The following is a 114,444-nucleotide window of genomic DNA, read 5'->3' on the forward strand; positions in this document are numbered from 1 at the left end:
ATACCATTCGTCGCGCATGGCGGGCAGTTCGACATCGGCCAGCGCGCGCGCCACGCGCTGGTAGGTGTGATCGACCGTCACATCCAGCACCTTGCCGGACTTGGTCTTGAGGCGATATTTCTTGTCCCAGATGTCTTCCGAGGCAGGTTGCAGCGGCAGATCGGCGGCGGAATCGAGGCTCAGGTTCATCGGCACGGTGCTCACGAAAGATGCTCCTTGCGGCGGATTTACACAACATCTTGTAGTTGATCCAGGAAAGACTAGGCCCCGACAAGCCTGCTGTCAATCCATTTAATTACAATAGCTTAGATAAAAATAGCTTTGTATTCAATGAATTAGATTAAGGCCTCGCCGTCGGACTCGCTCCTCCGATTTCACGTGTATCGCTCGGACCGTAACCACAACATCTTGTGTCTTCCTCTTTTCTCGCCGGTTCCCTCCCGAGCCCGGCCACATGGGCTATAGTTCTGGGCTTGGGAACGAAACCCGGGGGTCATGGTCCCATCGACATTCGAAATCTGGCCCGCCCATGGCACACGCCAGATTCCCCGGTTGAATCCGAAGGAGATGACGCACATGAAAATGGCTCGCTGGACACGGCGTGGTATTCGGCAGCAATGGATGATTCCGGGCTTCGTTCTCGCAGCCGGACTGCTTTGCACCATCCCCGTCCAGGCGCCCGCCGCCCTGCCCTGGCAGGCCTCCGATGCCCAGGGTGTTCCGTCTCTCGCACCATTGCTCGAAAAAATCAATCCCGCCGTGGTCAATATCGCGACGCGGGGAACCACCGAGGTGCGCAATCCGTTGATGGACCACCCGATGTTCGAGGATCCGTTCTTCCGGCGCTTCTTCGGCATGCCGGACGGGCCTCAGGTCCAGGAAACCCAGAGCCTGGGCTCGGGGGTGATCGTCGATGCGCGCAAGGGCTACATCCTCACCAACGCCCATGTCATCAAGGGCGCCGATGAAATCAAGGTCAATCTGATCGACGAGCGGGAGTTCACCGCCAAAGTCATCGGCGCGGATGAAGAAACCGACGTGGCGCTGATCCAGATCAGCGCCAAGAATCTGACCGAGCTGGCACTGGCGGATTCCGACAAGGCGCGACCGGGCGATTTCGTCGTGGCGATCGGTAATCCCTTTGGGCTACGCCATACCGTCACCTCCGGCATCGTCAGCGCCACCGGCCGTTCGGGCATCGGCGATCCGGACAGCTTCCAGGACTACATTCAGACCGATGCCTCGATCAACCCCGGCAACTCGGGCGGCGCTCTGGTCAATTTTCAGGGTGAACTGATCGGGCTCAACTCCGCGATCCTCTCCCGCAGCGGCGGCAACATCGGCATCGGCTTTGCCATTCCATCGAATATCGCCCGCCAGGTCATGCAACAGCTGATCCAGTACGGGGAAGTCAAACGCGGCCGCCTGGGCGTCGTGGTCCAGAACATTACACCGGATCTGGCGAAAGCCTTTGGCCTGAACAGCAACTCGGGTGTGCTGGTCGCTCAGGTCCAGCCGGGCTCGGCCGCCGATAAGGCCGGCATCAAGGCGGAGGATGTCATCCTCAGCGTCAACGGCCGCAGCGTGCAGAGCTATCGCGATCTGCGCAACACTATCGGCCTGCTGCGCGTGGGCGACAAGCTGACGCTGGAAATCGTGCGCGACGGCAAGCGCCAGGTGGTCAATGCCGCCGTTGGCGAAGCCATCGAACTCGCCGAGTCCGCCGGTGCCGCCAGCACCGCCATCGCGCATCCCAAGCTCGAAGGCGCCCAGTTTGCGCCGGCCGAAGAAGGGGCCGGTGTCGAGGTCAGCGACATCAAGCCGCAATCCCCGGCCGCCCGAACCGGGTTGCGTCCCGGCGATGTCATCACGGCTGTCAATCGCCGACCGATCCGCACCGTGGACGAATTGAAGCGCGCTGTGAACGGTCAGGACACGCTGCTGCTGACTCTCAAGCGAGGGCCCGGCCGCCTGTTCCTGGTCATTAAGTAAGGCGGGTTCATGGGCGTGGGCTACGGATGGCGGGGCCGGGCCTACCCCGAGCAGGCGGCGCGTGGAATCGTGATCTCAGGCCAGGACCATGCGCAAGCCGACCAGAACGCAAAATCCGGCAAAGATGGCGCGTACCCCGCGCTCGGGCAAGCGATGCGCCAGGCGCGCGCCATAAGGGGCGCACCACAGCGTCGCGATGCCCATGCCCGCCACCGCAGGCCAGTAGATGAAGCCGCTACTGCCTGGGGCCAACCCAGCCGCGGTGCGCCCGGCAATCAGGTAGCTGATCGTTCCGGAAATGGCGATGGGCAGCCCGCATGCCGCGGCGCCTCCGATGGCCGACTTCAGATCCAGTCCACGACGGGACAGGTAGGGCATGGTGAGCGAACCGCCGCCGATTCCGGTCAAGCCGGACAGCAGGCCGATGCCGCCGCCCGCGCCCATGAGCCGCCACGTACCGGGCAGCGCCCGGCCTGGATCGCGGCGCGGCGGGCGCAGGCTGCGCAGAGCGACGAACAGCAGGAATGCGCCAAACCCGCGGCGCAGCAGGGCGCCGGGCAGAACGGCAGCCAGACTGCCCGCCAGCAGCGTGCCCAGCACGATTCCCGGCGTCATCCGACTGACCACATGCCAGGGCACACTGCCACGCCGGTGATGGGCGAGAATCGAGGACACAGCGGTCAAGGCAATGGTGGCAAGCGACGTGCCGAGGGCTGTCTGCATGAGGACAGCCGAATCCACGCCCTGCGCGGGCAGCGTATAGACCAGGACCGGCACGAGAATCATGCCGCCCCCAATGCCCAGCAGGCCGCCCAGCAGCCCGGCGATGGCCCCGGCAATGACATAGAACACGAGAATTTCCAAAACACCTCGCTTTGGGCCGATCTTCCGGCTGCATGGCGCCACAGCGAATGAATTGTCCCATGAGTCGGCATGCGAATGGACGGGTGCCCACACAGGAGCAGATTGGATGAGCAGCAATTGGCACGGACGGACGAAAGTAGCTCTGGCAGCATTGCTGCTGGGAATCGCGGGATGTGCTCAGGAAGCGCCCGAACCACCGGTCACACCGGAGCCCGCCAACCCACAGGCCCAGGAAGCGCCAACCGGGCTTCCTCTGCAGGAGATTGCCGACGTGGATATCCCTTACCACAAAACGGTACTCGAAAACGGTTTGACCGTCATCGTTCATGAAGATCACAAGACCCCCATCGTCAGCGTCACGGTGTGGTACCACGTCGGATCGAAGAACGAAGTGGCCGGAAAGACCGGCTTCGCGCATCTGTTCGAACACCTCATGTTCAACGGCACCGAGCATTTCAATGACGACTACTTCCGCCCCCTGGAACAGGTCGGCGCCACGGAAATGAACGGCACCACCAGTCGTGACCGCACCAACTACTTCCAGAACGTCCCCACCCCGGCGCTGGATCTTGCTCTGTGGATGGAATCCGACCGCATGGGGCATCTGCTCGGGGCGATCGATCAGGGCAAGCTCGACGAACAACGCGCGGTGGTCAAGAACGAAAAGCGCCAGCGTGAAAGTGCACCGTACGGCAAGGTCTGGGAACAAATCGCCCAGAACACCTACCCGGCGGGCCATCCGTATTCCTGGACCACCATCGGCTCGATGGAGGATCTCGATAGAGCCACCGTCGAGGATGTCCACGAATGGTTCAAGACCTACTACGGTCCCAGCAATGCCGTGCTCGTGATCGCGGGCGACGTGGATACGGAAACCGCCATCGCCAAGGCACGTCAGGCCTTCGGCGCCATCCCGCCCGGCCCGCCGGTGACCCGGCCTGCCAAGAATTTCGCGCCGCTCGCCCAGCCACGCCGGATAACGCTGCAGGATCGGGTCGCCCAGGGCCGGCTTTATGCGGTCTGGAATGTGCCCGAATGGGGCCATGCGGACCTGCCCGCGCTCGATCTGGCGACCACGGTGCTCGGGGCCGGAAAAACATCCCGGCTGCACCGGCGGCTGGTGGAACAGGAACAGCTGGCCACCGATGTGAGCCTGGGGGTCGGCTCGGGCGAGCTGGGTTCGCAAATCTACCTCGTCGTGACCGCACGCCCGGATGTCGATCTCGCCCGCATCGAAGCGGTTGCGAACGAGGAACTGAGCCGGTTTGCCCAGGAAGGCCCCAGCCCGGATGAGCTCGAGCGCGCCCGCATGCGCGCACTGTCCGGCTTCCTGCGCGGCATCGAAAAGGTCGGCGGCTTCGCCGGCAAGGCGCAGATCCTCGCCGAAAGCCAAACCTTCAGCGGCAATCCGGAGTTCTGGAAGACCGACCTGACCCGGCTGCGCGAAGCAACACCCGGGCAATTGCAGGCGACGGTTCAAAAATGGCTGGGCGACAATCGTCTGACCATTACCGTCGAGCCGTATCCAGCCTATGCCGCGCTCGGTGAGGATGTGGATCGCGCCACATTACCCGCAACCGCCGCGCCACCGGACCTGGATTTCCCGGCGCTCGAACGCACGCGTCTGGATAACGGGCTGCAGATCGTTCTGGCGCGCCGACCCAACGCGCCGACCGTGGAGCTGGACCTGCTGGTCCCTGCCGGTTTTGCCAGCGACGATCCCAGCCGATCTGGATTGGCGGGTTTGACGCTGGACATGCTGGAAGAAGGCAGTAGTCGGCGCGACGCCCAGCAGATTGCTGCCGAAACGGAGCGCCTTGGTGCCACGATCGGTGTTTCGGCCACCCTGGATGCAGGGATCATCAGCCTGTCGTCCTTGCGCGAAACGCTCGAACCGTCGCTGGCGCTGTTCGCGGAAATCGTGCGTGACCCGGCATTCCCGGAAGACCGCCTGGCACTGCTGAAACAACAGCGGCTGGCCGACATCGCACAGGAAAAGACCCAGCCTTCGAGCATGGCACAACGCGTGTTGCCACCCCTGCTCTATGGCCCCGAGCATCCCTATGGCCAACCCCTGACCGGTAGTGGCTATGAGTCAGTGGTCCAGGATGCGACGGTGGAAAGCTTGCGGGATTTCTACAAACGGCATGTTCACCCCAAAGAGGCGGTGCTGGTCGCGGTGGGTGATATCGATCTGGACACCCTGCGACAGCAGGTGGAACAGGCGCTGGGCAGCTGGACGGCACCGGAGGATGCGGTAGTCGCCACGACGCTGCCCACGCCACCGTCGCCGGACAAGCCGCGTATTTTCCTCATCGACCGGCCGGACTACAGTCAGTCCATGATCATGGCCGGCGAACTGGTTCCGCCCACCGGCGCACCGGAGGATCTGGCCTTCCGCGCGGTCAATGCGGTACTCGGCGGCATGTTCACCTCCCGACTCAATTTCAACCTGCGGGAACAGAAGGGCTGGGCCTATGGCGCCGGCTCGAGACTGATCGATGCCAAGGGCCACCGACCCTGGATGCTCCACGCCCCGGTACAGCAGGACAAGACCGCTGCCGCGATGCGCGAGATATCCCGTGAAATCCATGGCATCATCAAATCCAGCCCCATAAGCAGCGATGAGCTGGACAAGGCACAGAAAAACATGACCTTGAAGCTGCCCGGTCAGTTCGAAACCGCTGCCCAGGTGGCCAGCGGCATCCAGAACATCACGCTCTATGATCTGTCCGATGACTACTATGATCGCTTCGTGCAGGACATCCGCGCGCTGACGCCAGATCAGACCAGCCAGGTTGCCCGTGACTGGATCGACCCGTCCCGCCTGACCTGGGTCGTGGTCGGCGATCTGCGGAAAATCGAGCCCGAGATCCGGGCGCTGGGCTGGGGCGAGGTAGAGATTGTGGATGCGGACGGCCGTCCCCGGAACGACGCTGCAGCGCCTGCCGAATAACCGTCGGCGCCGCTTCAGGAGGTGCGGGAATCCCGGCGCTGCGCTTCGACCTCGAGCGCGCCGGGAACCATGACCCGCGCCAGAACGATGCCCAGCTCATAGAGCAGATAGGTCGGCAAAGCCAGTAGTGATTGCGAAAACACATCCGGCGGTGTCAACAGCATCCCCGCAGCGAAAGCGCCGACCAGCACGTAAGGCCGGGCGCGGGTCATGGCCTGCGGCGTGGTGATCCCCGCCCAGGCCAACAGCACGGTGAGCACCGGAATCTGGAATGCGAGCCCGAACGCAAAAAACACCGTCAGGGTGAAATCCAGGTACGCGGCGATGTCGGTCATGACCGCCACCCCCTGCGGTGCCGTGCGCGTGATGAAACCGAACGTAATGGGCAACGCGACGAAGTACGCAAACGCGACCCCGGCGTAGAACAGCAGGATGCTCATCACCAGCATGGGATAGGCAAAGCGCTTCTCATGCTGATACAGCCCTGGCGCGACGAAAGACCAGATCTGCCAAAGCAGAACGGGCATGGCCAGAAAGATCGCGGTCACGGCGGCGAGCTTGAAGGGCGTGAGAAATGGGGTGACCACCTGCGTGGCAATCAGACTGTTGCCGGCGGGCAGTTTCGCCAGCAGCGGCGCGGCCAGCAGGGAAAACAGGTCATTGGCAAAAAACGCCAACGGCACCAACAAAATACCCACGACCCACAGGCAGCGCAACAGACGGCTGCGCAGCTCGATCAAGTGGCTCAGCAGCGGCTGATCGGTCAACCCCTGGGGATCGTCTGGGTTCATGGACGTGAATCCTGGTTCGCCGCATCCGGTGCGGAAGCGGCCGGGATTTCGGCTTCCTCGGCGGCGGACACAGCTGGCGGCTGAATCGAACGGCCCGCCATGGCATCGAGACTGCGCAACTCATCGCGGATGCCACGCAGATTGTGCAGGTCGGGATTATCCTTCAATTGCTGGCGCAGCTCGCTGACCTTGAGCTCACGCTCCAGCTCCTGCTGCGCCACGTGGGCCAAGCCCCGGATGCGCCGAACCCAGTAGCCCATCTGCCGGGCAGCCGCGGGCAGCCGCTCCGGGCCGAGGACCACCAGAGCCATTACGAAAACGAGGACCAGCTCCCAAAAGCCGATATCGAACATCCCGGCACTCCCCGATGGGTGCGCGCGACCCGCGGTTTCGGCGGGGTTACGCGAGCGGAATCAACCGGAGTGTGTCTCGTCCCGAACCCGGTCGGCCGTCTGGTCTGACGGACTCGACGAACCGGGCAAGGTGCCCGTGGACTTGGCGGTCGATTTTGCGCTCTCCTCGTCGGACATCGCCGATCTGAAGTTGCGGATGGCCGCACCCAAATCGCCACCCATGCTGCCCAAGCGCCGGGTCCCGAAGATCAGCACCACGATCACCAATAGAATCAGAAGCTGCCAAATACTGACGCCACCCAACATCGCCTTACTCCTTGCGCTGGGCGCTGTTGCCCCGCGCGGCCTTTTCCGTCAATCCTGAGACCCCGCTGCGCCGGGCCAGTTCAACCCACACGGCATCCGGATCCAGATCCAGATGTACCAAGAGCACCAGACTATGAAACCACAAGTCAGCGACTTCACGAATGACAGCATCGGGAACACCGTCCTTCGCCGCCATCACCGTCTCGGTCGCTTCCTCTCCGATTTTCTTGAGGATCGCGTCCAACCCCTTGGCATAGAGCTGGGCGACATACGACGTTTCCGGACTGGCCCCGCGCCGCGCTCGCAAGACCTCCACCAGCTCGTGATAATGCTGGAGCGCCGCCTCAGTCGCCATAGATTTCCTCTGGATCCTTGAGCACCGGGTCGACCGGCACCCAGCCCTGCCCCTCGGCCCAGCGGTGGTAGAAACAGCTGGCACGCCCGGTATGACAGGCGATCTCGCCCCTTTGGGTCACGCGCAGCAGCACGGCATCCCGATCACAATCGAGCCGCACCTCATGCACCTGTTGGACATGCCCGGAGCGCTCGCCTTTATGCCAAAGCCGCTGACGCGATCGCGACCAGTACACGGCTTCGCCCCGAGTCAGCGTCTCGCGCAGCGCATCACGGTTCATCCAGGCCAGCATCAACACCTGCCCCGTGGCGGCGTCCTGAGCGATCGCCGGCACCAGGCCATCCGGGTTCCAAGCGACGGACTCGACATCGATGCCCATCAAACGGCTTCCTTTGATTCGAGGCGTACCTCGATTCCCGACTCGGCGAGAAACCGCTTGGCTTCGGGAATCGTGTGCGTGCCGAAATGAAAGATACTGGCGGCCAGCACGGCATCGGCATGACCGACCAGAACGCCATCACGCAGGTGTTCAAGCCCCCCGACACCGCCTGACGCGATGATGGGAACTTCAACACGATGGGCAATGGCCTCATTGAGCGCATTGTCGAAACCCAACCCGGTTCCATCACGATCCATGCTGGTCACCAACAACTCACCAGCGCCGAGCTCAGCCATCCGTTCGGCCCAGGCCACGGCATCAAGACCGGTCGGCCGACGCCCACCGTGGGTGTAGATTTCCCACCGCGGAGCGGCCTCGGTGCCGGGTACGCGACGCGCATCGATGGCCACCACGATGCATTGGGAACCGAAATGATCGGCAGCCTCGCGGATGAAATCCGCACGCGCCACGGCGGCGCTATTGATCGAAACCTTATCCGCCCCGGCATTGAGCAGCCGCCGCACGTCGGCGCAGTGACGCACCCCGCCGCCGACAGTGAGCGGAATGAACACCTGCGCCGCAACGGCTTCCACCATATGAATCAGCGTGTCGCGTTCCTGGTGACTGGCCGTGATATCGAGGAAAGCGAGTTCGTCCGCACCCTGCTCATCGTAGCGACGCGCAATTTCCACCGGATCCCCGGCATCACGCAGTCCTTCGAAGCGCACACCCTTGACGACGCGCCCGCCGTCCACATCGAGACAGGGAATGATGCGCTTGGCAAGGGCCACTTCAGCCCCCCAGGCCGACGACGAGCCGCTGGGCAGCAGCCAGATCAAGAGACCCTTCATACAGCGCACGACCGATCACGGCGCCGATGACGCCTTCATCGGTCACGGCACACAATGCGCGAATGTCGTCCAGGCAGTGCACGCCACCCGAGGCGATCACCGGGACACGCACACTGCGCGCCAGCTCGACGGTGGCGTCCACGTTGACCCCGTCCATCATCCCGTCCCGACCGATGTCGGTGTAGATGATCGCTTCCACGCCATCGTCCTCCAGACGCCGGGCGACATCGATGACATCGTGGTGGGACAGCTTGGACCAGCCATCGATAGCGACCTTGCCGTTGCGGGCATCCAGGCCGACGATGATGTGTCCCGGAAACTCCATGCACAGATCGTTGATGAAATGGGGTGTGTTGACCGCCTTGGTACCGATGATGACGTAGCGTGCACCGGCATCCAGGTAGTCCTGAACCGTTTCCTCATCCCGAATTCCGCCCCCGATCTGCACCGGGACATCGGGATGGGCCGCACAGATGCGCGAGACGATCTCGCGGCTGACCGGCCGACCCTGCACTGCGCCATCCAGATCGACCAAATGCAGGCGCTTGGCACCCGTCTTGACCCAACGATCGGCGACCGCGACGGGATCATCGGAAAAAACGGTGACATCGTCCATTCGGCCCTGACGCAGGCGAACGCATTGACCGTCTTTGATGTCGATGGCGGGAATGAGCAGCATGACAGACCTCGGATCAGGAAACAGGCGCCGGAGTGGAACCATCCCAGCGGCTGAAATTGGCCAACAGGCGCAAGCCGGCATGCTGGCTTTTCTCTGGATGAAACTGTACCGCAAAAAAACTGCCCCGACCCATGGCAGCGGCGAACGGCACGCCATAATGGCTGACCGCCGCCACCTCGGCGGTTCCCGCCGGGGCATAGTAACTGTGCACGAAGTAAAACCGCGTTCCCGGTGGGATTCCTTCAAACAGGGGATGCGGTCGGGTGGGGTCGACGCGGTTCCACCCCATGTGCGGAATACGGATCGGGAGAAGCCCCGGCCCTTCCGGGATGCCAGCCGGGAACCGCTGCACCCGACCCGAAAACAGCCCCAGTCCCGGAGTGCCGCCGTTTTCCTCGCTAAACTCGAGCGCGGCCTGCAAGCCGAGGCAAACGCCCAGCGTGGGTTTCTCGCGGGCGAGCTCGGGGAGCAGCCCCAGCAGATCGCGCTGGGCCAGCTCGACCCGGCAATGGCCGATGGCGCCTTGGCCCGGAAAGACGATGCGATCGGCTGCGCGCAGTTCGGCAGCAGATTGGGTAATCAGAATCCGGGTATCGGGCGCGACGCGCTCCAAGGCCTTGGCCATGGAATGCAGGTTGCCCATTCCGTAATCCAGGATCGCGAGGGTCGGCATCGCGGTAATCCGATGAGGTTAAAGACTTCCCTTCGTGGAGGGGATGACCTGTGCCTGGCGTTCATCAAAGGCCGCAGCTTGGCGCAGCGCGCGACCAAAGGCCTTGAAAATGGTCTCGGCAATATGATGGGCGTTGCGCCCTTTCAGATTGTCGATGTGAACCGTGGCTTGGGCGTGGTTGACGAATCCCTGAAAAAACTCGCGGATCAGATCCACATCGAATGCACCAATCCGCGCGCGGGGATAATCCGCCGTGTACTCGAGGCCCGGCCGCCCGGAAAAATCAATCACCACCCGCGACAGCGCCTCATCCAGCGGAACATAGGCATGCCCGTAACGCACGATGCCTTTCTTGTCCCCCAGTGCCTGGGCCAGCGCCTGGCCGAGCGTGATGCCGACGTCCTCGACGGTGTGATGGGCGTCGACTTCAAGGTCACCCTGCGCCGCGATACTGAGATCGAGCGCTCCATGGCGGGCAATCTGGTCGAGCATGTGGTCGAAAAACGGCAAGCCAGTGGCCAAGCGCGAAACGCCACTGCCGTCCAGATTCAACTCGACACTGATCCGGGTTTCAAGCGTGCCTCGTTCAACACGGGCGATACGGGCGGACATGATGTGACAAAACTAGGTCATCGGGGGAGGATCCTCGAGTTTGAACAATTCGCATCGGCACGTCAACGAACACCGAGCGGAACATCCTCCTGCCGACCGGGAGCGGCGCTGACTTTCACAGTGGAGATGGGATAATCCTGCTCTCGCCCCCAGCGGCACCGCCAAACGCGCGGGGCCGCACCACTACATCCGGAGAGTGCGCGATCATGCTGGAAATCCGCGAACGCCTGGCGCCCGATGAGTCGACAGGCGAATGCCCCGCAGGAGGCACCCTCACGTTGGCGTTCGATGCGCGCCAGCGCAGCCGTCAGCGCGTGCGCCTGGACGATGGCCGGGAATATGCCTTGCTATTGCCGCGCGGGACGGTCTTGCAACACGGCGATCGGCTGCGCGACGCACACGGCCGGATCGTAACCGTGTGCGCTGCCAAGGAAGCGGTGTCGACCGTGCACACGGCCGATCCGCTGCAATTGGCGCGGGCCTGCTACCACCTGGGCAATCGCCATGTCCCGCTGCAGATCACCGCCCACTGGCTCCGTTACCGGCATGATCATGTGCTGGATGATCTGGCCATTCGGCTGGGACTCACCGTCACTCATGAGCAGGCCCGATTCGAACCAGAATCCGGCGCCTACGACGAGGGGGGCGGTCACGCGCATCACCACCACCCGGCGATGCACCCCAGCCCATGACCAGCGGGCTGGACGAGACTGGCTTGCTGCGCCTCATGCAGCTGACCAGCCCGAGCCTGCCGATCGGCGCCTTTGCCTGGTCGCAGGGCCTCGAATCAGCCGTTGACCAAGGCTGGATCCGTACCGAAGCCCAGGCCGCCGCATGGCTGGATGGCGTCCTGACGCATGGCCTGGCCTATCTGGATATCCCGGTACTCCGGCGGCTGCACGAGGCCCTGACGATCGAACGCTTTGAGCTCGCCGCATCATGGAACGCGTGGCTGCTGGCATGCCGCGAAAGCCGTGAACTGTGGGAGGAAGACACCCAGATCGGCGCGGCACTGGGCCGATTGCTGGTCAGTCTGGACGCACCGGTGATGCAGCAATGGCAAACCCGGCACGGCCAAGCGCCTCTGAGCTACGCCGCGGCCTTCGCACTGGCCGCAGTGCACGCAAGACTGACCGCTCGCACGACCGCGGTGGGCTACCTCTGGGCCTTCAGCGAGAACCAGGCTGCTGCACTCATCAAACTGGGCGTATTGGGCCAGACCGGCGCCCAGCGTCTACTGGGCCGACTGCACGCCGTCATCGGCGCCGGCGTGGAACAAGCGTGGTCGCTTCCCGACGATGCGTTGGGCGCCAGCCTGTCTGGCCAGGCCCTGGCCAGCGCCTGGCATGAACACCAGCACAGCCGATTGTTCCGGTCCTGACCGGCGGCCGCGTGATCGTGCGCCGCTGCCCGATCACCGATTTGCCGCCGGCTTTCCCTGCTGCAAAGCGCGTGCGACCCGCTTGCCCGCTGCATCGCTCAGCACAATGGCCCGCAGGGCGCCGGGGTATAGCCGACCCGCCTCGCGCAACCGTGCAAAGGCCGCGCTGTCCACATCCGGGTGCAGCACGCGATAGTCCACGCCATCGCGCAATGCGAGCGCCTTGAAGGCGCGAAACGCGCTGCCCTTGGCCAATCCCGCCTGCTCATCGAGCTCCCGCAGCGTATGCCCGCCTTTGGGATCGAACGGAAGCTGCTCGGATAGCGGGACCGGCAAGTTCGGCTCCGGACACTGGGCAGCGCCGGGCCTTACCGTTCGGCTCCCGCCCCCCATTCCTCGGCCATTCGCTTCAGCTGGTCCATATCCATCTGCCCCATTCCGGGGATATCGACGGTATTCTTGCCTTGCGCCGGGCATTGTCCCAACCATCGTCCCGAGACTTCCGTGATCGCGACGACCTGATTTCCTTCCAGGGTCTCGACGCGTGACTCGAACGCATCCTCGCTGACGCGGCGCCCCTGGCCTCGCAGGTGCACCGTTTTGCCATCCTCCTCACACGCATACTCGAAGCGCGTGGTTGCACCGGTGGCCTTTTGTGAAATTACCTTGCATTCGGATGGAACGTCCGAACTGGCAAGATTCCTTTCGGCCTTGGCAGCGGTTTCCTCATCCACGCAGGTGCGGATCACAGGCAGGGCCTGTCCGTTGTGGCGGGTCGTCATCTCCCATTGACCGGCCTTGGTCGCGTAAGGAGACAACTCGGCCGCCGTCGCGGGCAAAGTCACGATCCCCATCAGAGCGAACAGCACTCTCGGTTTCATAAAGCCCTCATTGGATCAATCCGATTGATGGGGGCATTCTACCCGCGAACTGCGGAATCGCCAGCCGGTATGCCGGCCCCGCTCAGCCCGCTGGAACGAATCGGCGCGACGGGTCGCCATCTGGCGGAGCCTCCACCTGAACGCAGTTTCGCCCGGCCGCCTTTGCGCGGTAGAGCGCGCGGTCTGCGCGATCCAGAGCCGTCTCGATTGATTCGCCGGGGACGTATTCGGTCACCCCGATGGATGCCGTCACGCTCACGTTGACCGGCATCGAGCGGGCGCCGTCCAACTCGATCTGCAGGCGCAACCGCTCCGCCGTGTCGGCGGCACGCGCCAGCGGTGTTTCGCTCAACAGAACCAGAAACTCCTCGCCGCCGTAACGCCCGAGAATATCGCCGACCCGGATCTGCTGGCGCAGCACCTCCGCCACCACCTGCAAGGCACGATCCCCAACCAGATGGCCGTGCTGGTCGTTAATGCGCTTGAAATAGTCGAGGTCCAGCATGCACAGACTGAATCGATACTGCCCGCGATCGGCAATCGCCTTTTGATGCATCAGCAGATCGATCAGATGCCGGCGATTGAACGTGCCGGTCAGATCATCCTGAATGGCGATTTGGCGAATTTGCTCCAGCGCGTGTTCCAGACGCCGATTGCCCTCAACCAGTCGCCGCCGCAAGGTGCTGATGTGTCCGCCCAGAACCGCAAACCACGGCAGCAATCCCCCGAGCACCAACAATTGGGCAAACAGATCCATGAAGGCGATCGATTCGGGATGATTCAACTTGAGAAGCACCGCCATGGCGCTGAAGCAAGCCACCGTATAGGCACTCAGGCCGAGCAGCTGGCGAGTATTGAGATGAAACAGGCCGAATGTCATGACGGCCAGATAGAAAATCGACATGAGGCCGCGATAAGATCCCGCGAAGTACATCAGAAACGTGATCAATGCGATGCCGGAAGCCATTTGGGGAATGGTCAGGCTGGGGTCGGCGAAGCGCAGATTGGCGCCGCTACGGAACAGCAGGTAGAAAACGCTGTTGGTTCCGAGAGCCAGCGCCATGAACATCAGCACCACATCGGCCGTTACCGGAATGATGCCGCCGCCAAGCACACTGACGGCCAGCAGCAGAAGGCCACCGATAAGATAGGAAGCGGCCGCCAGAGAATAACGCTGAATCCGGAGCTGCTGCGCTTTTTGTTCGAATTGTTGGTTCTTCGACATGAACAGCGCCGCCTCCATGCGACGCACCACGTGCATTGGCAAGTCTATTGAATATGCTACTTTAACAGCCCACTGACCGATCGCCCAACGCAGGTCCCCCATGATTGCCTTCGAGCTGAATGGAAAGCCCGTCGAAATCGCGGCAGATTCACAAAAACCGCTGCTTTGGGTGTTGCGGGAAGATTGCAAATCGACCGGCACCAAATTTGGCTGCGGCATGGCGCTGTGCGGCGCATGTACCGTTCACCTAAACGGCTCACCGATTCGATCGTGCGTGACACCGCTCGCCGTTGTTGCGGGACAAAGCGTTACAACGATCGAAGGACTCGCGGGATCCAATCTCCATCCTGTCCAGCGCGCCTGGCTGGAAACGGACGTGCCCCAATGCGGCTACTGCCAATCCGGGCAGATCATGTCGGCCGCCGCTCTGCTCGCCGGCAACCCGGATCCCAGCGATGCCGAAATCGACCAGGCCATGGCGGGCAACATCTGCCGCTGCGGAACCTACCACCGAATCCGCCAAGCCATCCGTCGGGCCGCCGCGCTGACACGGGAGGGCTGAGCCATGAGCGCGCCGACGGACCTCAACCGCCGCCAGTTCCTGCAGCTCACAGCCGCGACCGGCGGCGCGCTGGTACTGGGCCTGCAACTCACCGGCTGTGGTCCGGAACCGGTGGTGGACGCGCAGGGCCGCTTCGCGCCCAATGCCTGGATCCGCATCGATCCAGATGACACCATCACTTTGCTGGTGGGCCGCTCAGAGATGGGACAAGGCGTTCTCACCGCGCTGTCCATGCTGATCGCCGAGGAACTGGAAGTCGACCTCGCAGCGGTCTCCGTCGCCTTTGCCCCGGCCGATCGCGCCTATGACAACCCCATGATGTTCATTCAGGCCACCGGTGGCAGTACCTCGGTCATGACCTCCTGGGAGCCGCTGCGGCAGGCCGGCGCCACCGCGCGGGAGATGCTGCGGGCTGCCGCCGCGGCGCGCTGGCAGGTGCCGGTGGCGGAATGTCGCGCCGAGGCCGGGGCCATCCATCATGACGCCAGCGGTCGCTCGGTCCGCTATGGCACACTCACTGCGGATGCCGCACGCCAACCCGTCCCGCGCCAAGTCGCACTGAAAGCGCGGGATGCGTTCCGCCTCATCGGCCACGACCAACGCCGGCTCGACGCCTTGGAAAAGGTCACCGGCCGGGCGCAGTTTGGAATCGATGTCGACCTGCCGGATCTGCTCGTCGCCTGTATCGCCCGCCCACCGGTCTTCGGCGCCCGCCTGCAACACTTCGATGCCACTGCTGCGCAGGCCGTGCCCGGTGTTCGGGAAGTGTTCACCATTCCCGCGGGAGTCGCCGTGCTGGCCGAGGGCTACTGGGCCGCGCGCACGGGTCGCGACGCATTGAGGATCACCTGGGAACCGCCGGCCGCCGCGGCCGCCGACAGCCCCGAGGTCAGTACCGCACTGCGCGCACTCGTCGCCGAATCCGGCCTGCGCGTCCGCCAGGATGGCAATCCGCTGGAGGTGCTGGCGCAGGCGCCGCAAACGCTCGAGGCGCACTACGAAGTGCCGCTGCTGGCGCATGCCACCATGGAGCCGATGAACGCCACGGCCTGGGTGCATGACGGCCGCTGCGAGGTGTGGGCGCCGACGCAGAACCAAGGCGGCGCGCGCGACACCGCCGCAGCACTGACCGGTCTTGCCGTGGCCGATGTCACCGTGCACACCACGCATCTCGGCGGCGGATTCGGTCGCCGGGTGGCGAACGACTTCATCGCCGAAGCCGTGGCCTGCGCACTCAAGACCCCGCACCCCGTCAAAGTGATCTGGACGCGCGAAGACGACACCGCACACGATTACTACCGTCCGCCGGTCATCCATCACTTCACCGCCGGATTGGATGGAGAGGGCGAGCCCCTCGCCTGGCGGCACCGCGTGGCCGGGCCCTCGATCATCGCCCAGGCCGTGCCTGATCTGGCGCCGGCGGCGCTGCCGAATCGGGCGCCGCGCCTGATCAAGAATGTCGTCGCCCGCAGCATGGCGCTGGCCACAGGAATGATTCCCGATTTCGTCGGCTTTGAAGGCGCGCGCGAGAACCCCTATGCCATCCCCAATCTGCGCGTCGAGTTCGCGACCCTGCGGCCCTACACGGTGCCGCTCGGCTTCTGGCGCTCGGTGGGCCATTCCCACAGCGCGTTTGCGGTGGAAAGCTTCATCGACGAGCTGGCTGCGCAGCGCGGAGCGGACCCGGTCACGTTCCGGCGACGGCTGCTGCGCGATCACCCCCGGCACCGGGCCGTGCTGGAACAGCTGGCCACGGCCAGCAACTGGGAAGCGTCACTTCCGCCGGGACAGGGACGGGGAATCGCGCTGCACGAGTCGTTCGGCAGCATCGTCGGTGAGGTTGCCGAGGTCGTGGTCGCGCCGGATGGTGCGGTGCGCGTCCAGCGCGTGGTGATCGCCGTCGACTGTGGCCAGGTCGTCAATCCGCTCACGGTGCGCGCGCAGATGGAAGGCGGCATGGCCTATGGCCTCAGCGCTGCACTGTTCGGTGCCATTACCATCCGGGACGGCGCCGTGGTCGAAGGCAATTTCGACCGCTACCGAGTGTTGCGCATGAACGAGATGCCGCAGGTGGAGGTCCACATCGTGGACAGCGGCGCGGCGCCGGGCGGTGTGGGTGAACCGGCAACACCACCGATTGCGCCCGCCGTCTGCAACGCGATCTTCGCCGCCACCGGCGTGCGCATCCGCCGTCTGCCCATTGATCCTGCCCTGCTCAAATCAGCCTGAGCCCGTTCCCTGCCGGAGGCGCGCCATGCAAGCCATTCGCATGCACCAGACCGGGGGCCCGGAAGTCTTTGCCCTCGAAACGCTGCCCGATCCTGCCCCTGTGCCAGGGGAGGTGCTCATTGACGTCGAGGCCGTCGGCGTCAATTTCATCGACTGTTATCACCGGAGCGGCCTGTATCCCCAGCCACTGCCGTTCACGCCCGGCGTGGAAGGGGCGGGGACCGTGTGCGCCCTCGGCACCGGCGTCACTGATTGGCAGATCGGGGATCGCGTGGCCTGGGCAGGCGTGCCGGGCAGCTACGCCGAACGGATCGTCGTGCCCACCGATCGGTTGGTGCCGATCCCGGCCACGCTGACCGCCGAGCAGGCAGCTGCCGCGCTGCTGCAGGGCCTCACTGCGCGCGTCCTGACCACCGAAACCTGCCCGCTCGCACCCGGCGACTCCGTGCTGATTCATGCCGGCGCGGGCGGGATGGGGCGACTGCTGATCCAGTTGGCACGGGCGCGCGGCGCACGGGTCATCACCACCGTCGGGCATGCCGACAAGATCCCGCTGGCTCGCGCGGCCGGCGCCGAGCGGGTGATCGATCGCCGCCATGAGGATGTGCTGACCGCCTGCCGGGACTGGACGGCGGGGAAAGGCGTGCGGGCCGTGTTCGACGGCATCGGCGAGGCGACTTTCGACACCTCGCTGGCTGCCCTGGCCCGGCGCGGCATGCTGGTGCTGTTCGGTCAGGCCAGCGGCCCGGTACCGCCCGTCGACCCTGCCCGCCTGGCAGCCGGATCGCTGTTCCTCACCCGTCCCAGCCTGTTCCATTACATCGCCGAGCCCACCGCACTGCGCGCGCATGCAACAGCCGTTTTCGCCGCGCTTGCCGCCGGCGAGCTGCAGCTCCTGATCCACCAGACACTGACCCTCAGTGACGCGGCGGCCGCCCATCGGGCGCTGGAAAGCGGCCAAACCGTCGGCAAGCTCCTGCTCATCCCGTAGCCGTGCACGCATGCGAGCGTCGATCAGACGCAATCGCCCGGCGCCCCCTCGACCATATGCGCAAGTCCAACAGCCCGCTAAAACGCCTGTGCGCTCGCGGGGGCCTGCATGGGCATGAACGCAATGCCGTCCACCTCTTGGCGAGGCCCAACGACCACAAACCCGAACCGCTGGTATACCGCTACGGCGTTGGGGCTGGCGTTGACCGTCAGGGACATCGCATCGGGTGCTGCAGCCGCCCGGATGGCGCTCCAGAGGGACCGGGCAATACCCCGACGTTGATGAGATGGCGCGACGAAAAGATGGAAAAGATGGCAACCATCCCGGAGCGCCGCTGCTGCCAGAAGCGCTGCACCCTGATCAGCCACCAAATAGTGAAAGCGCGGATGGCTGATATAGGTCCGAATCGCTTGCGGCGTCACGCCTGTAAAAAAGCGCTCCGCCCCCTTTCCACTCGGTTCCAACAGAAAATGTTGCGCCAAGCCCATGATGAGGGCACTGATGGCTTCCGCATCCTCGGGAACGGCACGGCGGATATTCATGGCACTTCATCAAACCTCTGACTGCGATCTCATGCGGGCGGATGGACAGTGACCGCTTCCATTTTAGAGCCAGGCCATTTCTTCAATGCGATCGCGTGGCGGCGCGCTGCCTGAACAGGCACATACTGATCAGGGTGAACGCCATCAGTGCTGCCGAGGCGAAATAGCGGCTCAGCGCCAGACCGCCATCGCTCAGCGGCTTGTCCAGAAGGTCCCCCACCACCGTGCCCAGCGGACGTGTCAGGATGAACGCGGCCCAGAACAGCAGCGTGTGCGACCGGCGGGGTCCGCAGTCCAGTCGCCCAAGGCCGTGCCCAGGGTCTGCGAGAACATGATCGTTGTCCAGTAAAACGCTTCGGCTTTCGGAGCACTGACGGCGACGCTACCCAGGGTGCGCGGTGCCACCCCCACAGCGAACCGAGCAGCAGGGCCAGTAGCATGCTCGATCCGCCCACATAGCCCATACCCAGGGATCGGTCGGCAAAATCGGCCATGTGGGTACCGACTGTCGTCGCGGCGATGATCGTGGCCCGGTACAGAAAGGGATGGAACGCTCATGCCCGGATCTGAGCCATGACCGCCGCCCGAAAAATTCCGGCCAATACGGCCGTACCGATGAGATAACCGAGGTTCATGGGCATCGACATCGCATCACCCGCGGTTTCGCCGAGGGTGGTGGCGGCGATCTTGATGACCCAGAAGCCCAAAGTGGTTTCGGGAACCTTGCTGAGCGCACGGGGCGACTCTGCAGAGCGCGAGTTGGTCATTGATCTCGTCATCCGCGGCGCAACGGAAAGGCTGCTTGGCCACAAAGCCGCTCTTAAAGGCGAGAGGTGCCGGAGAGGGTCGCAGCATGGGAAGCGAATCGCGGCGACGAGTCACCGTGCCGGCGGGATGGTGCGCGCCTGATCCAGCGCGGCGCAAACCGCGCGAGCCCCATCCAGCAGGCGGGGACCGGCTCGCTGCAGCCAGTCCGGATTGATGACATGGAGATTGCCCGAACGAACCGCGGGCAACTGCGGCCAGTTGCGCCACTGCGCCAGCCAGGCCGGTTTCACATCGCCCATCCCACCAGTCAGGATGACTTCAGGCGCCGTTGCCAGCACTGCTTCGAGCGACACGGTCGGCGTGGGCGCCTTCAACGCTGCGAAAACATTGGTCCCGCCGCACAGGTCGATGATCTGGCTGATCCAGTGATCACCGCCGACCGTCATGATCGGCGCGTCCCAGACCTGGTAGAAAACGCTGACCCGGCGCGCATTCCGGTGGCTTTCAGCCAGCGCCGCCAGCCCCACCTCGAAGGTGCGCGCAGCAGCTTCGGCGGAATCACGGGTACCGGCCAGCCGGCCCAATTGCCGAATCGCGCGCGGGATATCGGCCAGGGTGCGCGGATCGGTACGATAGACGGCGACACCCAGTCCGGCAAGCAAGTCCAGTTCGGCTGGCTGGTTACCGCCCTGCCAGCCGACCACCAAATTCGGGCGCAAGGCTAGAATGGCTTCGGTATCGACCCCGGTATAGCTGCCCACCGACGGCAAGCGGCGGGCGGCGGGCGGATGGTTGCTGTAGGCCACCACCCCCACTACGCGGTCACCGGCGCCGGCGGCGAACAGCAGCTCGGTGATGTGCGGCGCCAGGCTGACAATGCGGCGCGCAGGCTCGGCCAGTTCGATCGGGAGACTGGTGTCGTCGACGACGCGCACCTGAGCGTGCACGGGCGCGCCAAGCAGCAGGGCCCACCACATCACCTGCGCCACGTGCCACCAGCGCCGAGCCGGAGTCCGGCCCGCCGCTTTGGCCGGTTCAAGCCCTCCGGTACCGATCGTGCGATCCGGGCCGCTTTGCGGAACAGCGCTCTGCCCGAGCCCGAGCGCCCGGCGCCTCGACCCGACCGCAGCAGTTGCCGGCAGAGCCCCGCCAAGCGAATTGCCCACATGCACGACGTGCATTAGGATGAAACCCCTTTTCCTCCGAGGCTGGGCGCCGACACACGGCGATGTGCAGCCCCACATAATGGACTTATTGCTGCTCCCTGTTCTGATCTTGCTCAATGCCCTGTTCGCCCTGTCGGAAATGGCGGTCGTATCGTCTAGGCATGCCCGGCTCCAACATCTTGCCGAGCGGGAGAAACCGGGAGCGGGCAGGGCGCTGGCACTACATGAGTCGCCTTCCAATTTCCTCTCGACCATCCAGGTCGGCATCACCACCGTCGGCATCCTGAGCGGCGCCGTCGGTGAACGGACACTGGCCGACCCCCTCGCTGTCTGGCTGAATGGCTTTCCCGCGCTGGCGCCCCATGCCCACGCGCTCTCCCTCGGCACCGTCGTTATCGTCCTCACCTTCCTGTCCGTGGTGGTCGGCGAGTTGGTTCCGAAACGACTGGCGCTTCTGGCCCCCGAAAGCGTGGCGTCCAGAATCGCCCCACCCATGCATGCAATATCGCGCATTGCGCGGCCGTTGGTGGTCATTCTGGCGACCGCAAGCGATGGGATCCTGCGCGTGCTGGGCGCCCGGCAACATGCCGCACCTTCGGTCAGCGAGGAAGAGATCCGGATGCTCATGCGTCAAGGCGCAGAAGCCGGGATCTTCCATGAGAGCGAACAGACACTGGTTGCGAACGTCATGCGGATGGATGCCCAGCCGATCCAGGCCATCATGACGCCCCGCCATGAAATCCGCACGCTCGACCTGAACGCATCGGTCGAAACACTGCGCCAGGAATTGCTCGCCAGTGATTATACGCGGCTGGTGGTCTGCCGCGGCGAGCTGGACCAGATCGTGGGAATTCTGCCCGCAGGCGACCTGATGCGGCGCATGTTGGCGGGAGCGCCCTTCTCACCGGAGGAAGTGCAGCGAGCGGTTCATCCGCCGCTCTACCTGCCAGAGACCATGACCACCGCGCGGCTGTTGGAAAAATTTCGTCAGGCACGGCAGGAAATCGCACTGATCGTGGATGAATATGGCGACCTGCAAGGGCTGGTGACGCTAACGGATGTGCTCAAGGCCATCATTGGCGAACTGCATCTGCCGCAGACCCCTGAAGAAGCCAGCATCATGGAACGCGAGGACGGATCCTGGCTGGTCGACGGCAGTGTCTCCCTGGAAAACTTCCAGCATGCGTTTGATCTTCCGCACGATTGGATTGGCGAGACGCCGAGTGAATTTCACACTCTGGGCGGCTTCGTGATGAACAGTCTGGGTCGGGTCCCGCAGGCCACCGATTCCTTTATCCACGGCGCGCTGCGCTTCGAAGTGGTCGACATGGATGGCTATCGCGTGGACAAGGTATTGATCTCACGCATCAGCGTTCACTCGGACCCGCCCGCAGGAGACGCGCCGCCGCTGGAATGACGGGTGGCGGACGCGTCGGTTGTCAGATCCGGCCCAGCGCGCGGTAGCCGATATCCGTTCGGTGATGCATGCCGGGCCAGTGAATGACCTTCGCACCCCGGTAAGCCAGCGCCTGGGCTTGAGCCAGATCATCTCCCAGCGCACAGACGCACAGCACGCGACCGCCGTCGGTCATCAGGCGATCACCCTCGCTGCGGGTGGCGGCATGGAATACCTTTGCGCCGAGGCTCTCGGCAGCCGGCACGCCTTCGATCACATCGCCGCGCCGCACTTCACCCGGATAGCCCTGCGCCGCCATCACCACTCCGAGGGCCGGACGCGGATCCCATTGGGCGGCAATCTGATCCAGTCGTCCCTCGATGGCGGCAAGGCACAGCGCCACCAGATCCGAGCGCAACCGCATCATCACCGGCTGAGCCTCCGGATCTCCGAAACGGCAGTTGTATTCCAGGACCCGAGGAGTTCCGTCTGGCGCGATCATGAGGCCGGCGTAAAGGAAACCCGTATAGGCAATGCCATCGGCGGCCAGGCCCGCCACCGTCGGTCGGATGATGGTTTCCATCACGCGCTCGTGCAGCGCGGGAGTCACCACGGGCGCTGGGGAATAAGCCCCCATGCCGCCCGTGTTGGGACCCCGGTCGCCATCATCGCGGGTCTTGTGGTCTTGCGAGGTGGCCATCGGCAGGATCTCGCCACCACCGACCATGACGATGAAGCTGGCTTCCTCGCCGGCCAGAAAATCCTCGATCACCACCCGGGCGCCGGCGCTGCCGAACTGTCCACCGAGCATGTCCGAAACGGCCTGGTGCGCCTCGGGGAGATCCTGGGCCACGACGACGCCTTTACCCGCCGCCAAGCCATCCGCCTTGACCACGACCGGCGCGCCCACCTCGTCAAGGTAGGCGTGGGCCGCCGCTGCGTCCTCGAAACTGCGATGACGGGCGGTCGGAATGCCATGGCGCGCCATGAAGTCCTTGCTGAACGCCTTGGAACCTTCGAGCTGGGCAGCCGCCTGCGACGGTCCGAAACAGGCCAGACCGGCGGCCTGGAACCGATCAACCACGCCGGCGACGAGCGGTTGCTCGGGTCCGACCAAGGTCAAGGCGATGCCCTCGCGCTGCGCGAACGCCACGAGGCCGTCCAGCTCGGTTGCGGCCAGCGGCACATTCTCGAGTTTGGGCTCCAGCGCCGTTCCGCCATTGCCGGGGGCGACATAGACGCGCTCCACCAGCGCCGACTGGGCGCACTTCCAAGCCAGGGCATGTTCGCGGCCACCGCCGCCGATGACGAGCACTTTCATCCGAATTGCCATTCAACGATGGGCGAGCGAGCGCCCGGGAGGGGGGCACAGCATATCACAGCGGGCATGCGCGCTCAGTGGCGGAAGTGACGGACGCTGGTGAATACCATGGCCATGCCATGTTCATCGGCCGCAGCGATGACCTCTGCATCGCGCATCGAGCCACCCGGCTGGATCACGGCCGTGATGCCGACGTCGGCAGCCGCGTCAATGCCGTCGCGGAACGGAAAAAAGGCATCCGAGGCCAGCACCGATCCGGCAACCGCAAGCCCTTCGTCGACCGCCTTGATGGCGGCGATACGGGCGCTGTAGACCCGGCTCATCTGACCGGCGCCAACGCCGATGGTGCGTCCCTCGCGGGCATAGATGATGGCATTGGACTTGACGAACTTGGCAACGCGCCAGGCAAACAGCAGGTCGGCGATCTCCGTTGATGTCGGGGCGCGACGGGTGACGCATTTGAGCTGCTCGGCCGACAGGGTCGCCAGATCGCGATCCTGCACCAGCATGCCGCCGGCGACGCTGCGCCATTCCAAGGCTGGGACCGGAACCGGAGGCAGCGGGCCACAGTTCAGGAGGCGCACATTGGGCTTGGTCGACAACACCTGGAGCGCGCCAGCGCTGATCTCCGGGGCGACGATGACTTCGACGAACTGACGCGCAATGATCGCCTGGGCGGTCGCCTCGTCGAGCGGACGATTGAAGGCGATGATACCGCCGAAGGCGGAAGTGGGATCCGTCGCATAGGCTCGCTCGTAGGCGACCAGAGCGCTTTCGGCCACCGCCACGCCGCAGGGATTGGCATGCTTGACGATCACGCAGGCCGGTTCATCGAAGGTCTTGACGCACTCCAGAGCCGTATCGGTGTCGGCAATGTTGTTATAGGAGAGCGCTTTGCCCTGAGCCTGGGCAGCGCCGGCGATTTCGGCCTGCCCCGGATGTGCCGCGCGGTAGAAGGCGGCGCGTTGATGGGGATTTTCCCCATAGCGCAGATCCTGGATCTTGTGCCATTGGCCACCCAAGGTCACCGGAAACGCCGCACGCTGGCCGGAGTCGTCGATGGCGCTCAGATAGCCGGCAATGGCGCTGTCGTAGCGCGCCGTATGCGCAAAAGCCTTGGCCGCAAGCTGGAATCGGCGCTGGGCCGTGATCGCGCCCCCCTGCTCCAGTTCCTGCGCAAATCCGGTGTAGTCGGACGGATCGACCAGCACAGTCACCCGATCGTGGTTCTTGGCGCCCGCCCGAATCATGGCCGGCCCGCCGATATCGATGTTTTCGATGGCGTCGTGCAGCGAGCAGCCCGGCTGGGCAATGGTGCGTTCAAAGGGATAGAGGTTGACCACCAGAAAATCGATGGCGGCAATCCCATGCAGCGCCATCAGGTCGGCATCCCGATCCAGCCGCCCGAGCAGGCCGCCGTGGATGCGCGGATGCAGCGTCTTGACGCGGCCATCCATGATCTCGGGAAATCCGGTATGCCGGGAGACCTCGATCACCGGCACCCCTTCGCGGCTCAGCAGCTGCGCCGTGCCGCCGGTCGAGAGGATATGGATGCCTTGGGCAGCCAAGCGCCGCGCCAGCTCGGCAACGCCGGTCTTGTCGGAAACACTGATGAGAGCATAACGGTCACTACTGGCCATAAGGCAAGCTCCGGCACGGATATGGAACAGGTGGCTGGATGCGGATCCGCGCTTCAGCCGGTGATTTGATAATGTCGCAGCTTCTTGCGCAGCGTCGCGCGATTGATGCCCAGAATCTCAGCGGCCTGGGTTTGATTGCCGGCCACGTGGGCCATCACCTGTTCGAGCAGCGGACGCTCAACCTCTTCAATCACGAGCCGGTGCATATCCCCGGTGTAGAATCCCCCCAGCTCATGCAGATAGCGGCTCACCGCGCGCTCGACACAGATCCGGAGGGGAAGCTCTTCATAAACCGGCTCGACCGATGCGGCCGCTTGTTGCGCTGAATCCATAGACCGCTCGATCCCTTCGACGTCTGTGGTCACCGACTCCCGGCAGGGCACCCGCATGGGGCACACGCCCCACCCCAGAAACCACCCCGGAAATCCCCCAAGAAGCCACCAAAGCCGATTCTCAATCCGCTCATCTTAAGCAGACTGACTTGATCGCTCAAGACCGGATCCGACCGGCGCCACTCACTCAGGTTCGACCAGTTCAAAACGATATCCCGCCGCTTCCCGCCCCGGATCAAGGAGTTCGAGACGAATTGGCACGCGCTCCCCGGGCACCAGCACCGCACCACGTGCCGCGAATTCGGGCACATAGGTTTCCGGACCGAAGGTTCCGATGGCCATGGCGCCCCCCCAGGGATCCTCGACGCTCAAACGGAGCCGTGGGTACCCCTGAGCGTAGGACGCATGGTTGACTAATTCCGCCTCGAACAACAACCCGCCATTGCGCTGGGGATGGGTGGTGAACCGGTGCGCATCGACCGTCAATTGGCGCAGATCGATCAAGGGCGGCAGCCTGCAGTTCACCCCGATCGCCTGCAACCGGGCGCAATTCCAATCGAGAAATGGCCGCCAATCCGGATCGGCCAGCCAGCGTGGTCCGAACACCATCAGCACCTGAAGCCCAAGCAATCCACCAGCCAACACGCCCATCGTCAGCCAGCGCCAGTCTGCCGGATCGATCCGCCGTCTCACCGGCGCATCCGGTCTCGTCGGTTCCACGACCTCTACCGTGGGCCACTCCATCGTGTCGGCCTGCGGATCGGGCGCCTGATCGAACCCAACCGGATTGACTTTCGTATCGCCTGCATCGATCGACTCCACCGGCAGCGGCGAACGGGGGAGCGGATCGTCGTCATGCAGACCTTCCAATGCGTCGAAATGATGCTTGCAGATGCTGCAGCAGACCATGCCGCGCGCCGCGCGAAGATGGGAAGCTCGGACTTCGAGACGGGTTTGACATGCCGGGCAATCGACATACATGCCCTATCCCTCCCCTCAGCCCGCGACGCGCTGCCCAGCCAAGCAGACCCAGCCTTCCCGTTCCGCAACCGGATGCAGGTCGATCCAGTCCGCATAGGCCGCCTGCAAGGGCGCCACATGACGGGACAGCAGTCCGGCCATCACCAACCACCCGCCGGGCACAAGCAGGCTGCGAAAGCGCGGCGCCAGCACCTCCAGAGGACCAGCCAGAATGTTGGCGAGGAGCAGCTCGGCGGGCTCGCTCAAATCCTCGGGAGATCCGCTCCGAATGCGACCGGCAAGATCGTTGCGGCGGGCATTATCCTGCGCTGCGGTCAATGCCTGCGGATCGATGTCCACCGCAGCCACCTGCGCCGCGCCCAGGAGCGCCGCCGCGATTCCCAGAATCCCCGAACCGCAGCCATAGTCGATGACGCGCTGACCGGTCACATCCGCTCGGGCAAGCCACTCCAGACACAGCGCCGTGGTGGGATGGGTCCCGGTCCCGAATGCCAGTCCCGGATCGAGGCGCAAGTTGACGGCGCCCGGATCGGGCGGAGTGTGCACGCTTGGCACGACCCACAAGCGCTCGCCAAATCGCAGTGGCTGAAAATCTTTCAACCACGCGCGCTCCCAGACTTCATCGGCAAGATACACGACGCGATGCGGTGGCAAGGGTGACGGATGACACTGAGCCGCCAGTTCCAGCAGCAGCTTCACGGGATCGGCGTCCTGCGGCAGCAGGGCCGTCAGCCGTATCCGATCCCACAGCGGCGTTGCGCCGGGCGGCGGCTCGAAGAGCGGCTGATCGGCCCGGTCCTCCAGTGAGATCGCCAACGCGCCTGCAGCCAGCAGGCAATCCTCGAACGACTCGCTTTGATCAGGACCGATCTCCAAGACCAGTTGCTGCCACGGCACCGCTTTCCTCCGGCAAGGGGCTAGCCCTGCAGTTTCTTCTCCAGATAATGGATGCTGACCCCGCCGCCCTGGAATCCAGCATCCTGGACGAGCTCCTTGTGGAGCGGTGCATTGGTCTGGATGCCTTCCACCACCAGTTCGTCCAGCGCGGTGTGCATGCGCGCCAGGGCCTTGTCCCGAGTGTCGGCATGCGCGATCAGCTTGCCGATCAGCGAATCATAGTGGGGCGGCACCTGATACCCACTATAGAGATGGGAATCCATACGGATGCCCGGACCGCCCGGCGCGTGATAGTGCGTGACCGGTCCGGGTGACGGCACGAACGTCCGCGGATGCTCGGCGTTGATGCGACATTCGACGGCGTGGCCGCGCAGCTGAATGTCCTCCTGACGCAAGGCCAGCGGGACGCCGCTGGCAATCAGGATCTGCTGGACCACGATGTCCACACCCGTCACCATCTCGGTCACCGGATGTTCCACCTGGACGCGCGTATTCATTTCGATGAAGTAGAACTCGCCGTCCTGATACAGGAACTCGAAGGTGCCGGCGCCCCGATAACCGATGCGCAGGCAGGCATCGACGCACACCTGTCCGATGCGATTGCGCTCCTCGACCGTGATACCCGGCGCCGGCGCCTCCTCGATCACCTTCTGATGGCGGCGCTGAATGGAGCAATCGCGTTCACCCAGGTGAATCGCGTGACCTTGACCATCCGCCAGTACCTGGATTTCGATGTGACGGGGTCGCTCCAGGTATTTCTCCATGTAGACCGTGCCATCCCCGAAAGCGGCTTGCGCCTCGGTGCGCGTCAGCACGATGGCGGCGGCCAGATGCGCTTCCCCATGCACGACCCGCATACCGCGCCCGCCACCGCCGGCTGCAGCCTTGATCAATACCGGGTAACCGATGCGACGCGCAATGGCGGCGTTTTCAGCTGCGTCCTCGGACAGCGACCCGCCCGAGCCCGGCACGCAGGGCACGCCCGCCTCCTTCATGGCGCGGATGGCCGAGACCTTGTCGCCCATCAGACGAATGGTTTCCGGTCGCGGCCCGATGAAGACAAACCCGCTGCGCTCCACCCGTTCGGCGAAATCCGCGTTCTCGGAAAGAAACCCATAGCCCGGATGAATGGCTTCGGCATCCGCCACCTCGGCCGCGGCGATCAATGCCGGCATGTTCAGGTAACTCTGCGCCGAAGGCGCCGGCCCGATGCAGACGGTTTCATCGGCCAGCAACACGTGCTGAAGTTGGCGATCGGCGGTGGAATGCACGGCAACGGTCTTGATGCCCAGTTCCCGGCAGGCCCGTAAAATCCGCAGCGCGATCTCGCCGCGATTGGCAATGACGATCTTGTCGAACATGGCGCGCCCGGACTTACTGGATCACGAACAAGGGTTGCCCGTATTCCACCGGCTCCCCGTTGTTGATCAAAATCGCCGCGACGGTGCCGTCGAGGTCCGATTCGATGGGATTCATCATCTTCATCGCTTCGATGATGCACAGGGTATCGCCCTTCTTGACCGTCTGACCGACCTCGGCAAACGGCTGCGCACCGGGCGCAGAGGCACGATAGAACGTGCCGACCATCGGCGCCACCACGGTCTGGCCCGCCGGCAAGGACGGCACGGTGCTGGCTTCGGGGGCCATTTCGGCGGTGACCGTCGAAACCGGCTGAACCGGTTGCGCAACCGAAGGCGCGGGCAGCGCGGGCGCCATCGACACCGCCGTATTCCGGCTCAGCCGGATGCTTTCCTCGCCCTCTTTGATCTCGATCTCACTGAGACCGGAGTCCTCCAGCAGCTCAATCAGTTTCTTGATTTTGCGGATATCCATGTCACCCACGTTTCCTGGTCAGGTGCGCGTCGCAGCGATCTGCAAAGCGCGGTTTGTTTCACGAAGAGAGGCTGCGCAAGGCGGCCTCCAAAGCCAGATCGTAGCCCACATCACCCAAGCCACAGATCACCCCCACTGCCACATCGGACAGGTAGGAATGCCGACGAAAAGGCTCGCGCGCATGAATATTGGTCAAATGAATCTCGATGAACGGTCGATCAACGGCAAGCAGCGCATCACGCAGACCGATGCTGGTATGTGTCAGCGCACCGGGATTGATGAGAATGAAATCGGTACCATCGCCCAATGTCTGCTGCACCCGATCGATCATCTCGCCCTCGGCGTTGCTCTGGAATGCCTCCAGAACATGTCCGGCATGCTGGGCGCGCTCCGTCAGCCGACTCACGATCTGATCCAGGCTGACCCGGCCGTAACGCGCCGGCTCCCGCCGTCCCAGTAGATTGAGATTCGGGCCGTTGAGCAGCAGCAACTGGGCCATGGCGAGCGATATACTCCAGAGAAATACGCACTAAGGGCAGCGAACTGCGCCGATCATCCTGCTATTTCGGGGTCATTCTGCCCGTGGGGATGCCTCTGACGCAACCGGCTCGGCAAGAAGCGGGGGAACCCATTGAGCCAACTGCTCGGGGCTGACAATGCCGAGGTGCTGATGTCGAACACGGCCATTGCGGTCCAGGACCACGCTGTAGGGAATCGATAATGTCTCATTGCCGAATGACTGAGAGAGGTCGAAGCCATCCATTCCCGCCAGCAAAACCGGATAGTTGATCGTCAGGCGCTCGGCAAACGCGCGCACGGGTTCGCCTTGATCCAGCGCGATACCCAGAACCTGGAGTCCTCGGTCGCCCCACTGTCGCTGAGCGTCGATCAGTGTGGGAACTTCCTTCACGCATGGCGCGCACCAGGAGGCCCAGAAATTGATCAGCACGACGCGCCCCTGCCATGTGTCGCTCGGCCAAACTCGCCCATCCAGATCCGGAAACGCAAAGCTTGGAGCAGACTCGGCAACCACCGGTGTTTGCCGGGCATGCCAGACTTCGACACCGATCATGGCTGCACCCACGCCCAACAGCGCCAGCATCACCCAGCGTGCGATTCGCTTGTTGATCATTGCGTCTCCGACTCCACCCAAGCCTCCTCCAGATGCCTCAGAAAGGGATCGGCCTGCAACAACCCCACGACCCGGTAGTTGCGCCGCTCCTCGCCGGAGGCATCGAAAAACAACAGTGTAGGCGGACCGATGACTTCCAGATGCGCCATCAAGGCCCGATCCTCATCGTCATTGGCAGTGACATCGGCCTGCAGCGTCAGCACAGGCTGCAAGGCTTGCACCACACGCGGATCGGTGAACGTCGTCCGTTCCATGATGACGCAGTCGACACACCAATCCGCATAAAAGTCGAGCATCACGGCTTGGCCTCGTTGCCGCGCGCCGTCCAGCTCCTCACGCAGGTCGGCCACCGTCTTGATGGGCTTGAACGGCACCTGCACGCTGGCCCCTGCATGGCCACGCAGATGGCTGAGCGGCATCCAGAACCGATCGCCGCCGGAGACGCCACCTGCCATCACGAACGCCCCATAGACGACGATGCCCAGCGCCAACCCCTGGCCGATCCGGCGAGCGGGAGTCTTGGCCGGATTGAGCGCACCGAGCCAGACGCCGATAACGATCAGCCACACCCCCCAAAGGATCAAACTGTATGACGGTGCAAGCACACGATTGAGGATCCAGAGTGAAACGGCCAGTAGCATCAAACCGAACAGATGCTGCACGTAGACCATCCATGGCCCGGCCCGTGGCACCAGTACACCCGCCGAGGTGCCCACCAGCAACAAGGGCGTCCCCATCCCCAGACTCAGCGAGAACAGCGTAGCGCCACCGAGCCAGACATCGCCGGACTGGCCAATGTAGATCAAGGCACCCGCCAACGGCGCAGCCACACACGGCCCGATGATGAGCGCAGACAGGAGCCCCATGGCCATCGTCCCCGCCAGCGTCCCGCCACGCACCCGCCTCACCCAAGAATCGATCCGGCTCTGAATGAAACTCGGCATCTGAACTTCATAGAGCCCGAACATCGCCAGCGCCAGCAGCGCGAACAGACCGGCGAAGCCCCAGAGCACCCATGGATTCTGGAAGCTGGCCTGGACATTGGCACCCAGGAGAGCGGTCAGCATCCCGGCCGCGGCATAGGCCACCGAAACCGAGAGCACATAGGCCAGCGACAGCATGAAGGCCCGCGACGCGGACCGCTTCCCGGGCGTCCCCGCCACCAATGCGGAAATGATCGGAATCATTGGCAGATTGCAGGGGGTGAAGGCGAGTAGGAGGCCGAGCCCATAGAAGATCAACAGGTTGGTCTGCCAGCCGCCGATTTCGAGCAAGTGCGCCAACCGAGCCGGATCGTCGCGCCACTTGGTCCACCCATCACGTACCTTGTTCGAGGCATCGAGGTCGATCGATGACGCCTCGATCACGGGCAACGTTTCGAGATCGAAAGTCTGGATCATCGGCGGATAACACACGCCACCATCCGCACATCCCTGATAGCCCAGAACCAGTCGAGCCCCTTCCAAGGGCGGGCGCAAGCGCACGATCAACTCGTCATGAAATACCTGGGTCTGCCCGAACTCGGGATCGTTCTTGAGCTCGCCCGGGGGGATAAGCGCCTGATCCGCGGCGACCAGATCCCGGCCATCGAGACTGGCTTCGATTTGATCTCGATACAGATAGTATCCCGGCGCGATCGTCCACTGCGCCTGGACACCGCCATCACTCAGGCGCTGCACTGAAACGGTAAAGGCCTCATCAGCACGAAGGAAAGGTGCTTCGACCGGCGCAAGCCCCAAGAGCTCTCGCAATCCGCGACCCTCGGCCTGGACGCACAACGGCGAGGCCAGGATGAGCAGGAACATGAATCGTGGCAGCAACCGCGTCGCCAGCCACCTTGATCGTGAGGTCACGCGAGCGCACCCCCGTCGGTCTCGCTCCTTACCCAGTCAAGATAAGCGCTTGAGCCCCGCTCAATTGGCCAAGCGATGATCTCCGGCACTTCATGGGGATGTTCGCGCACCAAAAATGACTCCAATTCAGGATAGCGGGCCGCCGTCGTCTTGAATAATAACGTGAATTCCTCCGCCTGCTCGATCGCACCCTGCCACCGGTACACCGAACCCACCCCGGACAGGCGATTGACGCAGGCTGCCAGACGACCTTTGACGGCCAGTTCTGCCAGACGACCCGCGGTCTGGCGGTCGGGGCAGTTGCACAGTACGACCCACACAGCCTCGCTCATCGACCCTCCCATCCCGTAAAAACAGCCGCCATTTTAGGCGCCGGCGAACCCCTAGGCCAATTTGCTGTCTTGATCAGTCTTCACTTCAATCTGATTGCGTCACCGTGCCATGATGGCGTGGATGAGACAAACAAACGAGAGACGGAGCACATCACCATGACACCCGATCCAGCCTCGAACCTTCCCTCACCGACTCCGCGCCACCGGCTCGCCGTCCGCTTCGCCGGCGTGCTGGTCGTGCTGCTGGTCGCGCTCTGGATTCTGGGCTGGTTCTGGTCACGGGAACCCAAGGTCCCAGCCACAGCACCGGCTGCCCCACAGGCGATCATCGGCGATACCACAACCACGGCCTTGATCGATGTCGCCAGCACACTGCTCGACAAGCCAGGCGGCTATCTGAGCAATGACATCCTGCCGCCGGGCATCTGGCTCGACAACATTCCCAACTGGGAATACGGCGTTCTCGTTCAGATTCGTGATCTGGCGCGCGTTCTGCGCAATGATTTCAGCCGGTCGCAATCCCATTCGCTCGAGGATCCCGACCTGGCCATCGCGGAACCCCAATTCAATTTCGACAGCGAAAGCTGGTTGTTCCCGCCTTCGGAAGGCGAGTACCGCCAAGGCATCCGGGCACTGGAGCGTTACCGCACCCGCCTTGTCGATTCCGAACAGCCCGACGCCCAGTTCTATGCGCGTACCGACAACCTGCGAAATTACCTGGCCATCGTCGAAAAGCGGCTCGGCGACCTCTCCGAACGGCTGTCCGCCAGCTCCGGCGTGGTCCGGGTGAACACCGATCTGGCCGGTGACAGCGAGGCGCGCCGCTCCACCGACCGGCCCGCCGAACAATTCATCCAGACGCCGTGGATGCAGATCGACGATGTGTTCTACGAAGCGCGTGGCGCGAGCTGGGCACTGTTGCAGTTTCTGCGCGCTGCAGAAACCGACTTTGCCGCGGTGCTCGCCCGAAAGAACGCCCAACAGAGCATGCGCCAGATCATTCGCGAACTGGAAGAAGCGCTCCAGCCACTCGAGAGTCCCATGGTGCTGAACGGCAGCGGATATGGGCTGCTCGCCAACCATTCCCTGGTGATGTCCTCCTACCTGTCCCGGGCGCATGGCGGAATCATCGACCTGCGCGAACTGCTGGCCCAGGGCTGATGTGGCAAGATGACGCGTCGATCCCGAAAATCCGGGCGCGCAGCCGCGACGAGGCGCGCGCCCATTAACCCCTGTCTTGCCTGAACCGGAGCACTGCCCATGGCTGGTCGAGCCCTGTCCGACACCGACACCCCGATGGCTGAAATCAACGTCACGCCGCTGGTGGACGTGATGCTGGTTCTGCTGGTGATCTTCATTGTGATGGCCCCCCTGTTCGCCCAGGCGCTCCGCGTCGATCTGCCCCAGACCGAAGCCCAACCGCTGGTCGAGCCCAAGGTGCTCGATGTCGAGATCCTGCGGAGCGGCGAAGTCCACGTCGATCATCGCGCCATCGCCGCGGCAGACCTGCCCGAACAGATTCGCGAGGCTCTGCTGGAAACGCCCGAGCTCGTGATCCGGCTCGGGGCCGATCAAGCCGTTCCCTATGGACGCGTGGCAACGGTCATCGCAGACCTGCAACAGGCCGGCGCCGAGAAACTGGCGTTTGCCACTCAACCGGGACCGAACGCCAGCGCAGAATAAGCGACGACCGCCCGCTGGCCGGGCGGGCGGAATCGGTGGACCGGAGCCGGAGCCCCCGTGTCACTCGGGGAAAACGGTCCCCGCCGTCACACGCACCCGCTGGCCGGGTGATACCGACGGGGGAATATCCTGCGTAAAGGTCTGCAAGCGGCCATCTTCGAACCGCACGCCAATAGCATAGGTTACCGGCCGCGCGCGGCGTGATTGCTCGATCTTTCGGCCGGCCAGTGCGCCGCCGACAGCGCCGGCCGCTGTCGCCAGTTTCTTGCCGTCGCCGGATCCCACCTGATTGCCCAATACACCACCGACCACACCGCCCACGACAGTGCCGATCATGCCTTCACCAGCGCTTGCCGGCTGCTCGTGGGTCTGAACGAATTCCACCACGCCGCAATTACTGCAAACAGGCGGTGCCGGGGGAGTCACGGGCACCGCTTCTGCAACGGGCACAGTCTTGGGCACTGGAGCAGGCGCAGCCGGACGCGACTCAGCGGTCTTGCGCGGTTTGGCAGGTGCCTCGGCCCGGACTGCAGGCTTGGCGGGCTCCGGCTCGGCAGTGGGAGCCGGCGACGCGATCTCTGCAACCGGCACATCAGGCGTGTCCGGTGACGCCGAATCGGATCGCGGGAGCCATCCCATGAACACAGCGATGCCCACAAGGGACAGAAGGATGACCGATCCGGCTGCGGCGGCCACCAGTGGATGCAATCGATTCGGTTTGGATTCCATGAGGTGCCCTCGATATCGGAAAAGCAGGCGGGAGATCGGAACTCGGTACGGTCCTTCTGGGACCGGTACAACCTGGCCGTCTTCGCCGCGATGATCAACAAGCGAACGAACATCGAGGCTCGCCGCCATTTCGCCGCCCCTCCAGCCCGATCGGCCTGGCGCGAGGTCGGCATCTCCTTATTTAGACGTTAGACCGACACACGGGCCATCTGTTGCCATACGGAAACAGCAGGCGTGTGCAGGCGATACGCATTGCCGCAGCGCTTGCCCCTCGAGACGCCATCATGCGGCCATGTTGGCGGAAAGCGCCACGATGACGGCTTGAACAGCAACGCCGCCGGACCCTGGATCAGGACATGACGCCGCATGCTGGACCGCGTCACCGCAACGTCGGACACTTGGAACGTCATTCCGACCACAAAGGCGAAGCAGGCGAAATCTCGCGCATCGGGCGCGTGATCCTCCGGAAGGCTCCGCCCGCCATCACGGTAGTACAGATGCGCATCATGCAAGGCAAAGCGTACATTGAAGACGACCCAGGCCATAGCCAAGGTGATGACCACCAAGCCGATGGCAGCCGCCGAGGCGCCTTCCCGGCCTTTGAGCTCAACCACCAAAGCCATGATCACCCCAGAAATCGTGATCGGACCGACGCTCAACACCGCCCACGGACGACGCCACCTGTCGATCGTGCCGGTTCTCGCGCGCAGGACCGGCGTCAAGCGTCAATGCGCTCCAGCCGGTCAGCGCCTGATAGGTCCCGCTCCCCAAATCGAACTCAACCAACAACGCATCACCCGGGGCGAGCCACCCGCCTGAAGCGGCAGCGGCACCGATCAGGCCACCCAGCAGCAAGGCCGCCAAAAGCCAATCACGTGCAGATGGCCAAGCCAAAACGCGGTTCGTCGTCGAAACCTTTCCAGAGCATTGAAATGCTCTTATGCTGACGCCATCTTTGATAGAAGTATGGCTTCGGTCACGCGACGATGCACCGAACGCTTCCCTGTGAGGTCTCCATTCCATGTCCCGTCTGCCTGTATGGCCGTTGCTGGCGCTGATTCCACTGGCTGAGATTTTTCTGCTCGGCCGGGTCGGGGTCCGTCTGGGGGCGACGCCTCTTCTAATTCTGATCGTGGTAACGGGATTGCTGGGGCTGTGGTTGCTACGCCGCGCCGGCCGGCCGGCGTTGCGGGCAATACGGCGCCTGGATGCCACGATGGATCAGGCTCAGATCACCGAGAGCTGGGAAAAGGCGCTGCTTTTCATTGCCGGCGTGCTGCTCGTTCTGCCCGGCCCGTTGAGCGATCTGGCGGGACTCACGCTGGTCTGGCCGGACTCGCGCAAACAGCTTGCCGGCTGGATCGCACGACGCATTGTCCGCTTCATGCCGGCCCGATCCTCGGGTCGTGTCGTCGAAGGTGAAGTTCTGCGCAAATCGAGTCGGCGGCCGTGAGCGCCGTAAATTCGGTCTCTTGTCCCTGATCAGGTAGAATGCGCGGCCATGAATCCGCTGATCGGTCTTGTCATGGGCAGTCATTCGGACTGGGAAACGCTCAAGGAAGCCTCCCAGACGTTGGACACGCTGCAAATCCCCCACGAAACCCGTGTCGTTTCCGCGCACCGTACGCCGGATCTGCTGTTCGACTATGCACAAAGCGCACGCAGCCGCGGACTTCAAGTCATCATTGCCGGTGCCGGCGGTGCAGCCCATCTACCGGGCATGCTGGCTGCCAAAACTACGCTGCCCGTCCTCGGGGTGCCCATCCAGTCGCGGGCCCTGAACGGCTTGGATTCCCTCCTGTCCATCGTTCAGATGCCGGCCGGTATTCCGGTGGGTACGCTGGCCATCGGTACGGCCGGGGCCATCAATGCGGCACTGCTGGCGGCGGCCATCCTTGGCCTGCATACGCCCGAAATCGGCGTGGCGATCGAGCGCTTTCGCGCCACGCAGCGGGAGCGGGTGCTGGCACAGCCCGATCCGCGACAGGCACCATGAACATTGCCATCCTGGGAGCCGGTCAACTCGGCCAGATGCTTGCCCTCGCCGGCATTCCACTCGGCATCCGCGCCCGCTTTCTGGATCCTCAGCCGGAGGCGCCCGGCAGCATGGTGGGGCCGCAGCGGGTAGCCGACTACAGCGATCACGCGGCACTCGACCAATTGGCCCAGGAATGCAGCCTGGCGACGTTCGACTTCGAGAACGTCCCGGTCGATGCAGCGAGCTATCTGGAGCAAAAGATCCCGGTCTATCCGTCTCCTCAGGCCTTGGCCCACTCGCAAGATCGACTGCGGGAAAAAACCCTGTTTCGCACCTTGGGTATCCCTACGGCGCCATTCCAGCCCGTGGATAGCCTGGCCGAACTCAAGGCAGCGGTGAGCCGCATCGGGCTGCCGGCCATTCTCAAGACGCGCCGCTTCGGCTATGACGGGAAAGGACAGGTTTGGCTGCGCAAGGCGGCCGATTGCGGCGCGGCCTGGCATGAGCTCGGTGGACAGGATCTGATTCTCGAAGGCGTGGTGACTTTTCGCCGCGAACTTTCGCTGATCGCCGTCCGGGGCCGCAATGGCGATCAATCTTTTTATCCGTTGGCGGAAAATCAGCATCATGCGGGCATTCTGCGCCTCAGCCGCCCAGCCGACTCTCATCCCGCCTTGCAGACACAGGCCGAGCGCTATGGCCGGTTGCTGCTGGATCGGCTGGACTATGTCGGCGTTCTGGCCTTGGAACTCTTCGATTGCGAGGATGGGCTAGTGGCCAACGAATTCGCGCCCCGCGTCCACAACTCCGGGCACTGGACGATCGAAGGCGCCGTGACCAGCCAGTTTGAAAACCACCTGCGCGCGATCGCCGACCTGCCGCTCGGGGACACCCACCTGAGGGAACAATGCGCCATGCGCAACTGCATCGGCACGCTCCCGGATCGTGACGCCGTCCTCGCCATCCCCGGGGCCCATTTCCATGATTATGGGAAATCGCCGCGCCCAGGACGCAAGCTGGGCCATGTCACGCTGACGGCGCCGGACGCCTCCAGCCTGGCGGCGCGGCTTGAAATGCTCGATCAATTGCTGGTCGATTCTTGACCCTCAATAGCTTATCTGTCTCGACATTTACGGTTGCCTACCACCCCAAAGGGGTGATGTAATCCCCCGTCGTCTCAAAATTTGAGATTGTTTCCCCGTCTCCCGCAAGCGACCCGCCTGGCGATGGTCCGCGTGCGCAGGGGGCGATCAAAACGAATTCCGGCCGTGGAGAGACCCATGCCCATTATCCTTGCCGTGCCAAAGGAAATCCGATCCGGTGAACAGCGCGTCGCGCTGGTGCCCGCCGTGGCCGCCAAGCTTGCTGATCAAGGCGCCACGGTGCGCATCGAGCAAGGCGCCGGCGCCGGTATCCGAACCCCCGACAGCGCCTACAAGGGAACCGAACAGGTGGCAGGCAGCCAAGCTCTGTTCGATAGCGCCAATGTGATCCTCAAGGTGCAACCGCCTACTCTGGATGAAATCGACCTGATCCCCGAGGGATCCGTATTGATCGGTTTTCTGGCACCCCATAACCATCCCGAGGAAATCAAGCGGCTACAGTCCCGCAACGTCACGGCCTTCGCGGTCGAGCTGATTCCGCGGATCTCGCGCGCCCAATCGATGGATGCCCTGTCTTCCCAGGCCGCGGTAGCAGGCTACAAGTCGGTGCTGATGGGCGCCAATCTGCTGGGCCGCTTTTTCCCCATGCTGACCACGGCAGCGGGTACCATCCGCCCCGCCAAGGTTTTGGTCATCGGGGCCGGGGTGGCTGGATTGCAGGCCATCGCCACCGCCAAACGGCTGGGCGCTCAGGTGGAAGGTTACGATGTGCGCAGCGCCGCCAAGGAACAGGTTGAATCCCTGGGCGCCAAATTCGTGGCATTGGATGTCAAGGCTGACGCCGCCGGCGGCTATGCACGCGAGCTGACCGACGACGAGAAACAGAAGCAGCAGGCCTTGCTTGCCGAACACATCGCTCGCGCCGATGTCGTGATCTGCACCGCAGCGATCCCGGGCCGGGCTGCACCGCGCATCGTGACCGAGGACATGGTCAAGGGCATGAAGAGCGGCGCAGTCGTCGTCGATCTTGCCGCCGAAACCGGTGGCAATTGCGCACTGACCCAACCCGGCGAAACGATCACCGTGGGCGATGTCGTGGTTCACGGCCCGCTGAACGTGCCCAGCTCGATGGCCGAGCATGCCAGCGAGATGTACGCCAAGAACCTGCAGAACTTTTTGGGCCTGATTCTCAAGGACGGCGCCATCACGCTGGATTGGAATGATGAGATCCTGAGCGGCAGCGTCGTCACCCATGGCGGTGAAATCAAGCACGAACCGACGCGCCAGATGATCGAAGGAGACAAGCCATGATCGAAGGATTTACCGCGCTCTACATTTTCATGCTGGCGGCATTCACCGGGTATGAAATCATCGGCCGCGTACCGGCAATCCTGCATACCCCGCTGATGTCGGGCTCGAACTTCGTCCACGGCATCGTGCTGGTCGGTGCCATGGTGGCCTTTGGCCAGGCTGAAGGCTTTTTCACACAACTGGTGGCTTTTCTGGGCGTCATCCTGGCCGCCGGCAACGCAGCGGGCGGTTATGTCGTAACCGAGCGCATGCTGGATATGTTCAAGAGCAGCAAAGGGGAAAAATAAGCCATGAATAGTCCCGGCGCTTTCATCAACCTCGCCTATTTCGCCACAGCGGTGTTGTTCATCGTTGGCCTGAAGCGGATGGCCTCACCGAAGACCGCCAAGAGCGGAATCCTGTGGGCCGGAATCGGCATGGTGGTCGCCACCGTCGTGACCCTGGGTCACCCGCATCTGGGCGAGATGGGCTTTTTCAAGTATTTCTTCCTGCTGCTGGCCATCGCCATTGGGGGAGGCGCTGCCTGGATTTCGGGCAAGCGCGTCGCCATGACCGATATGCCGCAGATGATCGCGCTCTACAACGGCATGGGCGGCGGTGCAGCCGGCGCCATTGCCGCTGTCGAGCTGGCCGGTAGCGAACACCACGGGGGCGTGGCGCTTACCCTCGCCGTACTGGGCGCCATCATCGGAAGCGTGTCCTTCAGCGGTAGCCTGATCGCCTTCGGAAAGCTGCAGGAACTCATCAAGAAGCCCGTGCGCTTCCCCAACCAGCATCTCCTGAATCTCGGCCTGTTTGCGGTCACTGCACTGCTGGGCGTCTACATCGTCGCCAGTGGCGGCGAAGCGGGTGGATTCTGCATTGCCGTGTTCTTCTTGCTGGCTCTGGCGCTTGGCGTGAGCATGACCCTACCGATCGGCGGTGCCGATATGCCGGTGGTGATCTCGCTCTATAACGCCCTGACGGGTCTGGCCGTGGCATTCGAAGGTTATGTGCTCAACAATGCAGCGATGATCATCGCCGGTACCGTAGTCGGCGCGGCCGGTACCCTGCTGACCCAGCTCATGGCCAAGGCCATGAATCGGCCGATCACCAACGTGCTGTTCAGTAATTTCGGAGCAACCGGCGAGGCGGCCAGCGTCGGAGAAAGCGGCGGCACGCTCAAACCGATCGAACCGTCCGATGCCGGTGTCTTGATGGCCTATGCCAACAAGGTCATCATCGTGCCCGGGTACGGCATGGCCGTGGCCCAAGCCCAGCACAAGGTCTGGGAGCTGTGCCAGCTGCTGATCGATCGCGGTGTGAGCGTGAAATTCGCCATCCATCCGGTCGCGGGACGCATGCCAGGACATATGAACGTGCTGCTGGCCGAAGCGGGGGTGCCCTACGACATCATCTACGACCTCGAGGAAATCAATTCGGAGTTCCCGACGGCGGATGTCGCCTTGGTCATCGGCGCGAACGATGTGGTCAACCCGATGGCGCGGACCAACCCGGAAAGCCCGATCTACGGCATGCCGATCCTGAACGTCGATCAGGCCAAGAACGTGCTGGTCATCAAGCGCGGCAAGGGCACAGGCTTTTCGGGCATCGAAAACGCGCTGTTCACGCTCGACAATACACGGATGCTCTACGGCGACGGGCAGGAGATGGCCTCCCAGCTGATCGCCACCATCAAAGAGGTCTAGCCGAGGCTTGCCCCGTCAAAAGGCCGGGACCGCCCGGCCTTTTTTGTGCCGAAGTTGCGCCGGAGCATTTGACTTATGCACATCGATGGTCTCTTGCATATGGATCCTGCAGCTAGGACGAGCTATTCATTGACGCATTGGAATTTCATGCTAACACATTGATTTTTATGTGTTCACAAATCGGTCACTTTGTCACCACTTCGTCGCAATCGTTGGTAGAACAGCAAGTTGACTCCATTCATCACGCCTTTCCCACAGGTTTATCCACAGATCGTGTGGATAATTGAGTTTCGTCAAGACCTTGACGCATAGCCAGATGCCCGTGACTTCGACATCGGTATGGAAAATCGCCTTGCTGTCCGGAATCAGCCGGTCCTTGGACTACTTGCCGGCGGCGGGCTGGCGCGGTCCCGTTCCGCTTCATCACCGCGTCGTGGTTCCACTGGGAAAGCGGGCGGTCATCGGGTGGGTCATCGGCGAACGCGACCACTCGAGCCTCGACCCTGATCAGTTGCGGCCTTGTGAACGTGTGCTCGACCCAGAGCCGTTGCTCGATTCCGAAACCGTGTCATTGATTCAATGGACCGCACATTACTACCACCATCCACTGGGTCGAGTGCTAGCGACCGCGATCCCTGCCCCGCTGCGGCGTGGCGGACATGCCGATGTTCCGCATATGCCCCATTGGCAATTGACCAGGGCAGGCCAGGCTCAGGATCATGCCGGTGTGCGGGGTACGCGCCTGCAGGCGCTGCTTGCCCTGTTACGAGCGCACCCGACAGGTATGTCCTCGGGCCAGCTGGCGACGGCGCTACCGAATTATCGCGAGCCATTGCGCCGCGCCGTCGACCGCGGCTGGGTCGAGGATGCGCCCGCACCACCCCGCCCCGTGATCGATCCGGTCTTCGCCCAATCGCCACATACGCTGAACCCGGATCAGCAACACGCGGTAGACACCTTACAGACGACGCGCGGTTTCGCTCCGGTCGTTCTGGAAGGGGTTACCGGAAGTGGCAAGACTGAGGTCTATCTGCATGCTCTCGAAAGCGCGCTGCAGGCCGGGCGGCAGGCGCTCGTCCTCACCCCTGAAATCGGCTTGATTCCTCAGCTGTATCGCCGCTTGCAGGCGCGCTTTGGTATCCCGATTGCGTCATTGCACTCCGGCGCAACCGAGCGCCAGCGACTCCATGGCTGGCTGGCCGCCCGCGACCGGCATGCCCGCATCGTTCTGGGAACGCGTTCAGCAGTATTCACACCCTTACCGGAACTCGGGCTGATCGTCGTGGATGAAGAACATGATGTGGCCTACAAGCAGGAAGAAGGTCTGCGCTATTCTGCGCGCGATCTCGCGTTATGGCGTGCTCGCCACAATGCCGTGCCGATCATCCTGGGTTCAGCAACGCCTTCGCTGGAATCATTCCATCGTGCCGACCGCGGGGATTACCGCCTCCTGCGGCTGCCCCTGCGGACCGGCGAGGCCCAGGCTCCGGCAATTCACCTCATCGACATGCGGCCCTATCCGGCCGCGGATGGCCTTTCTCCGCCATTGCTGCATGCCATCAAACGCGAGCTGGCCCAAGGCGGCCAGGCCATGCTCTTCCAGAACCGACGCGGCTACGCCCCGATGCTGCGCTGCCGAGCCTGCGGCTGGATTGCCGGCTGCGCCCATTGCGACGCCCGCATGACACTGCATCGCGAGCCGCGCAGGCAGGATCTGTTGATTTGCCATCATTGTGGATTTCGTCGCGCCAGCCCGGCCGCGTGCCCCGAGTGCCACCAGCCGGCCCTGGACATCCTCGGAATGGGCACTGCACGCATCGAGGAAGCGTTGCGGCACCATTTCCCCAATGCCTGTCTGGCACGCATCGATCGGGACAGTACGCGGCGGTCTGGAAGCCTGGAACGCCTGCTGGACGCCGCTGTCCGTGGAGAGGCAAATCTGCTGATTGGCACCCAGATGCTGGCCAAAGGCCATCACCTGCCTCATCTCGGTCTGGTGGCCATCCTCGATGTCGATCAAGGTCTCTATAGCCCGGACTTTCGGGCCAGTGAACGCATGGGGCAGCTGGTTATCCAGGTTGCCGGCCGAGCAGGCCGCGAATCACGCCGCGGGACGACCTGGATTCAGACGCACCGACCCGATCATGCCTGGCTGCGCCAGTTGCTCGACGAGGGCTATGCCGCATTCGCACGCTCCCTGCTCGACGAACGTCGTCAGGCCAACTGGCCACCATTCAGCCGCCTTGCGCTGCTGCGCGCACAAGCATCGAGCGTGGAGCGCGCCCTTGCGTTTCTGGCCCAGATTCCGAACTACGGCTCACCCCCGCCCGATGTGCATCTCCTGGGTCCGGTCCCAGCGCCCATGACGCGCCGAGCCGGGGCGCACCGCGCCCAACTGTTGCTGATGGCAACGTCCCCCGCGCCGTTGCATCACTACCTGGATCGGCTGATCCCCCAGCTCTCCACATTACCGCAGCGGTCGGGCGTTCGATGGTCGCTCGATGTCGATCCGCAGGATCTTTTCTAGCCATTGCTTCCCCGATTCAAGCCTTCCCGGCGTAAGGCCGACTAATACGTCAGAACCCTGCCGCCTGGCTGGGGCACTGGACAGATCCGCCAACACCAAGGGGAACAACACATGCGCGACCATTTACACCGAATCCGTCCACGGGACGGGCTTCGATCCCAATCATTGCAACGAACCGATCTCGACCGATGGATGCTGCTGGGCGGTATCGGCATGAGCCTGGCCGCTCTGGCGCTATCGCCTCTGGCGCGCGCCCAAGACCTGCTCGACATCAACGGGCAACCGCGCTGGATGGCCACGCTCGAGATCCCATTCGATGGGCCCGCCGGCGTCGATACCCCGCGACTCCATGTTGCCCTGGAGAATCATCGCGGCCTGGAAAATGGCCGCCACATCGCCAGTGTCGGCTACCAATGGGTGTTGGGCGATCGGGTACAGGATCGGCGCCAGACGGGCTTTTACAGCGGGAATGAGTTCGCCTATATCCAGACCGACACCAGGCTCGAGACCGATCCATCGTTGTTCTACCGTGGCGAAAAGCTCGTCTTCAACGAGCTGACCTATGCGCAATACAGTCAGCTTTCCAATGGCGCAAAGGGGGCATTGGCACTCGGCGCACTGGTGGGCATTGTGCTGGCCGTGTCCAACGGTACCAGCAGCGATGGCCCCTCGTCACCGGAACCGGATCCTGAACCCCAGCCCGAGCCAGAACCCACCCCCGCATCCGCGGCGGCAGGCGTAATCGGAGAGGCGCTGTCGCCGAGCAGTATCGCCGGCTTCTTCAATACCGTGCTGGGCAACAGCGCGGGTAGCGGCACGACGCCCTGACCGGAGGCGATTCAAGACGCAGGCGAAGCGGGAACCGAGCTTCCCGCTTCGGATGGACGCTTAGACGACGAACAGGTCCACGAACTCCGGAACCGGCGTCGCTTCGAGTTGCTTCTGATTGGCGCAGATGTCCTGGATACGCTGGCAGCGTTTCGCGGAAAGTCGAGTCGCCAGATTGCGTTCGAATTTTTCCACCAGCAGGGGAATGCCTTCCTTGCGTCGACGCCGATGGCCGACCGGATACTCGACCACCATGTTGTCGGTCTTGGTGCCATCGTTGAAGAAGACCTGCACCGCATTGCCGATCGAGCGTTTCTCGGGGTCGAGATAGTCCTTGCTGAACTGGGTGTTTTCCACCACGTCCATTTTCTTGCGCAAGGCATCGATGCGCGGATCGCGCGCCACTGCATCCTCATAGTCCTCGGCAGTGAGGCGTCCGAAGATCAGCGGCACGGCCACCATGTACTGGATGCAGTGGTCACGGTCGGCGGGATTGTCCAAAGGACCGGTCTTGTCGATGATGCGTACCCCGGCCTCCTGGGTCTGGATCACGATGCGCTCGATGCGCTCCAGCTTGTCGCGGACCTGGGGATGCAGCTGAATCGCTGCTTCGACGGCGGTCTGCGCGTGGAATTCCGCGGGGAAAGAGATTTTGAACAGTACATTCTCCATCACGTAGCTGCCGAAAGGCTGCTTGTAACTCAGGGATTTCCCCTTGAACAGCACATCCTGAAAGCCCCACGTCTTGGCCGTGAGCGCGGAGGGATAACCCATCTCGCCAGTCGCCGCCATCAGTGCCAGCCGCACACCGCGCGAGGTTGCATCACCCGCCGCCCAGCTCTTGCGCGACCCCGTATTGGGCGCGTGCCGGTAGGTCCGCAGCGCCGAACCGTCGATCCAGGCGTGGGAGATGGCGTTGATGACCTCATCGCGTTCCAGTCCAAGCATCGCCGCACAAGCTGCGGTCGTGGCGATACGCACCAGCATTACGTGGTCCAGGCCGACACGGTTGAAGCTGTTCTCGATCGCGGTCACGCCCTGGATCTCGTGTGCCTTGATCATTGCCTTCAGCACATCCCGCATTAGCAGCGGCTCGCCGCCCTGGGCGATGGCGCGCCGGCTCAGGTAATCAGCCAGTGCCAGGATACCGCCCAGATTGTCCGAGGGGTGGCCCCACTCGGCCGCGAGCCAGGTGTCGTTGTAGTCCAGCCACCGAATCATGCAGCCGATATTGAACGCGGCCTGCACCGGATCAAGTTCATAGGCGGTTCCGGGCACCCGCGCGCCACCCGGCATGACGGCACCCGGAACGACCGGGCCCATGAGCTTGGTGCATGCCGGAAACGAGAGCGCCAACAAACCGCACCCCAAGGTATCCATGAGGCAGTAGCGCGCCGTCTGCATCGCCTCCTTGCTCTTCTCGACCTTGGCGTCGAGCACATAGTTGGCCATGTCGACCAGAATCTTGTCGGGTTTGGGGCGCTTGGCGGAGCGAATGTCATGGGCCATGGAAAAAGTCCTTTTTTCTTGAGCATGTCGAAAGGCCGGACGACCGCACTGGCCGCCGCGACGTCGGTAAGCCAACAGGTTTCAGCTGCGCTCGCTGATCGGCCGGTAAGGACGCAGCGCAGGACCCGCATAGTCGGCACTGGGTCGTATGATGCGGTTGTTCGCACGCTGCTCCATCACATGCGCCGCCCAGCCCGTCAGCCGGGACATGACAAAGATCGGCGTGAACAAAGGCGTGGGAATTCCCATGAAATGGTACGCCGACGCATGATAGAAATCGGCGTTGGGAAAAAGCTTCTTTTCGCGCCACATCACGGCATCGACGCGCTCGGAAACAGGGTACAGCACCGGATCGCCCACTTCCTCGGCCAAGCGGCGTGACCACGCCTTGATGACCTCGTTGCGCGGGTCCGACGTGCGGTAGATGGCGTGACCGAAGCCCATGATCTTGTCCTTGCGCGCCAGCATGTCGAGAATGGCGGCCTCGGCTTCCTCGGGGCTCTGCCAACGCTCCAGCATGGCCATCGCGGCTTCGTTGGCGCCGCCGTGCAGTGGGCCGCGCAGGGAACCGATGGCGCCGGTGATGCACGAGTGCATATCGGACAAGGTGGATGCGCAGACCCGGGCGGTGAACGTCGAGGCGTTGAACTCGTGCTCGGCGTACAGGATCAGCGAAACATTCATCACCTGTTCGTGCAGCGCACTGGGCGATCGACCATGGAGCAGTTGCAGGAAATGCCCGCCGATGGAATCGGCATCGGTTTCGGTATCGATACGCACCCCCTCATGCGCATACCGCCACCAGTAGGTGATGATAGAGGGAAATACCGCCAGAAGACGGTCAGCCACATCGCGCTGCTGGGAAAAATCGGTCTCCGTTTCCAGATTGCCCAGCATGGAACAACCGGTGCGCATCACATCCATGGGATGGGCACCAGCTGGAATACGCTCGAGCACCTCACGCAACGCCACGGGCAGTTGCCGCATTTTCTTGAGCTTGGCCTGATAGGCGGCGAGCTCCGCAGCCGTCGGCAATTCTCCGCCATGAAGCAGCAGGTAGGCGACTTCCTCGAAACGGGCGTTCGCGGCCAGATCACGCACATCGTAGCCACAGTACGTGAGCCCCGCCCCTTCTTTGCCGACGGTGCACAAGCGGGTCTCACCGGCGACTTGGCCGCGGAGACCGGCACCGCTCAGTGGTTTTTTTTCTTCCATGAAGCACTCCTTGAAAATATCCCTCGATTCAATTCGTTATAAGCATGGCGGGCAAAATGAGGCGCCGACATCGATGAAAAGCCGTGTCTATACCGATCCTTGTCCAAACAGGTCATCGAGCTTGCGTTCGTACTCGTGATAACCCAGCACCTCATAGAGTTCCGCTCGGGTCTGCATCAGCGGCAGCACACCTTCCTGTCCGCCATGTTGGCGGATTGCGGTGTACACCTGCAGCGCAGCCGCGCTCATGGCCCGGAAAGCCGACAAGGGATACAGCACCAATCCGACGTTCACCCCGCGCAGATCCTCGACCGTGAACAGCGGTGTCTTGCCGAACTCGGTAATGTTGGCCAGCACCGGGACAGGTACGGCTTGCGTAAATGCGCGATATTCTTCGAGCGTATGCAACGCTTCGGCGAAAATCATGTCCGCCCCGGCCGCGACATACGCGCGAGCCCGCTCGATGGCCCGCTCCGCTCCTTCCGAGGCATGGGCATCCGTGCGTGCCATGATCACGAAATCCGGATCAGTGCGCCCATCCACCGCAGCCTTGATGCGATCGATCATCTCGGCAATGGAAACCAGCGCCTTGCCCGGACGATGGCCGCAACGCTTTGCGGCAACCTGGTCCTCCAAGTGCATCCCTCCCGCACCGGCGCGAATCAGTTCACGGGTGGTGCGCGCGATGGTGAAGGCATGCCCCCAGCCGGTGTCCGCATCGACCAGAAGCGGCAACCGCGTTGCCGCCGTGATGCGTCGAACTTCCTCGCACACCTCGGTCAAGCTGGTCATGCCCAGATCCGGCAAACCAAATGCGGCGTTGGCCACACCGGCGCCGGAGAGATACAAAGCCTGAAACCCGGCGCGCTCGGCCAACAGCGCCGCATAGGCATTGATGGTACCGGCCACCTGCAAGGGACGCTCGCGCTCAACGGCGGACCGCAGTCGCGCACCTGCCGAACTCTGATCTTCCATGACATTATTCCTCGACATACCGGACTGCCAATCCGCAGGCAGCTCCTTAGGCGTCGACCATTCTAAGTGGCGAGCAGAACGGCCGACAATGCTTCAAAGTCTCGACACAGCCCCAATGAAGAAATAGCCGGCAAAAAAAACCCCCGCACGAGGCGGGGGTCTTTGGCGATTTTGCATTCACCAGTCAGGCGAATCTTCAGATCACCTGGACCTGACGGAAGCCAATCACGGGAACCGGCAGGGTCAGACCATTCTCGAGGATGTAGGTCGCGCCGACGCCACCCAGGACACCGCCCAGGATACCGGTCTTGAACACGAACTCGGGCAGGCTGATCAGGTCGGGACCGATGCCGGGGATGACATCGAACACACCAATGTTCAGCGCACTGAAGGGACCGACGGTGGGGCCGAAGTTGGTCCATTCAAAATCCACCACGGCAACGCCGGTGGAGCCAGGCAGGCCGATCTTGGAAGCGCCCAAAGTGAACGGCAGGCCGAACAGGGGCGCGCCCAGGGGGCCAAAGTTGACATCGTAGCCGATGGTGGTCAGGTCAATGATGCCCAGCTGACCATTCACATCAGCAAGAGCCTGATCCTTCATTTCGGCCATCTGGGCCGAAGCCATGAGGGGCAGAGCAGCCAGGGCCACGCCAGCCAGGGTCTTCTTGAAGCTCGATACCATTGCTGTTCTCCTGCTAGAGATTTTGTGTTTCAGACTCATAATTCCCGCGGCGAGGCTTGGCGCATGGCGGCGCGACCTCTGTATTGGGATTCCTACCGATTGTCACCGCTTGGCCCACCCGTGGCCATCCATCAGTGCCAATGCAGTGCCGATAATAGGCAGCAGGCGAATCCCCTGTCAATAAGAGTTGCTCAGGAATCTTGATAAAATGCATCAATATCTATTCAGAATAAAATCGACTTTCCGATACACCAAGATTCGTTCTTTTCGTGATGAAGCCGTAAATACCGGGAGGCTAGCCGGACAACAAACACGACAGATGTTCGGCAACCCCGTTCGCCAAGGCCGTCAGATGATATCCGCCTTCGAGTGATGACACGATCCGGCCCTGGCAATGGTTTCGGGCAAAACGAACGATCTCTTCGCTGATCCATGCGTAGTCACGTTCGTTCAACATGAGATCCGCCATTGGATCGTCATGATGCGCATCGAATCCGGCCGATACGAAAAGCATCTCGGGCGCAAACCGTTCCAGCGCCGAGAACCAGGCGCTGCCCACCGCATCGCGAAATTCCATGCCGCGAGTCCCTGCGGGAAGCGGCACGCTGATGATGGTGGAATGACCATGGTCGATTGGCGTATTGGGATAAAAGGGATGTTGAAAACTCGAACAGAACAGGACCCGCGGATCGTCGCGAAAAATATCCTCGGTGCCGTTCCCGTGATGGACGTCGAAGTCGAGGATGGCCACCCGCTTCATGTCATGAACCGCCAGCGCGTGCGCCGCAGCACAGGCAATGTTGTTGTAGAAACAGAATCCCATCGCAGCCGCGGCCTCTGCGTGATGTCCAGGTGGCCGCACACAGCAAAACGCGTTGTCCACCTTCCGGCGAAGCACCAGATCGGTCGCCAGGATCGCCGCGCCTGCCGCCCGCTCGGCGGCTTCGAGCGTATGGACGTTCATGGCGGTGTCCGGATCGATGAAGGCGTAGCCTTCGCGGGGTGAGACGGCCGCCAACTGGTCCAGATATTCGGGCCGATGGACCCGCAACAGGGCGGCTCGTTCGATACGGGGTGCTTCGTATGGCCGGACCTGACTCAACAGCCCGCGGGCGGCCAATACCTGGTGAATCGCCTCCAGCCGCGCGGGACGCTCGGGATGGTGACTGCCCATATCATGCTGAAGGAAGACGGGATGCGTGAGCAATGCAGTACTCATTGCGCACCCCCCGGAGCGCGGCAACAATCCGCGTCAGATTCGAGGCGTGGCATCGACAGCGGGCACCCAGCCCTCGAGGACGCGATGCATCGTGTCAAATCGATCCTGTCCCCAGATCACGACCCGATCATTGACACGGAACGTGGGCACGCCGCATGCACCGATTGCTTCGGCCATCTCGGTATTCGCCCGCAAGGCATTCTTGAAATCATCCGCCCCCGCCCGCGCCAGTACCTCCGTCGGGTCCATTCCAGCCTCCCGAACGATCTGCGCAATGACATCCGGATTGCTGATATCGCGATTATCAGCCCACGCTGCACGGTAAAGCGGCAGCGTCAGCTGCGGCGCCGCCAGCGCAATACGCAAAGCCTGCAGCGTATTGAGCGGAAATTCGCTGTTGAACTGAAACGGAACATTCCAGGCTTCGGCCCAATCCATCAAATCGCGCGCCATATATTCCCGCCGCGGTCGCGACATCACGCTCAGCGGAACCAAGGGGGTATGGATACGCTTGAACAGCCCCCCCAACAGAATGGGTCGCCAGATCAGGGTTGCACCGTGATGCTTGGCAAACGCCTCGATCTGCGTTGCGGCGAGATAGGAAAAAGGGCTGGCAAAATCGTGAAAAAACTCGATCTGGCCACCTGATTGGCGAACAACCGCACCCTCTGAAGCAGCGCCCACGGCATGCTCCACGAAGTTCATGCGATCGAATCCCCACCAGAGGCGATCATTCACACGGAACGTGGGGACCCCGAATACACCACTATTGGCCGCTGCGTCCGTCGCCAAATCCAGCGCCTTGCGAACCTCGGGACGATCGATCAAGCCCGGATCAACCTCACTGACCTCGGCGATCCACTCGAGCACGCCGCGATTTCCGACATCCTCACCATCCACCCAGACGACCTGGAACAAGTTGCGCATCAGGGCCGCGCGCTGCTCCAGGGATGCCCCGATGATGAGCCGCATGGCGTCCAGCGTATCCGGCGGATTCTGAATCATTTCTTCCTTCAGATAGAGATCCGCCGATTCGGCCTGACGCAGCAAATCGCGCTGATCCATCCGGCGCCGCGCCGCGCTCAACCGGGCGCGCGGCGCTTCCTCGTGCCCAGTCCAGATCCGATACAGACTGGGCAGCGACACGGGTTTGTACAGCACTCGAGTACCCGCATTCTTTTCCAGGTTTTCCAGTCGGTTGAATGCCAGATAGGCTTCAGGGCAGGCAATATCGAAATAAAACTCAACGTCCATGAATCTCTCGCCTCGCTTCACAGGCCGCGCCGTGCCACGATTGCTTCCATTTCATCCAGCAAACGGTCCATGCGCCGGATCAGTGACCGGTAGGGTGCGGGGGTTGCGAGATCGACACCTGCGTCCTTGAGCAAGCGATAGGGATTGTCCGCTCCGCCTGCGCGGAGCAAAGCCAGATAGCGCTGTTGCGCCGCGCGTTCCCCGGTATTCACCTGATCAGCCAGGAGATTGGCCGCTGCGATTGATGTGGCATATTGGTAGACATAGAAATTGTAATAAAAATGCGGGATGTATGCCCACTCGATTCCGTAGGCGGGGGCAATATCCACCACGCCCTCATCGTGCCCCAGATAACGCCGAACCAGCGCCAGGTACAAGCGACTGAAATCGGCACCGGTCAGCGCTTCCCCATTCGCCAGCCGTCCGTGGACATCCCGCTCGAACGCCGCGAACATGGCCTGCCGAAAAAATGTGCCGCGCAAACTCTCGAGCGCTTCATTCAGAATAAACAGGCGCTCATCGTCCGATCCTGCTTGCTCGAGCAGATGATCGATCAACAAGCGTTCATTGACCGTCGAAGCCACCTCGGCGAGGAAGATGGCGTACTGGGCATTGAGGAAATTCTGATGACGATTGGCCAGATGCGAATGCATGGCATGGCCCCATTCATGCGCCAGCGTGGACATTGAATCGAAATCGCCGTTGAAATGCATCATGACATAAGGATGCACGCCGTAGATCGAGCCCATCATATAAGCGCCCGATCGTTTGCCGGGGCGTGACTCCGAATCCATCCAGCTCATGTTCAAGCCATGGGTCAGCGCCTGCACGTAGTCCGCGCCCAGCGGCGCCGTCGCCGCCACAACAGCCTGCTCGGCCTCACCAAGCGTGAACTGGGGACTCGCTTGGGTGACTGGCGCATACAGATCATACGCCTTCAGTTGTTCCACACCCATCAGCCGCGCACGCAGACGCAGATAGCGGTGCAAGGTCGGGAGCCCTTTCTCGGCTTCCTCGATCAGAGTCTCGTAAACCGCCAGGGGAATGCCGTCGCGATCCAGGCTGGCCGCCAGGCTGCTGTCGTAGCGCCGCGCCCGCGCAAGCATTCGATCTCGTTGAAGTTGCCCGTAAAGCGCGACCCCCAAGGTTTGCTCATAACCGGAAAATGCGTTCCAGAACGCTTGAAACACGCGTTCGCGATCCCCCCGGTCGGCAAACTGCCGCCCGCGCTGATAGCCCGTCTGGTCCAGACGCAAGGTGCGGCCGTCGTGCAGCGTGATCGTGGGCCACGGCATATCGGCATTGGTCAGGGCAACATAGATATTGGCCGGTGTCTCACCCAACGCGGCTGTCATGGCCAGCAAACGCTCTTCGGCCGCCGGCAGGGTATGGGCGGCAAGGCGGAGCCGTTCGTCCAAAAAACGGCGATACGCTCCGCTCAAGATGTCATTGCTGCGCATCATACTGCGGATACGGTCCACACCCAGATCGAGGATCTCCGGTTCGAGAAAACTGGTTGTCTCCTCGACCGCCGCCTGCAAAGCCTCGGCCTGTTGCTTGCGGGCAAGTGCCTCGGTGTTGGTGGTATCCTCGTCGTAACGCAGCTGGGCATAGCCCGCCAGGCGGGAGACCCGCTCCATCAATCCCGCGTACTGCGCCAGACAATCGGCTAGACGGCGGGCCTGGGTCATCTGACCGGCACACGAATCGGCAAAGCGGGTTTGATCTTCCGCGAGACGGCGCGCATCCGCCTCATAAGCCGCCTCATCGGCATAAATGGCGGTCAAATCCCAACGCCCCGGCGCCCGATCGGCCGGAATCCCAGCGACTGGCTCGGGGTCGGGAGAGCAGGCCGCCAAGGTCATCAGCAACGCGCCAAATGCCCAGATGCGCCAATAGCCACGCGCACGAACCAGCCCAAGGGAATACACACTGTGCATCAGTTGCATGACGCTTCCATCCGCTCCGGCAGCTCGTTGATGTCCATCCATTCTGGCGGAACGCCGAAGGTCGCGGCAAGCAACCTCCGGGCGCGAGTACGCATCGCCGTGGCCGCGGTGCTTCTGGGACTCGCCGGCGGCGTGGCCGCAGCCGAGCCGGTTCCGTCCGTTCTGGCGCGCCTGCTGGAGATGGGCCTGCAGGTCGAAGGCCGCTTTGAGGCGCCCGCCCAGATGACCGGCTATGTCCTGCGTGCGCGGGAGAGCGGACGCGCCGATGTAGTCTATGTCTCGGCCGATGGCCGCCATCTCTTTATTGGCAATATCCTCGACGAGACTGGACAGGATCTGACCCAGTTGCATGTCGAAGACCACGTTCTGGGCCCCGAACTGGATGCCCTGTGGAAAGAGATCGAATCGGCGCGGTGGGTCGCCGAAGGTGCCGCCAAGCCCACTCGAGTGATCTACAGCTTTACCGACCCGAACTGTGGCTATTGCCATCTGCTGTGGCGGGTCACGCGGCGCTACCACGATGCAGGGCTGCAGGTCCGTCACCTGATGGTGGATGTCATCAAGGCCAGCAGCACTGGCAAGGCAGCAGCCATTCTGCAGTCAAAGGATCCGGCCCAATCCCTGGCCGAAAACGAGCGCCGCTTCCGTGAAGGCGGCATTGCCGTGGCAGCCACCATCCAGGACGACACCCGCAAGGCGCTGAGCCGCCACCGCAAGATGATGGATCGGCTGGGCGTGAGCGGCACGCCGGCCATCCTGTATCGGGACGCCAATGGGAAGGTCCGCCTGCAACGCGGCATGACCGATCTCGATACCTTGGCGCGCATCATCGGGCTGCCGGCCCAGGCCATCGACGATCCGGATCTGGCGCGATTCAGAGTCACACCCAAAGGCTAGCCTGGCATGCAGACCACCAAGGCGGGGGCCCGGCCAAATCGGACACGACGCATGCGGGTATCGGCCGCGATCCTGCTCGGCTTGTCCGCTGTTGCGATGCCATGCGTCGCCTGGATCGGCGGCAGGGCACCCGAGCAGCCTCAACCGGTTCAGCTCTCCCCGCTGCATCCCACCGGCAGTACTTATCAGCAGGTTCGCCTGGGCGGCACCTTGTGGCTGCCGGATGAAATGCCCGACGGCACGCCCTTGCGCGGCCTGTCCGATCTGACTTGGTCACCCGCCGAGGGCATACTCTACGCCGTATCGGATTTCGGCTGGCTGTTGCGCATGCGGCCGGTGTTCACTGATGGCCGGCTGTCGGATGTCGAACTGCTGGATGGTCACCCCCTCACCGGCGCCAACGGCCGGCCGCTGAAAGGCAAATGGGGCGACGCCGAGGGCCTGACCTGGGCACCTGGCCCCGATGGCGCACCGGCGCTCTTCGTGTCCTTCGAGCGTATCCCGCGCATTACCCGGATCGACCGGCGCGGCCGCTGGCTTGCCGATCTCCCCCTGCCCAGGCCGTTCGCCGATGCTGCGGCCTATGCCGAGCCCAATGCCGCGCTGGAGGCGCTGACCTGGCATTCCCGTCTGGGCCTGCTGAGCGCACCGGAATTGCCACCGCCGGCGTTCCGCCCAGCCCACCATACGCCAGTGTTCAACCGTGATGGACGTCAATTCCCTTATCTCCTGCGCACCGGCCCCCGTTGCGCTCTGGTCGCATTGAATGCCTGGGAGAACGACGAAATCCTGTCGCTGGAACGCTGCTATGAGGATGGACGGCTCGAAATCGCGCTGCGCCGCAGTACGTTGCCGCCCACCGCCGGGCTGGCACTGCGCCCCGAATCGCTGGCCGTGTTTCGGCTTCAGGACGGATGGCTGATGGACAATTTTGAAGGGATGACCCGCATCGGTCCGCGCGGCGTACTGCTGGTCAGCGATGACAACGGCTCGACCCGTCAGCGCACCTTGCTGATGTATCTGGAAAGGCTTGACATCCCCCCGCACTCCACCACCGATTGACACCCTCCGGCTCGCCCCTTAGGCTGAGCGCACCTGAATTCCCACAGGTGTCCGCGCAGCCCTATTGCCGCGCGGGTGAAACGGGAAGTCGGTGCGGTTTCTTCAACCTATTCCGACGCTGCCCCCGCAACGGTGTTTGAGTCGCAAAGCCCCCATGCCACTGTGCGCTGCATGGGAAGGCGGGCTTCGCGAGCCGGCCCTGTCCGGCAACTCATCAGCCCGGAGACCGGCCTGTGTGGACAAGGTCCAGATGCGTGTTGCGGCGGGCAACACAGCCGGACAATGGCGACAGACCATTCTTCCTGTGCCGCCTGCGTTGGGTGTGATGACCGCCGGACTGCTCTGGATTCACCAGACCGACCATCACCTCAGGCAGGAACAAATCACATGGATCATCCCTTTTTTCGCCACCCCTCGCTGCTGGCCTGCGGGCTGCTGCTGCCGCTTTGCAGCGCCCAAGCCCAAACCGACGAAGAGACCGGGACGATCGTCGTAACCGCCACACGAACGGCCCAGACCGTCGACGACACACTCGCCCCCGTGACCGTGCTGACCCGCAGCGACATCGAACGGCTGCGGCCCACCAGCGTGCCGGATCTGCTGGCCGGTCAACCGGGCATCGATGTCTCAAGCAACGGCGCATTCGGGAAAAATACCAGCATCAGCCTGCGCGGCACCAGCGCCGGCCAGACCCTGGTGTTGATCGACGGCATCCGGGCCGGCTCGGCCACCTCCGGGACCACCGCGCTGGAATACCTGCCGGTGGATCAGATTGAGCGCATCGAGATCGTGCGCGGTCCGCGGGCGAGCCTGTATGGCGCCGATGCGCTGGGCGGTGTCATCCAGATCTTCACCCGTCCCGGCACGGGCAGTGGCTGGCAGGCCAGCGTGACCGGCGGCAGCTTCGGCACCTGGAGTGGCCGCGCGGCGACCCGCGGCGAGATCGGGAACACCCGCTACCACCTGACTGTGTCCGGCCTCGCCAGCGACGGCTACGACATTCAGGAGAACGGCGCTCCCACCAGCTTCGGCGCCACCACCGTGGAGCCGGACGATGACCGGTACCGCAACACCGCGCTGAATTTCGGCGTCAGTCACCACCTGGACAATGGCGTGGAATTTGGGGCGCAAGCCCTGCGTGCCGAAGGACGCACCGACTACGACGGATTTCCCAACCGGACCGATTTCGTCGAGCAGGTGATCAGCGCCCATGTCGGCGGCGAATTGACCGAAACATGGTACAGCCGGCTGACGGTGGGGGAGAGCCGCGACGAAACCGACAACCTCGCCAATGGCAGCGATTTCTCAACCTTCGACACGCGACGCCAGAGCGCCAGTTGGCAGAACGACCTCAGCTTGCCGGGCGAACAACTGCTTACCGTCGGACTCGACGGTTGGCGCGACCGGGTCGACAGCACAACGGATTTCTCCGAAGACCGCCGCGACAACTGGGCCGTCTTTGCCCAGGACCAGATCGATCTCGGCCGGCATCAGCTCATCCTGGGCCTGCGCCGCGACGATAATGAAGCCTTCGGAACCCACACCACCGGAAATGCCACCTGGGGCGTGGCCCTGCGCGAGAATCTGCGCGCCACCGCCAGTTACGGCACCGCATTCAAGGCGCCGACGTTCAACGATCTGTACTACCCCGACGAAGGCTTCTACGCGGGAAATCCCGATCTGGATCCCGAAACAGCGCAGAACATGGAAGTCGGCCTGCAGTACGATTTGGCGCAGTTCACCCTCAACGTGAATGTGTTCCGCAATGACATCGATGACCTGATCGTATTCGACGCGGCGAAAAGCACGGTCAGCAACATCGACCAGGCCCGGATCGACGGTGTGGAAAGCGGCCTGACCTACCGGTCGGAAGAATGGCGTGCCCATGCGGCGCTCACCGCGCTCGATACCGAAAACCGCACCACCGGTGCCGAACTGCCGCGACGGGCCGAACTGACCGGGCGGATCGAGCTGGACCGCATCATGGGCGCTTATCGCCTGGGGACCACTCTTCTCGCGCAGGATGGCCGTTACGACGATGCCGCCAACACCGTGTCCCTGGCGGGCTACGGACGCCTCGACCTACGCGCCGAATGGCTATTGATGCCGCAATGGGCCTTGCAGGTGCGCATCGAAAACGTCCTCGACAAGGACTACCAGACGGCGGCGACCTATGAGCAGCCCGGTCGTGCGGGCTATCTCACGCTATCCTATCGGACGCCGTGACCGGCGCGATCCGCCCGCCGTTCAACGGTCTCGCCGCGAGCGCGCTGCTCGCGGCGCTGGCCGGTCATCTGGTGTTGCTTGGCGCGCTGGCTTTGCGGTCACCGATCGTGCATCCCCTATCGCCGCTCGAAAGCCGAACGCTGACTATGGTTCGCTTGCCGGCGCCCGCCGAACCACCCCCGCCCAGTGCCGCGAGCGCGCCGCCCCGAGAAACCCGGTCCCAGAAACAGGGACCGCCCAAGCCAACCACGGGGCAGCCAGCGCCCGCACCCGCCCGCGTGGCGTCGGCTCGCAGCGTGCCCACACCCCCGCTCACGGAACCGCAACCGGCCCAGGCCACAACGCCGCCGCCGGCACCAGCCCGGTCCACGGCCGGCGCGGAAGAACCGTCAGCCACTCCCCGCATCGCTGCGCCCGATCCGGACGCGGCCGATCATGCGGTGCGAGAAACCGTGCAGCGCCGCGTTCTTCATGATTTCAGTCGGCATTTCCGATACCCTGCCCTCGCGCGCCGACGCGGCTGGGAAGGCGCGGTTCGGCTGCGCTACGATGTGACCGAGGAGGGTCGCGTGGTGAATGTCCGGCTGCTGGCCAGTTCGGGCCACCCCGTTCTGGATCGCGATGCCGAAGCCACGCTGAACCGCATTCCGCCACTGGAGCCGACCGGCTGGTCACAGCCGGTGCAGGCGCTGGAACTGGCGATTCACTATCGACTGACGGAGGGATGAGGTGGGACACCGCCTGTCGAAAATCTATACCCGCACCGGCGATGCCGGCACCACCGGCCTGGGCGATGGCCAGCGCGTCTCCAAGGATCACGCGCGCGTCGAAGCCTTCGGGACGGTCGATGAACTCAACGCCCTGATCGGCTTGCTGCGCACCGCTGGCCTACCGGATGCCTGGGACAGCCGGCTCGATGAAATCCAGCATGCCTTGTTCGACGTCGGCGGCGAGCTGTGCATCCCGGGAAGGCAAAGTATCCGCGCCGAGCAGGTCGCCGCCCTGGAAAGCTGGCTGGATCAGCTCAACGAGCCACTCGCCCCGCTCAAGGAATTCATCCTTCCCGGCGGCACGGCCGGCGCCAGCTGGGCGCATCTGGCCCGCACCGTGTGCCGGCGTGCGGAGCGGCGCGCCTGCACGCTGTCCCGCACCGAACCGGTCAACCCCGAAACACTGCGCTATCTGAACCGGCTGTCGGATCTGCTGTTCGTGCTGGCGCGCGCCGCCAATCGGCAGGCCGGAGCGGATGACGTGCTGTGGCGGCCCGACCGCCACGCCGCAACGGAGGCCGGCGCATGAACCGCTGGCACGACTTCGCGGCGGCAGGCGAGCTGGCCGAAGGCGGCTGTCTGCGCAAGGACCTGGACGGCATCACGATCGCCGTATTCCGGGTGGACGGCGCACTGCATGCCATCGAGGATGCCTGCACCCACGACGGCGGCCGCCTCACCGGCGGGACGCGTGACGGCTGCCGAATCGTCTGTCCCCGCCATGGCGCCGCCTTCGACCTGCGCACCGGCACCGTCCTCGCCCCGCCCGCCTACGGTCCGCTCACGACCTTTGCCGCGCGCACCGTGGATGACCGCATCGAAATCGCGATCCCCGACGACTTCTAAAGCGCCCCGGTCGTAGAGCCGATATAAGACAGGCACGAGCAGCACAGATCACGCTGCTTGTTTCACCCCATCCTCGCGAGTCGTGCGTCCCGCTTGGGGGTGGGCTGCACGCCTGCCTGTTCGGTGTATGCGATGAAATCTCCCTTGAAAGCCCCGCCTCTGCGAAACCCAGGAGAATCCGGACAACAGCGATTACAGGCCTTGTTCGACGACCAGGTCATGCCCTACTTGATCGCGGCCGCGCTCTTTACCATGGTAGCGTTTATGGATTGGGTCCGTTGGCTGAACGACTCACCGCCATCCCCAATTCTTTTCTCCGCCACCGCGGTGCTGGCTATAGCCATATGCGCGGTGAAGTTGCACGCCGGTATCCGCGAAGCGAAAGCCATCAAGCTCGGCCGGGATGGCGAGAAGGTCGTCGGTCAGTTTCTGGAGCGCCTGCGCGAACAGGGTGCACAGGTATTCCACGACATTCCCGGAGACCGCTTCAACCTCGATCATGTGGTGATCCATCCAAGCGGTATCTATGTCATCGAGACCAAAACCTTGTCGAAACCCGATCATGGCGAATGCCGGCTGGTCTATGACGGCCAATCTGTGCGGCGCAACGGCAAGGCATTCGATCGCAACGCGATCAATCAGGTCTGTGCAGCAAGTCGGTGGCTCCGCGTCTTGTTGATCGAGTCCACAGGCAAAACACCACCGATTCGGCCGGTCGTGGCCTATCCCGGTTGGTTCATCGAAAGAACCGCAGAGGCCAAAGCCAGTGCGGTATGGGTGCTCGAACCCAAGGCCTTGCCCGAATTCATCGCGCAGAGCGCAATCCAGATGAAATCCGAAGACGTGAGACTTTTTGCTTTTCATCTGAGCCGCTATATCCGCGGGGCACAGAAATGATCCGGGTGGCGCCCGATTTCAAATTCCCAATCCGCATTCATCGATGATGTGGAACGGTGTCGGCGCTCATCGCACCTGAGCTGTCACCGAATTGGTCGATCAGGCAGCACTTTCCGTCATGACGAGCACGTTGCATTGCAGCCGGTCGAGGAGTCGGGCGTCGCGCGCGCTCTGCAACCAGCGGGTCGTGACCGTGGGATGGCCGTGGGCGACTACTACCAGATCCGCATCCAGTTCATGGGCATGGATCGCGATTTGCTCGACCGGTGCGCCACGGCGGATAACGGCCGATGCGTCCACCCCCTGCGCCCGAAGCGCCATGACGATGGGATCGATCGCCCGCCTCAGATCGTCCTTCTCCCAGCTCCAGACATTCGGCGGCCCGACGGCTTCGGCGATCGCCATGGCGCCGGTGGTGACCACGACCCCCAGGATGTGCAGTTGCGCATTGCAACGCTGCGCCAGCTCTGCACAGCGGTGCACGAGAGCGGGCCTGAATGTCGAACAATCGTAGGCCAGCAGGATCCTTCGATACACGTCCCGCCTCCCTGTCGTTGCAACCGCGACCGTCGCGCCGTCAGCGGCCCATACCGCATCGAACCCGGTGCCACAGCCCAGAGTACCTGAAGATGCCGGCCGCCTGCATGCGGGAGGACGGCCGCCTCGTGGTCAGGCAACCGCTAGCGGCGCCACGCCCCAGGCCGCGGCCCGCTCGGGGTCGAGACCGGACCAGATCCGGCCATGCAGCCAGCTCAGGCTGGCGCTGTCGCCCAGCAACAGGCGGCGCTCATTGGCGTTCAACGCCGATGGCCCCTGCTCCCAGGCCCGATCCCGCAACTCGGGCCAGCGCGCACGGCGACGGCCGCGGGGATCGCGCAGCAGATTCAAATGAAGATAGTGGACCTGCGGATCGGCCAACGCCGCCAGAAACCCGGCGCCGACCGCCAATTCGACCTGCGGCTCCTGCCGGCTGGCACGCACCACGGCCGGCGGCTCGATTTCACCCGGGACCTGAAACAAGCCACGCCGCCGCAATCGATCGCCCAGGCTGACCCGACTGGAGTAAACCGAGATGGGAATGGAAAACACCAATCCCGCCATGACCGGAGAAAGCCACAGGAAGAACACCGGTTCCACCGCCCAGGCGACCGCGGCCCAGGTCAAGCCCAGCAGCGTGCCGAACCCATGGTGACGCAGCGCCATCCCCCATGAGGTTCCTTCGTCGCCACGATTCTGGCCCGCCCAGCGTACGCTCTGGCCAAGCAGCGTATAGAGCACGAAACGGGTATGGAACACCATGCGAATGGGCGCCATGAGCACCGATCCGGCCAGTTCGGCGAACAGGCCGGCAAACACACGCCGGACGCCGCCGAAGGCCTGCCGGGTCGAGCGCCGGGTGATGACGAGAATCGCGCCCAGCGTCTTGGGCAGAAACAGCATCACCAGGGTCGCGATCATGAGCGTGATGGCCTCTGAGGTTCGCGCGACCTGCCAGACCGGGAAAAGCCCCCCTTCCGGCGTGAAATACTGATGACCCGTAAATGCGGCCACCGCGGTGAGTACAGTGCCCAGAAACAGGAACGCGAACCAGAACAGGGCCGAGACATAGCCCATGGCGCCGTGAAAGAACATCGCGCGATGCAAGGGATGAAATCCCCCGGCGCGCAGCAAGCGCAGGTGCTGTAGGTTACCCTGGCACCAGCGCCGATCGCGCTGAAGCTCATCGAGCAGGGTTGGCGGCGTTTCCTCATAGCTGCCCTGCAGGTCGTACGCCAGCCATACCTCCCAGCCGCCGCGCACCATACACGCCGCCTCGACGAAATCATGGCTGAGGATATCGCCGCCTAACGGCGCCGGACCTGATAACCGGGGAAGACCACAGTGGGCCATGAACGGGGCGACCCGAATGATGGCATTGTGTCCCCAATAGGTCGCATGTCCCATCATCCAGAAATTGAGCCCGGCCGTGAACATCGGCCCACACAGGCGCTGCACGAACTGCTGCATTCGGGCCAGCGGGGTGCGGGCGTTGACGATGAGCGGAATCGCCTGAAGGATGCCGACACGCGGATGGGCTTCCATCCGCCGCACGAGCTGGATCACGGTGTCGCCGTCCATCAGGCTGTCGGCGTCGAGCACGATCATATAGCGGAACTGCCGGCCCCAGCGGCGACAGAAATCAGCCACGTTGCCGCTCTTGCGCTTGAGATTGACCCGCCTGCGGCGGTAATGGATGCGCCCTTCCGCGCCGAGTTCGCGCACCGTCTGTGCCCAGGCGCGCTCCTCCTCGACCAGCACGTCCGGCTCACGGGTGTCGCTGAGTATGAAAAACGCGAACCGGTCCCCTTGGCCAGTGGCCTGCAACGACAGCCAGGTCGCGCGCAACCGCGCGAATACCCGTTGCGGATCTTCATTGCAGACCGGCATCAGGAGCGCCGTGCGCGCCTCTCGCGGCAGCGGGCGAGACGGATCGGCCCGCACCAGAAAGCGGTCGCGGCCGGTCAACAGCGCGATGAAGCCGAAGATCGCCGTCCAGAATCCCATCGCGATCCATGCGAACAGGATCATGAAGATCGCCAGCAGCGACAGGCGCAGGAAGAATTCCTGCGGGCCCGGCAAAACCCGAGCCATCACATAAGCAGCCGGGAAAGTGGGCGCCGCAACCAGAAGCGCCAAAAAAAACCGGCGCCACTTTGCAATGCGGCGCCAATCGCCCAGCGTCGCGTCCGCGGACCGGCGCCCGCTAATCATGCGTGTTCCCGGTCGCGGCCGGGATTGCCGACGGCATGTCCTCGGGATGGGTCGCTGGGCGATGGGTCCACAGGACTTTCCACGTCTGCGGCTTCAGGGATGGAGAGCGCATCGGACCCCGATGAATCGGCGGCATCGCGGCCGGGATGCGGTGATGCGCGTCCAACCAGTTCTTCACACCGTCGATCAAGACCGCCAGCGCCTGCTCCGGATCCGGCGACGCTGCGCGGGGGAAAGCCAAGGCCACGCCGAGCAGCAAGCCGGCATGCTCGCTTGCCGGAACCGGCGTTGCACAAAGATAGCGCCGCAACAAGGCTTCGAGATTCGGGGACCAGCGTTCCACCGGTGCGGGCTCACTCACATCAAGGCTCCAGCAGGTAGCTCCATGTCTCGGTCAGGAAGTCGTTGCCATTCTTGATATAAGCGCGCAGCTCCAGCGGCGCGTTCCCGCCCGAGGGCACTGTGAATTCAACCCAATAGCCCCGATCGTACGGATTGCGCCGAATCTGGAGATCCGAGACGCCGCGCCCATCCCCGACGGTGACAAAGGCTTCCGGACGCACATTGGCATCGAGCGCCGCCAGCGACGGTCCGGTGAATGAGACCACGAACCGGCGGCCACCGTTCGACAGTGTGCGGATCCAGGTGGAACTCGCACCGCCGGCCGCTCGAAAAGCGGAAGGGTCGGCGTACCAGTGCTGACGGTAGCGCATCCGCACCTGATCGCCCGCCTTCGGGGCACGTTCCGGCACCCAATAGGCGACGATGTTGTCATTCTGATCCGAATCGGTCGGAATCTGAACCAGTTCCACCCGGCCCGTGCCCCAGTCATCCAATGGTTCGATCCACAGGCTGGGGCGGCGCTCGTACTCGTGCTTCAGGTCGCGGTAGTGGTCGAAATCCCGATCGCGCTGCACCAGACCGAACCCACGCGGCGACTGGGTCGCGAATGAACTGACGACCAAGCGCTGCGGATTGGTCAACGGGCGATAGATCCACTCGCCCCCGGCGGTCAGCACCGACAGCCCATCGGAATCATGCACCTCGGGATGAAACGCCGCCACGCCCGGCAAGCGGTCCTTGGCCGTGTTCTCACCGAAAAAGAACATGCTGGTCAGCGGCGCAATCCCCAATTTGTTCACGCTGCCGCGGAAAAACAGGGCGACCTCGCAATCGACCTGGGTCGTGTCACCGGGGCGCACGGTAAAGCGGTGCGCCCCAACCAGGCGCCGGCTTTCGGAGAGGGCGAACAGTTCCACGGTCTGCGCGCCCGGTGCGGGCTTCACCAGCCAGAATTCCGTGAAATGGGGAAATTCCTCACCGCCGGGTTCCGCCGTGTCAAGCGCGACACCCCGCGCCGAAAGACCGTAATGCTGGCCCTTGCCCAGCGCCCGGAAATAGGTCCCACCCAGAAAGGCGATCAAGTCGTCGAAACGGCCCGCCACGTTCAGCGGACTGTGGATCCGCACGCCGGCATAACCGAAAGCCGGTGGCACCGCCTCGCGCAGGACGGGATCCAGATACTGGAACACCTCTCGATCGAAGGGCACCTGACGCACGCCCTGCTCATCGATCACATTGATTTTCACCATGCGGGTGAAGTAGTGACCGGGATGAAACATCTGGACCTGGAACGGGAGATCGGTGCCCGCCCACAACGCTTTGTCCGGCCGGTAGTGAATGCGCCCGTAATAATTCTGAAAATCCAGATCGGCCAGGGAGCGGGGCACGCTGCTGGGAATTTCGGCATAGGGCTGTGCAACTTTGCGGCGCGCAATTTCGACCGCATGTTCGAAACCGAAAAACTGGCCGGCCGATACCAGGCTGGGCGCCAGCAGTACACCCAGGGTCAGCGCAAAAGCCATTCCGCGCAGGCAAAAAGCGGATGGATTTCGTTTTGTGACGTTGGAATTGTCCATGAATCGTTTCCGCAGGCTGATCAAAGAAGCAGGCAATGACCAAATTTTGAACATGGCCGTAGAGTGACCGGGGTCAGCCCCAGTGAGTTCCATGATCGAAGGAATTGGCAAGACGAGGTCGTTGGTATCATTGGCTCGGGGCTAATCATGCATGGGCACGGCAATTTTTTCCATGCCCGGATCGCGGGCGTCTCCAATACTCGGTCACGAATAGCCGCCGAAGCCGCAAGACCCGTGATGACACCTCCGCCGACCTGCCAAGCGCACGAGATACGCTAAGATATCCGCTCGTTTCAGCTTCGAGCCCGGACCCACCGATGACCCCGAAAATTGCATTGCACATCAAGGCGTTCATGATCCTTGCATTGCTGCTCTCCGCAGCAGGCTGTCGCACGGTGGTGGAACAAGCGCTGGAAAAGCCCACCCTGAGCCTGCGCGAGGTCCGGCTGTTGGAAATGGGACTGCTCAGCCAGCGAACCCAGTTGGTACTCAATGTCGCCAACCCCAACCCGGTTCCGCTGCCGGTTCGCGCAATCCGCTACAAGGTCGCACTGGCCGGCATGCAGATCGCCGATGGCGAAGCCGATGACGGCTTCGTGGTGCCGGCCAGGGGTGAGACCGACATCAAGCTTCAGGTGCGCACCAACATGCTGGAACTGGCCGGGCAGGCCGCCAACATGCTGACCAATTTCAATGGCCGCGTGGACTATGAAATCAGCGGCGAAGTGGAACCGGACCTGCCGATGGCAGGCGTTTTTCCTTTCTCCCGCAAGGGAGAAGTGGCCTTGAACCGCGCGCGCTAAGCCCCCATTGATCGCGATTCCCATCTTTTCCAGGAGGTATTCCAGATGGATCTGGACCACGCTGACCCGTCGTCGTCGCAACCCCCGGTACGCCCAAGGCTGCGCGATCGATTGCGCGACCGCGGAATCGGCCTCGTCCGCCGCTTCATCAAGACGCCCGACATTTCGATCACCGACCTGAAGCTGCGGCAGATGAGCCTGATGGAGCAGCGGGGCGCGCTGTCGATCCGCCTACACAACCCCAACCGGATCGCCCTGGGCGTCCGAGCGTTCCGCTACCGGGTGGAAATGTCCGGTCAGCGCTTCGCCAAAGGGCAGGCTGAGGAGCCATTCCGCATTCCGGCCCGCGATGCCACCACTTTCGACGTCGACGTGCGTCTGTCCATGCTCAAGCTGGCCGGCTCGTTGGTCTCGGCGCTGCTGGCCCCACGCCCGACGCTGCAATACCGCATCACCGGCGAGATCGAACTGGCGCTGCCCTGGCTGCCGCCCATCCCCTTCAGCCACACCGGCCAAGTCGATTTGGAGCGCCTGGGTGAACGGCGCTGAGGCCATGCTGTGCCTCAAGGGCGTCCGTCACGGTTATCCGGAACCGGGCGGCTGGCACGTTGTGCTGGACGATGCGGCGCTCAGCATTTCCGCCGGCGAGACGGTTGCGCTGGTAGGCCGCAGCGGCTCGGGCAAATCCACCTTGCTCAATCTCATCAGCGGCATCGACCGCCCCCAGGCCGGCATCGTCAGCGTGGGCGGCGTCGACATCACCGCCTTAAGCGAACACAAGCGCACCCTGCTGCGCCGCCGGCGCATCGGCTTCGTGTTCCAGTTCTTCAATCTGCTGCCCACGCTGACGGTGGCCGAGAACCTGCGCCTGCCGCTGCAATTACTCGGGCGCAGCGGGGCGGCGGCCGAGCGGGCGGTGGCCGAGCTGCTGGAGGCGGTCGATCTCACCGGCTACGGCCCGCGCTTTCCGGACACGCTCTCGGGCGGCGAACAGCAGCGCGTGGCCGTCGCACGCGCCCTGATCCATGAGCCGGACCTGATCCTGGCCGATGAGCCGACCGGCAATCTGGACCCGGCGACCGGCAACCGGGTGGTCGAGATGCTCGACCGTCTGGTACGGCAACGGGGCAAGACGCTGATCCTCGTCACGCATAGCCCCGATCTGGCACGCCACGCCGACCGTATCCTGCGCCTGCAGGATGGCCGGCTGGTGACTGAAGCGCCAGCCGCCGCATGATTCCACTGCACGTCCGAGCCGGCTGGCGCCATCTGATCCGGCACCGCTGGCTCACGCTCCTGTCCGTCGTCGGCATCGCGCTCGGCGTGGGGGTCGTCATCGCCGTGGATCTGGCCAGCACCAGCGCCCGGCTGGCGTTGAAAACCTCCATGGCGGCCGTGGTCGGCGAGGCGACTCACCAGATTCTGGCCGGCCCCGAGGGCTTGCCCGAAACGGTTTATCGCGATCTGCGGCTCGGCGGCGTGGCGATGCCGCTGGCGCCGATCATTGAGGCCACCGTCAGCGTGGCCGACCGGCCGGGTCAGAGCTTCCGGTTGCTTGGGGTCGATGGCACCGCCGAATTCGCCTTCGGTCGCGGCCGGATGGGCCGCGTGGACGGCAACCCGGGCGAGGAGAGCGGCGGCCTGCTCGGCGCCATCCGCGGCGTGACGCAGCCGGGTCAGGTCTGGATTTCCGCGCAGGCCGCCGCGGCGCTCGGCGTGACATCCGGCGACCGGCTGGCGCTGCGCCTGCCGCTGGGCCAGGGCACGGTCACCGTGGCGGGCATCCTTCCGGACAGCGGCGCGGACCGCGACCTGTCCGGATTGATGCTGATGGACATTGCCGCCGCGCAGGAACTGCTGGCCATGCAGGGGCGCATCAGCCGCATCGACGCGCGCCTGCCCGAAGGCGCCACCGGCGAGGCAGCGCTGGCGGCCCTGCAGGCGCGCCTGCTGCCCGGCTTGCGCGTGGAAACCACCGGTAGCCGCGTGCGGGCGATGGAGGGCATGACCCGCGCCTTCGAGTTCAACCTGATGGCGATGAGCCTGCTGGCGCTGGTGGTCGGTCTCTATCTCATCTACAACACACTGAGCTTTGCCGTGGTGCAACGGCGGCCACTGTTGGGCGTGCTGCGCACCGTCGGCGTCACCCGCGCGCAGGTGTTTCGCGCCATCCTCATCGAAGCCCTGCTGCTGGGCGCGGCGGGCACGCTGCTGGGCCTGGTGCTCGGCACCGCGCTGGCCCAGTTCCTGGTGGGACTGGTCGGCCGGACCATCAACGACATCTATTACACCTTGCAGATTTCACAACTGGCCCTGAGCCCGTGGGGATTGACCAAGGGCGTGCTGCTGGGGCTGAGCGGCAGCGTCCTCACTGCCCTGCCGGCCGCCTGGGAGGCCGCCCGCACGCCGCCGCGCCGGGTGCTCAACCGCTCGGATCTGGAGGCGCGCACGCGCCGTCTGGTGCCGCGTCTCGCCGCCTTGGGGTTGCTGCTGGCCGCGGTCGTCCTGCCGGCGCTGCTGGTATGGCCGAGCCGCTCGCTGCTGCCGGTCTATGCGGGCTTGGTGGCGCTGGTGCTGGCCGCAAGTCTCGTCGTCCCTGCCCTCACCGTGGGCCTGATGGGCTTGCTGATGCGCGTGCTGCCGGCGGGGCGGGCGCTGCTGCTGCGTATGGCGGCGCGCGGCGTGGTGCGTTCCCTGAGCCGCACGGGACTGGCCATCGCGGCACTCACCGTGGCCTTGTCCACCGCGGTTGGAGTCGGCACCATGATCCACAGCTTCCGCGACAGTGTGAGCACTTGGCTGGAACGCACGCTGAGCGCGCAGATCTACGTCTCGCCCGGCGGCGGCGCCCCGCGTGGCGCGCGCCTGCCCGACAGCCTGTTGCCGACGCTGGCAGCCCTGCCGGGCATGGCTGACGTCGTCGGCATCCGCGCCGCGCCCATCGACACGCCCGACGGCCCCATCGGCGTCTCAGCCGCCACCTTCCGGCCGTTGCTGCGCGGCGCGCTGCAACTGCTCGACGGCGATCCGACGCGCGCCTTTGCCGCGCTCGCCGACGAAGCGCGCGAGGTCCCCGCCGTCCTCGCCAGCGAGCCCCTGGCCTGGCATCGTCAGCTGAAAGTGGGGGACCGGCTGCAACTGGCCACGGATCGCGGCTGGCGCAGCTTTGAAGTGGTCGGGATCTATCAGGATTTCGGCTCCGATCAGGGCCATCTGCTGATGGACGAGCGCGTATTCCTGCAGCATTGGCGGCGTCCGGGCGTCACCGGCATCGGGCTCTATCTCGCGCCGGGGGCGGATGAAGCGGCGCTGGTGTCGCAGATCCAGGCGCTGGCCACGTCCGACATGCCGCTCTCGGTGATGCGCACCGCCGGCATCCTCGCGTTTTCGCTGCAGATCTTCGACCGCACCTTCGCCGTGACCGGCGTGTTGCGCCTGCTCACCCTGATCGTGAGCCTGGTCGGGGTCACCAGCGCGCTGATGGCCCTGCAACTGGAACGCACGCGCGAATGCGCCGTGCTGCGCGCGCTGGGGATGACGCCCGGGCAAGTGCGGCGTTGGGTGACCTTGCAGACGGCGCTGATGGGGACGGTGGCCGGCCTGCTCGCCGTGCCGGTCGGCCTGGCACTGGCCGCGGTACTGACCGGCGCGGTCAACCAGCGCGCCTTCGGCTGGACCATCGCCTTCAAGGTGGCGCCGGAGCTGTTGCTGCAAGCGCTGATTCTGGCTGTTCTGGCGGCGCTCATCGCCGGCGCCTACCCGGCCTGGCGCATGGGGCGCACACCGCCAGCGCTGGCCTTGCGGGAGAACTGAGATGCGCCGCGCGCGTGCCGGTCTGGTGCTGCTTCTGCTGGGACTCATCCTCGCCGCGATGTGGCATCGCCCCTCGCCGCCGGCCGCGCCGGGCGGTCAGATCGACCTCAATCGCGCTTTCGTGCAGGCGACCACCGGCTTCGAGCGGGCCGAGGCGCCGCGCACCTTCCGCTTTCCGGAGGATCACGGCCCGCATCCGGACACCGCCAGCGAATGGTGGTACGTCACCGGCCACCTGCGCACGGCGCAAGGCCGGCGTTTCGGCTATGAACTGACTTTTTTTCGCGTGGCGCTCGCCCCCGGGATGCCCACGCGCTCATCGGCTTGGGCCACGCGGCAGATCTACATGGCGCATCTCGCCGTCACCGACCCCGAAGGCCAGCGCTTTCATGCCTTCGAGCGCTTCAACCGCGCGGCGCTGGACATGGCCGGCGCCACCGCCGCGCCGCTGCGCATCTGGTTGGATGACTGGACGCTCGCCGCAAGGCCCGGCGCCGATCCAGCGCGTGCGACCCCGCCGCTGCTGCTGCGCGCTGCAGAGGGACCGGTGGCGCTCGCCCTCGAACTGGACGCGCGCAAGCCGCCCGTCCTGCAGGGCGAGGCCGGCCTCAGCCGCAAGGGCCCGGCGCCCGGCGATGCATCCTATTACTACAGCCTGACCCGGCTCGCCACACACGGGACGCTCGAGCTGAACGGCGAGCGCTTCGCGGTCGAGGGTGAATCGTGGATGGACCGGGAATGGGGCACCTCCGCGCTGGGACCGGAACGCAGCGGCTGGGACTGGTTCGGCCTGCAGCTCGATGATGGCAGCGAACTCATGTTCTGCCGCATCCGGCGCCGCGACGGCGCGCCGAATCCCTTCGATTACGGCCTCTGGGTCGATCCGAATGGGAAGAGCCAACTGCTCGCCGCGAGCGACGTCCGGCTCCGCGAGACGAGCCACTGGCGCAGCCCGCACACTGGCATCCGCTACCCGGCCGGCTGGGCGCTGTCGCTGCCGGCACGAAACCTGCGCCTCGAGCTGCGCCCGATCCTGGCCGATCAGGAACTGAACCTCGCCGTGCGCTACTGGGAAGGTGCCGTCAGCGCCCGCGGCGAGCAGAACGGCCGCCCCATCACCGGGCAGGGTTACGTCGAACTGACGGGCTATGGCAGCGCGCCATGAAAACGCCGCCGGACGCTATCGCAACGGCGTCGATTCCGCTATATTAGGCCGTTCATTCGGGGCGGTAGCTCAGCTGGGAGAGCGTCGCGTTCGCAATGCGAAGGTCGGGAGTTCGATCCTCCTCCGCTCCACCAAATCGAAAGGCTCGGATCATCTCCGGGCCTTTTTTCTTGCGCGGTTCCCGTGCACCAAGCACCCGGCACGGGCTGCATTGGCTCGGCGTCGACACTTGATGCGACCGATCCGGGCGGAAGCGTCTTCAGAGGCCTCCGCCGGTGCGGGAGACTTGGGTCCAGCCACGACATTGCCCGCCGTCGGTTCCCACCCGCCTCGCCGCCCCGACATTCACCGGCCGGCGGTCCGTGCGCAGCGCGTCACCGGACGGCTGGTCAGCCATGGATCTCGGCCCGGGGCGCCCGCGTGGTGGAAGGCGGGACGATCGCGCCCGCGGCGTCGCTGCCCTCGAAGTCCATGCCGCGGAACACGGCGCAGCGCCGGAACACCTCGGCCGTAGGCGCTACCGCTTTGTGCCGGCAGTACTTGGCCACGAGCTTGGTCAGGCCCTTGATGTCGCGGCCCGACGCGCCCGGGAAGATGTCCGTCAGCGCGTCGAGCAGCGGCGCGGGAACGGCCAGTTCGAACTGTTCGGTCATCACGCCCCAGATGCGGCGGCGGTCCGCGCGCTCCGGCATGCTGTATTTGATGAGCGCGATGCAGCGCGAAACGATGGCCTCGTCGATGTCGTCGATGCGGTTGGTGGTCAGGAACAGCAGGCCGTTGAAATACTCGAGCACGCGCAGGAACACGCCGACCACAGCGTTCATGGCCATGTTGTCGTCGCGCCGCTTGATGTAGACGTCGGCCTCGTCGATCAGCATCACCGCGCCCCAGCGCTGGGCACGCGTGAGCACGTCTTTCAGCACCTGTTCCATCTGCGCCACGTTGAGGCCGAGCTGACCCGAGTGCACGCGATAGAGCGGTCGCCGGATGATCTCGGCGTAGACCTCGGCCGTCAGCGTCTTGCCGACGCCGGGCGGACCGGCGCACAGCACCGTGGTGCCGCCGCTCTTGCCGGCCACGATGTCGTCCATCAGCACGTCCATCTCGGCGGTCAGGATGTCGATCAGGTCGGTCTGCTCGGGCGGCAGGATGAGCTTGGTCTTGAGATCGGGCTGGTAGGGATAAGGCGCGAGGTCATCGACGTGCACCCAGACGTAATGGTGCAGGTCGAGGTGGAACATCAGGATGAAGGGATGCACTGGCATGCGGGTGAACAAGCCGTGGGGCAGGCTTTCTTGCAGGGCCTTGACCGCGTCCTCTGCGTCATAGCGGTTGCTCTTGGCGGCCTTGCCGAGATAAGGCGCCAGAATCTCGCCGGGTGCATCGAGGACGAGCGAACGCGCGGTCAGGATGCCTTCGTCGTTCACCAGCCGCGCGCTGCCGCCGCTCGAGGACAGCACCACCACGTCCTTGCGCGACCAATCGGTGTCGCGGTGCGAGGCGTTCGGATCTTCGGCGTAGAACCCTGTGCCCGTGCCGAGGAACTGCGCGCCATAGCTGCCGCGCCAGGCGAGATAGTTCTGCCTGGCGCGTTCGTAGGCGGCGATCAGTGCAGGGGTTTCCTTCATCAGACCCTTGGCGGCGAAGATCTCGCCGAGCGTCTTGCCATCGATGTCGGTCGCCGTCAGGCGCAGGGTCTGCGTGGTCAGGCTGCCCTTGGCATTGGCCTTGAATTCGATGAAGAGCTTGCCGGTTTCGTCGTTCGACGGCGGCGTGAAATCCAGGCGCGTGACGACGTAAGGCAGCGGCCGACCGGTGATCTGCGCGGTGAATATCCAGCCGTGGATCGCCTCGTCGGCGAGGTAGCGGACGATGGCAGGCAGCATGTGTTCGAGATCATCTCCCGCAAACCGCGGCCCGGCGTCGTGCAGCGCCGCGGTCAGTGTCGCCAGCTGGGCAGCGCGCGCCTGCAAGGCCGGCCCACCCTCGCGATAGAGATCGCTCAGAAGCGACAGTTCGGCAGCGGACAGCTGATGCAGCGCGACTTCCACCTCATTACCGAAGTGGAGCTGTTCCTGGAGCCGGGCCAGGCCCGGAAATGCCTGAGCCAGACGCTCGATGTGCGGACGGTCGATGCGCAGTTTCATCGCGGCTCCGAAACGACCTTGCGGCCATACCCCGGATTTTTCGCAAGCACGCTTGATGCCACGCGGCAACGTCTTGTTTGGCCAACGGATCCAGTCCGGTTTCACGTCGGATGGGCTGCGCGGTGCGACAAACCCGACACCCGGCGCGTGCGAGATCGGACATTTGCGCGATCACCCGGGTTTCGCGACGCACCCTGTAACACGCCGGCGCCGGAATGCGGCGCGGCGCCCTCTCACGGCTTGCGAGCACCCGCGTCGAACCGGACGCGCGCTTCGGCAATGGCCGGTTGGTGGCGATCCGCCCAGTGGATCAGGGTCGCCAAGACCGGCATCAGCGAAAGGCCCAAGGGAGTCAACCCATAGCTCACCGCCGGCGGCGTCGACGGCGCGACCTCGCGCCAGATGAGGCCGTCACGTTCCAGCTGGCGAAGAGTTTCGGCCAGCATGCGGCGCGAAATATCGGGCACGGAGCGGGTAAGCGCGTTGAACCGCTGTGCGCCATGCGACAGCGTTACAAGCAACAGGGTCGACCATTTGTCACCGAGCCGGTCGAGCACGTCGCGAACCGGACAGGTCCCCTGCTTGGTCGGCGGCAGGCTCGGCAAGGGATCGGGCACCGGCATTCTCGCACGGCCATCGTTGATCGTCATGGCAGTTCCTTTCACGTAACCATGAGCCAGAAAGGTGCCTACTTGTGGCACACCGCTCAGGTTACGACAATAGACCAGGTCGTGAAACAGGACTTGCATTCCCCGTCGCACCCGCGGCCGGTTCAATCCCGAGGCGCTCCCCCCGCGCGCCAGATCGCGTCACGCAATGGCCGCGCACCAACCCCATCAGCCAGGAGGTTTTCATGAAGCTGTACTACGCGCCGGGCGCCTGCTCTCTGTCCCCTCATATCGTGCTGCGCGAGGGCGGCTACGACTTCACGCTGGAACGCGTCGATCTGGCCACCGGGAAGACCGAAACCGGCGCCGACTACAAATCCGTCAATCCCAACGGCTTTGTTCCGGCCTTGATGCTCGATGAGGGCGTGGTGCTGACCGAGGGCCCAGCCATCGTCCAGTATCTGGCCGATCACGCCGCGGACCGAAATCTGGCGCCAGCGGCCGGGACATTGGACCGCTATCGCCTGATGCAATGGCTGAATTTCATTTCGACTGAGCTGCACAAGATCTGCGGCATCCTGTTCGACCCGGAGCTCCCCGACGGGGTCCGCCAAAAACTCACCGGCCGCCTGTCTCAGCGCTTTGCCTCTGTGAGCGATGCACTTGCGGGCCGGACGTTCATCCTGGGGGATCAGTTTACCGTCGCCGATGCCTACCTGTTCACCGTGCTGAGCTGGGCTCCCTATCTCAAGCTCGATCTCTCGCCATGGCCGGCGCTGGGCGCCTACGTCGGCCGGATCGGCAGCCGGCCCGCCGTCCAGCAGGCCCTGGCTGCCGAAGGTCTGTTACCCGGCTGAGCACTCGTCACACGGAGGAGTTCCCGAAAATGACCGACACTGTTTTGTTCAGGCCGATGACCTTGGGCGAGCTGACGCTCAGGAATCGCATCGTCATGGCGCCCATGACCCGCTCGCGGGCGGACGGCAATGTGCCCAACGCGCTGATGGCGCAATACTACGGTCTACGCGCCGAGGCCGGCCTGATCATCACCGAAGGAACTGCGCCGTCACCCAATGGCCTCGGGTATGCGCGCATCCCAGGGCTCTTTTCCGAAGCACAGATCGCGGGCTGGCGTCAGATCACCCATGCCGTACATGAGGCGGGAGGGCGGATCTATGCGCAGCTGATGCATACCGGTCGTGTTGGCCATCCCGCCAACCTGCCCGCAGGCGCGCGGATCGTGGCGCCATCGGCAACGGCGGCGCCCGGCGAGATGTGGACCGATCTCCAGGGCTTGCAAGCCCACCCGGTTCCCGAAGCCATGAGCGAGGCCGACATCGCGACTGCTATCGACGAATTCGCCCAGGCTTGCCGGAACGCCATCACGGCAGACTTCGATGGCGTGGAACTGCACGGCGCCAACGGCTATCTCATCGATCAGTTCCTTAACCTTGCCTCCAACCAGCGGGCCGACCGATGGGGCGGCCCCATCGAGAACCGGATCCGTTTCGCCGTCGAAGTGGCTCGGGCCGCCGCGGGCGCGATTGGCGCCAACCGGGTCGGCATGCGCATTTCCCCTTACGGCGTATTCAACGGTATGGTGCCCGATGCCGAAACCGATGCCCTGTACCTGCGCCTCGCCGAGGCGCTGAACGAGGTCGGCTTGGTCTATATCCATATCGTCGACCATAGTGCGATGGGCACCCCACCCGTCAGCGCCGAGCTCAAGGCCCTGCTGCGTGCCACGTTCAGAGGCCGCTATATTCTCTCCGGCGGCTACGACGCCCAACGGGCCAATGCCGATCTTGACGCCGGCAAGGGTGACCTGGTCGCCTTTGGCCGGCCTTTCATCGCCAATCCCGATCTGGTCGGCAAGCTGCGCACCGGCGCGCCCTTTCGGGCCCCGGATCCGGACACGTTCTACACGCCGGGACCCGAAGGCTACGTCGACCTTTGAAGTCCCGGTCTGCACAGGCGGCCGAGGCGAATCTCAGCCCGATGGCGCGCCTCGGTCGGCATCGCGCATTCCATGACGACCGTCGGCGGAATGCGACACGCATCGGGACTGGGACGGGCTCGCATCATGCCGCGGGCGTCTCAGTCCCGGACACGCCGATCGGCGCGGCGGGCGAGCCGAACACCTCGCGATAGGCGGCCCAGACCGCCCCCGCCAGAACCGGCCCCAGCACCAGGAAACCCAACCCCATGGGGATCATGGCCAAGGCGCCGAGAATCGTGGCGATGATGCCGAAGAGCAGCAGCGGCACCCAGTTCACCAGACAGGCCTTCAGACTGGTCTGCATGGCCTGCAACGGAGGCTCTTGGTCGTCCATCACCAGTGGGATCGCGAAGAAGAGCGCGGCGGAAAGCGCCACGTGCAGGACCAGCATCAGCGGAAAGACGAACAAGGCCCCGGCTCCGAGCCCCATCCAGGCGCCTTCTTCTCCGTGCATCATGCCCATGCCCAGAGCCGATCCACCGACAAAGACCAGGCCGAGTGCCATGATCACCACATTGATGATGAGCGACACTGCGCCCAGCACCAACAGGTTGTTCAATACCGCGCTCCGCGTGGCGGACTCAAACAGCACCCCCAAGGTGAATTCCTCACCTTGCGTGCTCCGCCGCGCAGCCTCCAGCAGGCCAGCAGCCAGTAAGGGGGTAATCAAGGCCACGATCAGGGAACCGACCCAGGGCAACAGATTCAGGACCACGACGATGGCCAGCAGCACCACCATCAGCAGAATCCAGATCCCCGGCAAACGCACGAAAGCCGCCCATCCGATCTGGATCCATGCAATTCCACGATTCGCCTCGGCACGCTGGATTTCCATCACATCCTCCTCGGAAACAAATGTCCCTGTGGATCAGAATCCACCCGCATTATCGCCACGGAGTCTCGCCAAGTGCCACCGTCTCCCACTATGGGAGCGGTGTCATGGAGCAGGGCGAGGGGCGCGATCGAAACAGGTGGCCGGAACGCTGCGCGTCCAGGCCACCGCCCGGAATGAAGAGGAATCAGGGCTGGAGCTGAACGGATGAGGACCGCGCGGAATCGCCGTGAGTCTGCGCAATCTTCGATCTGGCATCACCGTGATCGTCATGCGCGTAGCCGCTCGGTTTTTCACTTTCGCCGGTATCGATGGTGACTTCAGCGCTGGTTTCAACCCGCAGTGGTGCGCTGTTGCGTGGATCGGTAATGAGGATGCGTACCGGCACGCGCTGCGTCACCTTCACCCAGTTCCCGGTGGCATTCTGCGGCGGCAGCATCGAAAACGCCGTTCCGCTGCCCGGACCGATGTTCTGCACCACACCGTGGAAAAGCTCTCCCGGGTACATGTCGACGGTAATTTCGGCGTTCTGTCCCGGGCGGATCCGGGCCAGCTCGGTTTCCTTGAAGTTGGCGTAGATCCAGTATTCATCGCTGCAAACGATGCTGAACAAGGGGCGGCCGGGCTGGACCAGCTCACCGGGGCGCAGGCTCAGATTGGCGATGCGGCCATCGCAGGGGGCATCCAAATGCGTATGGCTGAGATCGAGCTGGGCTTTTTCCAGGAACAGCCGCGCCTCTTTCAAGCGCTCGTTCTGCTCGCCGGGGGAACCGCGCATCACGGTTGCCTGCCGCAGGTTGGCTTCAGCCGCAGCGAGTCCAGCCTGGGCACTGGACAGACCCTCCTGAGCCGAATCCGCAGCTGACTTGGGCACCGAATTCTGGGCGCTCAGGTTGAAAATCCGGCGTGCCTGCAGCTGAGCCGTGCGTAGCTGGGCCTTGCGCAAGGCGATTTGCGCTTCGGCTGCCGCGATCTGAGCATTGGCGGCGTCGATCGATTGCGTCGCCTGGATGACCTTGTTCTCGGCTTGGGCGAGCTGGATCCGGAATGGCCGCTCGTCGATGCGAATCAGGGTCTGTCCGGCCTTGACCCGTGCATGATCCTCCACCGCCACCTCGATGGCCTCGCCCGGCACCTGGGCCGCCACACTGATGACGTTGGCCCGCACATAGGCGTCGTTCGTGGTGGGGTAGCGTTCGCGATGCTCACCGTAATAATGGATTCCGACTGCAGCGGCCGCAATGACGACGACCCCCAAGATTGCCCAGAGAATGCGCATGACCCAATCGACCTCTCTTATGAAGACAGTCACGGTCCCTCAAGACCGCCTGAATCCCGTTTGCAGACAAAACAATGCGTTTCGATCGCCCATCAATGCATCGCGCCAAGATCCAGTCCCTTGCCGCTATCGCGCATCAGCAGGACCAGTGGACACAGGGCAAGCATGGCCACCGTGATGAACCAGAAATCGTTCACGAACGCCACCATGGTGGACTGCTTGCCCAGTTCGGCGGCCAGCGCATAGGGTGCGAGCGGGTGATCCATGGTCATGCCCCGACTGGCTAGAAACTCGTGCATCGCCGGGTTGTAGGGATTCAGATGACCGCCCAGCTGGTTCCATTGAATCTGGGTATTGCGCGACAACAGGGTCATCACCACCGAAATCCCGATCGAGCTGCCGATGGTGCGGGCCAGATTGAAGATCGTCGCCCCCTGATCCGACGTGCCCTCCGGAATAGTGTCGAAGGCAATGGTCGCGAGCGGGACGAACACCATGCCCAGCCCGACGCCCTGGACCATCCCCGGCACCACGGCCCACCACGGGCTGATGAACAGATTGTAGTGACTCATCATCCAGGACCCGGCGGCCATGATGACGATCCCGAGCGCCACGAGAGTACGCGCGCCGATGCGCTGGATGTTGGGCGCGACGATGGCCATGGTGACCGCGTTGCACAAGGCCCGCGGCGCCATGACCAGCCCGGTTGTCGAGGCGGGATATCCGAGCAGTTCCTGCAACAGGATGGGCTGCAGCACGATGGTGCCGAACAGGCCGAGGCCAAAGCACATCATCAGGAAAGAGCCCGTAGCGAGGTTGCGATCGCGCAACAGATTGAGCTGCAGGACCGAATCAGGCCGATTCCAGGATCGCAGGGTGAACACGAGCAGCGTGAGCGCGGCCAGCACCGTGCCATAGACGATGACTCGCGACTCGAACCAGTTCTCGTGATTGCCCTGATCGAGCACGTACTGCAGCGCACCGATCCCGATGACCATGCAGAACGCGCCGAACAGATCGATGCGCTGCTTGCGATGCTCGGTGTCGGGCAGCACCGCATAGGCCAGCAGGATGTTGACGATGCCGACCGGCAGATTGATGTAGAACACCCAGCGCCAGTCCCAATGCTCGGTGATGTAACCGCCGAGCGTCGGGCCCAATGCCGGCGCCATGAGCACGCCGATGCCGAAGATGGCCATCGCCTTGCCGCGCTCCTGAGCGGGGAAGGTGTCCAGCAGGGTCGACTGGGAAAGCGGAATGACCGGCGCGCCGAAAATGCCCTGGAGGATTCGGAAGATGACCATCTCGGTCAGCGTATCGGCCTGCCCGCAGAGCCCGGAGGCGATCACGAACCCAACGATGCTGACGAGGATGACGTTACGGCGACCGAAACGGTTGGCCAGAAAACCGCTGAGTGGAATCATGACCGCTTCGGCCACGATATAGGAAGTCAGGACCCAGGTGATCTGCTCGGAAGTCGCGCCGAGCGAGCCCATCATGTGCGGCAGGCTCACGTTCACGATGGTCATGTCGAGAATGACCATCAGGGTGCCCAGCATCACGGCAATCGTGACGGGCCAAGGAGAAGCGCCGCCCCGCGTCGGAGCTGCGGTCGTTGCGTCCATTGCAATCAACTCGCTTCAATTCGGTGGGCGGCCTTAGAACATCCGATACGGAAGTCAAGCCGCAAAGTTGGCGGGCATTGTAGGCGGATTGGCGGGTTACGCCAAGACTCCGTGCGACCGTTTATCCGATAATGCGCAATGAATAATCCACAGCCTGAACATGTTTGGTGAGTCCGCCGACCGAAATTCGATCCACGCCGGTGGCCGCGATCCGCGCCACCTCGGCCAACCCGATGCCCCCGGACGCTTCAAGCGCGGCAACGCGGCCCTGGGCGACGCGCACGGCGACAGCACGCTCGAGCTGTTCGAGATCGAAGTTATCCAGCAACACGGACTCGACACCGAGATCCAGCACTTCGGTGAGTTGCTCGATCGTCTCCACTTCCACCTGCAGCGGCAGATCGGGATGGCGCTGGCGCGCGGCACGCACGGCGGCCGTTATCCCGCCGGCGGCCGCGATGTGGTTTTCCTTGATGAGCATGGCGTCGAACAGCCCCATACGCTGATTGCAGCCGCCACCGCACCGCACCGCGTACTTCTGCGCGACGCGCAAGCCCGGCAAGGTCTTTCGGGTATCGAAGATGCGCGCCGCACTGCCTGCCACCGCATCGACATAGCGACGCGTCAGCGTGGCCGTTCCCGAGAGCGTTTGAAGAAAATTCAGCGCCGTGCGCTCGCCGGTGAGAATGACCGGAGCGGGCCCGGTAATCTCGCAGACCGTCTGGCCCGGCAACAATCGGTCGCCATCCTGCGCCTGCCAATGCACGCCCACCGCGCGATCGAGTTCACGATAGACGGCGTCGAACCAAGGCCGCCCGCACAGAATGGCCTCCTCGCGGCAAATCAGCCGCGCACGCGCCGGCCGGCCAGGCGCCAGCGCGGCAGTGGCATCCCCCGTTCCCACATCCTCTGCCAGTGCCGCGCGGACCACGGCATTCACGGCAGCATCATCGGGTGGTGTCAGGGATATCGACGTAGGCATGTGCGAACCGCGCGCGGGAAAAAGGAGCTCAGTCTAGCGAGAGCGGTGAGCGGGCGCGAGCCTCGGCTCGGGACGACGCCCAGACCCCGACCAGGCTGCTAAACTGGGCACGGTCGAGCGCCCATTGCGAGGAGGCCAGTCCATGAGCGATCCGTCCTTTTCCGGCAACCACCTGCTGGGGGACATCGGTGGCACCCATACCCGCCTTACCCTGTATCGGGACGGCCGACACGGTGTCATCGGCCGCTATCGCAATCGGGAATTCACCGACCTGCCCGCGATCGTGCGCCATCACCTGCAAACCTTGGATCTGCCCGCTCCCCAGACCGCTGTGCTGGCTGTCGCCGGCCCCCTGGAGCGTGACGGGGCGGTCACGCTCACCAATCGTGGCTGGCGGCTCGAGCCCACCGCGCTGGCTGCCGAACTGAGGCTGGCCTCGGTCGATCTGGTCAACGATTTCACCGCCCAAGCGCTCGGCATTCCGCATCTGGAGTCTGAGGAGTGCCTGGCGTTGAACTCGGCTGAAGCCTGGCCGCATGCGCCGCGCGCCGTGCTGGGCCCCGGCACCGGTCTAGGTGTGTCGGGCCTGCTTCCCACGCCGAACGGCTGGCTGGCCCTGTCCGGCGAAGGCGGACATGTCACGCTGCCGCCGGCCGATGCGCGCGAGAGCGCCTTGCTCGATGCCCTGCGCGTTCAGTGGGGCCACATCTCGGCCGAACGGGTCGTCAGCGGCCCCGGTTTGCTGGCCCTGTACAACCATCTTGCCGTCGAAGCAGGAGCTCCCGGTCTTTCTGCACCGCCGGAGGTAACGACGCGCGCCGGACACGATGCCCTGGCCGACGAAGCATTGGGGTATTTCTTCGCGTTTCTGGGGACCATCGCCGGCAATCTGGCGCTGACGTTGGGGGCCCGCGGTGGCGTGTATCTGTGCGGCGGCATCCTGCCGGATCTGCAGCGGCCCTTGCGCGCCTCTGCTTTTCACGACCGTTTCTGTGCCAAAGGGCGATATCGGGCCTATCTCGAAGCCGTCCCGATCTATCTGGTGACGGCCCCGGACACCGCATTCCGGGGCCTCATCAGCCTGCTTGCGTCACGCCGCCCTTGACCCCCAGCGCTACCCGGCCACCCCTGACTCAGCCGGTGACTTGCGCAAGCGCCTCGACCAGATAGGGCGGCAGGACGAAGGCGGCTTGGTGCATGTCCGCCGAGTAGTAGCGGGTGGGAAACGCAGCACGCCGCGCCGACTCGATTCGCATCGGCCGGATCGAACCGTCCTTGCAGGCCAGCGTGGCGCTCCACCAACCGGATGGATAGACCGGCTGGGGGTAATGCAGCGTCTTGACATCGGAAAAGCCCGCCCGGCGCAGCGCGCCGTGCACGCTGCACAGCAGATCCACGTGATACAGCGGGGATTCGCTCTGCTGCACGATGAGCCCGCCCGGGGCGAGCACGCGATTGACGTCCCGATAGAAGGGCTCGGAGAACAAACCTTCGGCCGGCCCCACGGGGTCGGTGCTGTCGACGATGACCACATCGGCGCTGGCCGCCGGCGCGTTGGCGAACCAGGCGATACCATCCTCGAACCGCAATTCGGCACGCGGATCGTGATTCGCCTCACACAGCTCGGGGAAATACTGTTCGGACAACCGGGTGACCCGCTCGTCGATCTCGACCTGGATGGCGTGCTGGACGCCTTCATGGCGCAGAACTTCCCGCAAGGTACCGCAATCTCCGCCGCCGATGACGACCACCCGGCGCGGGGCCGCGTGGCTGAACAGCGCCGGATGCGCCATCATCTCGTGATAGAGGAAGTTGTCCCGCTGGGTCAGCATCACACAGCCGTCGATCACCATCAGATGGCCGAACGTCTCGGTATCGTAGATCTCGATTCGCTGGTAGGCCGATTGCTCCTCGTGCAGTTTGGCCCTGATTTTCAGCCCAAACGCGCTGCCGCCCGGCTCATAGAATTCGGAAAACCAGTTGCTGTCCACGTTCAGCCCTCGGGATATCGTTTCGGGGCGTCGATTATAGCGGTCCCTCGCCGGTCACCATATGACAGTGTCATCATCGCACCGCTTTACCCGGTCCGGGCGAATCTTTTAGGCTCTGCTGACCTGCCAACTGCTTTCAGTGGTTCCCCATGATCCGTGCTTCCAAGCCTGCCGATGCCCGCAGTCTCTACAACGTACCCGAGTGGAGCGAGGGCTATTTCGATGTCGACGAACAGGGCCAGGTCATCGCGCTGCCGCTGCGGGATCCAGCCCTGGGCCAGATTGCCCTGCCTGAGCTGACCCAGAAGATGGCCCAATCCGGACTCAAACTGCCGATCCTGGTGCGTTTCTCCGATATCCTCCACGATCGGGTCGATACGCTCTGCGGGGCGTTCGATGCGGCGATTGCCCAGCATGACTACAGCGGCGGCTATACCGCGGTCTATCCCATTAAGGTCAACCAGCAACGCACCGTGGTCGAGGAAATCATTCGCCATGGCGGCGAGCGTGTCGGCCTCGAAGCCGGCAGCAAGCCGGAGCTCATGGCGGTGCTGGCGCTGGCCCGTCCGGGCAGCCTGATCATCTGCAATGGCTACAAGGATCGCGACTACATCCGGCGCGCCCTCATCGCCTGTCATCTCGGCCTGCGCGCGGTCATCGTCATCGAAAAGCCTTCCGAGGTCGCCACCGTCATCCGCGAGTCGCGGCAACTCGGGATTCGACCCCTGCTGGGCATCCGCGTGCGGCTGGCCAACCTCGGCAGCGGCAACTGGCAGAACACCGGCGGCGAAAAATCGAAATTCGGTCTATCGGCCATGCAGGTGCTGACATGCATCGGCCAGCTCGAGGAAGCCGGCTTGCTCGATTGCCTGCAACTGCTGCACTTCCACATGGGTTCACAGATGGCCAACGTGCGCGACATCCGGCGCGGGTTGACCGAAGCCGCCCGCTACTTCACCGACCTGCACCGTCTGGGCGCGCCGCTGCGCTATGTCGATGTGGGTGGCGGCCTGGGCGTGGACTACGAGGGGACACGCTCGCGCGCGGCATGCTCGATGAACTACACGGTGGCCGAATACGCGAACGTCGTGGTGCATGTCCTGAAGGAAACCTGCCAGGCGCATGCGCTTCCGGAACCCAACCTGATTACCGAGGCCGGACGCGCCATGACGGCCCATCACGCCCTGTTGATCACGCAAGTCATCGACACTGAAGCGCCGCATGTCAATCCGGACACGCTGGCTGCGCCGCCTGAGGATGCGCCTGTGCTGCTGCATGACCTGTGGCGCGGCTATGCCCATCTCGAGGACATCGCGCCGGTGGAGCTGTTCCATGAGGCCGTGCATTGGGTTTCCGAAGCCCAATCGATGTATACCCATGGCCTGCTCGATCTGCCCCAGCGAGCCTACGCCGAGCATGTGTACACGGCGCTGTGTCAACGGCTGGAATCGCGGCTCGACCCAGCCCGCGCCGCCCATCGCGAAATTCTGGCCCAGCTCGAGGAGAAGCTGGCCGTCAAATATTTCTGCAACTTCTCGCTGTTTCAATCGCTGCCAGATGTGTGGGCCATCGAGCAAATCTTTCCCGTGATGCCGCTGCAGCGCCTGGATGAGACGCCCACCACGCGCGGCATCATTCAGGATCTGACCTGCGATTCCGATGGTTGCATCAGCCAGTACGTACACCAGGACGGGCTTTCACCGACGCTGGCGCTGCACCCGGTGGGTGAAGAGGAAACCTACCTGCTGGGCTTTTTCATGATCGGTGCCTACCAGGAGATCTTGGGTGACATGCACAACCTGTTCGGCGACACCGACGCCGTCAACGTCGAATTGGACGGCCACGGCGGCTTCCGACTGGTCGGGCCCGAACGCGGGGACAGCGCCGATCAACTGCTGAGCTATGTGCATTTCGCGCCCGATCAACTCGCCATGGCCTACCGGGAAAAGATTACCCGCGCCCAGCTCGAACCGGCCCAGGCCGAGGCCTTTCTGGCTGAACTGACCGCCGGGCTCTACGGCTCGACCTACCTGCAGCGCTGGCCATGAATCCGCGCGTTGGTTTCATCGGGCTCGGCGCCATGGGTCTGCCCATGGCCCGCAATCTGCACCGCGCGGGCCTGCTTGCTGCGGTCTGGAATCGGACGGCGACCAAATCCCGCGCGCTTGCAGCCGAAACCAGCTGTCGCCAAGCCGCAGACCCGGCCGATCTGGCCCGAGGGAGCGATATCGTGGTGCTGTGCGTTTCGGCCGACCGCGACGTCCTCGATCTGATGGCCGCGATGGCACCCGGCCTCGCACCCGAATCCATCATCGTGGATTGCTCGACCGTGGCGCCGGAAACCGCCTGCAAAGCCGCCGAAACGGCACGCTTCCATGGCGCCGATTTTCTGGATTGTCCGGTTTCCGGCGGTGTCGAAGGCGCCCATCAGGCCAGCCTGGTCACCATGGTCGGCGGCGATCCGGCGACCCTGGAGCGTGCCCGACCGGCGCTCTCGGCCATGACGCGAAAGATCGCCTGGATGGGGCCTGTCGGCGCCGGACAGGCGACCAAGGCAGTCAATCAGGTCATGGCTGCCGGCATTGCGGCCGCAGTGACCGAAGCGCTGGCCCTCGGTGCAGCAGCTGGCCTCCCCCTGGATCGGGTGATCGAGGTGGTCAGTGGCGGGGCCGCCGGCAACTGGTTCCTCGAGCGGCGTGGACCGACGCTGATCCAGAATCACTTCGAAACCGGATTCAAGCTGGCCCTACACGACAAGGATCTCGCTATCTGCGAGCAGATTGCGGCACAATACCGTGGTGATCTCCCGCTCGTTCGGACTGTGCGCGCCGACTACGCCGCGCTGATGGCTTCGGGGTTCGGCGACGAGGATATCTCTGCGCTCTACCGGCGCAAGCGCGCACTGTTCGATCCGGATGCAGGACCCCCCTTCGATGCCGAATAACGCGCCTCGCCTGAGCGCCGAACAGGATGGAACAACCCGCCGCGTCACGCTGTGCGGCCCATGGGTTCTCCGTCATCTCTCCGGTTCGTTGAACGCCCTGCGCAAGCAGCTTGCACGATGCGGCAAGGACCCCGAAATCCTGTGGGATCTGGAGTCGGTAGACAGCCTGGACAGCACCGGCGCCCTGTTGCTCTGGCGGCACTGGGGTGAGCAGCGCCCATCCCGGCTGCAGCTGCGTCCGGAATACGAACCGCTGTTTCAGCGACTCGAGCAGATGCCGCCACCGGCATCGCGACCCTCGCGCCAGTGGCTGGAGCCCGTGGCACAACTGGGCGGGGCCATTCTGAATGGTCTGACGCACCTGCGTGAACTGACGGCCCTGCTAGGGCAATTGATCCTCGATCTGTTGAGCCTCTTCACCCAGCCGGCGCGAGCACCGTTGCGGGAAATCTCGGCCAATATCCATAAGGCCGGCGGACGGGCGCTGCTCATCACCGGCCTGGTCGGCCTGCTGATCGGCATCGTCATGAGCTACCTTTCGGCGCTGCAGCTGCGCCTGCTGGGCGGCGAACGCTTCATCGTCAACCTCATGGGGTTGGCGGTCACCCGCGAGCTGGGGCCCTTGCTGGCCGCCATCCTGATCGCCGGCCGCTCGGGCTCGGCCATCACTGCCGAACTCGGCGTGATGCGACTGACCCAGGAGCTCGATGCCCTCGCGACCATGGGCATTTCGCCCTACAAGCGGGTGCTGTTGCCCAAGGTGATCGCTCTGGCCATCGCCATGCCGCTGCTGGCATTCTGGACCATGGCCGCTGCGGTCTTCGGGGGCATGCTGGTGGCACGCAGCGAACTGAACATCACCTTTGGCCAGTTCCTGACCGATCTACCCGGCGCGATTCCCATCGTCACCTACTGGATCGCTCTCATCAAATCGATCGCATTCGGGGTCGTTATTGGCCTGGTTTCCTGTCACTTCGGCCTGCGCATCAAACCCAACACGGAAAGCCTCGGCCATGAAACCACCAATGCCGTGGTCACCGCGATTACCCTGGTCATTCTCACCGATGCCGTTTTCGCGGTGAGCCTGCGCGACGTCGGCTGGCAGGAATGAACACGCCCCCAACGGCCGTCATCGAGTTGCGCGGAATCGTGACCCGCTTCGGCCGACAGGTCGTTCACGATGGCATCGACCTGCGCATGCAGCGCGGCGAGGTTTTAGGTCTGGTCGGGGGATCGGGGTCGGGCAAGACGACCTTGCTGCGCGAGATGATCGGCCTGCAGCGTCCCAGCGAAGGCACGGTAATCGCCTTCGGCGAATCGCTGCTCGACGCCCGCGGCAGTCACGCCGCCGCGCTGCGCCAGCGTTGGGGCGTCCTGTTTCAGCATGGCGCCCTGTTCACCGCGCTGACCGTGGCCGACAACATTGCGTTGCCACTTCGGGAATTGCGTGTTCTGGACGAGGCGCTGATCCGAGAGCTGGTCCGACTCAAGCTGGCCATGGTCGGCCTCAAGCCGGAAGACGGCCGCCGTTATCCCGCCGAACTGTCCGGCGGCATGATCAAGCGTGTCGGACTGGCGCGGGCGCTGGCCCTGGATGCCGAGCTGCTGCTGCTCGATGAGCCAACCTCGGGCCTGGATCCAGTAGCGAGCGAGCTGTTCGTCGATCTGATTGCCGAATTGCGCACCACGCTCGGTCTGACCGTGGCGCTGGTGACTCACGACCTCGATACCCTAGTCGATCTGTGCGATCGCATCGCCGTTCTGGCGGACCGCAAGCTGATCGTCATCGGCACGCTGGAGGAGGTCGTGGCATGCGATCATCCGTTCATTCAGTCCTACTTCCATGGTCACCGCGGTGGCCGCCTCCTCGATAAAGGGCCATAAAGCGCTATGGAGAATCGAGCCTACGCCTTGCTGACCGGCCTGTTCGTCATCGGCCTGGGGATCGCCGCCGCTTTCGCCTCGTTGTGGCTGAATGACGCCCGCCAGGCCCGTACGCCCTATCTGATCGTCACCCAGGGCGCCATCTCAGGCCTGGTTCCCTATTCCACCGTTCGCTACCGCGGCGTGGAAATCGGTCAGGTCACCTCCGTCGAATTCGCCAAAGACGGTACACGGGACATCCACATCCGTATCGAAATCCAGCCGGACGTGCCGATGACGGTCAATACGTATGCAACCTTGCGTTATATGGGCATCACCGGCCTGGCGCAAGTGGAACTGGCCGACGATGGGCCGCCCGATGCGCCCCGCTTACAGACCAGTCCGACCAATCCGGCCCGCATCCCCATGCGCCCTTCCCTGTTCGAATCGCTGGGCGATGCGGGTCAAACCATGCTGAAGCAATTCCAGGACCTGATGCAGGATCTGAAAGAAGCGATGGGACCGGAAAACCAGGAAAACTTCCGCCAGATCATGGCCAACGTGGAGGTGACCACCCGCAAGGTGGCCGAGTTCACGCAACGGCTGGAGCCCTTGATCGAGGCATTGCCGAAAATGGGCGAAGACGGCGGCAAGACCATGGAACGGGTCGAGGCCATCGCTCGCGAGCTGGAAGTTACGGTGACCCAGGTCCGCGAAGTCACGACCCAACTCAATACCCTCGGCAGTCTGGCTGAAAGCGCAGGTCAGACGTTCCTGGTCGAGACATTGCCCTCGACCCAGACCACCCTGCGCGAAATCGAGTCGGCCGCGCGAAACCTCGAACGGCTCAGCGATGAACTGCGGCGAGACCCGTCAAGCATCCTTTATGGACGTAACCGAAACACCGACGACCAACGTCCCGCCATCCAGGGGAATCGCATTCCATGACCATTCTTCATCGCGCTCTGCTCGTGACACTCGTGATGGCCACACTGCTGACCGGTTGCGCCAATCTGCTCCCCAACCGGCGTCCGCCACCTGCCACGCCGCATGATCTGGGCTGGTTGCCGCCGCCCCCTACAGTACCGCTGACCGAGATACCGATCGTCGCCGTGGAATGCCCCCCCTGGCTGAATGATTCGGCCTTGCGCTATCGCCCCAAGGGGGGCGATGCCACATCCCTGCAAACCTATCCCGACGATTATTGGCTGGCCCCGCCACGCGAACTGGTCCTTGATCGCCTGCGGCAATCCCTGCTCGCCAGCCGTCACGCTGCCGTGATCGCAAGCAGCCCGCGGTATCGGTTGGAAGTGCGTCTGCTCAAATTCGAACAGGAACAGAGCGCATTGAATACCGAGGCCGTCGTCACCCTGCAAGCGCTCCTTAAGGACCCCCGGAATCGGCGCCAATACGCCTCTCCGGTCATGGAGGAACGCGTGGTCACGCCATCCGGACCGAGTGGAGCGGTGCGGGGTCTGGGTGAGGCAACCGACCAGATCATTGCCCGGCTGATGACCTGGACGGCCGAGACGCAGACGCAAATGCCCCCCGATACCGCCGCTCCGATTCCGGCGCCAAATTCCACGAAGGCCGGATTGCGTTCGCTCTTTCCGGAACGAACGCTGCGTTGAACGAGGAGGAGGAAGACGATGGGACAGATGATCGAATTTCCCAGGCCCGATGGCCGCAAGGCCCGCGGCTATCTGGCTCAGGCCCGAACGGCCGATGCGCCGGGTATCGTGGTCATCCAGGAATGGTGGGGGCTGCAGGAGCAGATCAAGGGTCTGTGCGACCGGCTGGCCGAATCCGGCTATCAGGCGCTGGCCCCGGATTTGTTCCAAGGCGTGGTGGTCCCCTACCACGATGCAGGACAAGCCGCTAAGAAGATGAATTCCTTGGACTTCCTTGAGGCGACAGACCAAGATGTCCGTGGCGCGGCGCAATACTTCGCCGGGCAGGGCAGGACAGTTGGCCTGACCGGCTTTTGCATGGGCGGCGCCATCACGCTGCTCGGCGCCGTGCGCATTCCGGAGCTGGCCGCTGCGGTGATCTTCTACGGCTTACCGCCTGCCAGTGTGGCCGACCCGGCCAATGTGCGTATCCCGATTCAGGCACATTTCGCCAATCAGGACACGTGGTGCACACCGGCGACGGTGGATGCCTTTGAAAGTGCCCTCAAGGCCGCGCAGAAGTCCTTCGAACTCTATCGCTACGAGGCCGACCACGCTTTCGTCAATGCGCAGCGTGCAGAGGTCTATGACGCCGCAGCGGCTGATCTCGCCTGGCAGCGCAGCCTGGATTTCTGGAAACGCCACCTCGGGTGAGGCAAGCGGCCATCACGCATCGCGCCGTGATGGCCGCATCGCTTTCAGCGGATCAGGTCCGCACTCACAAGGTGCAATAAGCGCCGCGCGGGCAGCCATCGAACACGTTGCCAAGAAAACGGGCCTGCCGGGCGACCAGCGCCGCAGCCAGGGGATGGCCCGAGTTCGACAAATCCCGAGCCAAGGCATCGAGTTTCAGGACAAAGCCCGGCGGATCATAAACCAACGTACCTGCCTGTCCGGAAACCGCCCGAAGCGCCGCGTCATCCATCGACTTCAATGCCGCCTGAGCCGGCATGACCACCAACATGGACGCCATCGCCACCGCAACCAACCCGTTCCGCCGCATCGTTTCCATCTCCCGCAGAGGTGATTACCGAAACGCAAGATTGCTTCCGACCTGGCCCGCTGTCAAGCAGCGGCGCACGGCCGGATTCATTGCATCACGGTCACCTTGACCTCATCCGGATTGATCAGCGTGATGGGAACGGAGGACACCCGCCAGATCTCCTGCTGATATTCCCGAATCGATCGATCGGATGAAAAAAATCCGGCATGCGCGGTATTGAGGATGGCCATTCGGCTCCAGCGCTCGGCATCGCGGTAAGCGGTATCGACCTGATCCTGACAAGCCATGTACTGAGCAAAATCAGCCAGAACGAAGTAGGGATCCTGGCCGAGCAAGTCATCGATCAGCGGCTGGAACAACTTCCGATCGCCGCGCGAGAAATAGCCGGAGCCAATCAGATCGATCACCGCCTCGATCTCTTCGTTGCCATGATAGAAATCCAATGGCCGGTATCCGGCTTGGCGCAATCCCGCGATCTGCGCTTCGGTATGCCCGAACAGAAAGAAATTGTCGGCGCCGACCCGCTCACGGATCTCCACATTGGCGCCATCAAGCGTCCCGATGGTCAGGGCGCCATTGAGGGTGAACTTCATGTTGCCGGTCCCCGATGCTTCCTTGCCGGCGGTGGAGATCTGTTCCGACAAATCCGCTGCCGGATAGATGCGCTGGCCATTGCTGACATGGAAATTCGGCAGGAAGAACACTTTCAGCCTCCCACGAATGTCCGGATCCTGATTGATCACCGCGCCGATGCTGTTGATCAGCTTCACGATCAGCTTGGCCTTGTGATAGGCCGGGGCCGCCTTGCCGCCGAACAGATAGGTGCGGGGGACGATATCCCGCGTCGGATCGTTCTTCAAACGCAGGTAGGTCGCGACGATGTGCAGTGCATTCAGATGCTGGCGCTTGTACTCATGGATGCGCTTGACCTGCACGTCGAACAGGCTGCGGGGATCGAGCCGCTCACCGAAGTGCTGACCGATGAACTGCACCAGATCCGTCTTGTTGGCGCGCTTGACGGCACGCCACCGTTCACGGAACGCACCATCTTCGGCCATGGGTGCCAGATCGGCCAGCCGTTCCAGATCCCGCATCCAGGCGGGCCCGATGGCTTCGGTGATAAGAGCGGTCAGCCGTGGATTGGAAAAGAAGATCCATCGCCGCGGGGTCACGCCATTGGTCTTGTTGGAAAACTTCTCCGGCCAGAGATCGTGAAAGTCCTTCAGCACCGTCTGCTTGAGCAAGTCCGTATGCAGCGCCGCCACGCCATTGATGGCATGACTGCCCACACAGGCCAGATGGGCCATGCGCACGAAGCGCTCACCGGTTTCATTGATCAGTGACAGACGGGCGACACGCGCCGGATCCCCGAGATAGCGCACCCGCACCTGATCCAGGAAGCGATCGTTGATCTCGTAGACGATTTCCAGATGGCGTGGCAGGGTCCGGGAAAACAGGTCGAGTGGCCATTGTTCCAGCGCTTCGGGCAGCAGGGTGTGGTTGGTGTACGCGAATGTCTTCTGAGTGATGTCCCAGGCCCGCTCCCAAGGCAAATGGCGTTCGTCCACCAACAGGCGCATGAGTTCGCAGACAGCCAGGGCCGGGTGTGTGTCATTCATCTGCGCGGCGAATTTTTCGTGGAACTGTTCGACTGAAATATGTTGCCTGTCCAGAATGCGGAACATGTCCTGCAAAGACGCGCTCACCAGGAAATACTGCTGTTCCAGCCGCAGCACCTTGCCCTGTAGGGGCTCGTCGTTGGGATACAGCACCTTGGTGATGTTCTCCGAACTGATCTTGCGATCGACGGCGCCGTAGTAGTCACCGCGATTGAACACCCCCAAATCGAAAGCCTCGGGCGACTCGGCCCGCCACAGCCGCAACGTGTTCGCGGTGTTGGTCCGATAGCCCAGGATCGGCGTGTCATACGGGACGGCCTTCACGACCCGATCCGGCACCCAGCGCACCCGCAGATGCCCCTGTTCGTCGTGGTAGCGCTCGGTGTGTCCGCCGTATCCGATCTCGACCGCCCATTCCGGACGTTGAATTTCCCAGGGATTGCCGAAACGCAACCACTTGTCGGTCTTCTCGACCTGCCACCCGTCGACGATGTCCTGGTCAAAAATGCCGAACTCGTAGCGAATTCCGTAACCTAGCGCCGGAATCTGCAAAGTGGCCATGGAGTCGAGGAAACACGCCGCTAGCCGGCCCAATCCGCCATTGCCCAACCCGGGCTCTTCCTCCTGACGCAGCAACTCCTTGAAGTCGAGCCCCATGTCCTCCACCGCAGCGCGGGCATCATCAAGAATGCCGAGGTTCACCAGATTGTTGCCCAGATGCGTTCCCATCAGGAATTCGGCGGAGAGATAGCAGACGGTGCGCGCGCCCTGCTCGGTGTAAGCTGCCGCCGTGCTGATCCAGCGATGCAGCAGGCGATCCCTTACCGTATAGGCTAGAGCCAGGTAGTAATCGTTGAGGGTCGCCAGAGCGGGGAATTTGCCCTGGCTGAAGAACAAATGGTCCAAAAACGCGCGCCGGATGATGTCCTTGTCCAATCCGGTGCGTTCATCTTCAGGAAACACATCCCGCTCGGGATTGTAAAGCTTGTCCATACGGACCCTCCGCCAATCGCAGTCTTGTCTCTCTCGCTCGTGGAGAAACTTTTTGCAATTCCAGTGCCGAAACGATGCGACGCGTCATTTCGGATATCGAGAATCAGCATTGCGCGGCAAGGAGGGCGGAGGAGGCAGACCGCTATACGGCTGCCTCCTGGGACCCGTCAGTTCAACACCTCGCCCGAGGTGCTCAGTTGTACACGTTCGAATAGATTGCGCGCCACCACCATCTGCTGGATCTGGTGGGTGCCCTCGAAGATGTCGAACACCTTCACATCCCGAAACAACTTTTCCGACAGCGAACCTTTGAGCGTGCCGTGCGCGCCCATCAGCTGGACAGCGTAGGAGGTCACCTCCATCCCGACCTGCGGCCCGTAGAGCTTGGCCATCGAGGCTTCCTTGGTATTGCGGATGCCGTTGTCCGCCATCCACGCCGCCTTCCAGCACAAGAGGCGCGCCGCATCGATCTTGCGCTGCAGCTCGGCCAGCCGGTCCTTGATCGCCTGATAGCGCGGAATCGGCCGGGACAGCAGGTAGTTGTCATGGGCGAACTGGACGACTTCCTCATACGCCGCGCGGGCGATGCCCACCGCCATGATGCCGACCAGGGGCCTGCTGGTGTCGAAGAACTCCATGGCCGTTTTAAATCCGGCCTTGGCGCCCTGATCGTAGGCGGCCTCGCCGCCGAGCAGGTTGTCCACTGGTACACGGCACTCCTCGAATACGAGTTCCGCCGTCTCGGTCGCCCGGAAGCCCAGCTTGTCCTCGAGCTTGCCGACCTTGAATCCGGGTGTGTCCTTCTCGACGATGAACACCCGGTGCCCTGCGTGACCCAGCGCCGGGTCGATCGTTGCGAAGACCAGTGTCCACTCGGCGCGAGCGCCGTTGGAGATGTAGCATTTGGTGCCGTTGATGACGTAGTGATCGCCATCCTTACGGCAGCGGGTGCGGATGGCTGCGGCATCCGATCCCGTGCCTGGCTCGGTCAGGCCATAGGCCGCCCAATGGGGTTGCGGCCCCTTGAGCTGGGCAAAGTACTTTTCTTTCTGCTCGGGTGTCCCGCGGGCGGCCAATGCCGGCCCACCGGTGCCCGGACCAGGCATCACCAGAGCCATCGACGGGTCGCCCCAGCCGAGCTCCTCACCGGCCACGACCGCCAGCAGCGACATGCCCTTCATGCCGCCCGCCATCGGATCGGCCGCCGCACCTTCCTTCTTGGCGCCGCCACCACCGCCGAGGGAAAAGCCCTGCGCCAGCGGCATCAGCTCCTTGTAAAAGCTGTCCGGATAACCCGCTTCCTGGTCGGCCTTGAGGCACAACGGCCGCACTTTCTTGTCCATGACGGCGTGAAGCATGTCGCGCGCCATCTTCATCTGGGGGGTTAGGGTGAAGTCGATCATGCCTGGGCCACCTTCTTGCCGTCCTTGGCTGCAGATTTCAGAGATTCCGGTCCGTAGAGCACCTCGCCCAGCACCGCCAGATGATCCTCCGGCGTTCCCAGCGCGTTACCCAGCGTGCGCACATCACGCATATAGCGCTCCACCGGCATGTCCTTCATGAAGCCAGCGCCGCCGAACACCTGAACCGCATCGACAGTCACCTTGACCGCCGCCTCAGCGGCGCAGATCGCGGCGTTGCAGGCAGCCACGGTAGCCCCCGCGCCGCTCTCGAGCTGCCAAGCCGCCTTGAGCACCAGATTACGGGCCGATTCCAAGGCCACTTCCATGTCGGCAATGAAGAACGCCAGCCCCTGGTGGGCACAGATCGGCTTGCCGAAGGCCTTGCGATCCTGTGCGTAGTCGACGGCAAATCCCATGGCGCCGCGTGCTGCGCCCACCATGCGGGCAGCATTGATGATTCGACCGATGTCGAACAGGCGTGTGAGCGCCGCCACCGGATCCGCCGCGCCCACGAGCCGCTCACCGGCAACGCCTTCGAACTGCACCCGACAGGGTTGGCCGGCGCGCAGCCCCATGCGATCCTCAAGGGTGATCTGCACGCCGGACGCGCGCGCATCGACCACAAACGCGGCGATGCCGGCAAGGCCGTCACCATCTTCGTGGCGAGCCAGCACCACCAACCGGTCGGCGCGATTGGCATTGAATACGCAGGTCTTGGTTCCGCTGAGAACATCCCCTTGGCCTTGGCGCCGGGCGACCGTGGACATGTACCCCAGATGGGCGGCGGGATCGTCCTCACTGCTGGCCAGCGCCCAGATGCGCTCGGCGTCGCCGAGGAGCTGCGTGATCTGTGCCTCGGATCCCAGCGCGACGACGGCCTGCGCCGCGAGACCCAGGTCATCCAGCCCAACCGCCTGGGCGGCATCACTGCGCGAGAGGACTTCCTCGGCCAGGATCTTGGCCGTGAGGCCAAAACCGATCCCGCCGGCCGCGTCCGGCAAGCCCAGGAGATGGGCGCCCATCTCCCGATAGGCGCCGCGCACGGCAGGATCGACGGATTGCCGGCGGTCGGCAGCCCTTGCATCGGGCATGAGCTGGTTTTGGGCGAAGCGCCCCAAGGTATCGAGCAGGGATTGCTCGTCCTCACTGCACGCAAACGAAATCATAAATGAACACCCCTCCATGGGTTACGAAAAGCCAAACTGCAAAGCGCTCGGCCTCGGACCAGACGGCCGGAACGCCGCTGAAATCCCGATGACCGACGCGATCGATCCTGTCCGCAGCCGGATGGCACTATGCTAACGCCTGCGCCCATGCCCGGCCAGCAATCGGCGGCCCGGGCATTCGGTGAGACAATCGTCCGCTCCGGCATCCACCCGCCGATCTGAGGTATTTCACGGCGCCGAGCATTCGGGCCAGATCATCATCGCAGGACCGTATCCTTACGATTTAATGGATGATGAACGATTGCGGCACCGCCCCCAACCGGCCGCCTTCATGACGCTGACGGTCCATCTTATCGGGGCGATCGACCGGGCACCGGCAGTCCGGAGCCCATGCCTCCCTCAGGGCACCATTGACACGCCGGGACCGCCAATCACCTTGCAGGCTAACCGACCTGAACCCGTCTCCCCTGGCATCGGATCGCTCCGACGTTGATTTCCTTGGCTCGGGCGCAAGTGGCAAGCGAATGCGATGCACAGCGCCTGTAAGGCCTGTTTGGGCTCCGCCTACCCGTCCACCCAGCGCAGCAGCTTCCCGAAACTCCACGCGGACACCTTGGCGCGGGCGTCTGCTGGTGGGCACAAAGGGGGCCGATCACGGGACGCTGGACGAGGATGACTCCCGTTCGTGCCGGCTTACCCGGTCCGGAAGATCGCCACCGTGGCAGGTGACGCGTTCGACGCTAGTTTCCAGTCCTGATGCGTGGAGCGACGCTGCACGACGTCTGCACTTTGCCAAATCTCGCGCGGCAGGAAGAAGTCCGGGTGCGTCGACCGAATGCCCGCCACATCACCGCGTTTCGCGCGGCTCAGGGCATGGCAAGTTGTACCCGGCAAGCATAAACGTCGCCGCGGAACGTACGCTCCATATATTCCACGATCTGGCCGCTGCGCGCGTAGGTTTTGCGCTTCATTAAGAGGCACGGCTGCGGTTCGTTGAAACCGAACGCCGCGCACTCCTCAGGACTGCTCAAGACCGCCTCGACCGTTTGTTCACTGTGCGAGAGGGCAATACCACAGCGCTCGGTCAAAAACTGATAGGCGGAGTCCTCAGCATCCCAACCCTCCATGTCCGGCGCGGCGCTCAGGTCGTACCACGCCAGGTCGCGCGACAGCACGATGCCATCCCCGAGCCGCAAGCGCAGCAGGCGCAAAAAATGCGTGTTGGAGGGCTTGTTCATCATGGAGGCGATGGTGCGATCCTGCGCCACGGCGCGTTCGAGCAGACGGGCGGATGGCTCCATACCCAGTTCACGCATTTCCTCGGTGAAACCCTTGAGTTTGCCCAGTCGGGGCGTCAGGCGTGGTGGCGCCTTGACGATCACACCGGCCCGGCCCTGGGTATCCAGCACATTCTGTGCGCGCAGTTCGTCATACGCCCGACGCACGGTCACCCGGCTCAAGGCCAACATCTCGGCCAGCGTGCGCTCGGACGGCAGGCTTTGCCCGTCGGCAATCTCCCCCGACTCAATAAGCGCTCGCAAGCGATTGGTCAGCTGACGATAACTGGGCTCGGCCAGACGTTTGTCCGGCATGATGCGCGTGAGGAAGTCGGATGCAGACAGGTCAACAGGAGCGGGGGGTATTTTCATGGTGAGGGTGCGATATTCAAGCCTTTGAACAAACGGGCGGGTTGATGCCGTAGTGGCCCACTTTTTGGACCCGGCGACGGCCACGTCGTTCGCCAATCAGTGCGCTAAACGGTGGGGCGGTCTGCAGGCAAATCAATATCGAATCAGTGGCGCGTTTTTGGTATCGGAATTGGACGCTTCCGGACGAGCATCTTGATGAACAACCGCCCGGCGCGGGAAGAGTCGGACAGCCAGCCATGGACGCTAGGCGAGCGGCGGCCAAGATCTACGATGCTCACGCACGGCTTCAGGAAACCAGGCTCAGCCAATCGACATGACGTTCATCACGGCCGTATACGGCGTCGAAATAGGCGTTCTGCAATTGCTCAGTGACTGGACCGCGATGACCCACGCCGATGCTGCGACCGTCCAGTTCCCGAATCGGGGTCACCTCCGCCGCCGTACCCGTGAAGAACGCCTCATCGGCAATGTAAACCTCATCCCGGGTAATCCGCTTTTCAAACACCGACAATCCCATCTCATGGGCAAGGGTGATGATGGTGCGGCGAGTAATGCCGTCGAGTGCGGAAGTCAGCTCAGGCGTGTAGAGCACACCGTCGCGGACGATGAAGATGTTCTCGCCCGAACCTTCGGCCACGAAACCCTCGCGGTCCAGCAGCAACGCCTCCTGGGCCCCAGCCGCCAAAGCTTCCTGCAACGCCAGCATGGAATTCATGTAGTTGCCGTTAGCCTTGGCCTTGCACATGGTGATGTTGACGTGGTGTCGACTGAAGGACGAAGTCTTGACCACCAGTCCCCGCTCCAGGGTTTCGGCGCCCAGATAACTCGGCCAGGGCCATGCGGCGACCATCACATGGACCCGCAGATTGTCGGCACGCAAACCCATTCCTTCGGCGCCGAGAAACGCCATGGGTCGAATATAGCCCTCGGACAGGCCGTTTTCACGGATGACGGCCTCATGCGCATCCGCGAGGGTCTTCATGTCGATCGGCAGCCGCATGTTGAGGATATGCGCCGACTGGAAGAAGCGCTTGTTGTGCTCGTCCAGCCGGAAAATGGCGGGGCCCTTGTCGGTTTTGTAAGCGCGCACGCCCTCGAAAACGCCCATGCCGTAGTGCAGGGTATGGGTCAGCACATGAACCCGTGCCTCACGCCACGGAACCAACGCGCCATCCAGCCAGATCACGCCGTCCCGGTCCGCCATCAACTGTGTCGCCATGATTCCGATCCCATCGCCATGCTTGTCATGAATACCGGTGTCCCGCTCAGGCCGTTTCCTCGAGCAAAGACCGCCACAACGCCCTTACTTGCGCCCGCTCCATTGCCAATTCGGTTTCGGGAACCATGGCCGGCACCTGCTGCAAGCTCAGCGCATGGATTCGCTGGCGCAGGCTTCGGTAGCATGCCGACAGCGCCGTTACCGCGCCGTCGGGAAGCAGATCCAGCGTCCCCAGCGTTTCGAGCAGACGGATGTTGTCCGTCCAGCGCAGCAGGGACGGATGGTCATGGGCGTAACGCAGAACGAGGTATTGGACCATAAATTCAATATCGGCGATACCGCCAGCGCTGTGTTTCAGATCCCAATGCCCCGGCTCGGTCTTGTCGAGCGCCTCACGCATCCGCGCGCGCATCCGGCAAATCTCGGCGCGCAGCGCATCGGCCGGACGCGACCGACCCAATACCTCGGCGCGGATTGCGGAAAATTGTTGTGCTAGGCTCGGCGGACCGGCAACGACGCGCGCGCGCACCAAGGCTTGGTGTTCCCAGGTCCAGGCATGGCGACGCTGATAGTCGGCAAACCCCGTGATGCTGCTGACCAACAGACCCGATCGGCCGCTGGGCCGCAGCCGGGTATCGATCTCATAGAGCCGTCCAGCACTGGTGGGTGCAGTCAGCCAATGCACCAGGCGCTGCGTCAATCGGGCGAAGAATGTCGCATTGTCGATCCCGCGCTGTCCATCGGTTTGTCCCTCGGCCTGGCTGCCATCGTGCAGAAAGACCAGATCCAGATCCGAACCATAACCGAGTTCGATCCCCCCCAGCTTGCCGTAGGCAATCACGGCGAATTGAACCAGCCGGCCATCCGCCTGGCGAGGGCGCCCGTATCGGGCCACCATTTCTCCCCATGCGAGCAGCAAGACCTGCCGCAACATCACCTCGGCCAGCTCCGTCAGCTTGTCGCTGACCCGCATCAGCGGCAGATTACCGGCCAGATCGGCGGCGGCGATGCGCAGGAGGTTGACCTGCTGAACCTGGCGCAGGACATCCATGCGACGCTCCAGATCATCGGTGTCAGCGATGCGCCGGGACACCTCACCTGCGACGACGAGCGCGTCGGGTGGTGCGTAGAGACTGCGCGCATCAAGCAGTTCGTCGAGCAGCATCGGGTGACGGGCCAGATACTCGGCCAGCCACGGACTGGCTGCGCACAGGCGTACCAGCTGCGAGAGCGCTGTCGGATGATCGATCAGCAGAGCGAGATAGATGCTGCGCCGGGCAATCACCTCGATCAGGCGCAGGATGCGCGGCAGCGTGATATCCGGATGCGTCCCCTGCCCAACCGCGCCAACGAGCAGCGGCATCAGCCGCGCCAGCCGATTTTGACCAGTATCACTCAAGGTTCGCGCCATGGCGCTGTGACGCAAGCCAGCGATCGATGCGACCGCGCCGTCCGGGTTGGCATAGCCCGCCTCGGTCAATGCCGATTGTGCTTCGGCTTCACTCAAGAGCCCTTGCCACAGCCTGTCGAGGGCCGAGGTGTCCGCATCGTCGCTCTGGGGTGCCGCAAACACCTCGGCAAACTCCTCGGCTATCCAGCGGCGGCGCTGTTCCAGCATGTGCCATAGATCCGTCCAGCCGGGCACACCCATCCCATAGGCAATCCGGGCCTGCGTCAGGGGATCGGTAGGCAGCTCATGGGTCTGCATGTCCCGGACCTGCTGCAAGCGGTTTTCCACCCGGCGCAGGAGCCGATAGGCATCCATGAGCCGGGCAACCGTGTGGGAGGCCAGAATTCCGCGTTGCTCGAGGCGCGGCAATACCGAGAGCAAATGGGGTTCGCGCAAGGCGGCCTCCTGGCCACCCCGGACCAGCTGAAAGGCCTGAACGATGAACTCGACCTCTCGGATACCGCCGGAACCGAGCTTGATGTTGTCCGCGAGCCCCTTGCGGTTGACCTCGGTTTCGATCAGCGACTTCATGCCGCGCAAGGCTTCGAAGGCGCCAAAGTCCAAGTAGCGGCGATAGACGAACGGGCGCAGGGTCGCCATCAATGCGGCCACATCGGCCGGGCGACCGGTCAATGGTCTCGCCTTGATCAGGGCATAACGCTCCCATTCGCGGCCATGCTGCTGGTAATAGAGTTCCATGGCACCGGCCGACAGGACCAGCGGTCCACTCTGGCCAAACGGTCGCAACCGGGTGTCGACGCGATAGGCAAAGCCATCCGCGCTGGGTTCGGCGAGCAGCTTGACCAGCTGCTGGGCCAGACGCGTGAAGTAATCACCGATTTCCATCGGCTTGGGACCCGCTACCGTACCGGCTTCGGGATAGACGAGGATCAGGTCGATGTCGGACGAGAAATTCAACTCCCGCCCCCCCAGCTTGCCCATGGCCAGCACCATGAGCTCCTGGGGTTGGCCTGAACGATCGAGCGGCTCGCCCCACTGGGCGCGAAAACGCCGGTCGAGCCAAGCCACAGCGCCGCCGATGCAGGTATCGGCCACATCGGAGAGACCGGTCAGCACCACCTCGATCTCATCCAGATCGTTGATGTCGCGGTAAGCCAGCTGGAGGGTGCGGCGCTGGCGGAAACGACGCAGCGCCGTCATTGCCTGTGACAAGTCGGTACAGGACGCCAAGGTCTGGTCCAGTTCGTGACGCAGAGACTCGCCCGCGGGCAGCGGACTGGCGGGAGACAGATCGCGGACCCAGTCCGGATGGCGCAGGCACAGATCGACCGCGAATGAGCTGCAGGCCCATAGCCGCAGCAGCCCGCTCCAATCCGGCGGTTGCGGGCCATCCAACGCATTGAAGCGCTCGATCGTCGCCCGCTGCTCGGTCTGTAATATCTCAGGCAAGGCCGCGATCATGGCGTCCAGATCCGTCGAATGCGCTTGTGGCGGCATGGGGATTCCGCAAAGGTTGCTGATAGTATTTCGATTCTACCTGTCCAGGCGCCGATTGCCGGATTCGCGCCGGGCGCCGTGGCTTCGGTTTCCTTGCGCGGAATCATGATCGGATGCGTTTTCCCACTCATATGGATGACACCCATCGCATGCAGGAGGGCAACCCCATGAAAACGCCGGATGGCACCCGTCCCGACTGGATGATGTACTTGACTGAGCTGGCCCAGGCCTTGACTGCCCATGGGTGGCGCCTGGTCACGGCGGAATCGTGCACGGGCGGCTGGATTGCCAAGTGCTGCACCGATTTGCCCGGCAGTTCGGCCTGGTATGCCGGCGGCGTCGTTAGTTACAGCAATGCCCTGAAGACCAGCCTGCTGGGGGTACGCACCGAAACGCTGGAACGGGAGGGAGCGGTCAGCGCAGCTACCGCACGCGAGATGGCGGAAGGCGCACTGGCCCGCCTCGGCGGCGATCTTGCCGTCGCTGTCAGCGGCATTGCCGGACCGACCGGCGCCAGTCCAGGCAAACCGGTGGGCACCGTCTGGTTCGCGTGGGCGGTCTCGACCCAGGCCGTGACCACCCGTTGCGCCCATTTTCCCGGAGACCGTGAGGCAGTCCGGGCCAGTGCCGTCGAAATGGCACTCTCGGGTCTGTGCGAGATGCTGCGGGGCACGCCCGCACCACATGGTTGGGCCTGACCGACCCGCCGTTACGGGACGTGCTGCGGCGATCCCAGTCGCCCTTGGCCTCACCCCTAGGTCACTCCAGGCCTTTGTGGAATAATCGATGGACGGTCGCAGCAGCACCCTAGCCCCCGACATGGGGCCAGGGTGCTGATTGCGCAATTGTGATCATGCCGCTGCATGGGCGGTCAGAGCGAGGGGCGGATGGACGAGAATCGCAAGAAGGCCTTGGCGGCCGCACTGGGTCAGATCGAAAAACAGTTTGGCAAGGGCTCGGTCATGCGCATGGGCGATGGCCAGGCAGCCAGCGATGTCATTCCCGTGTCGACCGGCTCCCTCGGACTGGATCTGGCCTTGGGCATCGGCGGCTTGCCCCGGGGTCGGGTCGTGGAAATCTACGGCCCGGAGTCCTCGGGCAAGACCACGCTCACCTTGCATGTCATCGCCGAAGTCCAGAAAGCCGGCGGTACGGCCGCTTTCGTGGATGCCGAACATGCACTCGATCCGCAGTACGCCAATCTGCTCGGCGTGAACCTCGATGAGCTCCTGATCTCCCAGCCCGATACCGGTGAACAGGCGCTGGAAATCACCGACATGCTGGTGCGCTCCGGCGCAGTCGATGTGGTGGTGGTCGACTCGGTCGCCGCACTGACGCCCAAGGCCGAAATCGAGGGCGAGATGGGTGATTCGCACGTGGGCCTGCAGGCGCGCCTCATGTCTCAGGCCTTGCGCAAGCTCACCGCCAACATCAAGCGGACCAACTGCCTGGTAATTTTCATCAACCAGATACGCATGAAGATCGGCGTCATGTTCGGCAGTCCGGAAACCACCACCGGCGGCAACGCCCTCAAGTTCTATTCCTCCGTCCGGCTCGACATTCGCCGCATTGGCGCCATCAAGCGCAGCGACGAGGTCGTGGGCAACGAAACGCGCGTCAAGGTCGTCAAGAACAAGGTCGCGCCGCCGTTCCGCGAAGCCGAGTTCGAAATTCTCTACGGCGAAGGCATTTCACGCGAAGGTGAGCTGATCGAACTGGGTGTCAAGCACAACCTGATCGAGAAGACCGGCTCTTGGTACAGCTATCAGGGCGACCGGATCGGACAGGGCAAGGAAAATGTCCGCCAGTACCTGAAAGACCACCCCGAGATCGTCCAACAACTCGACCAAACCCTCCGGAATCTGCTGCTGATGGGAAAGGCGCGTGCCGCTGAAAGCCTCGAACCCGGACTCGCCGCCGAATGAGCGCACCCTGCGCGCACGGGCGCTGCGCCTGCTCGGCCGACGCGAATATGCGCGGCGCGAAATGGCCGAGCGCCTCGCGCGCTGGGGGGCCACGAACGAACAAGCCGCTCGCGTGCTGGACGGATTGCAAGCGGACGGCTTGCTGAGTGAGCAACGCTACGCCGAAAGCTGGATCCGCACCCGGCTTGACCGCGGCGATGGTCCTCGTCGCCTGCGCTACGCGCTCGCGCAGGCCGGGCTGGACGAGAGCCTGATCGAACAGGCATTGCCGGAAAACGAAGACTGGGCAGCGCGGCTGGAGGCGACGCGACGTCGACATTTCGGTGCCCCAGCACCGGTCGACTGGCCAGAATGGGCACGACAGGCACGTTACCTGGAACGGCGCGGATATTCGCCCGAGCTGATCCGGCGACGACTGCCTCGCCCGACCATGGATTCAGACCCCGGCGATGATGTGCTGGAATGATTCTCCATTCGCAACCGTTTCCCTATACTGAGGCCCATTTTGCCGACCGGGCAGTCCTTCATGATGACCAGCGCTGAACTCCGCCATCGTTTCCTCGAATTCTTCCGCAACCACGGACATACCGTCGTGCCCAGCAGTTCGCTGGTACCACTGAATGATCCGACCCTGCTGTTCACCAATGCGGGAATGGTGCAGTTCAAGGATGTGTTTCTCGGCCGTGAGGATCGCCCCTATTCGCGCGCGGTCAGCGCTCAACGTTGTGTCCGGGCCGGCGGCAAGCACAACGACCTGGAGAACGTCGGCTACACGGCGCGTCACCACACCTTCTTCGAGATGCTGGGCAATTTCAGTTTCGGGGACTACTTCAAGCGCGACGCCATCCAGTACGCGTGGGCGTTTTTGACCGATACCCTGGCGTTACCGCCGGAGCGGCTGTGGGTCACGGTCTACGCCACGGACGATGAAGCCTACGACATCTGGCAGCGCGAGATCGGCATTCCGGCCGAACGCATCATCCGAATCGGTGACAAGCCGGATGGCGGCTCGGACAACTTCTGGCAAATGGGCGATACGGGTCCATGCGGGCCCTGCTCCGAGATCTTCTACGACCATGGCCCGGAGGTGGCTGGCGGGCCACCGGGCAGCCCGGAAGAAGACGGCGACCGCTACATCGAAATCTGGAATCTGGTCTTCATGCAGTTTGATCGCGACCAGCAGGGGGTGCTGCACCCGCTGCCCAAGCCGTCGGTCGACACCGGAATGGGGCTGGAACGGCTGGCGGCCGTGCTGCAGGGCGTCCACAGCAACTATGACATCGATCTGTTCCAGCGCCTCATTGCGGCCGCGGCCGAAGCGACCGGCGCGCCGAATGGCGACAACCCGTCGCTGCGGGTGCTTGCCGACCATGTGCGGGCCTGCGCGTTCCTGGTCACCGACGGCGTGATTCCCGGCAACGAAGGGCGCGGTTACGTGCTCCGGCGCATCATCCGGCGCGCAGTCCGTCATGGCTACAAGCTCGGCATGCGCCAGGCTTTCTTTCACCGCCTGGTTCCGGCGCTGGTGCTCGAGATGGGCAGCGCCTATCCGGAGCTGACACAAGCCGAGACCCGGGTTACCGGCATTCTGCGCCAGGAAGAGGAACGCTTTTTCGAGACCCTGGAACACGGCATGGCCATTCTGGATGCCGAACTGCAGCGCGTCGCCACAAGCGGTGATCCGCTCAATGGCGAGACAGCGTTCAAGCTCCACGATACCTACGGTTTCCCGCTGGACCTGACCCAGGATATCTGCCGCGAACACGGCGTCCGTGTGGATCTGGCCGGGTTCGAGCGCGCGATGGCCCGGCAACGGGAACAGGCGCGTGCGGCGGGCCGCTTCCGCATGGACAGCGTCCTCGAATACAGCGGCCAGACAACGACCTTTCACGGCTATGATGCGCTGACGACCGACGCGGCCCGGGTTCTGGCGCTCTATCATGCTGGCGTCGCGGTCGATCACCTTCAAACTGGACAGGACGGGATCGTCATCCTCGACCAAACCCCCTTCTATGCCGAATCCGGCGGTCAGGTCGGTGATGCGGGCGCACTGCTGGCGCCGGCGGCCCGGTTTGCCGTTCAGGACACTCAGAAGATTCAAAACGATGTAGTCGGACACGCCGGTCAGCTCAGCGAAGGCGTGCTGCGCATCGGCGACACGGTCAGTGCACAGGTCGACGGGGTCCAGCGTGTCCGCACCATGCGTCACCACTCCGCGACCCACCTGCTGCACAAGGCGCTGCGCGAGGTGCTCGGGGCCCATGTCCAGCAGAAAGGGTCGCTGGTCGACGCAGACAAGACCCGCTTCGATTTTTCCCATTCGAGCGCTCTCACCGCCGAAGAAATTGCGCGTATCGAAGCCCTGGTCAATGCCGAGATCCTGGCGAATCAGCCTACCCAGATGCGGATCATGCCGCTGGATGAAGCTCGCCAAAGCGGCGCCGTCATGCTGTTCGGGGAAAAGTATGCCGATACCGTGCGGGTATTGGATATCGGCAGCTCACGCGAGCTGTGCGGCGGCACTCACGTCAGCCGCACCGGTGACATCGGCTTGTTCAAGATCACCAGCGAGTCCGGCGTCGCTGCCGGGGTCCGCCGAATCGAGGCCATTGCCGGAGAGGTCGCCCTCGCATTTGTCGCCGCTCAGCAAGCGCTGCTGATGCAGTCGGCAACCCTGCTCAAGACCACGCCGACCGACGTGCCGGCGCGCATTGCCCAGCTGCAGGACCAGCTCAAGTCGCTGGACCGTGAACTCAGCCGAGCAACCTCCCGACTGGCCGCGAGCCAGGGAGGCGATCTCGCCTCTCAGGCGGTGACGGTGGCCGACGTTCAGGTTCTGGCGGCCCGGGTGGACGGCCTGGACGCGAAGTCCTTGCGGGAGACCCTCGACAAGCTCCGCGATCGTCTTCGTCCGGCGGCCATCGTGCTGGGGACCGTAGCCGGGGACGACAAAGTGATGCTGGTCGCCGGCGTGACGCCCGAGCTGACCGAGCGACTCAAAGCCGGTGAGCTCGTCAATGCGGTGGCCCAGCAGGTCGGCGGCAAAGGGGGCGGCCGGGCGGACATGGCCCAGGCCGGCGGTACCGATCCCAGCCGTCTGGACGAGGCGCTGGCCAGTGTCGCGAATTGGGTCGCTGCACGTTTGAGCTGAGACGCCGACGTCAGGCTGATATCGGCCTTCGTTCTGCTTTTTCATCACCGAAAAAAGCAACGCCGGGGATCACCCGGCGTTGCACGATGCTACGCTTGTGGCGCAGCTCAGGAACCGGCGTTCATGATCCAGTTGAAGATGCTCACGAAGAAGCTCGTGATTGCACCCAGAACGCTGTAGATCGCTCCCTTGAAGGTCTTCCAGAAGCCGGAAGCCTGTTCGCGCTCCAGGGTATTCTCGCCAACCTTGTTCAGATAGGCATGAATCGCTTGAACGTCCTCGACCGACAGGTGGTCTGAAAAGCCGATCATCCCGGTTTTGTGTGCATCACGACCACCCAGCACGATCGCGATGAAATTCTCGTGCGTTTCGGCGTCCATACGACGCAGGTCGACCATGTTCGGATTGCTGATCGCACCCGGGCCATGGCAGTACACACAGTTGTGATGGTAAAGCTTGTCACCCTTAGCAATCAGATCACCATCAGCCTCCAGATCCATGGGCTCGGGAAGCTTCTTGGTCACCTGGACGGGCGGTAGGCTTTCCTTGCCGTTGAGCTTGAAGGTAAGCAGCCTGCCGTAGGGGTACATGTTTTCGCGGACATTGCCCACCATGCCGAAAGACAAACCGACCGAACCACCCCAACCGGCCAGCACGGAAATGTACTGCTCGCCGTCGATCTCATAAGTGACTGGTGGGGCCACAATGCCGTTCTGGGCGTCGAACTCCCACAGCTTGTGGCCGGTGTCGGCCGCATAGGCTGCGAAGTAGCCCTTGCCGTTGCCCTGCATGACCAGATTGCCAGCGGTGCACAACACGCCGCCGTTCCAGAGCCCTTCGTGCTCGACCTTCCAGACCTGGCGCTGATTGACTGGGTCCCACGCCTGCAGATAGCCCTTGGCCGCCTTGGCACCCAGCGCCATCACCAGGTCGTGATCGATCCAGGCCGGGAAGACGACGTCCTTCATCACCTTCATCCCGGTATTCCAATAGCCCGGGATGTACTCGAACTCCGTGTCGTTGTCGTAGAGCATGGCCATTTCCTGGCTCGGAATATAGACATAGCCTGTATCCCGACTCAGGCACATCGGCATCCAGTTGTGTCCGCCCAATGGGGAGGGCAACTGCAGCTTGGGCCAGCGCTCGTAGGAGTTGTTGGTCTGGATCGGACGGCCGGTTTCCGGATCGATACCCTCGGCCCAGCTGACCGGCACATAGTTGTCCGCCGAGATGAATTTGCCGGTTTCCCGATCGATGACATAGAAGAAACCGTTCTTGGGCGCCTGCATCAACACCTTGCGTTGCTGACCATCGATGGTCAGATCGGTCAGGATGATGTGCTGTGTGGCCGTGTAGTCCCATCCCTCCCCGGGTGTGGTCTGGTAGTGCCAGACATACTCGCCGGTTTCGGGCTTGATCGCCACAATGGACGACAGGAACAGATTGTCGCCGCCCGCCGGTGAGCGGATGTGCTTGTTCCAGGGCGCTCCATTGCCCACGCCGATGTACAGCAGATCCAGTTCGGGATCGTAGGCCATCGAATCCCAAACGGTTCCGCCGCCCCCGATTTCCCACCACGGACCACCGCCCCAGGTTTCGGCGGCCATCTTCAAGGCATCGCTTTCAAAACCGTCGGCCGGATTCCCCGGGACGGTGTAGAAACGCCATTTCTGCTCGCCGGTCTCGACGTCGTAGGCCGTGATATAGCCGCGCACACCGAATTCAGCGCCGCCATTGCCGATGATGACGTTGCCCTTGACGATGCGAGGGGCTCCGGTGATGGTGTAGGGTCGGGACTTGTCGATGGTCACGACATCCCAGACGATCTCGCCCGTAACGGCATCGAGTGCAACCAGCCGCCCGTCGATCGTCCCGACGTAAACCTTGCCGTTCCAGACCGCCACACCGCGGTTGACGACATCACAGCAGGCATACTGGCCACGCGTCTTGTCGACATCGAGGTCGTTGCGCCACAACAGGGTCCCGTTACGGGCATCAATGGCGTACACCTCGCTCCACGAGCCGGTGACGTACATGACGCCGTCGACCACGATGGGGGTTGCCTCGAGACCGCGGTTGGTCCCGGTCTCCCATGCCCAGGCCAGGCCCAGGTTGGCCACGGTCTGATCATTGATCTGCTTCAGTGGGCTATAGCGATCTTCGCCATAGGTCCGGCCATGAAGCATCCAGTTGCCCGGTTCTTCTTCGGCATTGACCAGCCGCTCTGCGGCCAGCCGAGTCAGTGACTCCTGGATCGCCTCGGCGGGTGCGGTGTTTTCACGGGTGAGGGTGGCATGGGCAAGGCCATGACTGAGGACGAGCCCCAAGAGCCCCGCCATGATTGGATGCTTCACGGGTAAACCTCCCTGTCCAGCAATTCAAATAATTCGAAAATAGCGAATCCTGCGCGCAATCGCCGCCAGTGTCTAGGTTTTTGCGGAATGAGCGGGGCCGCTTGTTGCGGCCCCGATGCGGTGATGCGCTTATCCGTTACTTATGCCAGCCACTTGGAAACGCGCTGGAGCAAACCGTAGGCCCGTTTAGGATAGGGACCCTTGACAAACATGCCCGGCGAGAACCAGCTGCGCTGGTAGAGCACACCCTTCTTGTGGGAAAACTCCACGAAGCCGTCGAAGCCGTGGTAGGCCCCCAGCCCGCTGGGACCGATGCCGCCGAACGGCAGGTTGGGATGCGCAATGTGCAGCATAGTGTCGTTGACGCACGCGCCACCGGAAATGGTCTGGCCAATGACATGGTCAGCGCGCTTGCGATTGGCATCGAAATAATAAAGCGCCAGCGGACGCGGGCGTTCCTGGATATACCGCATGGCGTGCTGCAGGCTCTCGTAGCCGATCACCGGCAGGACGGGGCCGAAGATTTCCTCTTGCATCACGGCCATGTCGTCATTGACGTTGGTGACAACGGTATGAGGGATGACTCGCTTGCCTTCGGGGATGGCCTCGTTTCGCGGGTTGATCTGGACGACGTTGGCACCTTTTTCGCGCGCATCGTCGATCAGCGCACTGATGCGCTTGAAATGACGCTCGTTGACGATCCAGGTGATGTCCTGGTTGTCCGCCACCGTCGGATAGCGCCGCGTAATGGCCCGCGAGTAGGCATCCACGAATTCCTGCTCCTTGCCCTTGGGCACCATCACGTAATCCGGCGCAATACAGGTTTGTCCGGAGTTGATGGTCTTGCCGAGCAAGATGCGCTGCACTGCCTTTTCAATGGGGTAATCCTCGCCGATGATGGTCGGGGACTTGCCGCCCATTTCCAGCGTCACCGGCGTGAGATTCTTGGCCGCGGCCATCATGATCTTGCGACCGACTTCCGTGTTGCCGGTGTAGATCAGATGATCGAACGGCAGCTCGGAAAACTCGATTGCCTTCTGCACATCGCCCGTCACCACGGTGATGAAGCTGGGGTCGAAGTGCTTGGCGATCAGCTCGGCGATCACCTCCGAGGTCCGCGGCGTAACATCCGGCGGCTTGATCATGGCATGGTTGCCCGCAGCGAGCACACCGATCAGCGGCGAGAAAATCAGGAAGGCAGGATAGTTCCAGGCGCCCATGACGCCCACCACACCCTTGGGCTGGTAGACTGCATAACCGGTCGCCGGAAGTGACTGAATGCTGGCCGGCACCTTGTGCGGCTTCATCCATTTCTTGATGTGGCCCTTGGTCAGCCGGATCTCACCCAGGTTGGCCAGCACTTCGGTGAGGACGGTTTCATGCGGTGAACGGTGACCAAAGTCGGCCATCACGGCCTTGACCAGCTCGTCGCTGTACTCGCCAATGGCCTTGCCCAAGGTCTCCAGGGCCTCGATGCGCTGCTTGACATCGGTGATGCCCCGCTCGAGAAATGCCTTTTGCTGCGCTTGCAGCAAGGGCAGCAAGGGGTTTGCGGCCGACGCATCCTGCTGGCGCGCCAGACCCGAAATAGAAATTGGCTGGGGTGAGCTCATCGTGGTGTCCCTCCTGAATCGGTTATGGCGGCTCTGCCAAGATGCAACGCCGAACATTTAATATTTATGCTTGACTGAACAAATGGTCAAGTCCCGCCTCATCCAGTGGCACGCCTCATCAAGCGCGAAACGGCGAAAGCAGGCGTGCTCCCGGTGTCCGTGCCCCTTTACGCCGTACGGAACGAATCATGCTGCGCGCACCGCTTTACGGTTGATGCGCGCATTGCCGCGAGCACGACGCCAGAGCCCAGGCTATGGCGCATGGCGCGGTCAACACGCGTCGCCTGTGATCGGCGCGGGCCGCAGACCTCGACCACGCTAGGCAGCCGGAACGGCGCCCAGCGACGATTCCGACCAGGCGGTGAAGCGCTTTCGCCCCATTCGGGCACTGCCATCTCGTCAAGGTCGACCCGGTTCAGTTGCGCGATGCCTTTAGGCCAGGACCTCGTCCGTCCAGACCTTGAAGCTCTCCAGCGTATGCGAACCATAGGTCGTCGTAATCGCGACATCGGCAGCATCGCGGCCGCGGGCAATCAACACCCGTCCAACGCGCGGCTGATTGTTGCGCGGGTCGAAGCTGTGCCAGGCGCCGCCCAGGAAGACTTCCATCGAGGCGGCGAAATCCATCGGCGCGTCCACCGGCGGCACGCCAATATCACCCAGATAGCTGGTGCAATAGCGTGCCGGAATGTTGAGGCTGCGACAGAAGGCGATGGCGAGGTGGGCGTAATCGCGGCATACGCCGCAGCGCTCGGTGAAAACTTCCCAGGCGCTTTTCGTGGACCGGGCGTGCTCGTAGCCAAACACGATGTGGTTATGGACAAAGTTGCAGATCGCCTGCACGCGCGGCCATCCCGGCGGTGTCCAAGCAAAGAGTTTCCAGGCGGTCTCGGACAGCAGGTCGGATTCGCAATAGCGGCTCGGCAGCAGATAGACCAGGGTTTCTTCCGGCAGGCATTCCACCGGATGCTGCACCGCCATCGGAAACACGGGTTCGAGCGTGCCGCGATCATTGACGAGGGTATCGGCGTGCAACCGGATGCGCCCGGCCGGCGCCGTAAGGCGCGTGCACCAGTTGCCGAAGCCGTCGCGATACATGTTCATCGGCACCCAGGGATCGGTACACATCTGGTCGGGGTGCACGAGATCGGAGGCGCGTGTGTAGTGCACGTTGAGCGTGATGATCATGGGTGTCGGTTGCGGACAACGGTAGACGATGTCGTAGCCCAGGCGAATCTGCATGGCGTACCCTCGGGCGCTCGCGCGCCGATGCTCGCGGAGACCCGAACGGCGAATCTGGAGCCGGAGCGGCGGCGCCGTCGGGTGGGGGTCTTGAGCGTGCGATCAGGCAATCAGTGTACGCTCAATCCGGCCCAGCAGGCGGGTCAGGCGCTGCGTCCATGCCCTCTGTCCTGCGGCATCGGCGATCAGGTCCTGCCGAATCTCCAGCTCGACATGCGCCAGCCCGCGCGCCTCGCCATGATGCGGAATCGCATAGTCCGTCTCATCACCGACGGCATAGGGCTCATTGTCGCCCACCACCAGATCGCCTTCGGCCATCAAGACCTGGGCCAGCGCATGCGCCAGACGGGCATCGCGGTTGTAGAGCACGCCGACCTGCCAGGGCCGTGCAACGCCGAGATACACCGGCGTGAAGCTGTGCAGGGCGATGATCAGCGTGGGCTGTCCCCGCTGCAGACGCTCGTCCAGCAACGCGCGAATGCAGGCGTGGTAGGGCGCGAAGATCTCCCGCTCGCGCGCCGTCGCCTCGGCGGGTGACACCGCCTGATTGCCGGGAATCGTCGTGTGCTCGCTGAGGCTGACGATGGCATCGACACTGTGCGGAGGCCGGTTACAGTCGATCACCAGCCGGGAATAGGGCTGGAGGACCACCGTCGCGTTCAGCGCCGCGCCAAGTCCGCGGGCGACGGCAGCAGCGCCGATGTCCCAGGCGATGTGGCTGGCAAGCGCCGTCTGATCCAGACCCAGCGTGCCCAGCCGCCTGGGGATCCGCGTGCCCGCATGATCGCAAATCAAAAACCAAGGGGACGGGCCTGCCGCCCGCTCGACCTCCCACGGGGGTAGCTCGTCGACTGCGAGGAGCGAAGGAGTCGGCACGCTCATAGAAGCAAACAGATCATGCAATGCCTCCAGCGGGCAGCAATGGGCCCCAGACTCACGGCGGGGGGCGGGTCACGATCCGAGCGCCTGTCGCCCCACGGACGACTCCCAATTCCAGGCATCACAGACCTCAGAATCACGGCAACCCGCGGGGAACGCGCTCGGGGCGCGCCTCATTCATCAAATCCGGCGAGAAATGCCGGCTGATGAACGGCCAGTCGCGCCATCCCGGGCCTTGAAGGATACGCCGTTGCCCGCTCTGTTCACTGCACCTCCACTCCCCGCCTGCCGGTATCAGACACGAGAGAACTCACTTTCGTTGAACCCCGCGGGCGATAAGCCAGCACAACGCAGCCCACGCAGCGCCCACCGCCCAACCCGCCAATACGTCGGTGGGCCAGTGGACACCGAGGTAAATCCGGCTTACCCCCACCACCACGGTGACACAAACGGCCACCAGCAGCAGATATGCCTTTATGTGCCAACGCCGTTCGATCCGGCTCAGCATGGCAGCGAGGGTGAGGTAGGTGATGGCTGCCATCATGGCATGGCCGCTGGGGAAGCTGGCCGTATACACGACCGCTTCGTGAGGAACCAGATCCGGCCGGGGGCGACCGAAGCCCAGTTTGAGAAGATTGGTGAGCAGCATCCCTCCGCCTACGGCCACGGCAGTGAAGCCGGCCGCCCGCGCGCGACGGGCGAGCAACAGATAGACAAGCGCACCGACCGTCACCAGGGCCAGCACACCCACACTCCCCAGTGCGGTCAGGTCGCGCGCCACTTCCTCCAGCCATGGCGGGCCCAGTGGATCGCGGGGGTCGGTGGGGTTGCGCAGGGCGAGCAGCAGCGCCTCATCCAGCGCGTGAGTCTCCTGCACCATCACGGCTTCGGCAATCGCCATGAAGCCCCAGAGTCCGCCGAACAGCGCGGTCATCCAGAGGAGCAGGGACACTTCATGGCGGCCGAGTCCGCGCAGCGCTTGAAAGATGCGAACGGCCAGGCTGCCGGCGCGGTGGGGGGTGATCAGGGTCGGGCTCCTTCGATTGCAAACGCGCTTTTGGTGTCCGCATCCTACGGGAAACGGAGCCGCTTCAGCAGCGCGCCGGATCAGCCCGGGCAAGGCATCCATCAGCCCGAAACACGATCCCGCAACTGCTGGAGCAGGCCCGGCGTCCACGGACAGCGTTTGCTGGCGTTCGATGGGCGTCAGCGATTCGGTCGGGCGAGCTGCGCTTCCAGTATGGCGACATTGGCATCGGAAACGTCCGCCTGACGCTGGGCCAGACGCGTTCGCAGGATTTGCGGATCGACCGCCAGCGAGAGGATGAGCCCCGGCGCTTCCCGAGCCGTCGCAATGGCGAGAAAACGCTCGCGCAAGCTGCGCTTCAGAAAGGTCGCGTCCACAATCACCGGAAAACCCGCCGCCAGAATGCGGGCCGAGAAGGCTTCCAGGCGGCTGAAGGTCTGTTCGCTGGCCTCGGGGCCATACCGGCGGCGGGCGCGGCGTCATCTTTCAGGGCGATCGCGAATCGATCCGCGGATCGTCCGGCGTGCCGGTAATCGACACTCCGCCACGGTATAGCACCGGCGCGAAGCGGCGTTGAGGCGAAGCTCCTCCTCGCAGAAATGTCGCCGCCGCTCCAGGGTGGAGAAATCCAGGAACCCAAAATCCGCCGGCTTCTTGATCTTATAGCCCCGCTCGGCGGTAAGCAGGACCCGCCAGATGTGGGTCTCGACCAGCGTCACCGCCGCGACCGTTGCGGGTAGCGATGGGTTTCGCACCAGCGCGACCCAGTCAGGGCAGGACATTGGGGTCCGGCCCGGTGTCTTCCCTGTAACGAGCCCATGGGCGTGGAGGCGACTTGTCGAAACCTTCGCGCGGCGGCGGGAAAATCACAAGCGCTGGCTCATTTCCTTGGCGACATCGGTGAGCGCCTTGAAGGCCACAGGGTGAGGAAACGGACACGCCGCTGCGAAAGGCGCTGTACCCGCGGTTGATGCATCCGCCCCTGTGGGGCAAGATGCTGCGCTTAAGGCTTTCCCACCTTGATGATGGAGAACGATGCATGGCGCATGGTGAGGTCAATGTGCAGCCGCCCCAGAACGGGACCAATACCCCGGCAGCCGAACGAACCTACGCAGTGCACCGGGTTGACCTGCCAACCTATTGCCCGGTTCCCGGCAGCAGTCTGTGGAACGGTCACCCGCGCGTCTACATCCCGCTGAAAGAGACCGGCGACGAGGCGCGCTGTATCTACTGCGGAGCCCGCTTCCGGCTGGTCGATTGACGCACCGGGCCGGCCTTGCGCATCGTTCATGTCAATCTGGCCCGTGGCTATCGTGGCGGCGAGCGTCAAACCGAATTGCTGATCCGCGAGCTCGCTCGGACCGGATGTGCGCAAGCGCTGTGGGGACGGGCGGGTGAACCCCTGCTGAATCGCCTTCAGGACATCCCGCACTTGGAGCGGGTAGCATTGCGACCACCTTACCTCGGTGCGTTCGCCGCCAGCCAGCCGGGCGATATCCTGCATGCCCATGAGGGCAAGGCGACCCATGTCGCCCACATCGTGCACCGCCTGCAGCGGCGGCCATATGTGATCACGCGCCGCGTTCCCAACCGGCCCAAGGATGGCCGCTGGACCCGAAGGGTCTACCGAACCGCCGCGCGCGTCGTCGCCATTTCGGGCGCGGTGGACGCCGCGCTGCGCGCCTGGGAGCCGCGTCTCGCCCCCGAACGCATCGCCTCGGTGGCCAGCCGGCAATCCCCCGATTCCCGACAGGTGGCTGCGCTGCGCGCACGATACACCGGTCCGTTGCGCATCGGACAGGTCGGCGCACTGGTCGATCACCACAAGGGCCAGCGGGTCCTTCTGGACGCCCTGCGCCAGAAGCCGGCGCTGGCCGATTATCCGGTGCTTCTGATCGGTTCCGGCGAGGATGAAACCGCCTTGCGCCATGAAGCGGCGGATCTGGCGCAGGTCGTCTTCACCGGTTTCGTGGAGAATGTTGCCGATTACCTGGCCGCGCTCGATGTCTTCGTCTTTCCGTCGCGCGAGGAAGGCCTGGGCTCGACACTCATCGATGCCATGGTCCAAGGCCTGCCCATCGTTGCCAGCCGGGTGGGCGGAATCCCGGAGCTGATCGAGCATGAGCGGACGGGACTGCTGGTGCCACCCGGCGACGCGGCGGCACTGGCTGCAGCGCTGGCGCGCCTCACCGGCGATCCCGACCTGCGCCGGCGGCTCGGGAGTGCGGCCCAGGCGGCAGCCGCCGCCTACACGCCCGAGGCGATGGCCGCCGCTTACCTC

At 63.6% G+C, this 114,444-nt stretch carries 110 protein-coding genes, 1 tRNA gene, 1 pseudogene and 1 riboswitch (2 of these 113 only partly in view); of the genes and pseudogenes, 47 read left to right on the top strand and 65 right to left on the bottom strand.

What is annotated here, in order from left to right; all coding sequences use genetic code 11:
* Nucleotides 1–189, bottom strand: the 5' portion of a protein-coding gene (locus E4680_RS00860; protein ID WP_135280613.1) for an adenosylcobalamin-dependent ribonucleoside-diphosphate reductase. 1,947 nt of this gene lie to the left of the window's left edge; only the first 189 of its 2,136 coding nucleotides appear in the window; the start codon lies at nt 187–189; its stop codon lies off the left edge, out of view.
* A gap of 432 nt (nt 190–621) precedes the next feature.
* Here E4680_RS00860 and E4680_RS00865 point away from each other — a divergent pair, with 432 nt between their 5' ends.
* Nucleotides 622–1,992 carry a DegQ family serine endoprotease gene (locus E4680_RS00865; protein ID WP_135280614.1) on the top strand — a complete coding sequence of 457 codons (1,371 nt, stop codon included), beginning with the start codon at nt 622–624 and terminating at the stop codon, nt 1,990–1,992.
* A gap of 75 nt (nt 1,993–2,067) precedes the next feature.
* On the opposite strand, the gene E4680_RS00870 is transcribed toward E4680_RS00865, so the two are convergent.
* A complete protein-coding gene (locus E4680_RS00870) occupies nt 2,068–2,856 on the bottom strand; it encodes a sulfite exporter TauE/SafE family protein (RefSeq protein WP_167792310.1) in 789 nt (262 codons plus the stop codon).
* 106 nt (nt 2,857–2,962) lie between these two features.
* Here E4680_RS00870 and E4680_RS00875 point away from each other — a divergent pair, with 106 nt between their 5' ends.
* A complete protein-coding gene (locus E4680_RS00875; RefSeq protein ID WP_135280482.1) occupies nt 2,963–5,812 on the top strand; it encodes a M16 family metallopeptidase in 2,850 nt (949 codons plus the stop codon).
* 14 nt (nt 5,813–5,826) lie between these two features.
* On the opposite strand, the gene tatC is transcribed toward E4680_RS00875, so the two are convergent.
* The 9 genes from tatC to hisB are packed head-to-tail and all read right to left on the bottom strand — an operon-like array spanning nt 5,827 to nt 10,811.
* On the bottom strand, nt 5,827–6,603 hold the full coding sequence (tatC, locus tag E4680_RS00880; protein WP_135280483.1) for a twin-arginine translocase subunit TatC: 777 nt from the start codon (nt 6,601–6,603) through the stop codon (nt 5,827–5,829).
* Complete coding sequence (tatB, locus tag E4680_RS00885; protein ID WP_135280484.1) at nt 6,600–6,956, bottom strand: Sec-independent protein translocase protein TatB; 357 nt, start codon at nt 6,954–6,956, stop codon at nt 6,600–6,602. The genes tatC and tatB overlap by 4 nt, the downstream gene beginning before the upstream one ends.
* A 60-nt stretch (nt 6,957–7,016) precedes the next feature.
* On the bottom strand, nt 7,017–7,262 hold the full coding sequence (tatA, locus tag E4680_RS00890; protein ID WP_135280485.1) for a twin-arginine translocase TatA/TatE family subunit: 246 nt from the start codon (nt 7,260–7,262) through the stop codon (nt 7,017–7,019).
* Between the two features lie 4 nt (nt 7,263–7,266).
* Nucleotides 7,267–7,617 carry a phosphoribosyl-ATP diphosphatase gene (locus tag E4680_RS00895; RefSeq protein ID WP_135280486.1) on the bottom strand — a complete coding sequence of 117 codons (351 nt, stop codon included), beginning with the start codon at nt 7,615–7,617 and terminating at the stop codon, nt 7,267–7,269.
* Nucleotides 7,607–7,996: a phosphoribosyl-AMP cyclohydrolase gene (hisI, locus tag E4680_RS00900; protein WP_135280487.1), complete on the bottom strand. Its 390-nt coding sequence runs from the start codon at nt 7,994–7,996 to the stop codon at nt 7,607–7,609. The genes E4680_RS00895 and hisI overlap by 11 nt, the downstream gene beginning before the upstream one ends.
* Nucleotides 7,996–8,787 (bottom strand): imidazole glycerol phosphate synthase subunit HisF, encoded by a 792-nt coding sequence (gene hisF / locus E4680_RS00905; protein ID WP_135280615.1) that lies wholly within the window; start codon nt 8,785–8,787, stop codon nt 7,996–7,998. Before hisF ends, hisI begins: the two co-directional genes overlap by 1 nt.
* A 1-nt stretch (nt 8,788) precedes the next feature.
* Complete coding sequence (gene hisA / locus E4680_RS00910) at nt 8,789–9,526, bottom strand: 1-(5-phosphoribosyl)-5-[(5-phosphoribosylamino)methylideneamino]imidazole-4-carboxamide isomerase (protein ID WP_135280488.1); 738 nt, start codon at nt 9,524–9,526, stop codon at nt 8,789–8,791.
* Nucleotides 9,527–9,539: 13 nt separating this feature from the next.
* Complete coding sequence (gene hisH / locus E4680_RS00915; RefSeq protein ID WP_135280489.1) at nt 9,540–10,199, bottom strand: imidazole glycerol phosphate synthase subunit HisH; 660 nt, start codon at nt 10,197–10,199, stop codon at nt 9,540–9,542.
* A gap of 18 nt (nt 10,200–10,217) precedes the next feature.
* A complete protein-coding gene (gene hisB / locus E4680_RS00920) occupies nt 10,218–10,811 on the bottom strand; it encodes an imidazoleglycerol-phosphate dehydratase HisB (protein ID WP_135280490.1) in 594 nt (197 codons plus the stop codon).
* 206 nt (nt 10,812–11,017) lie between these two features.
* Between hisB and ureE the strand changes: the two genes are divergently transcribed.
* Together ureE and E4680_RS00930 are read left to right on the top strand one after the other, a co-directional pair.
* Nucleotides 11,018–11,503 carry an urease accessory protein UreE gene (gene ureE / locus E4680_RS00925; RefSeq protein WP_135280491.1) on the top strand — a complete coding sequence of 162 codons (486 nt, stop codon included), beginning with the start codon at nt 11,018–11,020 and terminating at the stop codon, nt 11,501–11,503.
* Nucleotides 11,500–12,192 carry an urease accessory protein UreF gene (locus E4680_RS00930; RefSeq protein ID WP_135280492.1) on the top strand — a complete coding sequence of 231 codons (693 nt, stop codon included), beginning with the start codon at nt 11,500–11,502 and terminating at the stop codon, nt 12,190–12,192. Before ureE ends, E4680_RS00930 begins: the two co-directional genes overlap by 4 nt.
* 33 nt (nt 12,193–12,225) lie before the next feature.
* Here E4680_RS00930 and E4680_RS00935 read toward each other — a convergent pair whose 3' ends face one another.
* From E4680_RS00935 to E4680_RS00945, 3 genes are all read right to left on the bottom strand, one after another.
* Entirely contained in the window at nt 12,226–12,528 is a 303-nt protein-coding gene (locus E4680_RS00935) for a hypothetical protein (RefSeq protein WP_135280493.1), read from the bottom strand.
* Between the two features lie 32 nt (nt 12,529–12,560).
* Complete coding sequence (locus E4680_RS00940) at nt 12,561–13,073, bottom strand: DUF3617 domain-containing protein (protein WP_135280494.1); 513 nt, start codon at nt 13,071–13,073, stop codon at nt 12,561–12,563.
* Between the two features lie 82 nt (nt 13,074–13,155).
* Nucleotides 13,156–14,298: a GGDEF domain-containing protein gene (locus E4680_RS00945; protein WP_167792311.1), complete on the bottom strand. Its 1,143-nt coding sequence runs from the start codon at nt 14,296–14,298 to the stop codon at nt 13,156–13,158.
* A gap of 100 nt (nt 14,299–14,398) precedes the next feature.
* Between E4680_RS00945 and E4680_RS00950 the strand changes: the two genes are divergently transcribed.
* From E4680_RS00950 to E4680_RS00960, 3 genes are read left to right on the top strand one after another with little or no spacing between them, the layout of a single operon-like run.
* A complete protein-coding gene (locus E4680_RS00950; RefSeq protein WP_135280496.1) occupies nt 14,399–14,860 on the top strand; it encodes a (2Fe-2S)-binding protein in 462 nt (153 codons plus the stop codon).
* Nucleotides 14,861–14,863: 3 nt separating this feature from the next.
* Nucleotides 14,864–17,089 carry a xanthine dehydrogenase family protein molybdopterin-binding subunit gene (locus tag E4680_RS00955; protein ID WP_135280497.1) on the top strand — a complete coding sequence of 742 codons (2,226 nt, stop codon included), beginning with the start codon at nt 14,864–14,866 and terminating at the stop codon, nt 17,087–17,089.
* Nucleotides 17,090–17,114: 25 nt separating this feature from the next.
* On the top strand, nt 17,115–18,080 hold the full coding sequence (locus E4680_RS00960) for a quinone oxidoreductase family protein (RefSeq protein ID WP_135280498.1): 966 nt from the start codon (nt 17,115–17,117) through the stop codon (nt 18,078–18,080).
* Between the two features lie 77 nt (nt 18,081–18,157).
* Here the strand turns inward: E4680_RS00960 and E4680_RS00965 are convergent, their stop codons facing one another.
* The 5 genes from E4680_RS00965 to E4680_RS00975 all read right to left on the bottom strand — a co-directional run bounded on the left by E4680_RS00965 (nt 18,158) and on the right by E4680_RS00975 (nt 20,571).
* Complete coding sequence (locus E4680_RS00965; protein WP_135280499.1) at nt 18,158–18,622, bottom strand: GNAT family N-acetyltransferase; 465 nt, start codon at nt 18,620–18,622, stop codon at nt 18,158–18,160.
* Nucleotides 18,623–18,704: 82 nt separating this feature from the next.
* The gene (locus tag E4680_RS14425; protein ID WP_240696062.1) at nt 18,705–18,842 is read right to left on the bottom strand and encodes a hypothetical protein; all 138 of its coding nucleotides are present in this window, start codon (nt 18,840–18,842) and stop codon (nt 18,705–18,707) included.
* A gap of 20 nt (nt 18,843–18,862) precedes the next feature.
* Nucleotides 18,863–18,955: a hypothetical protein gene (locus tag E4680_RS14525; RefSeq protein ID WP_276605598.1), complete on the bottom strand. Its 93-nt coding sequence runs from the start codon at nt 18,953–18,955 to the stop codon at nt 18,863–18,865.
* Between the two features lie 221 nt (nt 18,956–19,176).
* Nucleotides 19,177–19,389, bottom strand: coding sequence for a COG4705 family protein (locus tag E4680_RS14260; protein ID WP_205688690.1), 213 nt, complete (start codon nt 19,387–19,389; stop codon nt 19,177–19,179).
* 111 nt (nt 19,390–19,500) lie between these two features.
* Nucleotides 19,501–20,571, bottom strand: a complete 1,071-nt coding sequence (locus tag E4680_RS00975) for a cobalamin-binding protein (protein ID WP_205688691.1) — start codon at nt 20,569–20,571, stop codon at nt 19,501–19,503.
* Between the two features lie 64 nt (nt 20,572–20,635).
* On the opposite strand from E4680_RS00975, the gene E4680_RS00980 reads away from it, so the two are divergent.
* Nucleotides 20,636–21,973 carry a hemolysin family protein gene (locus E4680_RS00980; RefSeq protein ID WP_135280500.1) on the top strand — a complete coding sequence of 446 codons (1,338 nt, stop codon included), beginning with the start codon at nt 20,636–20,638 and terminating at the stop codon, nt 21,971–21,973.
* Nucleotides 21,974–21,995: 22 nt separating this feature from the next.
* Here E4680_RS00980 and purD read toward each other — a convergent pair whose 3' ends face one another.
* From purD to cutA, 11 genes are all read right to left on the bottom strand, one after another.
* Nucleotides 21,996–23,273 carry a phosphoribosylamine--glycine ligase gene (gene purD / locus E4680_RS00985; protein WP_135280501.1) on the bottom strand — a complete coding sequence of 426 codons (1,278 nt, stop codon included), beginning with the start codon at nt 23,271–23,273 and terminating at the stop codon, nt 21,996–21,998.
* Between the two features lie 74 nt (nt 23,274–23,347).
* A complete protein-coding gene (purH, locus tag E4680_RS00990; RefSeq protein ID WP_135280502.1) occupies nt 23,348–24,913 on the bottom strand; it encodes a bifunctional phosphoribosylaminoimidazolecarboxamide formyltransferase/IMP cyclohydrolase in 1,566 nt (521 codons plus the stop codon).
* A gap of 53 nt (nt 24,914–24,966) precedes the next feature.
* A complete protein-coding gene (locus tag E4680_RS14560) occupies nt 24,967–25,245 on the bottom strand; it encodes a helix-turn-helix domain-containing protein (protein WP_135280503.1) in 279 nt (92 codons plus the stop codon).
* Between the two features lie 183 nt (nt 25,246–25,428).
* Complete coding sequence (locus E4680_RS01000; RefSeq protein ID WP_135280504.1) at nt 25,429–26,226, bottom strand: zinc-ribbon and DUF3426 domain-containing protein; 798 nt, start codon at nt 26,224–26,226, stop codon at nt 25,429–25,431.
* Nucleotides 26,227–26,241: 15 nt separating this feature from the next.
* Complete coding sequence (gene prmA, locus E4680_RS01005; protein ID WP_135280505.1) at nt 26,242–27,123, bottom strand: 50S ribosomal protein L11 methyltransferase; 882 nt, start codon at nt 27,121–27,123, stop codon at nt 26,242–26,244.
* A gap of 20 nt (nt 27,124–27,143) precedes the next feature.
* Nucleotides 27,144–28,484 (bottom strand): acetyl-CoA carboxylase biotin carboxylase subunit, encoded by a 1,341-nt coding sequence (accC, locus tag E4680_RS01010; protein ID WP_135280506.1) that lies wholly within the window; start codon nt 28,482–28,484, stop codon nt 27,144–27,146.
* 13 nt (nt 28,485–28,497) lie between these two features.
* Nucleotides 28,498–28,956 (bottom strand): acetyl-CoA carboxylase biotin carboxyl carrier protein, encoded by a 459-nt coding sequence (gene accB / locus E4680_RS01015; RefSeq protein WP_135280507.1) that lies wholly within the window; start codon nt 28,954–28,956, stop codon nt 28,498–28,500.
* Between the two features lie 58 nt (nt 28,957–29,014).
* Nucleotides 29,015–29,455: a type II 3-dehydroquinate dehydratase gene (gene aroQ / locus E4680_RS01020; RefSeq protein ID WP_135280508.1), complete on the bottom strand. Its 441-nt coding sequence runs from the start codon at nt 29,453–29,455 to the stop codon at nt 29,015–29,017.
* Between the two features lie 72 nt (nt 29,456–29,527).
* Nucleotides 29,528–30,088, bottom strand: a complete 561-nt coding sequence (locus tag E4680_RS01025; RefSeq protein ID WP_135280509.1) for a TlpA family protein disulfide reductase — start codon at nt 30,086–30,088, stop codon at nt 29,528–29,530.
* On the bottom strand, nt 30,085–31,893 hold the full coding sequence (dsbD, locus tag E4680_RS01030) for a protein-disulfide reductase DsbD (protein WP_135280510.1): 1,809 nt from the start codon (nt 31,891–31,893) through the stop codon (nt 30,085–30,087). The genes E4680_RS01025 and dsbD overlap by 4 nt, the downstream gene beginning before the upstream one ends.
* Nucleotides 31,894–31,937: 44 nt before the next feature.
* Complete coding sequence (gene cutA, locus E4680_RS01035; protein WP_135280511.1) at nt 31,938–32,273, bottom strand: divalent-cation tolerance protein CutA; 336 nt, start codon at nt 32,271–32,273, stop codon at nt 31,938–31,940.
* A gap of 156 nt (nt 32,274–32,429) precedes the next feature.
* Here cutA and E4680_RS01040 point away from each other — a divergent pair, with 156 nt between their 5' ends.
* Nucleotides 32,430–33,434: a DUF2333 family protein gene (locus E4680_RS01040; RefSeq protein WP_135280512.1), complete on the top strand. Its 1,005-nt coding sequence runs from the start codon at nt 32,430–32,432 to the stop codon at nt 33,432–33,434.
* A gap of 99 nt (nt 33,435–33,533) precedes the next feature.
* Entirely contained in the window at nt 33,534–33,956 is a 423-nt protein-coding gene (locus E4680_RS01045; protein WP_135280513.1) for a biopolymer transporter ExbD, read from the top strand.
* A gap of 60 nt (nt 33,957–34,016) precedes the next feature.
* On the opposite strand, the gene E4680_RS14600 is transcribed toward E4680_RS01045, so the two are convergent.
* The 3 genes from E4680_RS14600 to E4680_RS14000 form a co-directional block, all read right to left on the bottom strand.
* Nucleotides 34,017–34,685 carry a glycine zipper 2TM domain-containing protein gene (locus E4680_RS14600; RefSeq protein ID WP_167792312.1) on the bottom strand — a complete coding sequence of 223 codons (669 nt, stop codon included), beginning with the start codon at nt 34,683–34,685 and terminating at the stop codon, nt 34,017–34,019.
* Between the two features lie 188 nt (nt 34,686–34,873).
* A complete protein-coding gene (locus E4680_RS01055) occupies nt 34,874–35,308 on the bottom strand; it encodes a DUF1345 domain-containing protein (RefSeq protein WP_240696063.1) in 435 nt (144 codons plus the stop codon).
* Nucleotides 35,292–35,549, bottom strand: a complete 258-nt coding sequence (locus tag E4680_RS14000; protein WP_167792314.1) for a hypothetical protein — start codon at nt 35,547–35,549, stop codon at nt 35,292–35,294. The genes E4680_RS01055 and E4680_RS14000 overlap by 17 nt, the downstream gene beginning before the upstream one ends.
* Before the next feature lie 157 nt (nt 35,550–35,706).
* On the opposite strand from E4680_RS14000, the gene E4680_RS01060 reads away from it, so the two are divergent.
* The 8 genes from E4680_RS01060 (at nt 35,707) to E4680_RS01095 (ending at nt 44,120) form a co-directional block, all read left to right on the top strand.
* Entirely contained in the window at nt 35,707–36,138 is a 432-nt protein-coding gene (locus E4680_RS01060; protein WP_135280516.1) for an FxsA family protein, read from the top strand.
* Nucleotides 36,139–36,186: 48 nt separating this feature from the next.
* A complete protein-coding gene (purE, locus tag E4680_RS01065; protein WP_135280517.1) occupies nt 36,187–36,681 on the top strand; it encodes a 5-(carboxyamino)imidazole ribonucleotide mutase in 495 nt (164 codons plus the stop codon).
* Complete coding sequence (locus E4680_RS01070) at nt 36,678–37,766, top strand: 5-(carboxyamino)imidazole ribonucleotide synthase (protein ID WP_135280518.1); 1,089 nt, start codon at nt 36,678–36,680, stop codon at nt 37,764–37,766. The genes purE and E4680_RS01070 overlap by 4 nt, the downstream gene beginning before the upstream one ends.
* Before the next feature lie 177 nt (nt 37,767–37,943).
* The gene (locus tag E4680_RS01075) at nt 37,944–39,077 is read left to right on the top strand and encodes a Re/Si-specific NAD(P)(+) transhydrogenase subunit alpha (RefSeq protein WP_135280519.1); all 1,134 of its coding nucleotides are present in this window, start codon (nt 37,944–37,946) and stop codon (nt 39,075–39,077) included.
* Nucleotides 39,074–39,364 (top strand): NAD(P) transhydrogenase subunit alpha part 2, encoded by a 291-nt coding sequence (locus tag E4680_RS01080; protein WP_135280520.1) that lies wholly within the window; start codon nt 39,074–39,076, stop codon nt 39,362–39,364. Before E4680_RS01075 ends, E4680_RS01080 begins: the two co-directional genes overlap by 4 nt.
* Nucleotides 39,365–39,367: 3 nt before the next feature.
* Nucleotides 39,368–40,765 carry an NAD(P)(+) transhydrogenase (Re/Si-specific) subunit beta gene (locus tag E4680_RS01085; RefSeq protein WP_135280521.1) on the top strand — a complete coding sequence of 466 codons (1,398 nt, stop codon included), beginning with the start codon at nt 39,368–39,370 and terminating at the stop codon, nt 40,763–40,765.
* 283 nt (nt 40,766–41,048) lie between these two features.
* Nucleotides 41,049–43,292, top strand: coding sequence for a primosomal protein N' (locus E4680_RS01090; RefSeq protein ID WP_135280522.1), 2,244 nt, complete (start codon nt 41,049–41,051; stop codon nt 43,290–43,292).
* Between the two features lie 165 nt (nt 43,293–43,457).
* Complete coding sequence (locus E4680_RS01095; protein ID WP_135280523.1) at nt 43,458–44,120, top strand: hypothetical protein; 663 nt, start codon at nt 43,458–43,460, stop codon at nt 44,118–44,120.
* Nucleotides 44,121–44,180: 60 nt separating this feature from the next.
* On the opposite strand, the gene E4680_RS01100 is transcribed toward E4680_RS01095, so the two are convergent.
* The 7 genes from E4680_RS01100 to pepF all read right to left on the bottom strand — a co-directional run bounded on the left by E4680_RS01100 (nt 44,181) and on the right by pepF (nt 52,923).
* Complete coding sequence (locus tag E4680_RS01100) at nt 44,181–45,629, bottom strand: bifunctional 2-methylcitrate dehydratase/aconitate hydratase (protein ID WP_135280524.1); 1,449 nt, start codon at nt 45,627–45,629, stop codon at nt 44,181–44,183.
* A gap of 81 nt (nt 45,630–45,710) precedes the next feature.
* Nucleotides 45,711–46,844: a bifunctional 2-methylcitrate synthase/citrate synthase gene (gene prpC / locus E4680_RS01105; protein ID WP_135280525.1), complete on the bottom strand. Its 1,134-nt coding sequence runs from the start codon at nt 46,842–46,844 to the stop codon at nt 45,711–45,713.
* Between the two features lie 87 nt (nt 46,845–46,931).
* The gene (gene prpB, locus E4680_RS01110) at nt 46,932–47,819 is read right to left on the bottom strand and encodes a methylisocitrate lyase (RefSeq protein WP_135280526.1); all 888 of its coding nucleotides are present in this window, start codon (nt 47,817–47,819) and stop codon (nt 46,932–46,934) included.
* 196 nt (nt 47,820–48,015) lie between these two features.
* Nucleotides 48,016–48,501: a DUF6160 family protein gene (locus E4680_RS01115; RefSeq protein ID WP_135280527.1), complete on the bottom strand. Its 486-nt coding sequence runs from the start codon at nt 48,499–48,501 to the stop codon at nt 48,016–48,018.
* A gap of 295 nt (nt 48,502–48,796) precedes the next feature.
* Nucleotides 48,797–49,720 (bottom strand): histone deacetylase family protein, encoded by a 924-nt coding sequence (locus tag E4680_RS01120; protein WP_135280528.1) that lies wholly within the window; start codon nt 49,718–49,720, stop codon nt 48,797–48,799.
* Between the two features lie 33 nt (nt 49,721–49,753).
* Nucleotides 49,754–50,974 (bottom strand): DsbA family protein, encoded by a 1,221-nt coding sequence (locus E4680_RS01125; protein ID WP_135280529.1) that lies wholly within the window; start codon nt 50,972–50,974, stop codon nt 49,754–49,756.
* A gap of 17 nt (nt 50,975–50,991) precedes the next feature.
* The gene (pepF, locus tag E4680_RS01130; RefSeq protein WP_167792315.1) at nt 50,992–52,923 is read right to left on the bottom strand and encodes an oligoendopeptidase F; all 1,932 of its coding nucleotides are present in this window, start codon (nt 52,921–52,923) and stop codon (nt 50,992–50,994) included.
* Nucleotides 52,924–52,953: 30 nt separating this feature from the next.
* On the opposite strand from pepF, the gene dsbG reads away from it, so the two are divergent.
* The 7 genes from dsbG to E4680_RS01165 all read left to right on the top strand — a co-directional run bounded on the left by dsbG (nt 52,954) and on the right by E4680_RS01165 (nt 59,621).
* Nucleotides 52,954–53,820, top strand: a complete 867-nt coding sequence (gene dsbG / locus E4680_RS01135) for a thiol:disulfide interchange protein DsbG (RefSeq protein ID WP_135280531.1) — start codon at nt 52,954–52,956, stop codon at nt 53,818–53,820.
* 51 nt (nt 53,821–53,871) lie between these two features.
* On the top strand, nt 53,872–54,882 hold the full coding sequence (locus E4680_RS01140; protein WP_167792316.1) for an esterase-like activity of phytase family protein: 1,011 nt from the start codon (nt 53,872–53,874) through the stop codon (nt 54,880–54,882).
* Between the two features lie 28 nt (nt 54,883–54,910).
* Nucleotides 54,911–55,131: riboswitch (cobalamin riboswitch) on the top strand.
* 138 nt (nt 55,132–55,269) lie between these two features.
* Complete coding sequence (locus tag E4680_RS01145; protein ID WP_167792317.1) at nt 55,270–57,108, top strand: TonB-dependent receptor domain-containing protein; 1,839 nt, start codon at nt 55,270–55,272, stop codon at nt 57,106–57,108.
* Nucleotides 57,105–57,836 carry an energy transducer TonB gene (locus E4680_RS01150; RefSeq protein WP_135280534.1) on the top strand — a complete coding sequence of 244 codons (732 nt, stop codon included), beginning with the start codon at nt 57,105–57,107 and terminating at the stop codon, nt 57,834–57,836. The genes E4680_RS01145 and E4680_RS01150 overlap by 4 nt, the downstream gene beginning before the upstream one ends.
* A gap of 1 nt (nt 57,837) precedes the next feature.
* Nucleotides 57,838–58,407, top strand: a complete 570-nt coding sequence (locus E4680_RS01155; RefSeq protein WP_135280535.1) for a cob(I)yrinic acid a,c-diamide adenosyltransferase — start codon at nt 57,838–57,840, stop codon at nt 58,405–58,407.
* The gene (locus E4680_RS01160; RefSeq protein WP_135280536.1) at nt 58,404–58,724 is read left to right on the top strand and encodes a Rieske (2Fe-2S) protein; all 321 of its coding nucleotides are present in this window, start codon (nt 58,404–58,406) and stop codon (nt 58,722–58,724) included. Before E4680_RS01155 ends, E4680_RS01160 begins: the two co-directional genes overlap by 4 nt.
* A gap of 219 nt (nt 58,725–58,943) precedes the next feature.
* The gene (locus E4680_RS01165) at nt 58,944–59,621 is read left to right on the top strand and encodes a nuclease-related domain-containing protein (RefSeq protein ID WP_205688692.1); all 678 of its coding nucleotides are present in this window, start codon (nt 58,944–58,946) and stop codon (nt 59,619–59,621) included.
* A gap of 99 nt (nt 59,622–59,720) precedes the next feature.
* Here the strand turns inward: E4680_RS01165 and E4680_RS01170 are convergent, their stop codons facing one another.
* The 4 genes from E4680_RS01170 to E4680_RS01185 all read right to left on the bottom strand — a co-directional run bounded on the left by E4680_RS01170 (nt 59,721) and on the right by E4680_RS01185 (nt 64,291).
* Nucleotides 59,721–60,158, bottom strand: a complete 438-nt coding sequence (locus E4680_RS01170) for a universal stress protein (RefSeq protein ID WP_167792318.1) — start codon at nt 60,156–60,158, stop codon at nt 59,721–59,723.
* A 132-nt stretch (nt 60,159–60,290) separates the two neighbouring features.
* The gene (mdoH, locus tag E4680_RS01175) at nt 60,291–62,372 is read right to left on the bottom strand and encodes a glucans biosynthesis glucosyltransferase MdoH (protein WP_135280539.1); all 2,082 of its coding nucleotides are present in this window, start codon (nt 62,370–62,372) and stop codon (nt 60,291–60,293) included.
* Nucleotides 62,365–62,733: a hypothetical protein gene (locus E4680_RS01180; RefSeq protein ID WP_135280540.1), complete on the bottom strand. Its 369-nt coding sequence runs from the start codon at nt 62,731–62,733 to the stop codon at nt 62,365–62,367. Before E4680_RS01180 ends, mdoH begins: the two co-directional genes overlap by 8 nt.
* A 1-nt stretch (nt 62,734) precedes the next feature.
* Entirely contained in the window at nt 62,735–64,291 is a 1,557-nt protein-coding gene (locus tag E4680_RS01185; protein ID WP_167792319.1) for an OpgD/OpgG family glucan biosynthesis protein, read from the bottom strand.
* A gap of 317 nt (nt 64,292–64,608) precedes the next feature.
* Here E4680_RS01185 and E4680_RS01190 point away from each other — a divergent pair, with 317 nt between their 5' ends.
* From E4680_RS01190 to E4680_RS01215, 6 genes are all read left to right on the top strand, one after another.
* Entirely contained in the window at nt 64,609–65,094 is a 486-nt protein-coding gene (locus E4680_RS01190) for an LEA/WHy family protein (RefSeq protein ID WP_135280542.1), read from the top strand.
* 45 nt (nt 65,095–65,139) lie between these two features.
* Entirely contained in the window at nt 65,140–65,643 is a 504-nt protein-coding gene (locus E4680_RS01195) for an LEA/WHy family protein (RefSeq protein WP_135280543.1), read from the top strand.
* Entirely contained in the window at nt 65,630–66,331 is a 702-nt protein-coding gene (locus E4680_RS01200; RefSeq protein ID WP_240696064.1) for an ABC transporter ATP-binding protein, read from the top strand. The genes E4680_RS01195 and E4680_RS01200 overlap by 14 nt, the downstream gene beginning before the upstream one ends.
* Entirely contained in the window at nt 66,328–68,907 is a 2,580-nt protein-coding gene (locus E4680_RS01205; RefSeq protein ID WP_135280544.1) for an FtsX-like permease family protein, read from the top strand. The genes E4680_RS01200 and E4680_RS01205 overlap by 4 nt, the downstream gene beginning before the upstream one ends.
* A gap of 1 nt (nt 68,908) precedes the next feature.
* Complete coding sequence (locus tag E4680_RS01210; RefSeq protein WP_135280545.1) at nt 68,909–70,072, top strand: lipocalin-like domain-containing protein; 1,164 nt, start codon at nt 68,909–68,911, stop codon at nt 70,070–70,072.
* A gap of 58 nt (nt 70,073–70,130) precedes the next feature.
* Nucleotides 70,131–70,206, top strand: a tRNA-Ala gene (locus tag E4680_RS01215).
* A gap of 255 nt (nt 70,207–70,461) precedes the next feature.
* Here E4680_RS01215 and E4680_RS01220 read toward each other — a convergent pair.
* Nucleotides 70,462–72,219, bottom strand: coding sequence for an AAA family ATPase (locus E4680_RS01220; protein WP_135280546.1), 1,758 nt, complete (start codon nt 72,217–72,219; stop codon nt 70,462–70,464).
* Between the two features lie 233 nt (nt 72,220–72,452).
* A complete protein-coding gene (locus E4680_RS01225) occupies nt 72,453–72,869 on the bottom strand; it encodes a winged helix-turn-helix transcriptional regulator (protein WP_205688693.1) in 417 nt (138 codons plus the stop codon).
* A gap of 203 nt (nt 72,870–73,072) precedes the next feature.
* Between E4680_RS01225 and gstA the strand changes: the two genes are divergently transcribed.
* Together gstA and E4680_RS01235 are read left to right on the top strand one after the other, a co-directional pair.
* Entirely contained in the window at nt 73,073–73,684 is a 612-nt protein-coding gene (gene gstA, locus E4680_RS01230) for a glutathione transferase GstA (RefSeq protein ID WP_135280547.1), read from the top strand.
* A 29-nt stretch (nt 73,685–73,713) separates the two neighbouring features.
* The gene (locus tag E4680_RS01235) at nt 73,714–74,784 is read left to right on the top strand and encodes an alkene reductase (RefSeq protein WP_135280548.1); all 1,071 of its coding nucleotides are present in this window, start codon (nt 73,714–73,716) and stop codon (nt 74,782–74,784) included.
* 124 nt (nt 74,785–74,908) lie between these two features.
* Here E4680_RS01235 and E4680_RS01240 read toward each other — a convergent pair whose 3' ends face one another.
* From E4680_RS01240 to nadC, 4 genes are all read right to left on the bottom strand, one after another.
* Complete coding sequence (locus E4680_RS01240; RefSeq protein ID WP_135280549.1) at nt 74,909–75,661, bottom strand: BPSS1780 family membrane protein; 753 nt, start codon at nt 75,659–75,661, stop codon at nt 74,909–74,911.
* A 184-nt stretch (nt 75,662–75,845) separates the two neighbouring features.
* Nucleotides 75,846–76,937 carry an HlyD family secretion protein gene (locus tag E4680_RS01245; protein ID WP_135280550.1) on the bottom strand — a complete coding sequence of 364 codons (1,092 nt, stop codon included), beginning with the start codon at nt 76,935–76,937 and terminating at the stop codon, nt 75,846–75,848.
* A 92-nt stretch (nt 76,938–77,029) separates the two neighbouring features.
* Nucleotides 77,030–78,562, bottom strand: a complete 1,533-nt coding sequence (locus E4680_RS01250) for a DHA2 family efflux MFS transporter permease subunit (protein ID WP_135280551.1) — start codon at nt 78,560–78,562, stop codon at nt 77,030–77,032.
* A 121-nt stretch (nt 78,563–78,683) separates the two neighbouring features.
* Nucleotides 78,684–79,502, bottom strand: coding sequence for a carboxylating nicotinate-nucleotide diphosphorylase (nadC, locus tag E4680_RS01255; RefSeq protein WP_320410110.1), 819 nt, complete (start codon nt 79,500–79,502; stop codon nt 78,684–78,686).
* A gap of 184 nt (nt 79,503–79,686) precedes the next feature.
* Here nadC and glk point away from each other — a divergent pair, with 184 nt between their 5' ends.
* Nucleotides 79,687–80,649 carry a glucokinase gene (gene glk / locus E4680_RS01260; RefSeq protein WP_135280553.1) on the top strand — a complete coding sequence of 321 codons (963 nt, stop codon included), beginning with the start codon at nt 79,687–79,689 and terminating at the stop codon, nt 80,647–80,649.
* Nucleotides 80,650–80,677: 28 nt separating this feature from the next.
* On the opposite strand, the gene speE is transcribed toward glk, so the two are convergent.
* Nucleotides 80,678–81,541, bottom strand: coding sequence for a polyamine aminopropyltransferase (gene speE / locus E4680_RS01265; RefSeq protein ID WP_135280554.1), 864 nt, complete (start codon nt 81,539–81,541; stop codon nt 80,678–80,680).
* Nucleotides 81,542–81,684: 143 nt separating this feature from the next.
* On the opposite strand from speE, the gene speA reads away from it, so the two are divergent.
* The 7 genes from speA to E4680_RS01300 are packed head-to-tail and all read left to right on the top strand — an operon-like array spanning nt 81,685 to nt 88,666.
* Complete coding sequence (gene speA / locus E4680_RS01270; RefSeq protein ID WP_135280555.1) at nt 81,685–83,583, top strand: biosynthetic arginine decarboxylase; 1,899 nt, start codon at nt 81,685–81,687, stop codon at nt 83,581–83,583.
* Complete coding sequence (locus tag E4680_RS01275) at nt 83,580–84,479, top strand: NAD(P)-dependent oxidoreductase (RefSeq protein ID WP_135280556.1); 900 nt, start codon at nt 83,580–83,582, stop codon at nt 84,477–84,479. Before speA ends, E4680_RS01275 begins: the two co-directional genes overlap by 4 nt.
* Nucleotides 84,469–85,590, top strand: coding sequence for an MlaE family ABC transporter permease (locus tag E4680_RS01280; RefSeq protein WP_135280557.1), 1,122 nt, complete (start codon nt 84,469–84,471; stop codon nt 85,588–85,590). Before E4680_RS01275 ends, E4680_RS01280 begins: the two co-directional genes overlap by 11 nt.
* Nucleotides 85,587–86,363: an ABC transporter ATP-binding protein gene (locus E4680_RS01285; RefSeq protein ID WP_135280558.1), complete on the top strand. Its 777-nt coding sequence runs from the start codon at nt 85,587–85,589 to the stop codon at nt 86,361–86,363. Before E4680_RS01280 ends, E4680_RS01285 begins: the two co-directional genes overlap by 4 nt.
* A 6-nt stretch (nt 86,364–86,369) precedes the next feature.
* The gene (locus E4680_RS01290; RefSeq protein ID WP_135280559.1) at nt 86,370–87,290 is read left to right on the top strand and encodes an MlaD family protein; all 921 of its coding nucleotides are present in this window, start codon (nt 86,370–86,372) and stop codon (nt 87,288–87,290) included.
* A complete protein-coding gene (locus E4680_RS01295; protein WP_135280560.1) occupies nt 87,287–87,973 on the top strand; it encodes an ABC-type transport auxiliary lipoprotein family protein in 687 nt (228 codons plus the stop codon). Before E4680_RS01290 ends, E4680_RS01295 begins: the two co-directional genes overlap by 4 nt.
* Before the next feature lie 18 nt (nt 87,974–87,991).
* Nucleotides 87,992–88,666, top strand: a complete 675-nt coding sequence (locus E4680_RS01300; RefSeq protein ID WP_135280561.1) for a dienelactone hydrolase family protein — start codon at nt 87,992–87,994, stop codon at nt 88,664–88,666.
* A gap of 64 nt (nt 88,667–88,730) precedes the next feature.
* Here E4680_RS01300 and E4680_RS01305 read toward each other — a convergent pair whose 3' ends face one another.
* The 7 genes from E4680_RS01305 to glnE all read right to left on the bottom strand — a co-directional run bounded on the left by E4680_RS01305 (nt 88,731) and on the right by glnE (nt 99,972).
* A complete protein-coding gene (locus tag E4680_RS01305; RefSeq protein ID WP_135280562.1) occupies nt 88,731–89,015 on the bottom strand; it encodes a DUF6160 family protein in 285 nt (94 codons plus the stop codon).
* 86 nt (nt 89,016–89,101) lie between these two features.
* Nucleotides 89,102–91,627, bottom strand: a complete 2,526-nt coding sequence (locus E4680_RS01310) for a glycogen/starch/alpha-glucan phosphorylase (RefSeq protein ID WP_135280563.1) — start codon at nt 91,625–91,627, stop codon at nt 89,102–89,104.
* A 167-nt stretch (nt 91,628–91,794) separates the two neighbouring features.
* Complete coding sequence (locus E4680_RS01315) at nt 91,795–93,030, bottom strand: acyl-CoA dehydrogenase family protein (RefSeq protein WP_135280564.1); 1,236 nt, start codon at nt 93,028–93,030, stop codon at nt 91,795–91,797.
* Nucleotides 93,027–94,196: an acyl-CoA dehydrogenase family protein gene (locus tag E4680_RS01320; protein ID WP_167792320.1), complete on the bottom strand. Its 1,170-nt coding sequence runs from the start codon at nt 94,194–94,196 to the stop codon at nt 93,027–93,029. Before E4680_RS01320 ends, E4680_RS01315 begins: the two co-directional genes overlap by 4 nt.
* A gap of 866 nt (nt 94,197–95,062) precedes the next feature.
* Nucleotides 95,063–95,929, bottom strand: coding sequence for a GntR family transcriptional regulator (locus tag E4680_RS01325; protein ID WP_205688694.1), 867 nt, complete (start codon nt 95,927–95,929; stop codon nt 95,063–95,065).
* A 202-nt stretch (nt 95,930–96,131) separates the two neighbouring features.
* Nucleotides 96,132–97,064 carry a branched-chain amino acid transaminase gene (locus tag E4680_RS01330; protein ID WP_135280566.1) on the bottom strand — a complete coding sequence of 311 codons (933 nt, stop codon included), beginning with the start codon at nt 97,062–97,064 and terminating at the stop codon, nt 96,132–96,134.
* A 46-nt stretch (nt 97,065–97,110) separates the two neighbouring features.
* Complete coding sequence (gene glnE / locus E4680_RS01335; protein ID WP_135280567.1) at nt 97,111–99,972, bottom strand: bifunctional [glutamate--ammonia ligase]-adenylyl-L-tyrosine phosphorylase/[glutamate--ammonia-ligase] adenylyltransferase; 2,862 nt, start codon at nt 99,970–99,972, stop codon at nt 97,111–97,113.
* A gap of 167 nt (nt 99,973–100,139) precedes the next feature.
* On the opposite strand from glnE, the gene E4680_RS01340 reads away from it, so the two are divergent.
* The 4 genes from E4680_RS01340 to alaS all read left to right on the top strand — a co-directional run bounded on the left by E4680_RS01340 (nt 100,140) and on the right by alaS (nt 105,048).
* The gene (locus E4680_RS01340) at nt 100,140–100,670 is read left to right on the top strand and encodes a CinA family protein (protein ID WP_240696065.1); all 531 of its coding nucleotides are present in this window, start codon (nt 100,140–100,142) and stop codon (nt 100,668–100,670) included.
* 189 nt (nt 100,671–100,859) lie between these two features.
* Nucleotides 100,860–101,897, top strand: a complete 1,038-nt coding sequence (recA, locus tag E4680_RS01345) for a recombinase RecA (protein ID WP_135280568.1) — start codon at nt 100,860–100,862, stop codon at nt 101,895–101,897.
* A complete protein-coding gene (locus tag E4680_RS01350) occupies nt 101,857–102,363 on the top strand; it encodes a regulatory protein RecX (protein WP_135280569.1) in 507 nt (168 codons plus the stop codon). The genes recA and E4680_RS01350 overlap by 41 nt, the downstream gene beginning before the upstream one ends.
* A 63-nt stretch (nt 102,364–102,426) precedes the next feature.
* Nucleotides 102,427–105,048: an alanine--tRNA ligase gene (alaS, locus tag E4680_RS01355; RefSeq protein WP_135280621.1), complete on the top strand. Its 2,622-nt coding sequence runs from the start codon at nt 102,427–102,429 to the stop codon at nt 105,046–105,048.
* Nucleotides 105,049–105,155: 107 nt separating this feature from the next.
* Here the strand turns inward: alaS and E4680_RS01360 are convergent, their stop codons facing one another.
* The 7 genes and pseudogenes from E4680_RS01360 to E4680_RS14270 all read right to left on the bottom strand — a co-directional run bounded on the left by E4680_RS01360 (nt 105,156) and on the right by E4680_RS14270 (nt 112,945).
* The gene (locus E4680_RS01360; RefSeq protein ID WP_205688695.1) at nt 105,156–107,402 is read right to left on the bottom strand and encodes a PQQ-dependent dehydrogenase, methanol/ethanol family; all 2,247 of its coding nucleotides are present in this window, start codon (nt 107,400–107,402) and stop codon (nt 105,156–105,158) included.
* Nucleotides 107,403–107,542: 140 nt separating this feature from the next.
* Nucleotides 107,543–109,015 (bottom strand): coniferyl aldehyde dehydrogenase, encoded by a 1,473-nt coding sequence (locus E4680_RS01365; RefSeq protein ID WP_167792321.1) that lies wholly within the window; start codon nt 109,013–109,015, stop codon nt 107,543–107,545.
* A gap of 432 nt (nt 109,016–109,447) precedes the next feature.
* Nucleotides 109,448–110,257 carry a transglutaminase-like domain-containing protein gene (locus E4680_RS01370; protein ID WP_135280571.1) on the bottom strand — a complete coding sequence of 270 codons (810 nt, stop codon included), beginning with the start codon at nt 110,255–110,257 and terminating at the stop codon, nt 109,448–109,450.
* A 102-nt stretch (nt 110,258–110,359) separates the two neighbouring features.
* Complete coding sequence (locus tag E4680_RS01375; RefSeq protein ID WP_135280572.1) at nt 110,360–111,139, bottom strand: N-formylglutamate amidohydrolase; 780 nt, start codon at nt 111,137–111,139, stop codon at nt 110,360–110,362.
* A gap of 307 nt (nt 111,140–111,446) precedes the next feature.
* Entirely contained in the window at nt 111,447–112,265 is an 819-nt protein-coding gene (locus E4680_RS01380) for a phosphatase PAP2 family protein (RefSeq protein ID WP_205688696.1), read from the bottom strand.
* A gap of 77 nt (nt 112,266–112,342) precedes the next feature.
* Nucleotides 112,343–112,615, bottom strand: a pseudogene (locus E4680_RS01385) (P-loop nucleotide/nucleoside kinase family protein); the annotation flags it as partial.
* 27 nt (nt 112,616–112,642) lie between these two features.
* On the bottom strand, nt 112,643–112,945 hold the full coding sequence (locus tag E4680_RS14270; RefSeq protein WP_135280574.1) for a hypothetical protein: 303 nt from the start codon (nt 112,943–112,945) through the stop codon (nt 112,643–112,645).
* Nucleotides 112,946–113,202: 257 nt separating this feature from the next.
* Here E4680_RS14270 and E4680_RS01395 point away from each other — a divergent pair, with 257 nt between their 5' ends.
* Nucleotides 113,203–113,424 carry a zinc-finger domain-containing protein gene (locus E4680_RS01395; protein ID WP_135280575.1) on the top strand — a complete coding sequence of 74 codons (222 nt, stop codon included), beginning with the start codon at nt 113,203–113,205 and terminating at the stop codon, nt 113,422–113,424.
* 15 nt (nt 113,425–113,439) lie between these two features.
* Nucleotides 113,440–114,444, top strand: partial view of a glycosyltransferase gene (locus E4680_RS01400; protein WP_135280576.1) — the 5' portion only. The gene runs 39 nt beyond the window's last position; the window shows 1,005 of its 1,044 coding nt (coding positions 1–1,005); its start codon is at nt 113,440–113,442; its stop codon lies beyond the right edge, outside the window.

Source organism: Candidatus Macondimonas diazotrophica (assembly GCF_004684205.1).
In the GTDB taxonomy this organism is placed as follows: Bacteria; Pseudomonadota; Gammaproteobacteria; order UBA5335; family UBA5335; genus Macondimonas; species Macondimonas diazotrophica.

Bases quoted from the DNA above. Each gene is read 5' to 3' on its own strand.
- E4680_RS00865 (WP_135280614.1), top strand. From the start codon at position 622: ATGATTCCGGGCTTCGTTCTCGCAGCCGGACTGCTTTGCACCATCCCC.
- E4680_RS00875 (WP_135280482.1), top strand. From the start codon at position 2,963: ATGAGCAGCAATTGGCACGGACGGACGAAAGTAGCTCTGGCAGCATTG.
- tatC (WP_135280483.1), bottom strand. From the start codon at position 6,603: ATGAACCCAGACGATCCCCAGGGGTTGACCGATCAGCCGCTGCTGAGC.
- tatB (WP_135280484.1), bottom strand. From the start codon at position 6,956: ATGTTCGATATCGGCTTTTGGGAGCTGGTCCTCGTTTTCGTAATGGCT.
- tatA (WP_135280485.1), bottom strand. From the start codon at position 7,262: ATGTTGGGTGGCGTCAGTATTTGGCAGCTTCTGATTCTATTGGTGATC.
- E4680_RS00895 (WP_135280486.1), bottom strand. From the start codon at position 7,617: ATGGCGACTGAGGCGGCGCTCCAGCATTATCACGAGCTGGTGGAGGTC.
- hisI (WP_135280487.1), bottom strand. From the start codon at position 7,996: ATGGGCATCGATGTCGAGTCCGTCGCTTGGAACCCGGATGGCCTGGTG.
- hisA (WP_135280488.1), bottom strand. From the start codon at position 9,526: ATGCTGCTCATTCCCGCCATCGACATCAAAGACGGTCAATGCGTTCGC.
- hisH (WP_135280489.1), bottom strand. From the start codon at position 10,199: ATGCCGACCCTCGCGATCCTGGATTACGGAATGGGCAACCTGCATTCC.
- hisB (WP_135280490.1), bottom strand. From the start codon at position 10,811: ATGTCCGCCCGTATCGCCCGTGTTGAACGAGGCACGCTTGAAACCCGG.
- ureE (WP_135280491.1), top strand. From the start codon at position 11,018: ATGCTGGAAATCCGCGAACGCCTGGCGCCCGATGAGTCGACAGGCGAA.
- E4680_RS00930 (WP_135280492.1), top strand. From the start codon at position 11,500: ATGACCAGCGGGCTGGACGAGACTGGCTTGCTGCGCCTCATGCAGCTG.
- E4680_RS00940 (WP_135280494.1), bottom strand. From the start codon at position 13,073: ATGAAACCGAGAGTGCTGTTCGCTCTGATGGGGATCGTGACTTTGCCC.
- E4680_RS00945 (WP_167792311.1), bottom strand. From the start codon at position 14,298: ATGTCGAAGAACCAACAATTCGAACAAAAAGCGCAGCAGCTCCGGATT.
- E4680_RS00950 (WP_135280496.1), top strand. From the start codon at position 14,399: ATGATTGCCTTCGAGCTGAATGGAAAGCCCGTCGAAATCGCGGCAGAT.
- E4680_RS00955 (WP_135280497.1), top strand. From the start codon at position 14,864: ATGAGCGCGCCGACGGACCTCAACCGCCGCCAGTTCCTGCAGCTCACA.
- E4680_RS00960 (WP_135280498.1), top strand. From the start codon at position 17,115: ATGCAAGCCATTCGCATGCACCAGACCGGGGGCCCGGAAGTCTTTGCC.
- E4680_RS00965 (WP_135280499.1), bottom strand. From the start codon at position 18,622: ATGAATATCCGCCGTGCCGTTCCCGAGGATGCGGAAGCCATCAGTGCC.
- E4680_RS14525 (WP_276605598.1), bottom strand. From the start codon at position 18,955: ATGTTCTCGCAGACCCTGGGCACGGCCTTGGGCGACTGGACTGCGGAC.
- E4680_RS14260 (WP_205688690.1), bottom strand. From the start codon at position 19,389: ATGACCAACTCGCGCTCTGCAGAGTCGCCCCGTGCGCTCAGCAAGGTT.
- E4680_RS00975 (WP_205688691.1), bottom strand. From the start codon at position 20,571: ATGCACGTCGTGCATGTGGGCAATTCGCTTGGCGGGGCTCTGCCGGCA.
- E4680_RS00980 (WP_135280500.1), top strand. From the start codon at position 20,636: ATGGACTTATTGCTGCTCCCTGTTCTGATCTTGCTCAATGCCCTGTTC.
- purD (WP_135280501.1), bottom strand. From the start codon at position 23,273: ATGAAAGTGCTCGTCATCGGCGGCGGTGGCCGCGAACATGCCCTGGCT.
- purH (WP_135280502.1), bottom strand. From the start codon at position 24,913: ATGGCCAGTAGTGACCGTTATGCTCTCATCAGTGTTTCCGACAAGACC.
- E4680_RS14560 (WP_135280503.1), bottom strand. From the start codon at position 25,245: ATGGATTCAGCGCAACAAGCGGCCGCATCGGTCGAGCCGGTTTATGAA.
- E4680_RS01000 (WP_135280504.1), bottom strand. From the start codon at position 26,226: ATGTATGTCGATTGCCCGGCATGTCAAACCCGTCTCGAAGTCCGAGCT.
- accC (WP_135280506.1), bottom strand. From the start codon at position 28,484: ATGTTCGACAAGATCGTCATTGCCAATCGCGGCGAGATCGCGCTGCGG.
- accB (WP_135280507.1), bottom strand. From the start codon at position 28,956: ATGGATATCCGCAAAATCAAGAAACTGATTGAGCTGCTGGAGGACTCC.
- aroQ (WP_135280508.1), bottom strand. From the start codon at position 29,455: ATGGCCCAGTTGCTGCTGCTCAACGGCCCGAATCTCAATCTACTGGGA.
- E4680_RS01025 (WP_135280509.1), bottom strand. From the start codon at position 30,088: ATGATCAACAAGCGAATCGCACGCTGGGTGATGCTGGCGCTGTTGGGC.
- dsbD (WP_135280510.1), bottom strand. From the start codon at position 31,893: ATGTTCCTGCTCATCCTGGCCTCGCCGTTGTGCGTCCAGGCCGAGGGT.
- cutA (WP_135280511.1), bottom strand. From the start codon at position 32,273: ATGAGCGAGGCTGTGTGGGTCGTACTGTGCAACTGCCCCGACCGCCAG.
- E4680_RS01040 (WP_135280512.1), top strand. From the start codon at position 32,430: ATGACACCCGATCCAGCCTCGAACCTTCCCTCACCGACTCCGCGCCAC.
- E4680_RS01045 (WP_135280513.1), top strand. From the start codon at position 33,534: ATGGCTGGTCGAGCCCTGTCCGACACCGACACCCCGATGGCTGAAATC.
- E4680_RS14600 (WP_167792312.1), bottom strand. From the start codon at position 34,685: ATGGAATCCAAACCGAATCGATTGCATCCACTGGTGGCCGCCGCAGCC.
- E4680_RS01055 (WP_240696063.1), bottom strand. From the start codon at position 35,308: ATGGCTTTGGTGGTTGAGCTCAAAGGCCGGGAAGGCGCCTCGGCGGCT.
- E4680_RS01060 (WP_135280516.1), top strand. From the start codon at position 35,707: ATGTCCCGTCTGCCTGTATGGCCGTTGCTGGCGCTGATTCCACTGGCT.
- purE (WP_135280517.1), top strand. From the start codon at position 36,187: ATGAATCCGCTGATCGGTCTTGTCATGGGCAGTCATTCGGACTGGGAA.
- E4680_RS01070 (WP_135280518.1), top strand. From the start codon at position 36,678: ATGAACATTGCCATCCTGGGAGCCGGTCAACTCGGCCAGATGCTTGCC.
- E4680_RS01075 (WP_135280519.1), top strand. From the start codon at position 37,944: ATGCCCATTATCCTTGCCGTGCCAAAGGAAATCCGATCCGGTGAACAG.
- E4680_RS01080 (WP_135280520.1), top strand. From the start codon at position 39,074: ATGATCGAAGGATTTACCGCGCTCTACATTTTCATGCTGGCGGCATTC.
- E4680_RS01085 (WP_135280521.1), top strand. From the start codon at position 39,368: ATGAATAGTCCCGGCGCTTTCATCAACCTCGCCTATTTCGCCACAGCG.
- E4680_RS01100 (WP_135280524.1), bottom strand. From the start codon at position 45,629: ATGGCCCATGACATTCGCTCCGCCAAGCGCCCCAAACCCGACAAGATT.
- prpC (WP_135280525.1), bottom strand. From the start codon at position 46,844: ATGGAAGAAAAAAAACCACTGAGCGGTGCCGGTCTCCGCGGCCAAGTC.
- prpB (WP_135280526.1), bottom strand. From the start codon at position 47,819: ATGGAAGATCAGAGTTCGGCAGGTGCGCGACTGCGGTCCGCCGTTGAG.
- E4680_RS01115 (WP_135280527.1), bottom strand. From the start codon at position 48,501: ATGGTATCGAGCTTCAAGAAGACCCTGGCTGGCGTGGCCCTGGCTGCT.
- E4680_RS01120 (WP_135280528.1), bottom strand. From the start codon at position 49,720: ATGAGTACTGCATTGCTCACGCATCCCGTCTTCCTTCAGCATGATATG.
- E4680_RS01125 (WP_135280529.1), bottom strand. From the start codon at position 50,974: ATGGACGTTGAGTTTTATTTCGATATTGCCTGCCCTGAAGCCTATCTG.
- pepF (WP_167792315.1), bottom strand. From the start codon at position 52,923: ATGCAACTGATGCACAGTGTGTATTCCCTTGGGCTGGTTCGTGCGCGT.
- dsbG (WP_135280531.1), top strand. From the start codon at position 52,954: ATGTCCATCCATTCTGGCGGAACGCCGAAGGTCGCGGCAAGCAACCTC.
- E4680_RS01140 (WP_167792316.1), top strand. From the start codon at position 53,872: ATGCGGGTATCGGCCGCGATCCTGCTCGGCTTGTCCGCTGTTGCGATG.
- E4680_RS01145 (WP_167792317.1), top strand. From the start codon at position 55,270: ATGGATCATCCCTTTTTTCGCCACCCCTCGCTGCTGGCCTGCGGGCTG.
- E4680_RS01160 (WP_135280536.1), top strand. From the start codon at position 58,404: ATGAACCGCTGGCACGACTTCGCGGCGGCAGGCGAGCTGGCCGAAGGC.
- E4680_RS01165 (WP_205688692.1), top strand. From the start codon at position 58,944: ATGCCCTACTTGATCGCGGCCGCGCTCTTTACCATGGTAGCGTTTATG.
- mdoH (WP_135280539.1), bottom strand. From the start codon at position 62,372: ATGATTAGCGGGCGCCGGTCCGCGGACGCGACGCTGGGCGATTGGCGC.
- E4680_RS01185 (WP_167792319.1), bottom strand. From the start codon at position 64,291: ATGGACAATTCCAACGTCACAAAACGAAATCCATCCGCTTTTTGCCTG.
- E4680_RS01190 (WP_135280542.1), top strand. From the start codon at position 64,609: ATGACCCCGAAAATTGCATTGCACATCAAGGCGTTCATGATCCTTGCA.
- E4680_RS01195 (WP_135280543.1), top strand. From the start codon at position 65,140: ATGGATCTGGACCACGCTGACCCGTCGTCGTCGCAACCCCCGGTACGC.
- E4680_RS01205 (WP_135280544.1), top strand. From the start codon at position 66,328: ATGATTCCACTGCACGTCCGAGCCGGCTGGCGCCATCTGATCCGGCAC.
- E4680_RS01210 (WP_135280545.1), top strand. From the start codon at position 68,909: ATGCGCCGCGCGCGTGCCGGTCTGGTGCTGCTTCTGCTGGGACTCATC.
- E4680_RS01220 (WP_135280546.1), bottom strand. From the start codon at position 72,219: ATGAAACTGCGCATCGACCGTCCGCACATCGAGCGTCTGGCTCAGGCA.
- E4680_RS01225 (WP_205688693.1), bottom strand. From the start codon at position 72,869: ATGACGATCAACGATGGCCGTGCGAGAATGCCGGTGCCCGATCCCTTG.
- gstA (WP_135280547.1), top strand. From the start codon at position 73,073: ATGAAGCTGTACTACGCGCCGGGCGCCTGCTCTCTGTCCCCTCATATC.
- E4680_RS01235 (WP_135280548.1), top strand. From the start codon at position 73,714: ATGACCGACACTGTTTTGTTCAGGCCGATGACCTTGGGCGAGCTGACG.
- E4680_RS01240 (WP_135280549.1), bottom strand. From the start codon at position 75,661: ATGGAAATCCAGCGTGCCGAGGCGAATCGTGGAATTGCATGGATCCAG.
- E4680_RS01245 (WP_135280550.1), bottom strand. From the start codon at position 76,937: ATGCGCATTCTCTGGGCAATCTTGGGGGTCGTCGTCATTGCGGCCGCT.
- E4680_RS01250 (WP_135280551.1), bottom strand. From the start codon at position 78,562: ATGGACGCAACGACCGCAGCTCCGACGCGGGGCGGCGCTTCTCCTTGG.
- glk (WP_135280553.1), top strand. From the start codon at position 79,687: ATGAGCGATCCGTCCTTTTCCGGCAACCACCTGCTGGGGGACATCGGT.
- speA (WP_135280555.1), top strand. From the start codon at position 81,685: ATGATCCGTGCTTCCAAGCCTGCCGATGCCCGCAGTCTCTACAACGTA.
- E4680_RS01275 (WP_135280556.1), top strand. From the start codon at position 83,580: ATGAATCCGCGCGTTGGTTTCATCGGGCTCGGCGCCATGGGTCTGCCC.
- E4680_RS01280 (WP_135280557.1), top strand. From the start codon at position 84,469: ATGCCGAATAACGCGCCTCGCCTGAGCGCCGAACAGGATGGAACAACC.
- E4680_RS01285 (WP_135280558.1), top strand. From the start codon at position 85,587: ATGAACACGCCCCCAACGGCCGTCATCGAGTTGCGCGGAATCGTGACC.
- E4680_RS01290 (WP_135280559.1), top strand. From the start codon at position 86,370: ATGGAGAATCGAGCCTACGCCTTGCTGACCGGCCTGTTCGTCATCGGC.
- E4680_RS01295 (WP_135280560.1), top strand. From the start codon at position 87,287: ATGACCATTCTTCATCGCGCTCTGCTCGTGACACTCGTGATGGCCACA.
- E4680_RS01300 (WP_135280561.1), top strand. From the start codon at position 87,992: ATGGGACAGATGATCGAATTTCCCAGGCCCGATGGCCGCAAGGCCCGC.
- E4680_RS01305 (WP_135280562.1), bottom strand. From the start codon at position 89,015: ATGCGGCGGAACGGGTTGGTTGCGGTGGCGATGGCGTCCATGTTGGTG.
- E4680_RS01310 (WP_135280563.1), bottom strand. From the start codon at position 91,627: ATGGACAAGCTTTACAATCCCGAGCGGGATGTGTTTCCTGAAGATGAA.
- E4680_RS01315 (WP_135280564.1), bottom strand. From the start codon at position 93,030: ATGATCGACTTCACCCTAACCCCCCAGATGAAGATGGCGCGCGACATG.
- E4680_RS01320 (WP_167792320.1), bottom strand. From the start codon at position 94,196: ATGATTTCGTTTGCGTGCAGTGAGGACGAGCAATCCCTGCTCGATACC.
- E4680_RS01330 (WP_135280566.1), bottom strand. From the start codon at position 97,064: ATGGCGACACAGTTGATGGCGGACCGGGACGGCGTGATCTGGCTGGAT.
- glnE (WP_135280567.1), bottom strand. From the start codon at position 99,972: ATGCCGCCACAAGCGCATTCGACGGATCTGGACGCCATGATCGCGGCC.
- E4680_RS01340 (WP_240696065.1), top strand. From the start codon at position 100,140: ATGAAAACGCCGGATGGCACCCGTCCCGACTGGATGATGTACTTGACT.
- recA (WP_135280568.1), top strand. From the start codon at position 100,860: ATGGACGAGAATCGCAAGAAGGCCTTGGCGGCCGCACTGGGTCAGATC.
- alaS (WP_135280621.1), top strand. From the start codon at position 102,427: ATGACCAGCGCTGAACTCCGCCATCGTTTCCTCGAATTCTTCCGCAAC.
- E4680_RS01365 (WP_167792321.1), bottom strand. From the start codon at position 109,015: ATGAGCTCACCCCAGCCAATTTCTATTTCGGGTCTGGCGCGCCAGCAG.
- E4680_RS01370 (WP_135280571.1), bottom strand. From the start codon at position 110,257: ATGCAGATTCGCCTGGGCTACGACATCGTCTACCGTTGTCCGCAACCG.
- E4680_RS01375 (WP_135280572.1), bottom strand. From the start codon at position 111,139: ATGAGCGTGCCGACTCCTTCGCTCCTCGCAGTCGACGAGCTACCCCCG.
- E4680_RS01380 (WP_205688696.1), bottom strand. From the start codon at position 112,265: ATGGATGCCTTGCCCGGGCTGATCCGGCGCGCTGCTGAAGCGGCTCCG.
- E4680_RS14270 (WP_135280574.1), bottom strand. From the start codon at position 112,945: ATGTCCTGCCCTGACTGGGTCGCGCTGGTGCGAAACCCATCGCTACCC.
- E4680_RS01395 (WP_135280575.1), top strand. From the start codon at position 113,203: ATGGCGCATGGTGAGGTCAATGTGCAGCCGCCCCAGAACGGGACCAAT.